Source organism: Marinobacter sp. SS8-8 (assembly GCF_030540945.1).
In the GTDB taxonomy this organism is placed as follows: domain Bacteria; phylum Pseudomonadota; class Gammaproteobacteria; order Pseudomonadales; family Oleiphilaceae; genus Marinobacter.
In genome coordinates this window covers 57,672-170,495 of the sequence record NZ_JASSVN010000007.1, presented here as the reverse complement: position 1 = coordinate 170,495, position 112,824 = coordinate 57,672, and the positions used below count along the sequence as shown (strand labels likewise).

Annotated in this window: 109 protein-coding genes and 3 pseudogenes (1 of these 112 cut by a window edge); 67 read left to right on the top strand and 45 right to left on the bottom strand. The window is 57.9% G+C overall.

Annotation, left to right across the window (positions count from 1 at the left end; translation table 11 throughout):
• The first annotated feature begins 16 nt into the window (after positions 1–16).
• From astA to astB, 3 genes are read left to right on the top strand one after another with little or no spacing between them, the layout of a single operon-like run.
• Entirely contained in the window at positions 17–1,117 is a 1,101-nt protein-coding gene (gene astA / locus QPL96_RS09755; RefSeq protein ID WP_303287196.1) for an arginine N-succinyltransferase, read from the top strand.
• Positions 1,105–2,580, top strand: coding sequence for a succinylglutamate-semialdehyde dehydrogenase (gene astD / locus QPL96_RS09750; protein WP_303287195.1), 1,476 nt, complete (start codon positions 1,105–1,107; stop codon positions 2,578–2,580). Before astA ends, astD begins: the two co-directional genes overlap by 13 nt.
• Before the next feature lie 14 nt (positions 2,581–2,594).
• Positions 2,595–3,935 (top strand): N-succinylarginine dihydrolase, encoded by a 1,341-nt coding sequence (astB, locus tag QPL96_RS09745; RefSeq protein WP_303287194.1) that lies wholly within the window; start codon positions 2,595–2,597, stop codon positions 3,933–3,935.
• Positions 3,936–3,957: 22 nt separating this feature from the next.
• Here astB and QPL96_RS09740 read toward each other — a convergent pair whose 3' ends face one another.
• Positions 3,958–4,593: a TetR/AcrR family transcriptional regulator gene (locus tag QPL96_RS09740; protein ID WP_303287193.1), complete on the bottom strand. Its 636-nt coding sequence runs from the start codon at positions 4,591–4,593 to the stop codon at positions 3,958–3,960.
• A gap of 165 nt (positions 4,594–4,758) precedes the next feature.
• Here QPL96_RS09740 and QPL96_RS09735 point away from each other — a divergent pair, with 165 nt between their 5' ends.
• Positions 4,759–5,838 carry an efflux RND transporter periplasmic adaptor subunit gene (locus tag QPL96_RS09735; protein ID WP_303287192.1) on the top strand — a complete coding sequence of 360 codons (1,080 nt, stop codon included), beginning with the start codon at positions 4,759–4,761 and terminating at the stop codon, positions 5,836–5,838.
• Positions 5,838–8,864, top strand: a complete 3,027-nt coding sequence (locus tag QPL96_RS09730; RefSeq protein ID WP_303287191.1) for an efflux RND transporter permease subunit — start codon at positions 5,838–5,840, stop codon at positions 8,862–8,864. Before QPL96_RS09735 ends, QPL96_RS09730 begins: the two co-directional genes overlap by 1 nt.
• Positions 8,865–8,909: 45 nt before the next feature.
• Here the strand turns inward: QPL96_RS09730 and astE are convergent, their stop codons facing one another.
• The 6 genes from astE to QPL96_RS09700 form a co-directional block, all read right to left on the bottom strand.
• Positions 8,910–9,965, bottom strand: coding sequence for a succinylglutamate desuccinylase (gene astE / locus QPL96_RS09725; protein WP_303287190.1), 1,056 nt, complete (start codon positions 9,963–9,965; stop codon positions 8,910–8,912).
• Between the two features lie 240 nt (positions 9,966–10,205).
• A complete protein-coding gene (locus tag QPL96_RS09720; RefSeq protein ID WP_303287189.1) occupies positions 10,206–10,928 on the bottom strand; it encodes an ABC transporter permease in 723 nt (240 codons plus the stop codon).
• Between the two features lie 3 nt (positions 10,929–10,931).
• Positions 10,932–11,636 (bottom strand): ABC transporter permease, encoded by a 705-nt coding sequence (locus tag QPL96_RS09715; protein WP_303287188.1) that lies wholly within the window; start codon positions 11,634–11,636, stop codon positions 10,932–10,934.
• Positions 11,637–11,684: 48 nt separating this feature from the next.
• A complete protein-coding gene (locus QPL96_RS09710) occupies positions 11,685–12,437 on the bottom strand; it encodes a transporter substrate-binding domain-containing protein (protein WP_303287187.1) in 753 nt (250 codons plus the stop codon).
• A gap of 98 nt (positions 12,438–12,535) precedes the next feature.
• Positions 12,536–13,306 carry an ABC transporter ATP-binding protein gene (locus QPL96_RS09705; protein WP_303287186.1) on the bottom strand — a complete coding sequence of 257 codons (771 nt, stop codon included), beginning with the start codon at positions 13,304–13,306 and terminating at the stop codon, positions 12,536–12,538.
• A 155-nt stretch (positions 13,307–13,461) separates the two neighbouring features.
• Positions 13,462–14,220, bottom strand: coding sequence for an FCD domain-containing protein (locus QPL96_RS09700; protein ID WP_303287185.1), 759 nt, complete (start codon positions 14,218–14,220; stop codon positions 13,462–13,464).
• A gap of 372 nt (positions 14,221–14,592) precedes the next feature.
• Here QPL96_RS09700 and dctP point away from each other — a divergent pair, with 372 nt between their 5' ends.
• From dctP to QPL96_RS09645, 11 genes are all read left to right on the top strand, one after another.
• Positions 14,593–15,618, top strand: a complete 1,026-nt coding sequence (gene dctP, locus QPL96_RS09695) for a TRAP transporter substrate-binding protein DctP (protein WP_303287203.1) — start codon at positions 14,593–14,595, stop codon at positions 15,616–15,618.
• A 101-nt stretch (positions 15,619–15,719) separates the two neighbouring features.
• Positions 15,720–16,424 (top strand): TRAP transporter small permease subunit, encoded by a 705-nt coding sequence (locus QPL96_RS09690; RefSeq protein WP_303287184.1) that lies wholly within the window; start codon positions 15,720–15,722, stop codon positions 16,422–16,424.
• Positions 16,421–17,956 (top strand): TRAP transporter large permease subunit, encoded by a 1,536-nt coding sequence (locus tag QPL96_RS09685; RefSeq protein ID WP_303287183.1) that lies wholly within the window; start codon positions 16,421–16,423, stop codon positions 17,954–17,956. The genes QPL96_RS09690 and QPL96_RS09685 overlap by 4 nt, the downstream gene beginning before the upstream one ends.
• Positions 17,957–17,978: 22 nt before the next feature.
• The gene (locus tag QPL96_RS09680; protein ID WP_303287182.1) at positions 17,979–18,404 is read left to right on the top strand and encodes a heme-binding protein; all 426 of its coding nucleotides are present in this window, start codon (positions 17,979–17,981) and stop codon (positions 18,402–18,404) included.
• 40 nt (positions 18,405–18,444) lie between these two features.
• Entirely contained in the window at positions 18,445–19,917 is a 1,473-nt protein-coding gene (locus tag QPL96_RS09675; protein WP_303287181.1) for an FAD-linked oxidase C-terminal domain-containing protein, read from the top strand.
• Positions 19,910–20,977: a glycolate oxidase subunit GlcE gene (gene glcE, locus QPL96_RS09670; RefSeq protein WP_303287180.1), complete on the top strand. Its 1,068-nt coding sequence runs from the start codon at positions 19,910–19,912 to the stop codon at positions 20,975–20,977. The genes QPL96_RS09675 and glcE overlap by 8 nt, the downstream gene beginning before the upstream one ends.
• 2 nt (positions 20,978–20,979) lie before the next feature.
• Positions 20,980–22,182, top strand: a complete 1,203-nt coding sequence (glcF, locus tag QPL96_RS09665) for a glycolate oxidase subunit GlcF (RefSeq protein WP_303287179.1) — start codon at positions 20,980–20,982, stop codon at positions 22,180–22,182.
• A gap of 129 nt (positions 22,183–22,311) precedes the next feature.
• Positions 22,312–22,755: a DUF4124 domain-containing protein gene (locus QPL96_RS09660; protein ID WP_303287178.1), complete on the top strand. Its 444-nt coding sequence runs from the start codon at positions 22,312–22,314 to the stop codon at positions 22,753–22,755.
• A 222-nt stretch (positions 22,756–22,977) separates the two neighbouring features.
• Positions 22,978–23,133, top strand: a complete 156-nt coding sequence (locus tag QPL96_RS09655) for a hypothetical protein (RefSeq protein WP_303287177.1) — start codon at positions 22,978–22,980, stop codon at positions 23,131–23,133.
• Positions 23,134–23,216: 83 nt separating this feature from the next.
• Entirely contained in the window at positions 23,217–23,969 is a 753-nt protein-coding gene (locus QPL96_RS09650) for an NYN domain-containing protein (protein ID WP_303287176.1), read from the top strand.
• Between the two features lie 216 nt (positions 23,970–24,185).
• A complete protein-coding gene (locus QPL96_RS09645) occupies positions 24,186–24,626 on the top strand; it encodes a universal stress protein (RefSeq protein WP_303287175.1) in 441 nt (146 codons plus the stop codon).
• A gap of 65 nt (positions 24,627–24,691) precedes the next feature.
• Here QPL96_RS09645 and QPL96_RS09640 read toward each other — a convergent pair whose 3' ends face one another.
• From QPL96_RS09640 to QPL96_RS09620, 5 genes are all read right to left on the bottom strand, one after another.
• Positions 24,692–25,120 (bottom strand): cytochrome c, encoded by a 429-nt coding sequence (locus QPL96_RS09640; protein ID WP_303287174.1) that lies wholly within the window; start codon positions 25,118–25,120, stop codon positions 24,692–24,694.
• On the bottom strand, positions 25,113–25,967 hold the full coding sequence (locus QPL96_RS09635; protein WP_303287173.1) for a hypothetical protein: 855 nt from the start codon (positions 25,965–25,967) through the stop codon (positions 25,113–25,115). Before QPL96_RS09635 ends, QPL96_RS09640 begins: the two co-directional genes overlap by 8 nt.
• Before the next feature lie 10 nt (positions 25,968–25,977).
• The gene (locus tag QPL96_RS09630; protein ID WP_303287172.1) at positions 25,978–26,490 is read right to left on the bottom strand and encodes a DUF411 domain-containing protein; all 513 of its coding nucleotides are present in this window, start codon (positions 26,488–26,490) and stop codon (positions 25,978–25,980) included.
• Positions 26,491–26,590: 100 nt separating this feature from the next.
• Positions 26,591–26,860 carry a hypothetical protein gene (locus tag QPL96_RS09625; protein ID WP_303287171.1) on the bottom strand — a complete coding sequence of 90 codons (270 nt, stop codon included), beginning with the start codon at positions 26,858–26,860 and terminating at the stop codon, positions 26,591–26,593.
• Between the two features lie 109 nt (positions 26,861–26,969).
• Positions 26,970–27,362: a hypothetical protein gene (locus tag QPL96_RS09620; RefSeq protein WP_303287170.1), complete on the bottom strand. Its 393-nt coding sequence runs from the start codon at positions 27,360–27,362 to the stop codon at positions 26,970–26,972.
• A 226-nt stretch (positions 27,363–27,588) separates the two neighbouring features.
• Between QPL96_RS09620 and QPL96_RS09615 the strand changes: the two genes are divergently transcribed.
• From QPL96_RS09615 to QPL96_RS09595, 5 genes are all read left to right on the top strand, one after another.
• A complete protein-coding gene (locus QPL96_RS09615; RefSeq protein WP_303287169.1) occupies positions 27,589–27,990 on the top strand; it encodes a MerR family transcriptional regulator in 402 nt (133 codons plus the stop codon).
• 76 nt (positions 27,991–28,066) lie between these two features.
• The gene (locus QPL96_RS09610) at positions 28,067–30,553 is read left to right on the top strand and encodes a heavy metal translocating P-type ATPase (RefSeq protein WP_303287168.1); all 2,487 of its coding nucleotides are present in this window, start codon (positions 28,067–28,069) and stop codon (positions 30,551–30,553) included.
• A gap of 62 nt (positions 30,554–30,615) precedes the next feature.
• Positions 30,616–30,858, top strand: a complete 243-nt coding sequence (locus QPL96_RS09605) for a hypothetical protein (protein ID WP_303287167.1) — start codon at positions 30,616–30,618, stop codon at positions 30,856–30,858.
• Entirely contained in the window at positions 30,858–32,048 is a 1,191-nt protein-coding gene (locus tag QPL96_RS09600) for a protein-disulfide reductase DsbD (protein WP_303287166.1), read from the top strand. The genes QPL96_RS09605 and QPL96_RS09600 overlap by 1 nt, the downstream gene beginning before the upstream one ends.
• Before the next feature lie 16 nt (positions 32,049–32,064).
• Complete coding sequence (locus QPL96_RS09595) at positions 32,065–32,658, top strand: protein-disulfide reductase DsbD domain-containing protein (protein ID WP_303287165.1); 594 nt, start codon at positions 32,065–32,067, stop codon at positions 32,656–32,658.
• 186 nt (positions 32,659–32,844) lie between these two features.
• On the opposite strand, the gene cadR is transcribed toward QPL96_RS09595, so the two are convergent.
• A complete protein-coding gene (gene cadR, locus QPL96_RS09590) occupies positions 32,845–33,270 on the bottom strand; it encodes a Cd(II)/Pb(II)-responsive transcriptional regulator (protein ID WP_303287164.1) in 426 nt (141 codons plus the stop codon).
• Between the two features lie 97 nt (positions 33,271–33,367).
• Between cadR and QPL96_RS09585 the strand changes: the two genes are divergently transcribed.
• From QPL96_RS09585 to QPL96_RS09575, 3 genes are all read left to right on the top strand, one after another.
• On the top strand, positions 33,368–34,264 hold the full coding sequence (locus tag QPL96_RS09585; RefSeq protein WP_303287163.1) for a cation transporter: 897 nt from the start codon (positions 33,368–33,370) through the stop codon (positions 34,262–34,264).
• 291 nt (positions 34,265–34,555) lie between these two features.
• Positions 34,556–34,876, top strand: coding sequence for a hypothetical protein (locus tag QPL96_RS09580; protein ID WP_303287202.1), 321 nt, complete (start codon positions 34,556–34,558; stop codon positions 34,874–34,876).
• 37 nt (positions 34,877–34,913) lie between these two features.
• The gene (locus QPL96_RS09575; protein WP_303287162.1) at positions 34,914–35,639 is read left to right on the top strand and encodes a bifunctional 2-polyprenyl-6-hydroxyphenol methylase/3-demethylubiquinol 3-O-methyltransferase UbiG; all 726 of its coding nucleotides are present in this window, start codon (positions 34,914–34,916) and stop codon (positions 35,637–35,639) included.
• A gap of 152 nt (positions 35,640–35,791) precedes the next feature.
• Here the strand turns inward: QPL96_RS09575 and QPL96_RS09570 are convergent, their stop codons facing one another.
• Positions 35,792–36,310 (bottom strand): DsrE family protein, encoded by a 519-nt coding sequence (locus QPL96_RS09570; RefSeq protein WP_303287161.1) that lies wholly within the window; start codon positions 36,308–36,310, stop codon positions 35,792–35,794.
• A gap of 147 nt (positions 36,311–36,457) precedes the next feature.
• Between QPL96_RS09570 and QPL96_RS19465 the strand changes: the two genes are divergently transcribed.
• Positions 36,458–36,934, top strand: a complete 477-nt coding sequence (locus QPL96_RS19465; RefSeq protein ID WP_368388912.1) for an RES family NAD+ phosphorylase — start codon at positions 36,458–36,460, stop codon at positions 36,932–36,934.
• Between the two features lie 82 nt (positions 36,935–37,016).
• Positions 37,017–37,472 carry a GatB/YqeY domain-containing protein gene (locus QPL96_RS09565; RefSeq protein WP_303287160.1) on the top strand — a complete coding sequence of 152 codons (456 nt, stop codon included), beginning with the start codon at positions 37,017–37,019 and terminating at the stop codon, positions 37,470–37,472.
• Between the two features lie 77 nt (positions 37,473–37,549).
• On the opposite strand, the gene QPL96_RS09560 is transcribed toward QPL96_RS09565, so the two are convergent.
• From QPL96_RS09560 to QPL96_RS09540, 5 genes are all read right to left on the bottom strand, one after another.
• On the bottom strand, positions 37,550–40,333 hold the full coding sequence (locus QPL96_RS09560; protein ID WP_303287159.1) for an aminotransferase class I/II-fold pyridoxal phosphate-dependent enzyme: 2,784 nt from the start codon (positions 40,331–40,333) through the stop codon (positions 37,550–37,552).
• Positions 40,334–40,339: 6 nt separating this feature from the next.
• Positions 40,340–41,350 (bottom strand): C45 family peptidase, encoded by a 1,011-nt coding sequence (locus tag QPL96_RS09555; protein WP_303287158.1) that lies wholly within the window; start codon positions 41,348–41,350, stop codon positions 40,340–40,342.
• 68 nt (positions 41,351–41,418) lie between these two features.
• Positions 41,419–42,885: a biotin carboxylase gene (locus QPL96_RS09550; protein WP_303287157.1), complete on the bottom strand. Its 1,467-nt coding sequence runs from the start codon at positions 42,883–42,885 to the stop codon at positions 41,419–41,421.
• A gap of 223 nt (positions 42,886–43,108) precedes the next feature.
• Positions 43,109–43,978: a carbon-nitrogen hydrolase family protein gene (locus QPL96_RS09545; RefSeq protein ID WP_303287156.1), complete on the bottom strand. Its 870-nt coding sequence runs from the start codon at positions 43,976–43,978 to the stop codon at positions 43,109–43,111.
• A gap of 155 nt (positions 43,979–44,133) precedes the next feature.
• Complete coding sequence (locus QPL96_RS09540; RefSeq protein ID WP_303287155.1) at positions 44,134–45,216, bottom strand: alpha/beta hydrolase; 1,083 nt, start codon at positions 45,214–45,216, stop codon at positions 44,134–44,136.
• Positions 45,217–45,427: 211 nt separating this feature from the next.
• Here QPL96_RS09540 and QPL96_RS09535 point away from each other — a divergent pair, with 211 nt between their 5' ends.
• Positions 45,428–45,670, top strand: a complete 243-nt coding sequence (locus QPL96_RS09535; protein ID WP_303287154.1) for a hypothetical protein — start codon at positions 45,428–45,430, stop codon at positions 45,668–45,670.
• Between the two features lie 152 nt (positions 45,671–45,822).
• Positions 45,823–46,461 (top strand): SDR family oxidoreductase, encoded by a 639-nt coding sequence (locus QPL96_RS09530; RefSeq protein WP_303287153.1) that lies wholly within the window; start codon positions 45,823–45,825, stop codon positions 46,459–46,461.
• 185 nt (positions 46,462–46,646) lie between these two features.
• Here QPL96_RS09530 and QPL96_RS09525 read toward each other — a convergent pair whose 3' ends face one another.
• Positions 46,647–47,456, bottom strand: a complete 810-nt coding sequence (locus tag QPL96_RS09525) for a hypothetical protein (protein ID WP_303287152.1) — start codon at positions 47,454–47,456, stop codon at positions 46,647–46,649.
• Positions 47,457–47,650: 194 nt separating this feature from the next.
• On the opposite strand from QPL96_RS09525, the gene QPL96_RS09520 reads away from it, so the two are divergent.
• From QPL96_RS09520 to QPL96_RS09510, 3 genes are all read left to right on the top strand, one after another.
• Positions 47,651–48,346 (top strand): VWA domain-containing protein, encoded by a 696-nt coding sequence (locus tag QPL96_RS09520; RefSeq protein ID WP_303287151.1) that lies wholly within the window; start codon positions 47,651–47,653, stop codon positions 48,344–48,346.
• A gap of 46 nt (positions 48,347–48,392) precedes the next feature.
• Positions 48,393–49,115: a molecular chaperone DnaJ gene (locus QPL96_RS09515; protein ID WP_303287150.1), complete on the top strand. Its 723-nt coding sequence runs from the start codon at positions 48,393–48,395 to the stop codon at positions 49,113–49,115.
• 243 nt (positions 49,116–49,358) lie between these two features.
• Positions 49,359–49,802 (top strand): hypothetical protein, encoded by a 444-nt coding sequence (locus tag QPL96_RS09510; RefSeq protein WP_303287149.1) that lies wholly within the window; start codon positions 49,359–49,361, stop codon positions 49,800–49,802.
• A 51-nt stretch (positions 49,803–49,853) separates the two neighbouring features.
• On the opposite strand, the gene QPL96_RS09505 is transcribed toward QPL96_RS09510, so the two are convergent.
• From QPL96_RS09505 to fabG, 5 genes are all read right to left on the bottom strand, one after another.
• Entirely contained in the window at positions 49,854–50,432 is a 579-nt protein-coding gene (locus QPL96_RS09505; RefSeq protein WP_303287148.1) for a c-type cytochrome, read from the bottom strand.
• Entirely contained in the window at positions 50,419–51,708 is a 1,290-nt protein-coding gene (gene soxC / locus QPL96_RS09500; RefSeq protein WP_303287147.1) for a sulfite dehydrogenase, read from the bottom strand. Before soxC ends, QPL96_RS09505 begins: the two co-directional genes overlap by 14 nt.
• Positions 51,709–52,121: 413 nt before the next feature.
• Positions 52,122–52,745 (bottom strand): PEP-CTERM sorting domain-containing protein, encoded by a 624-nt coding sequence (locus QPL96_RS09495; protein WP_303287146.1) that lies wholly within the window; start codon positions 52,743–52,745, stop codon positions 52,122–52,124.
• A 170-nt stretch (positions 52,746–52,915) separates the two neighbouring features.
• On the bottom strand, positions 52,916–54,811 hold the full coding sequence (gene phaC, locus QPL96_RS09490) for an alpha/beta hydrolase (RefSeq protein WP_303287145.1): 1,896 nt from the start codon (positions 54,809–54,811) through the stop codon (positions 52,916–52,918).
• Between the two features lie 24 nt (positions 54,812–54,835).
• On the bottom strand, positions 54,836–55,579 hold the full coding sequence (fabG, locus tag QPL96_RS09485; protein WP_303287144.1) for a 3-oxoacyl-[acyl-carrier-protein] reductase: 744 nt from the start codon (positions 55,577–55,579) through the stop codon (positions 54,836–54,838).
• 187 nt (positions 55,580–55,766) lie between these two features.
• Here fabG and QPL96_RS09480 point away from each other — a divergent pair, with 187 nt between their 5' ends.
• The 12 genes from QPL96_RS09480 to hypE all read left to right on the top strand — a co-directional run bounded on the left by QPL96_RS09480 (position 55,767) and on the right by hypE (position 66,942).
• A complete protein-coding gene (locus QPL96_RS09480; protein WP_303287143.1) occupies positions 55,767–56,735 on the top strand; it encodes a hypothetical protein in 969 nt (322 codons plus the stop codon).
• A 232-nt stretch (positions 56,736–56,967) separates the two neighbouring features.
• Positions 56,968–58,104 (top strand): 4Fe-4S dicluster domain-containing protein, encoded by a 1,137-nt coding sequence (locus QPL96_RS09475; RefSeq protein WP_303287142.1) that lies wholly within the window; start codon positions 56,968–56,970, stop codon positions 58,102–58,104.
• Entirely contained in the window at positions 58,101–58,571 is a 471-nt protein-coding gene (locus tag QPL96_RS09470; protein WP_303287141.1) for a cyclic nucleotide-binding domain-containing protein, read from the top strand. The genes QPL96_RS09475 and QPL96_RS09470 overlap by 4 nt, the downstream gene beginning before the upstream one ends.
• On the top strand, positions 58,568–59,398 hold the full coding sequence (locus QPL96_RS09465) for an FAD/NAD(P)-binding protein (RefSeq protein WP_303287140.1): 831 nt from the start codon (positions 58,568–58,570) through the stop codon (positions 59,396–59,398). The genes QPL96_RS09470 and QPL96_RS09465 overlap by 4 nt, the downstream gene beginning before the upstream one ends.
• 1 nt (position 59,399) lies before the next feature.
• The gene (locus tag QPL96_RS09460) at positions 59,400–60,182 is read left to right on the top strand and encodes an oxidoreductase (protein WP_303287139.1); all 783 of its coding nucleotides are present in this window, start codon (positions 59,400–59,402) and stop codon (positions 60,180–60,182) included.
• The gene (locus tag QPL96_RS09455; protein ID WP_303287138.1) at positions 60,172–61,461 is read left to right on the top strand and encodes a Ni/Fe hydrogenase subunit alpha; all 1,290 of its coding nucleotides are present in this window, start codon (positions 60,172–60,174) and stop codon (positions 61,459–61,461) included. The genes QPL96_RS09460 and QPL96_RS09455 overlap by 11 nt, the downstream gene beginning before the upstream one ends.
• Positions 61,454–61,954, top strand: coding sequence for a hydrogenase maturation protease (locus QPL96_RS09450; protein ID WP_303287137.1), 501 nt, complete (start codon positions 61,454–61,456; stop codon positions 61,952–61,954). The genes QPL96_RS09455 and QPL96_RS09450 overlap by 8 nt, the downstream gene beginning before the upstream one ends.
• Positions 61,944–62,228 (top strand): hydrogenase/urease maturation nickel metallochaperone HypA, encoded by a 285-nt coding sequence (locus QPL96_RS09445; protein ID WP_303287136.1) that lies wholly within the window; start codon positions 61,944–61,946, stop codon positions 62,226–62,228. Before QPL96_RS09450 ends, QPL96_RS09445 begins: the two co-directional genes overlap by 11 nt.
• Positions 62,225–64,561, top strand: a complete 2,337-nt coding sequence (gene hypF / locus QPL96_RS09440) for a carbamoyltransferase HypF (protein WP_303287135.1) — start codon at positions 62,225–62,227, stop codon at positions 64,559–64,561. Before QPL96_RS09445 ends, hypF begins: the two co-directional genes overlap by 4 nt.
• A complete protein-coding gene (locus tag QPL96_RS09435; protein ID WP_303287134.1) occupies positions 64,534–64,800 on the top strand; it encodes a HypC/HybG/HupF family hydrogenase formation chaperone in 267 nt (88 codons plus the stop codon). The genes hypF and QPL96_RS09435 overlap by 28 nt, the downstream gene beginning before the upstream one ends.
• Complete coding sequence (gene hypD, locus QPL96_RS09430; protein WP_303287133.1) at positions 64,797–65,903, top strand: hydrogenase formation protein HypD; 1,107 nt, start codon at positions 64,797–64,799, stop codon at positions 65,901–65,903. Before QPL96_RS09435 ends, hypD begins: the two co-directional genes overlap by 4 nt.
• Before the next feature lie 25 nt (positions 65,904–65,928).
• Positions 65,929–66,942, top strand: coding sequence for a hydrogenase expression/formation protein HypE (gene hypE, locus QPL96_RS09425; RefSeq protein WP_368388914.1), 1,014 nt, complete (start codon positions 65,929–65,931; stop codon positions 66,940–66,942).
• Positions 66,943–67,105: 163 nt separating this feature from the next.
• Here the strand turns inward: hypE and QPL96_RS09420 are convergent, their stop codons facing one another.
• Positions 67,106–67,867 (bottom strand): SDR family oxidoreductase, encoded by a 762-nt coding sequence (locus QPL96_RS09420; protein ID WP_303287131.1) that lies wholly within the window; start codon positions 67,865–67,867, stop codon positions 67,106–67,108.
• 226 nt (positions 67,868–68,093) lie between these two features.
• Here QPL96_RS09420 and QPL96_RS19460 point away from each other — a divergent pair, with 226 nt between their 5' ends.
• The 4 genes from QPL96_RS19460 (at position 68,094) to QPL96_RS09400 (ending at position 72,795) form a co-directional block, all read left to right on the top strand.
• The gene (locus QPL96_RS19460) at positions 68,094–68,405 is read left to right on the top strand and encodes a hypothetical protein (RefSeq protein ID WP_368388911.1); all 312 of its coding nucleotides are present in this window, start codon (positions 68,094–68,096) and stop codon (positions 68,403–68,405) included.
• Between the two features lie 315 nt (positions 68,406–68,720).
• Entirely contained in the window at positions 68,721–70,082 is a 1,362-nt protein-coding gene (locus QPL96_RS09410; RefSeq protein ID WP_303287129.1) for a glycine cleavage T C-terminal barrel domain-containing protein, read from the top strand.
• 66 nt (positions 70,083–70,148) lie between these two features.
• Positions 70,149–71,078 carry a methylenetetrahydrofolate reductase gene (locus QPL96_RS09405; protein ID WP_303287128.1) on the top strand — a complete coding sequence of 310 codons (930 nt, stop codon included), beginning with the start codon at positions 70,149–70,151 and terminating at the stop codon, positions 71,076–71,078.
• 13 nt (positions 71,079–71,091) lie between these two features.
• Entirely contained in the window at positions 71,092–72,795 is a 1,704-nt protein-coding gene (locus QPL96_RS09400) for a formate--tetrahydrofolate ligase (protein ID WP_368388913.1), read from the top strand.
• On the opposite strand, the gene QPL96_RS09395 is transcribed toward QPL96_RS09400, so the two are convergent.
• The 6 genes and pseudogenes from QPL96_RS09395 to QPL96_RS09370 form a co-directional block, all read right to left on the bottom strand.
• Positions 72,787–73,905: a GlxA family transcriptional regulator gene (locus QPL96_RS09395; RefSeq protein ID WP_303287126.1), complete on the bottom strand. Its 1,119-nt coding sequence runs from the start codon at positions 73,903–73,905 to the stop codon at positions 72,787–72,789. The genes QPL96_RS09400 and QPL96_RS09395 overlap by 9 nt on opposite strands.
• Positions 73,906–74,246: 341 nt before the next feature.
• On the bottom strand, positions 74,247–76,817 hold the full coding sequence (locus QPL96_RS09390) for an FAD-dependent oxidoreductase (RefSeq protein ID WP_303287125.1): 2,571 nt from the start codon (positions 76,815–76,817) through the stop codon (positions 74,247–74,249).
• A 235-nt stretch (positions 76,818–77,052) separates the two neighbouring features.
• Positions 77,053–77,817: a PepSY domain-containing protein gene (locus QPL96_RS09385; protein WP_303287124.1), complete on the bottom strand. Its 765-nt coding sequence runs from the start codon at positions 77,815–77,817 to the stop codon at positions 77,053–77,055.
• Positions 77,814–78,344 (bottom strand): FMN-binding protein, encoded by a 531-nt coding sequence (locus QPL96_RS09380; RefSeq protein WP_303287123.1) that lies wholly within the window; start codon positions 78,342–78,344, stop codon positions 77,814–77,816. The genes QPL96_RS09385 and QPL96_RS09380 overlap by 4 nt, the downstream gene beginning before the upstream one ends.
• A 69-nt stretch (positions 78,345–78,413) precedes the next feature.
• Complete coding sequence (locus QPL96_RS09375; RefSeq protein WP_303287122.1) at positions 78,414–79,805, bottom strand: porin; 1,392 nt, start codon at positions 79,803–79,805, stop codon at positions 78,414–78,416.
• 367 nt (positions 79,806–80,172) lie between these two features.
• Positions 80,173–80,401 (bottom strand): annotated as a pseudogene (locus QPL96_RS09370) (alcohol dehydrogenase catalytic domain-containing protein); the annotation flags it as partial.
• Between the two features lie 258 nt (positions 80,402–80,659).
• Between QPL96_RS09370 and QPL96_RS09365 the strand changes: the two are divergent.
• Positions 80,660–81,061, top strand: a complete 402-nt coding sequence (locus tag QPL96_RS09365; RefSeq protein ID WP_303287121.1) for a DUF2784 domain-containing protein — start codon at positions 80,660–80,662, stop codon at positions 81,059–81,061.
• Positions 81,062–81,355: 294 nt separating this feature from the next.
• Here the strand turns inward: QPL96_RS09365 and QPL96_RS09360 are convergent, their stop codons facing one another.
• Both QPL96_RS09360 and QPL96_RS09355 read right to left on the bottom strand, forming a co-directional pair.
• A complete protein-coding gene (locus tag QPL96_RS09360) occupies positions 81,356–81,559 on the bottom strand; it encodes a DUF3185 family protein (RefSeq protein ID WP_117618013.1) in 204 nt (67 codons plus the stop codon).
• A gap of 306 nt (positions 81,560–81,865) precedes the next feature.
• Positions 81,866–82,492 (bottom strand): bifunctional 2-polyprenyl-6-hydroxyphenol methylase/3-demethylubiquinol 3-O-methyltransferase UbiG, encoded by a 627-nt coding sequence (locus QPL96_RS09355; RefSeq protein WP_117618011.1) that lies wholly within the window; start codon positions 82,490–82,492, stop codon positions 81,866–81,868.
• A gap of 106 nt (positions 82,493–82,598) precedes the next feature.
• Here QPL96_RS09355 and QPL96_RS09350 point away from each other — a divergent pair, with 106 nt between their 5' ends.
• The 5 genes from QPL96_RS09350 (at position 82,599) to QPL96_RS09330 (ending at position 88,108) form a co-directional block, all read left to right on the top strand.
• Positions 82,599–83,504 (top strand): LysR family transcriptional regulator, encoded by a 906-nt coding sequence (locus tag QPL96_RS09350; protein WP_303287120.1) that lies wholly within the window; start codon positions 82,599–82,601, stop codon positions 83,502–83,504.
• A gap of 129 nt (positions 83,505–83,633) precedes the next feature.
• A complete protein-coding gene (locus QPL96_RS09345; protein ID WP_303287119.1) occupies positions 83,634–84,734 on the top strand; it encodes a mandelate racemase/muconate lactonizing enzyme family protein in 1,101 nt (366 codons plus the stop codon).
• Positions 84,735–84,752: 18 nt separating this feature from the next.
• Positions 84,753–85,076 (top strand): hypothetical protein, encoded by a 324-nt coding sequence (locus QPL96_RS09340; RefSeq protein WP_303287118.1) that lies wholly within the window; start codon positions 84,753–84,755, stop codon positions 85,074–85,076.
• 73 nt (positions 85,077–85,149) lie between these two features.
• On the top strand, positions 85,150–87,180 hold the full coding sequence (locus tag QPL96_RS09335; protein WP_303287117.1) for an alkyl/aryl-sulfatase: 2,031 nt from the start codon (positions 85,150–85,152) through the stop codon (positions 87,178–87,180).
• 10 nt (positions 87,181–87,190) lie between these two features.
• The gene (locus QPL96_RS09330; RefSeq protein ID WP_303287116.1) at positions 87,191–88,108 is read left to right on the top strand and encodes a homocysteine S-methyltransferase family protein; all 918 of its coding nucleotides are present in this window, start codon (positions 87,191–87,193) and stop codon (positions 88,106–88,108) included.
• A gap of 13 nt (positions 88,109–88,121) precedes the next feature.
• On the opposite strand, the gene QPL96_RS09325 is transcribed toward QPL96_RS09330, so the two are convergent.
• On the bottom strand, positions 88,122–88,397 hold the full coding sequence (locus QPL96_RS09325; RefSeq protein ID WP_303287115.1) for a hypothetical protein: 276 nt from the start codon (positions 88,395–88,397) through the stop codon (positions 88,122–88,124).
• Between the two features lie 191 nt (positions 88,398–88,588).
• On the opposite strand from QPL96_RS09325, the gene QPL96_RS09320 reads away from it, so the two are divergent.
• The 5 genes and pseudogenes from QPL96_RS09320 (at position 88,589) to QPL96_RS09300 (ending at position 94,561) form a co-directional block, all read left to right on the top strand.
• Positions 88,589–89,449, top strand: coding sequence for a LysR substrate-binding domain-containing protein (locus tag QPL96_RS09320; RefSeq protein ID WP_303287114.1), 861 nt, complete (start codon positions 88,589–88,591; stop codon positions 89,447–89,449).
• A gap of 101 nt (positions 89,450–89,550) precedes the next feature.
• Positions 89,551–91,403: pseudogene (locus QPL96_RS09315) on the top strand (monovalent cation:proton antiporter-2 (CPA2) family protein).
• Between the two features lie 91 nt (positions 91,404–91,494).
• Positions 91,495–91,644 (top strand): hypothetical protein, encoded by a 150-nt coding sequence (locus QPL96_RS09310; protein WP_303287113.1) that lies wholly within the window; start codon positions 91,495–91,497, stop codon positions 91,642–91,644.
• Positions 91,645–91,651: 7 nt separating this feature from the next.
• The gene (locus QPL96_RS09305; RefSeq protein WP_303287112.1) at positions 91,652–93,376 is read left to right on the top strand and encodes a BamA/TamA family outer membrane protein; all 1,725 of its coding nucleotides are present in this window, start codon (positions 91,652–91,654) and stop codon (positions 93,374–93,376) included.
• 219 nt (positions 93,377–93,595) lie between these two features.
• Entirely contained in the window at positions 93,596–94,561 is a 966-nt protein-coding gene (locus tag QPL96_RS09300; protein ID WP_303287111.1) for a putative zinc-binding metallopeptidase, read from the top strand.
• Between the two features lie 19 nt (positions 94,562–94,580).
• On the opposite strand, the gene QPL96_RS09295 is transcribed toward QPL96_RS09300, so the two are convergent.
• Positions 94,581–95,150: an NnrU family protein gene (locus QPL96_RS09295; protein ID WP_303287110.1), complete on the bottom strand. Its 570-nt coding sequence runs from the start codon at positions 95,148–95,150 to the stop codon at positions 94,581–94,583.
• Positions 95,151–95,299: 149 nt separating this feature from the next.
• Between QPL96_RS09295 and QPL96_RS09290 the strand changes: the two genes are divergently transcribed.
• Positions 95,300–95,674, top strand: a complete 375-nt coding sequence (locus QPL96_RS09290) for a hypothetical protein (protein WP_303287109.1) — start codon at positions 95,300–95,302, stop codon at positions 95,672–95,674.
• A gap of 39 nt (positions 95,675–95,713) precedes the next feature.
• Here the strand turns inward: QPL96_RS09290 and QPL96_RS09285 are convergent, their stop codons facing one another.
• Positions 95,714–96,244, bottom strand: a complete 531-nt coding sequence (locus QPL96_RS09285) for a type II secretion system protein (RefSeq protein WP_303287108.1) — start codon at positions 96,242–96,244, stop codon at positions 95,714–95,716.
• Between the two features lie 472 nt (positions 96,245–96,716).
• Between QPL96_RS09285 and QPL96_RS09280 the strand changes: the two genes are divergently transcribed.
• The 6 genes from QPL96_RS09280 (at position 96,717) to QPL96_RS09255 (ending at position 101,956) form a co-directional block, all read left to right on the top strand.
• Complete coding sequence (locus QPL96_RS09280; protein WP_303287107.1) at positions 96,717–97,766, top strand: mechanosensitive ion channel family protein; 1,050 nt, start codon at positions 96,717–96,719, stop codon at positions 97,764–97,766.
• A 69-nt stretch (positions 97,767–97,835) separates the two neighbouring features.
• Positions 97,836–98,771: an Rpn family recombination-promoting nuclease/putative transposase gene (locus tag QPL96_RS09275; RefSeq protein WP_303287106.1), complete on the top strand. Its 936-nt coding sequence runs from the start codon at positions 97,836–97,838 to the stop codon at positions 98,769–98,771.
• Between the two features lie 120 nt (positions 98,772–98,891).
• Complete coding sequence (locus QPL96_RS09270; RefSeq protein ID WP_339750929.1) at positions 98,892–99,125, top strand: DUF2750 domain-containing protein; 234 nt, start codon at positions 98,892–98,894, stop codon at positions 99,123–99,125.
• A 321-nt stretch (positions 99,126–99,446) separates the two neighbouring features.
• On the top strand, positions 99,447–100,145 hold the full coding sequence (locus tag QPL96_RS09265; RefSeq protein ID WP_303287105.1) for a crotonase/enoyl-CoA hydratase family protein: 699 nt from the start codon (positions 99,447–99,449) through the stop codon (positions 100,143–100,145).
• 29 nt (positions 100,146–100,174) lie between these two features.
• Positions 100,175–100,741, top strand: coding sequence for an elongation factor P-like protein YeiP (yeiP, locus tag QPL96_RS09260; RefSeq protein ID WP_303287104.1), 567 nt, complete (start codon positions 100,175–100,177; stop codon positions 100,739–100,741).
• Between the two features lie 30 nt (positions 100,742–100,771).
• Positions 100,772–101,956 carry a YbfB/YjiJ family MFS transporter gene (locus QPL96_RS09255; protein ID WP_303287103.1) on the top strand — a complete coding sequence of 395 codons (1,185 nt, stop codon included), beginning with the start codon at positions 100,772–100,774 and terminating at the stop codon, positions 101,954–101,956.
• On the opposite strand, the gene QPL96_RS09250 is transcribed toward QPL96_RS09255, so the two are convergent.
• The 8 genes and pseudogenes from QPL96_RS09250 to paaX all read right to left on the bottom strand — a co-directional run bounded on the left by QPL96_RS09250 (position 101,946) and on the right by paaX (position 111,069).
• Positions 101,946–102,968 (bottom strand): carbohydrate kinase, encoded by a 1,023-nt coding sequence (locus QPL96_RS09250; protein ID WP_303287102.1) that lies wholly within the window; start codon positions 102,966–102,968, stop codon positions 101,946–101,948. The genes QPL96_RS09255 and QPL96_RS09250 overlap by 11 nt on opposite strands.
• A 25-nt stretch (positions 102,969–102,993) precedes the next feature.
• Positions 102,994–104,469, bottom strand: a complete 1,476-nt coding sequence (locus QPL96_RS09245; RefSeq protein ID WP_303287101.1) for a mannitol dehydrogenase family protein — start codon at positions 104,467–104,469, stop codon at positions 102,994–102,996.
• Positions 104,470–104,513: 44 nt separating this feature from the next.
• Positions 104,514–105,617 carry an ABC transporter ATP-binding protein gene (locus tag QPL96_RS09240; RefSeq protein ID WP_303287100.1) on the bottom strand — a complete coding sequence of 368 codons (1,104 nt, stop codon included), beginning with the start codon at positions 105,615–105,617 and terminating at the stop codon, positions 104,514–104,516.
• A 12-nt stretch (positions 105,618–105,629) separates the two neighbouring features.
• Positions 105,630–106,463: a carbohydrate ABC transporter permease gene (locus QPL96_RS09235; protein WP_303287099.1), complete on the bottom strand. Its 834-nt coding sequence runs from the start codon at positions 106,461–106,463 to the stop codon at positions 105,630–105,632.
• A 16-nt stretch (positions 106,464–106,479) separates the two neighbouring features.
• Positions 106,480–107,384: pseudogene (locus QPL96_RS09230) on the bottom strand (carbohydrate ABC transporter permease).
• Between the two features lie 148 nt (positions 107,385–107,532).
• On the bottom strand, positions 107,533–108,855 hold the full coding sequence (locus QPL96_RS09225; protein ID WP_303287098.1) for a sugar ABC transporter substrate-binding protein: 1,323 nt from the start codon (positions 108,853–108,855) through the stop codon (positions 107,533–107,535).
• Between the two features lie 300 nt (positions 108,856–109,155).
• Complete coding sequence (locus QPL96_RS09220; RefSeq protein WP_303287097.1) at positions 109,156–110,052, bottom strand: AraC family transcriptional regulator; 897 nt, start codon at positions 110,050–110,052, stop codon at positions 109,156–109,158.
• A gap of 51 nt (positions 110,053–110,103) precedes the next feature.
• Positions 110,104–111,069 (bottom strand): phenylacetic acid degradation operon negative regulatory protein PaaX, encoded by a 966-nt coding sequence (gene paaX / locus QPL96_RS09215; RefSeq protein ID WP_303287096.1) that lies wholly within the window; start codon positions 111,067–111,069, stop codon positions 110,104–110,106.
• A gap of 306 nt (positions 111,070–111,375) precedes the next feature.
• On the opposite strand from paaX, the gene QPL96_RS09210 reads away from it, so the two are divergent.
• Positions 111,376–112,533: an ABC transporter substrate-binding protein gene (locus QPL96_RS09210; protein WP_303287095.1), complete on the top strand. Its 1,158-nt coding sequence runs from the start codon at positions 111,376–111,378 to the stop codon at positions 112,531–112,533.
• 79 nt (positions 112,534–112,612) lie between these two features.
• Positions 112,613–112,824, top strand: the beginning of a protein-coding gene (locus QPL96_RS09205) for a branched-chain amino acid ABC transporter permease (protein WP_303287094.1). It continues 664 nt past the right edge of the window; only the first 212 of its 876 coding nucleotides appear in the window; the start codon lies at positions 112,613–112,615; its stop codon lies beyond the right edge, outside the window.

Sequence of the window (112,824 nt, the reverse complement as noted above, 5' to 3'; positions counted from 1 at the left end):
ACAGGGAGGCGACACCATGCTGGTAATTCGCCCGCTTCAGGAAAGCGATCTGGACGACCTTTACACGATGGCGCAGAACGCTGGCAAGGGGCTAACAACACTGCCCGCGGACCGCGAGCTTTTGGCGAGAAAGATCAGCCACGCCCGGGAAACCTTCAACCAGCGCTGTGCGCCGGAGGCGGGGCTTTACCTGTTTGCGCTTGAGGATATCCAGCGCAAGAAGACTATCGGAATCAGTGGAATCCAGGCTCGGGTTGGTCTGGATGAGGTGTTTTACAACTACCGGCTGAGTGTTGCAGTGAACGCCTCGAAGGAGCTGGGAGTGCACGTGCGCACCCCGACGCTGCATCTGTCCAACGACATGACCGACACCAGCGAGATCTGCTCGCTGCTGCTTTCTGACGAGTACAAGGGCGGCGGCAATGGTCTGCTGCTCTCCCGTTGCAGGTTCATGTATCTGGACGAGTTCCGGAAGCATTTTTCGGACAAGGTTTTCGCGGAGATGCGGGGCGTTTCTGATGCACAGGGGCGCAGCCCGTTATGGGATGCCCTGGGCAGCAGGTTCTTTGACATGGAATTCAGTGAGGCGGACGTGCTTTCGGGGCTTGGCAACAAGTCGTTTATCGCCGAACTGATGCCGAAGTATCCGATTTATCTGCCCATGTTGCCGGATTCGGCCCGGGCAGTGATCAGCCGGGTGCATGGCAACACGGCTCCGGCGCTCCGGATGCTCCAGGCGGAGGGGTTCAATTTCAACGGACTGGTGGACATCTTTGATGGCGGTCCGGTGGTAGAGGCCTTTGTTCACAACATCCGCACCGTAAGAGAAAGCGTCAACCGGCATGCCATGGTCATCCGTAAACCGGTGAATCTGGATGTTCCGGCCGATGAGCGTGTCATGGTGTCGAACCGGTCCTTCCGGGATTTTCGGGTAACGACCCTGCCAATGGATTGCATCGGCCCGGATACGGTCAGTTTGCCACCGGAAGTTGCTGGCGCCTTGCAGGTTGAGTCCGGTGATCCGGTTCGCATGGCACCCTTGAAAGACTCGGGGATGTTGACCAAACATATATTTAGAAATGCAGTACCGGGAGGTGCATCGAAATGGCAAAGCTGACAGGCGAACTGTTTATCGACGGGCTATGGCTTCAGGGCCATGGTGTTCCCTTCGAATCTGTCCAGCCCGTGACCGGCGAGACAGTCTGGGATGGTGAGAGTGCCAACCTTGAAGACGTTGACGCGGCCGTGCGTGAGGCGCGCACCGCCTTTCTGAAGTGGCGGCGAAAAAGTTTTGCGGAGCGCCAGGCAGTGGTCGAAGGCTTTGGCGAATTGCTGGAAGTCCACAAGGAGGAGCTGGCCCATCAGATCGGACTGGAAACCGGTAAACCCCTGTGGGAGTCCCGGACCGAGGTGGCAGCGATGATTGGCAAGATCGGCATCTCCGTGAAAGCCTATAGCGAGCGTACCGGTCACTCCGAATCGGATGTTGCCGGCGGCCATGCGGTGCTCCGGCACCGACCCCATGGCGTGGTGGCCGTATTCGGCCCCTACAATTTCCCGGGGCATTTGCCCAACGGCCATATTGTGCCTGCACTGCTGGCGGGCAACACCGTAGTGTTCAAGCCCAGTGAGCTGACCCCCGGCGTTGCGGAGATGACTGTAAAACTCTGGGAGAAGGCAGGTATTCCGGATGGTGTAATCAACCTGGTGCAGGGCGCTTCGGCCACCGGCAAGTCCCTGGCCAGCCATCCGTTGATTGATGGCCTGTTCTTTACCGGCAGCTCAACCGTTGGCCACCTGCTGCACAAACAGTTCGGCGGCCAGCCGGAGAAAATCCTGGCGTTGGAAATGGGCGGCAACAACCCGCTCATCGTTCAAAACGTGGCGGACGTGGACGGAGCGGTGCACCATGCCTTGCAGTCTGCCTTTCTCTCAGCCGGTCAGCGCTGCACCTGTGCCCGTCGGCTGCTGGTTCCCAAGGGCAAAAAGGGTGATGCCTTCCTGAATCGGCTGGTGGAGGTCGCCTCCCGGATCCGGGTGGGTGAGTTCGATGCCGATCCCCAGCCGTTCATGGGGGCTGTAATTTCGGCCGAAGCGGCGGATAAGCTCCTGGCGGCCCAGGTCAGCCTGCTCGGTAAGGGCGGGAAATCCCTGCTGGAAATGAAATCCCTGAGGCCGGGTACCGGGCTGCTGTCACCGGGTATCATCGATGCTTCGGGTGTCGACGTGACTGACGAAGAGTTCTTCGGGCCGCTGCTTACGGTCTATCGTTACAAGAGCTTTGATGACGCCCTTGAACTGGCCAACGACACCCGTTACGGACTCTCCGCCGGTATCCTGACCGACGACCAGAAACTCTATGACCGGCTGGTAGAGGAAGTGCGGGCCGGCATCGTGAACTGGAACCGGCCATTGACCGGTGCCAGCAGCGCGGCACCCTTTGGTGGTGTCGGCGCCAGCGGCAACCACCGCCCCAGCGCCTACTACGCTGCCGATTACTGCGCCTGGCCCATGGCGTCACTGGAAGCCGGCAAGAGCGAGCTGCCCGACACGCTCGCCCCCGGCCTGAGCTTCGATTAATGGAATCGACGGCCATGGCTAAACACGCGGTAGAAGCAAACTTTGACGGCCTGGTGGGTCCCACCCACAATTACGCCGGGCTGTCCTGGGGCAACGTGGCGTCGAAATCCAGTGTGCGGTCAGTGTCCAGCCCGAAGGAGGCGGCGCTCCAGGGACTGGCCAAGATGAAACAGTTGGCGGACAGGGGCTATGTGCAGGGCGTTCTCCCGCCCCATGAGCGGCCACACATTCCGACGTTGCGGGCTCTGGGCTTTGAGGGAACGGATGCCAGGGTCCTGGAGCAGGCGGCGAAAGCCAGCCCGTCGATTCTTGCGGCGGTATCCTCAGCCTCGTCCATGTGGACAGCCAACGCCGCCACGGTTTCGCCCAGTGCCGATACCGCGGATCACCGGGTGCATTTTACCCCGGCCAACCTGAGCGCCAAGTTCCACCGCTCCATCGAACACAGGGTAACCGGGCGTTCCCTGAAAGCGGTCTTTGCCGATGAGAGCTATTTTGCACATCACCCGGCGCTGCCCTCGGTCAGTCATTTTGGTGACGAAGGCGCCGCCAACCACACCCGGTTGTGTGCCGGCTATGGGGAGCCCGGCGTAGAGTTGTTTGTTTACGGCCAGATCGCCTTTAACGAACAGGCGCCGGCGCCGGGAAAATATCCGGCCCGGCAGACCCTGGAGGCCTCCCAGGCGATTGCACGATTGCATGGCCTGAAGGGTCAGCATGTGGTGTTTGCCCAGCAAAACCCGGAAGCCATTGATGCCGGTGTTTTCCATAACGATGTTATCGCGGTGGGCAACGGCAACACCCTGTTCTATCACGAGACGGCGTTCCTGAAGGAAGACCAGGTGCTGGCGGATATCCGGGAACGTCTTACCGGTGCCGAGCTTGAAGCGATTCGGGTCAGCCGTGCCGAGGTGCCAATTGATGACGCGGTGGCCTCTTACCTGTTCAACAGCCAGTTACTGAACACGCCCGACGGCATGCTGCTGGCCGTGCCTGGCGAGTGCCGGGAAGTGGCTTCGGTTCGCCGGTATCTGGATGGTCTGGTGAAATCCGGTGGGCCGATCACGTCGGTGGAAGTGTTTGACGTCAAGCAGTCGATGCGCAATGGCGGCGGCCCGGCCTGTCTGCGGTTGCGTGTGGTTCTGGACGATGACGAGCTCAAGGCCATGCACCGGGGTGTTATCCTCACCGATGGCCTCTACGAGCGCCTGACCACCTGGGTGGAGGCCCACTACCGGGATGAGCTGGGCCAGGATGACCTGGCAGACCCCATGCTGCTGGAAGAGGTCCGGAAAGCCCTCGACGAACTCACCGGTATTCTCGGGCTCGGCTCAATCTACGATTTCCAGCGTTAGCGTGCTTGTCCCTCCGGGGACACTAGGCTGCAATCGACGAGGTCAGCATGTCCATGGTGTGCCGGATCAGCTGCTCGGCCGGGAATCCGTCGTTGCCCTCGCCCATCTCGGACTGGCACAGCAGGATCACACCATGCAGCGCGCCCCGCAGGTAGAGGGCGGTCTGTGCCGGATCGCTGATCCGCTCCCGATTCATGGTGCCGTCCTGAAGCCCCAGCTCAATGGCCCCCACCATCAGTTCCATCAGGTCTGATTTGGAGCACAGCATCTCTTCAGTCTGGCTTTCGTCGGCCTCCGCCATGGCGGTGGAGGCCTTGGTGAGTGCCGAGAAGTAGTCCGGTTCTTCCAGATAGAAACGGTAATAGGATTCGCCCATCGCCCGGATCTGGGACAGGCCGGTATCTGCCGTTTGGCGGGCCTCTTCAAAGCGCCGGAACAGGCTGTGCCCGGCCCTGAGCATGATGCCCCGCTGAATCGCCGCCTTATCCTTGAAATACACGTACAGCAGCGCCCGGCTGAGGCTGGCGGTGCGGGCAATGTCATCCATGGAGGATCGCTCGTAGCCCTTTTCTGAAAACACCAGCTCGGCGGCGTCCAGAATGGTGTCGTAACGGGCCTGTTTCTCACGTTCGCGGCGGGTTTTCAGCTTTTCGCTCATTCAGTCATCCGGTTTGGTGGCAGCGGCCAGCACATGATACCTGAAACTGAATCAGACCCGATTATTGACAAAATGTCAAAGAATGACATTATGTCTTAAACAATCATCGGGTCTGCCAGGGACCGGACCCCGCCAACAACATGAGCATGGATGAAAGGACGAATCATGACGCCACTTCGTATTCCCGTTGCCATAGCTTCCCTCGCGTTCTTTTCACTATTCCTTTCCGGCTGCAAAGCCAGCGACGTGTCACTGGAGCCAGGGCAGCAAAGGGTTTCGGTGCGCGTTTCAGCGGTGACCGGTGGTGAAAGCCGGGATATGCCCCTCAGGTTCTCCGGAATTGTGCGCGCCACCCAGCGGGCAACCCTGACCTTTCAGATCAGCGGCACCCTGAAGGAGAGGGCGGTTGAGTTGGGCCAGAAGGTGCAGGCCGGTGAGGTTCTGGCCCGGGTCTACAATCCTGCCCTGGAACCCGCACGGGATTCCGCCAGGGCCCGACTGGAGGAGCTGACAACCGGGTACGAACAGGCGAAGCGTGAGTGGGAACGTTCCAGCCAGCTGCATCAACGTGGTGTGGTTTCCGAACAGACCCTGGAACAGATTGCCGCCCGGCGCGATTCCCTGAACGCCAGTGTTGCCACGGCTCGCGCCGGGCTGACGGAGGCCTCGCAGATGCTGGAAGAAAGTACCCTGCGGGCGCCTTTCTCCGGGCGCGTGGAAGCCCTGCTGGTGGAGCAGGATGAATTCGTTGTCGCTGGCCAGCCGGTGATGCGCCTGTCTTCGCCGGAGGGCCGGGAAGTGGAAGTGCGAGTGCCTGCTCATCTGCTGAGCCATGTGCGACTGCAGCAGACCCTGCCGGTCTGGTCGGTACAGGACCGCCACCAGCCTCCGCAAACCGGTTCCGTAGTAGAGATTGCCCAGGCTGGCGGCATTCGTGGTGAATTGCACCCGGTGCTGGTGAGCCTGCCGGCCAATACCCTGGAACCCGGGGAGCCGGTAGAGGTAGGCATTACGCCGGAGCTCGAGGCGGCACTCACGGTTCCCTTACTGTCGGTGATCCGGAATGCCGAAGGCACAAGTGTGTTTCGGGTCCGTGACAATATCGCACGTCGGGTTTCGGTCAATGTGGACCGGGTCGTTGGTGAACGGGTTGTGATCAAATCCGGCGATTTGTCCCCCGGAGATCAGGTGGTGTACGCGGGCATGACCCGGCTGGCGGACGGTGATGCCGTGGAGGTGCGCTGATGACGCGCCGGCTCCTGAACTGCCAGCGACTTCTCGGAATGGTTGTTGCCATGCTCTGCCTTCTGGGAATCGCAGCCTACAGCACCATGCCACGTCAGGAAGATCCTTCGTTTCCCTACCGGGCGGGGCTGATCAGCATTAACTACCCGGGCGCCAGTGCAGATGCCGTGGAGCGGCTTGTGCTGCGGCCACTGGAGGATGAGCTGCGTCAGGTGGAGGAAGTGGACTTCTCACAGTCTACTGCCCGAACCGGGGTGGCCATTGTCCAACTGCGCCTTAACGACACCATCTACGACACCGACTCTGCCTGGGATCGGGTGCACCAGGCCATGGAGCGGGCAAAACAGGACTTCCCGGACGATGTGGGTCGGATGACGCTGGATGACCGTCTGATTGATAATCCTGCAATCGTCCTGGCCGTCGGTGGCTCGCCTTCGGTGACGGAATTATCGGAAGTCGCCGAAAGGCTGAAGCAGAATCTGTCGGATCTTCCGGGCGCTTCCCGGATCTCCCTGGAAGGGGATGCCGACGAACAGATTACCCTGGCCCTGGATGATGCGGCTCTCTACCGTCTGGGCATTTCCCCGGCGCGGGTGCTGGACACCCTGGCCCGGCGCAACCAGACTATTCCTGGCGGCTTTGTGGTGGTCAATGGCCGCCGCCTGTCGGTACTTCCCAACAGCGAATTTGCCGATATTGACGCCATTCGTGCCACCCCTATTGAACTGCCTGACGGCTCCCAGCTACCCCTCGCGGCAACTGCGGATGTCTGGCGCGGGCCGGCGGAACCCCGGCAGCCGGAAACCTGGTACGATGGCGAGCGAGTTGTGCTGGTTTCCATCATCATGGAAGAGGGTGCCACCGATGCGATCCGGTTTGGCGAGCGGGTGCGGGAGCGCGTGGACCGGATTCGCGGGGAGTTTGAGCCTTACGACATCCGGGAGATGTTCTTCCAGCCGGACAAGGTTAAAGAACGGCTGGATAGCCTGGCGTGGAGCCTGGTGCTCTCAGTGCTGATCATTGTTGCCGTAGTCTTTACCGGCATGGGCATTCGAATGGGCCTGCTGGTGGCTTCGATTCTGCCCATGGTGGCGTTGATCAGTATCGGGCTTTACGACCTGGGCGGCGGCGTTCTGCACCAGATTGCCGTGATTGGTATGGTAATTTCCCTCGGCATCCTGATTGATAACGCCATCGTGATTGTTGAGAGTATCCAGGGACACCTGGATGAGGGGATGCGGCGCCTCGATGCATTGCGTAAGGCGGTGACTGAGCTGGCCGGGCCTCTGGGTGCCTCAACCGGCACCACTCTGGCGGCATTTACGCCTTTGTTGCTGTCCAAGGGAGGCACCGCCGATTTCACCCGGGGAGTGCCGGTGATGATCATGCTGACCCTGTCGGTCAGCTATCTGCTGGCCATTTCCGCCGTGCCCCTGTTGGCTGCGAAGTTTCTGAAGCCAACGCGAAACAGCAGAGACGACCGGTTTACTGGTCTGGCCCGTTTACTGGGCAGCCTGGTTGCCCGGCACCCCAGACGCCTGATTGCCGCCGGCACCATTCTGGTCGCCATCAGTCTGGCCATGACGCCTTTTATGGCACGGCAGTTCTTTCCGAATGCTGATCGCCCCAGAGTTATAGCGGAAGTTCACATGCCCGAGGGTACTGACCAGTCCCGCACCGCAGAACTGACGGCAGTCCTTGAGAAGGCTATCCGGGCCCGGCCCGATGCCTTGGCGGTGCACCGGTTTGTGGGCTACACCGGGCCGTCATTCTACTACAATCTCCAGGAGGCACCTCAGGCTCCGAACCGTGCCAGACTCGTTGTCACCACACCAACTCTTGAAGACACCGCCGGTATGACCCGCTGGATACGCGCTCATGTCAACGAACAGATGCCGGAGCTGGACGTGACCGTGGGCGTGCTCGGGCAGGGGCCGCCAAGGGCCGCGCCGGTGGAAATACGGGTCTATCACGCCAACGACAACACCCGGGCCAGGGCAGTGGAACAGATCTTCGGTATTTTGCGGGGCGTTGAGGGCACAGTTGATGTGCGGCATGATCTGGATATCGGCGTGCCCAGCATCGCAATCAACGTTGACGATGCCACTGCGGCCCGGTACGGCCTGACCCGCGCCGATGTCGCCCAAAGCCTTTATGGCCAGAGTTTTGGTGTGGTGGCAGAGCGCTATCGCCAGGAAGAGGACCCCATTCCCCTGGTACTGAGGTCCCGGGAAGGCACTGCGCTGTCGCTCTCACGCCTGCTGTCCGTCAACATCTACAATGACCGCGGTGATGCCGTGCCCCTGTCGGCGTTAGCCAGCGTGGACACCACCTGGGAGCCGGCCGCCCGATACCTGCGTGATGGCGTCAGAATGAACACGGTAACGGCGAACCTGGAATCCGGTTACAGCTTCAGTCAGGCCCTGGAGGGCCTGTACGCGGCCCTTGACAAGGCGCCCCTGCCGCCGGGTACGCGCATGGAACTGGGCGGTGATGCCGAAGGTTCAGGTGAGGCCAATACCGCCTTGCTGACGGCGGCACCCATCGGAATACTGTTACTGCTGTTTTTCCTGCTGCTGCAGTTCAATTCCTTCCGCCGGGTTGGGATTATCCTGTTGACGGTGCCGCTGGCTGCCGTCGGCATCTTCCCGGGTTTGGTGCTTTCCGGTTCCCCCTTCGGTTTCCAGTCGCTTCTGGGGGTCATTGCCCTGGTGGGTATCGTAGTGAACAACGCCATTGTGCTGCTGGATGTCATGGACCGGGAACTGGAGAGAGGAAAGGATATATGGGGTGCCATGCGCAGCGCGGTGGAGCAACGGACTCGCCCGATTCTGCTGACCACCGCAACCACCGTGGCGGGCCTGCTGCCCCTGGCGTTTTCCAGCTCCACGCTCTGGCCCCCCATGGCCTGGGCGATTATTTCGGGTCTGCTGGCGTCAACGCTGCTGACCCTGCTGGTGATTCCGGCTGTTTGCACCCAGTTGATCAAAGTCAGTGTGCCAGAACCTGAAAACGCCCCGGCCTGACCCGCTGAAGCCGGGGTCAGATGAAATTTTCATCTGACCCCTTTTTCATCTGACCCCAATTTCAGGCGGTGGCGCGGGCCTGATCATCAAACCGACACGTTGGCCCACAGGAACCTCAGGGTTGGGAAATACAATGGCCTCCGGCGAGTGCCCGACCCGGTAACTGGTTTCATCGTCCTTCCAGATCATCGTGCCGGGCTGGTACTCGGTGAAGTTGGCAACATCATCCGGGATGTGAAACCGGAAATGCTTCCCGGTGTTCAGAATCTCATGCACCACCTCGAACACCGTCAGGTGCCCAAAAGGCGGCTTGCGTGGTGGTGCGGATTGCCCCCGGAACCGTCGCCGCAACGCGTCCCGGATGCCCGAGAAGCGCCCCAGATCATTCTGGCCAAACGGTCGCACCTTACCCAGCTCCACGGTAAAACTCTCAGCCTTCAACCGCGACGATGAAAATGACGAAAACGTTGTGCCCGCTTTGTGTTGCAGCAGCAACGTCTCCACTTCTGCCTCCAGCAGAAAATCGCACTGGCCCAGGGGAAACATTCGCCCCTCAACAAACGGATAGAGCGCAAACCGCTCCCGGTGGGAGGGGCGAATGGCGGTGTGCAGATCGTAGTGATAAAGCGCCTGGGGATTTGCCATGGCAAACTGCCGACAAGCCTCCTCAAGCAACTGCGCCCGCGCCGCCTCGACAAGGCCGTCGTATTCGCTCCGCCCGTGTGCGCCATTGAACAACCGGTTCAGGTTCACCTCCGTGAACCGCTCTCCGGCCACCATCGCCGGCGGATTGCCCAGAATCAACAAGACCGGACACGCCAGTTCCCACTCGCCATCGATCAGTTCAGAAACCAGTCTGTTAAGAACCTCAATGGGCGCTGTTTCGTTCCCGTGAACACCCGCTGAAACGATGATGGCCTCGGCATTCGGATTGCTGCGGCCGGCCGGGGGAACAATGTCCAGAACGCCCACGGCCTTGCGGCTGATTCGGGTGCCGTCGGGGAGGTGCGTTTGCACCTCCGGGAGGTCTGCGCCGGGGTTATCCAGGGTATGGGATAGCCAATCAGGTGAACTGCCAAATAAACCCGCACTGACGGTCATGGGGACTCCACGGAAAAGTCTGAGGGCGGTTGGCGGGTGTCTTCCCGGGAGTGTCTGAGGCCATGGATGGCCTCAGTCAAGCGCACATGGGTGAGGCCGAGCGCTTATGAAGCAAAGCTTCATGCGACAGCCGAACGGCAGCAATCTGTGATTGCTGACTGGACCCGCGTGCGGGTGCTCGTAGCGTCTCCCGGGAAGACACCCGCCAACCGACCCGGCACCAAATTGGAAGCCAAGGGGTCAGCCGCTTACCGGCCGCTGATGTCGAAGCAGATGATTCTCAAGCCTGCGGAACGCAAACACCAGAATAAAGGTCAGCATCATGTAGCAAAGCGCCACAAAAATAAACGCATCAAATGGCGCATAAAACCGCGAATAAATGTTACGCGCCGCCCCGGTAAGATCCACAATGGTCACCACACTGGCAATGGCACTGGCGTGCAGCATGAAAATCACCTCATTGGAATATGCCTGAACCGCTCGCCGCGCGGCACTCGGCAGCACGATACGCCGCATACGCATGAGCCAGTTCATGCCATAGGCCTTGGCCGCCTCGATTTCACCGTTGGGTGTCGAGACCATTGCACCCCGGATGATCTCCGTGGTGTAGGCTGCGGTGTTCAGTGTGAATGCCAGCAGGGCCGGGTAGAACGGCTCCCGGAAAATCTCCCACCAGAAAGTCTCCTGTATCCCCTCAATCTGGGCCAGGCCGTAATAGATAATGTACAACTGGATCAGCAGCGGTGTACCGCGGAACAGGTAGGTGTACAGCCACACCGGCCCGGACACGAAAGGGTTGCGTACCGTTCTCAGAATGGCCAGTGGCACCGCCACCAGTAAGCCGATCACCAATGACAGGAACACCAGGTGGACGGTGGTCACCAGACCATCCCAGTATTCCATGATGGTCATGGCGGTAAAGATCTCGTTCTGGTTCAGCCACTCGGCAATGAAATCAGGCATCCGTCAACTCCCCTGAACCACGCCGACATTGGCTCGCTTGTCCAGCCACTTGATAAACAGCTCAGACCCTGCCGTCAGGGCCAGATAGACGAACGCCACCGGAATGAAAAAATGAAACGGCATCCGCTCCGCCTTGGCGGCTTCCTCGGCAACGCGAACCATATCCGTAAGCCCGATGATTGAAACCAGCGCCGTGGTTTTCAGCAGAACCTGCCAGTTGTTGCCCAGGCCGGGCAGGGCATGTCGCAGCATCTGTGGCAGCATGATTCTGCGGAAGGTATGCAGGCGGGTAAAGCCGTAGGCGCGGGCAGCTTCAATCTGGCCGGTTTCGACCGCCAGGAAAGCGCCCCGGAAGGTTTCAGTCATGTAGGCGCCAAAGATCAGCCCGATCGTTACCACGCCGGAGATAAAAGGATCGAACTGAAAGAAGAAGTCGATTTGGTAAGCTTCCCAGATGTAGTCCGAGAGCATGTTCACTGCAACCTGGCCGCCGTAGTAGAACAGCAGCATCATGACCAGGTCTGGCACACCCCGTATCAACGTGGTGTAGGTGGTGGCGAAGCCCCTGGCAACCGGGCTTTGCGACAGTTTGGCCGAGGCGCCAATCAGTCCCAGGGCCAATGAGAGAGCAAGCGAGAGGAAGGCCAGTTCAATAGTGACTGCTGCCCCTTCCATCAGGGCCGGGCCATAGCCTTTCAGATCAATCATGGACGCGTCCGCTAAGCAGAGGCAGCCTTAACGGCTGCCCCGGTAAGATTACATCTTGATGTCGTAAGCGAAATACTTCTGCATGAGGGTGTCGTAGGTGCCATCTTCCTTCAGGGTGCGAAGGGCGGCATTGATTTCCCCTGCGAGGTCAGTATCACGCTTGCGCATGGCAACGCCCACGCCTTTGCCAAGCTTGACCGGCTCAGCAACTTCCTTGAAGCCTTCCTTGGGCAGTATAGTCTGTTCGCCGACCGGGTAATCGACGAAGACGACGTCCAGGCGCTGGCCTTCGAGATCCAGAACCATGTCATCGGCGGTGGTGTAACGCTTGATAGTGACAATGCCACCCATGTTTTCGGTTACGTAGGTGTCCATGGTGGTACCGCGCTGAACGCCTACGGTCTTGTCCTTCATGGCGCCCATGTCGGTGACGTCGGTGTTGAAGCTCTCGGGGCCGAACCAGCCACCCGGGGTGTTGTAGTACGGCTCGGAGAACAGAACCCGCTCGGCCCGCTCCGGGGTGATGGACATGGAAGACATGATCAGATCAAACTTGCGCGCCAGCAGCCCCGGGATCATGCCGTCCCACGCCTGGATCACGAATTCACAGTTGGCGTTTATTTCTTCACACATGGCTTCGGCCAGTTCAACTTCGAAACCGGTCAGCTCGCCGTTCTCGTCTTTGTACTCAAATGGCTCGTAAGGCACGTCGAATGCAATGCGGAGGCTAGGTTCCTGGGCCTGTGCACCGCCTGCAATCAGGGCGAGGGCGCAGCTTGCTGCTACAATCAGGTTTTTCATGCGTGACTTCTCCAGTGGTTTGCCTTTTGGGCTTTATTTTTAATGGAATTTTTGATTCCAGCTTCTATTTCTTCACCGGCTCAAGATGGCGCCGCGTGTCAGAACTTGGGTGCCAGGAACTGTTTCATGCGTTCCGAGTCCGGGTTATCAAACACTTTCTGCGGTGTACCTTGTTCCTCAATCACGCCCTGATGCAAGAACAGGACCTGACTCGACACATCCCTTGCAAACGCCATCTCGTGGGTGACTACGATCATGGTGCGGCCTTCCTCGGCGAGGCTTTGCATAACTTTGAGCACTTCACCCACCAGCTCGGGGTCGAGGGCCGATGTGGGCTCGTCAAACAGCATGACTTCCGGCTCCATGGCGAGGGCCCGGGCAATGGCGGCCCGCTGCTGCTGACCGCCTGACATCTGGGCTGGATAGTAATCTTTGCGCTCGTAGATACCCACCTTGTTCAGGTAGGTCTCGGCACGCTTAATCGCTTCCTTCTTGGGCACCTTGAGCACGTGGATGGGCGCTTCAATGATGTTTTCGAGCACGGTCATGTGGGACCAGAGGTTGAAGCTCTGGAACACCATGGAAAGTTTTGCCCGAACCAGTTCAACCTGCTTGTTATCCGCAGGAATGCGTTCGCCTTTCCGGTTGGTGGTGAACCGTATCGCGTCTCCGTGCATGATAATGTCGCCGGATGTGGGCGTTTCCAGCAGGTTAATGCAACGCAGGAAGGTACTCTTGCCGGAGCCGGAGCTGCCGATCAGGGAAACCACGTCGCCTTTGCGGGTCTCCAGTGAAATACCCTTGAGTACTTCAAGCTGATCAAAGGTCTTGTGAATGTCCCTGCAGATCAAAGGCGCTTGGTCCGCCATGGGTGACTCCCGGAGCTGAAATTCAAAGGCGCATGTTTTACGGGCTGTGGACGCGAAAATCAATACCTTCAACAGGGTGTTTTATCGCATTTCACCGCCGTTCGCTGCATTTCATTGTGGGCGAATGGGCGATCAGTGCAAGCTTTTTGCCATCCTCAGGTCGTGGCCTGTGAGTAATGCACCCTGGCCTCTGTGCCGACGGGCAGGCGGATCAGCGTACGGCCTTCCTTTTCCATCTCCCGCATGGCCTCGCTGACAAAACGCACATGGGCGGTGGCGGCTTTTTGCGCACTGGCGGCTTTGCCGGAAATCACCGCCTCATAAAGCTGCCGGTGCTGGCGGACAATCTTTTTACGCATCTCTTCCCTCGGGTTCAGGTTGGCAACGGATGCCTGAACGGTCAACAACATCATGTTTTTCAGGCTGTTGAGCACGTGCACCAGAACCGGATTATGGGAGGCCTCCACAATGGCCAGGTGAAAGCCGTGGTCGGGTCGGGCGTTGCTGAGCGGATCGGTGTCTTCCAGAGCACGGAATGCCGTGGTGATCCGGTGCCGGTCCAGCCGGGTCGCCCGTTGTGCCGCCAGGCAGGCCGCCTGACCCTCAAGTTGCTCCCGTACTTCCAGCAAATCATAGAGGGTTCGGGGGTGGCCTTCGAAAAGATGCATCAGCGGGCTCTGCTCACCCAGATCGTGGGAGCCGGGAACCATGCTGGCCACGAATGAGCCCTTGCCATGCCGGGTTTCGATAACCCCGCGACCCTGAAGCTCGTGCAGGGCTTCGCGAATGACGGCGCGGGAAACACCCAGCCGCGCCGCCAATTGCCGTTCGGAGGGTATTTTCTGCTCCGGGGCAAGCCCGCCATCAAGGATAAGGCGTTCCAGCCGGTAAGAAATTTCCTGGGAGATTGCCATTTGGATGCCTGTGAATGCTCGCTGGTCTGACCAGTGATTGCTTCTGATTAGCGTTGGTTCCGTTGCCAGCCTATATGCGTCCGAGCCCGTTAAATATGGCCGATTCAGAGTATTCCGTCCATTTTTAATGCTTGAAAACTGGTCGGACCAGTGCTCCCTGAACTGGACTTAAACCGGATTGGCTACGACTATCATCTTAATGTCGGCCTGTGCCGGCGTTGCTATGACGCTCATAACAACAAAGCCAACGGAGACGTTTCGATGAATTCGAAGAATAGCATCCGGAATAAATGTGATACGGGCGAGCCACCACCTCGCAGAAGTTTCCTTAAAACTGCCGCTGTAGGCGCCGCCTTCGCCGGCGCGATGCTGATGGGGGCAGGCCAGGCCCAGGCTGCAATCACCTGGAAGATTCAGTCCGTCTGGGATGCGGGCACTGTCGGCTACGACCTGTTCGAGGATTGGGCCAACAGCATGGAGGAGAAATCCGGTGGCGAGCTGATCATCAAGCCCTTCCCCGCCAAAGCTGTCGCTGCTGATAACAATGCACTTTTCGATGCGGTGCGTAACGGTGTATTACAGGGCATGAACCCGTTCACCCTTTACTGGTCCGGCAAGATCCCGGCCTCGGTATTTTTGTCTTCCTACCCCGCTGGCCCTGACCAGCCTCACCAGTGGGACACCATGTTCTACTCTTTGGGCATGCTGGAAAAGACCCGGGACATCTACAAAAAGTTCGGTCTGTTCTACGTTGGGCCGATCCAGCATGATGCCAACATCATTCACTCCAAGAAGCCGGTAAACAGCCTTGCTGACCTCAAGGGTATGAAAATTCGTGTACCAGGCGGCATGGTGGCTGAGGTGTTCCAGCAGTTCGGCGTTTCCACCGTGAGCCTGCCGGGCTCCGACATCTTTCCGGCCCTGGAAAAGGGCACCATCGACGCGGCTGACTATGTAGGACCGGCGGTGAACTGGGAGCTGGGCTTCTCCCAGGTGACCGACTACATCTTGTTCGGGCCTCCAGGGGTAATGTCCGTCTACCAGCCGGTGGACCTGATGGACCTGACTGTCAACCTGCGCGCCTGGAACGCCCTGTCTCCCAAGCTCCAGCAACTGGTTGAGGATGAGGTGCGCATCTATTCCCAGAAGCACTACCTGACGATCCAGAAGCGCAACATCGAGGCGATGAAAAAGTTCAAGGAAGCCGGTGATACCGTGACTCGTCTGAGCCAGGACGATCTGAAGGAATTCCGTCGTGCAGCGATCCCGATCTGGTTCAAGTGGGCCAACAAGGATGAAGACGCCCGTGCCATCTTCGACCTGCAGCTCGAGTACATGATGAACGAGACGGTAGGTTACATTGATGAGTCTGATCTTGAAGGTGTGCCAGGCCGGTAACACCTTGTCAAATCAATAAAAAAGAAACATGGGGAAGGGCAGGGACGGCTCCGGAAGGGGGAGTCCCACCTTCCCCGTTTTGTGGCTGAGGAAGCAACAACATGTCTGATCTTGAAGGTTTCGGATTCGTAATGCCGCACTGGTTCTACTGGGGCTGGCTTGCGGTCATGCCGCTGATCATGATGGCCTGGGACAAGTGGAGCAGTGGTCACGGAAGCGAGACTGCCGAGCCGGATCTGACACCGGGCGAACTGCAGGCAGAGGAGGACGACCCTCTGATCTATCTCCGGTTCGAGGGCAACTGGGTTACCAGGGCGGTTGACTGGATCTGCGACAAATCGGGCCTCTTTGTGTCGTTCTGGACGGTGAACGCCGTTGTCTTCTATTTCTTTGAAGTGGTCATGCGCTACCTCTTCAATATGCCGACCATCTGGGTGCATGAAGCCAGCTTCCTGCTTCTGGGTATGCAGTATCTGCTGGCCGGTGCGTTCGCGATGCTTCACGGCGCTCATGTGCGCGTCGACGTGATGTACAACTTGCTGCCGGTGCGCGGACGGGTTGGCATGGACATCTTTACGTCCATGTTCTTCTTCATGTTCGCCCTGGTTCTGCTGATTACCTCATGGACCTTCTTCCAGAATTCCTATTCCATGAATGAAACCACGGTTGAGACCTGGGGCATTCAGTACTGGCCGGTGAAAGGCATGATGGTACTGGGTTCCGTCCTTCTCTTGCTCGCAGGCATATCCAAGCTGATCAAGGATATTGTCCTGTTTGTCCGTCTTGGCCGGGGGTGCACCGCATGAGCACAAACACAACAACCGCGCCGGGCAGCAACCTTGTCGGGACGCTGAGTACCTGGCTGATGATCATTGCCACCGTGGGGCTGGCATTCGTCATCTGTGTCGAAATGATCAACATTCTATTCTACGACCCCTGGAGCGACGAGAGATTCCTGTTCAAGCTCTCGGGCAGTCTCTCGAGCGTTGAAATAGGTCCCCTGACCTACCTGATGTTCGGTTCCCTGGCTGTGGCCCTGATGATGGGGTTGCCGCTTGCCTTCGTGACCGGCGGTCTCGGGGTCATGTTCGTCTATCTGGTGGGCGACTCGCTGATGCTGAACATCGTGCCCAGCCGCATCTTCCCGATGATGACCAACTCGGACCTGGCCGCGATACCGCTGTTTATCTTCATGGCCTCGATGCTCGAACGGGCGGGTCTGATCGAGGAAATGTTCAGCGTGGTCTACAAGTGGATGGGCGGCCTGAGCGGTGGTCTGGCGACGGCAACCATCCTGGCTTCTACCATTCTTGCTGCCATGGTGGGTGTTATCGGGGCTGCGGTTGTCACCATGGGCATCATTGCCCTGCCGGCGATGCTCAAACGCGGGTACGACCACAAGATTGCGCTGGGCTCGATCATGGCCGGTGGTACCCTGGGTATTCTGATCCCGCCCTCGATCCTGGCCATCCTCTACGCCGTTGTGGCACAGCAGTCAGTGGGTGAACTGTACCTGGGTTCCGTGGTTCCGGGTTTGCTCCTGTCTGGCCTGTACATCGCCTATGTACTGATCCGCAGCTGGATCAACCCCAAGCTGGGTCCGCCCGTGCCGGTCGATGAGCGGATCTCGCTGAAAGAAAAGCTGCTGCTGCTGAAAAACCTGATTGCCCCCCTGATTCTGGTGTTCCTGGTACTTGGCCTGCTGTTCGGTGGTATTGCCACGCCCGTTGAGGCGGCCGGCATCGGCTCGTTTGGCGCCATCATCGTGGCCATGATGCACGGCAGGTTCTCCATTGGCGGCCTGCGCGAGGCGTCCGTGACCACGGCCAAGGCCTCCGCCATGGTCCTCTGGATCATGTTTGGTGCGTCTGTGTTCGTGGGCTTCTACATTCTTCAGGGTGGCCAGCAGTTTGTCACCGACGCCATCCTGGGTACCGGGCTCTCTGCCTACGGCATCCTGTTCCTGCTGATGGTGCTGCTGGTGATCCTGGGCATGTTCCTGGACTGGGTGGGTATCCTGCTGCTCGCGGTGCCGATCTTCATCCCGATTGTGGAAGCGCTGGAGTTCCCGGGCCTGCTGGGCTTCCCGCCGGTGGCTGGCGAGGATGTGGTGCTCTGGTTCGGGGTGCTCTATCTGGTGAACATGCAGATGTCGTTCCTCAGTCCACCGTTTGGCTACGCACTGTTCTACATCCGCGGCGTTTGTCCGCCGGAAATTTCAATGGGTACCATCTTCAAGTCCTCCCTGGTGTTCCTGGCCATTCAGGCATTCGGGCTGTTCATGTGTATCCTGATCCCTGGCATCGTAACCTGGCTGCCAAATCTGGTTTACGGTTAATAAATTCAAGGAGTAAAGCGATATGTTGACGATTAAACGACTGGATCTGGCTGAAGCGCGGATTCTCATCGAAGGGGCTGCGAACAAGGCCCGGGAAATCGGCGTGCCCATGTGCATCGCCGTGGTGGACGAATCCGGCAACCTGGTGGCTTTCGAACGCATGGACGGCGGCAAGATCACCAGCGTGACCATCGCCCAGGACAAAGCCTTCACGGCGGCGGCGGCCAAGAAAGCCACCCATGACTACAACAAGGTGAACGTGCCCGGCAGCCTCGCCTTCGGTATCCACACCGAAGTGGGCGGGCGCATCAGTTCGGTCGGCGGCGGCCTGCCGGTGATCGTTGACGGCGACGTGGTGGGCGGTATCGGAATCAGTTCCGGCACCCCCCAGCAGGACATGGACTGTGCCCAGGCCGGTCTTGATCACTTTGCAACAAAACGCGGTTGATGACTGTCACACTTGATGTAATCCAAACCCAGAGAGTGTCATGACTACCAAGCCGAAAGTCAGCAAAGCCGAGCTGGCGGAACAGTTCCGGGCGTTTATCGACCCGGACTACGTCATCACCGATGACGAAACCATGAAGCCCTACGAATGCGACGGCATGTCCATGTACTGTGAGATGCCCTTGCTGGTGGTGCTGCCGGAGACCGTTGAACAGGTGCAGCGGGTGATGCGCATCTGCAACGAGAACGCGGTACCGGTGGTGGCCCGTGGTGCCGGAACCGGGCTCAGTGCCGGTGCCATGCCCAATAAAGAGGGCGTGGTGCTGTCGCTGGCCAAGTTCAACCGCATCGTCGACATTGACCCGCTGGCACGAACGGCACGGCTCCAGCCGGGAGTTCGCAACCTCGCCATCAGCGAGGAAGCGGCCCAGTATGGTCTGTATTACGGCCCGGACCCATCGTCCCAGATCGCCTGTACCATCGGCGGCAATGTGGCGGAGAATTCCGGCGGCGTGCACTGCCTCAAGTATGGGCTGACGGTTCACAACATTCTCAGCGTTGAAATGGTGACCGCCGAGGGTGATGTGGCCACAGTGGGCAGCGACGGCCTGGACAGCTGCGGGATGGATCTGCTGGCGCTGATGACCGGTTCTGAAGGTCTGCTCGGTGTAGTGACGGAAGTAAAAGTAAAGCTGTTGCCGGAGCCGGAAGTGGCCCAGGTGGTGATGGCTGGTTTTGATGATGTGCAGAAGGGCGGCGATGCCGTGGGCGGCATTATTTCCCACGGGATCATTCCCGGCGGCCTGGAAATGATGGATAGCCACGCGATCATCGCGGCCGACGACTTCGCCCAGGCGGGTTATCCTAGGGATGCCAAAGCCTTGCTGCTGTGCGAAGTGGACGGTACCGAAGAAGAAGTGCATGAGCACATCGCACAGGCCGAGGACGTGTTCCGCAAGCTGGGGGCTACCTCTGTCCGTACTTCCCGGAGCGAGGAAGAGCGTGCGCTGTTGTGGAAAGGCCGCAAATCCGCGTTCCCGGCAGTCGGCCGTATATCCCCGGACTACTACTGCATGGACGGCACCATTCCCCGCCGCGAGATCGCCTACGTTCTGACGGAAATGGAAAAGATGTCCGAGGAGTTCGGTCTGCGCGTGGCCAACGTGTTCCACGCTGGGGACGGCAACCTGCACCCGCTGATCCTGTTTGACGCCAACGTGCCCGGCGAGTTTGAGCGTACCGAGGCGCTCGGCTCCCGCATCCTGGAAATGTGTGTGGAAGTGGGCGGCTGCATCACCGGTGAGCATGGCGTTGGCGTAGAGAAAATCCGCCAGATGGCGGTGCAGTTCAATGACGAGGAGCTGCAGCAGTTCCATGATGTGAAAGCGGCCTTCGACCCCGCCGGTATTCTGAACCCGGGTAAAGGCGTGCCGGCACTGCGATTCTGCCAGGAATACCGCTCCCTTGAGCACAAACAACACACGCACGATCATACGGAAGTCACCCATGGCTGATACTTCCCAACAACTGAAGGAGCAGGTGCTCCAGGCCCGGGACAGCGGGCACAAACTCAATATTGTCGGCGGTGGCACCAAGGCCTTCATGGGCCGTAAAGCCGACCCGGATGCCGGAACTCTTAATGTGGGCGAGCATTCCGGCATCGTGGATTACCATCCGGTGGAACTGGTATTGACCGTTCGTGCCGGTACGCGTTTGAGCGAGATTGAGGCCACCCTGGCCGAACAGGGCCAGTGCCTGCATTTCGAGCCGCCCAGATTCGGTGCTGCCTCCAGCATCGGCGGCACCCTGGCCTGCAATCTTTCAGGCCCGGGCCGTCCGTGGACGGGCTCGGTCCGGGATCAGGTGCTGGGCATCCGACTGCTGAACGGTAAGGGCGAACATCTGCGCTTTGGTGGTCAGGTTATGAAGAACGTGGCCGGCTATGACGTATCGCGGCTCCAGGCCGGCGCCCTCGGCACGCTCGGCGTGATGACCGAAATCAGCATGAAAGTGATGCCAAAACCGGCGGCCTCCCTGACCCTGGTTCAGGAAATGGGTATGGACGAGGTAATTCACTACATGAACAGTCGCGCCGCCGAGCCCAAGCCGATCACGGCTGCCTGCTGGGTGGATGGCAAGGTCTACCTGCGCCTGTCCGGTGCAAAATCCGGGGTCGAAGCCACGGCTGAAAAATGGTCCGGTGAAGTGATGGAGCAGGGCGACCGGTTCTGGCAGCAGGTGCAGGACATGCAGCACGAGTTCTTCACCGGTAATGACGTGCCGCTGTGGCGCTTCTCGGTAGGCTCAACCGCTGCCACACCAAAACTGGAAGGCAACTGGTTCATCGACTGGGCCGGTTCCCAACGCTGGTTCCGGGGTGCCGGTGAACTGAAAGAGCTGGAACCGTCGGCGCGCGCTGCGGGCGGCCAGGTCAGCCTGTTCCGGGGTGGTGATCGCACGGGGGAGGTAATGCACCATCAGCCGGAGGCCCTGAAAGGCATTCAGCGCCGAATCAAGAATGCGTTTGATCCGGATAACATCTTCAATCCCGGACGCTTATACAGCTGGTTGTAACTATGCAAACAAATCTGGTTCAACAATTTGCCAACACCGCGGAAGGCCAGGAAGCCGAGTCGATACTGCGGGCCTGTGTGCATTGTGGCTTCTGTACCGCAACCTGCCCGACCTACCAGGAACTGAACGACGAACGTGATGGTCCCCGGGGCCGGATCTACCTGATGAAAATGTTCCTGGAAGGGGCGGAAATTACGGAAAAAACCCGGGAACACCTGGACCGCTGCCTGACCTGCCGCAGTTGCGAGACCACCTGCCCCTCTGGTGTAAAGTATGGCCGCCTGGTGGACATCAGCCGTGGCCTTATGGAGAAGGAACTGCCTCGCGGTCCGAAAGACAAATGGCTGCGCTGGGCCCTGGCCCGGGTGCTTCCGAACCGTCAGTTGTTCGGCGTACTGCTGCGTCTCGGGCAGGTCTTCCGCCCGGTGCTGCCTGAGAAGCTGCGCGCCAAAGTGCCCCCCAGAAAACAGGCGAATCCATGGCCTGCGGCCAGCCACAGCCGGATCGTGCTGGCACTGGCCGGCTGCGTGCAGCCCTCCGCTACGCCCAACACCAACGCCGCTGCCGCGCGAGTGCTGGATCGGCTTGGCATTACCATGGTGGAGGCACCGGAAGCCGGCTGCTGTGGCGCCGTGAACTACCACCTTTCCGAGCATGAGAAGGGCCTGGAGAGAATGCGCCAGAACATTGATGCCTGGTGGCCCGCCATCGAGGCGGGCGCAGAAGCGATCATCATGACCGCTTCCGGCTGTGGCGCCATGGTTCAGGATTACGGCCATCTTCTGAAAGACGACCCGGTGTATGCTACCAAAGCTCAAAAGGTGAGTGAGCTGTGTATCGACCTTGGGGCTTTCCTGCTGAAACAGGACCTGGAGAAGCTCAAGGTACGCCAGGATCCGGGCAAGGTGGCGTTCCACTGCCCCTGCACCCTGCAGCACGCCATGAAACAGAGTGGAGTGGTCGAACAGGTGCTGACCCGGGCCGGTGTCAATCTCGCTGCCACCAAGGACAAACACCTTTGTTGTGGCTCTGCCGGAACCTACTCGGTTACGCAACCGGAAATGAGCCAGAAGCTGCTGGACAACAAGCTCAAGGCACTGACCATTGATAACCCAGACCGCATCGTTACCGCCAACATCGGTTGCCAGATGCACCTGGAAACCAGGTCGCCGGTGCCTGTGCAGCACTGGATTGAGCTTTTGTAAAATCGGGGTCAGATGAAAAAGGGGTCAGATGAAATTTTCATCTGACCCCTTTTTCATCTGACCCCATGTTCACGGCTTTTTTCGCTATACTGCCGCGGCAATTTACCAAACCACAGGGAGTGGAGCTGTATGCCAGGGAAAATGGCGAGTCTTGTTGTGTCTGTTGTATTCACCGCTGTTGCCCACGCCGAAGTCTATACCTGGATAGACAGCCGGGGCGTGGCGCATTTCTCGGATTACCCACCAGGGGAAATGCCCCACAAGCGGATTCGGGTGCGGGCGCCTGTCACTGTGCCGATGTCTGAAAATCTAAGGCAAGAGGAGCGTATATCCGGGATTCGAGAGGAGGTGAGCGGTCTGCTGTCCTCCTCCCGTCGCCCCGGTAAACCCGATACCAGTGCCCGGGAAAGAGCCGGTGCCAGGCTGGAGAAAACCTGTGGCAAATACCGGCGTAAGCTGGAGCAGATCCAGTCCAAGTTGCGTGCAGGCTACAGCAACGACAGGGGAAATACCCTCCGGCGCCAGCGCCGGACATTAAGCCAGAAGTTGAGCAGGGAGTGCATCCTGCGTTGACGAAGCCAACTGATATGCGTGTTTGAAGTTGGCCAGCAGTGCATAGCCAAGCATTACCAGGCAATCCACCAGAATGTGAGTGTGGTTCCCATGGTGATCAGCCGCGGAGTGGGACGCCCTGACAGCGTACGCGACATTTCGTATGCTACCCGCGCCGAAGTATTAACGGAACCTGCTAAACTTGCACGAGAAACCCATGAAAACGCCAAAGGAGGCATTACCATGGCCAGAAAGCGGGCAAAGCCCATACAGGAAAGCGCCATCAAGCGCGACCTGAAAACCCCGAAATACCAGATGCGAGTGGTTGAAGACAAAACGAAATACAAGCGCCAGCGGGGCAAGGCTGTTCGAGCCGAGGATTTCCGCAAGGCCGCCTGATGGGTGGTTTTACGAAAATCCTTGGTGAGAGCCTCTAGGGAGGTGTTACTTCGGAGTGAGCCAACAAGCATGGAAGAAGTACATTGAAGGATCTTGAACAGCACAAGAAAATCGCCGTTTTAATTGACGCCGACAACGCCCAGTTGTCGAAGCTGCCCCTGATCATCGAAGAGCTGTCCTCCCATGGGCATGTGGTTGTTAAGCGCGCCTACGGTGACTGGTCTGTGGACAGTCTCAAAAACTGGAAGACTGTTCTCAATGAACTGGCTATCCAGCCGATCCAGCAGTTCGCCTACACCAAGGGCAAGAACGCGACCGATGCATCCATGATTATCGACGCCATGGACCTGCTTTATTCCTCCAAGTTCGATGCCTTCGCCCTTGTCTCCAGTGACAGTGATTTCACCAAGCTGGCCTCCCGTCTGAGGGAGTCTGAGATTTACGTATTTGGATTCGGCGAGAAAAAGACTCCGGTTTCATTCCGCAGCGCCTGCGACGATTTCCTGTTCACGGAAAACCTCGAGTACCCCGAGGAGGCGGCGCCGGACGAACCGGCAAAAACCGAAACCGAACCCCGGAAAAAGAAACACGAAAAGCTCCCAGAGGAAGTTTCACTGCTCAAGCGCGCGTGGGAACAGACCCAGGACGACCAGGGGTGGGCGACTTTCTCTGCGGCCGGCTCCTTTCTCAAGCGCACCCGCCCGGACTTCGACCCAAGGACCTACGGCGCGAAGAAGTTCTCTGATTTGCTGGTGGCCAGGTCGGAATACTTCACGGTCAAGAAGGGCACCAATGGGCAGGGATATCGGGCGTATAAGCCGATAGAGCAGAAGTAAGCAGATGTCAGAAGCACCAGAGCCTGTGCCCGGCGGCTATGCGCATGGACTTTCGGGCATAGTAATCTACACTCATACTGGGTATTCAAAGGAGTGAATGGTGTCCTCAGGGCCTGCGGCTCTTAAGGGTTCATCCGGGGGTATGACCTGAGTCAACCATCCGGCTTTCGCATCAATGTTATGTTGATTGCACATCCAGCATAAGAGGAGGGGGTCATGGCCAAGGGGACTCCGAGCATTGTGGTTGCTTGTGACGGCTCGGATCATTCGTTGCACGCAGCAAAAATGGCAGCCGAACTGGCTAAATCTGCCGGCCAACCGCTCAAATTGTTAGCTGTGTTTCCGGGCACAAAATTGGAGAGACTGGTTGTCAGCGGCGTATGGCCGAGTGATATTGAGGAAGAGGCAAAAAGTTACGGGCGCAAAATATTTGATGCCGCGAGACAGGCCGTGAGTGGGGCGGCCGATCCCGTCGAAGAGGTCCTTCTCAAAGGTGATCCTGCCAAGGAAATTATTGAATATCTGGAAAATAATCCGGGCACTCACCTGTTTTTAGGAAGGCGTGGCCATTCACTGGTGCGCAGTCTTACCCTGGGTAGTATCAGCGAAAAGGTCGTCCGGCACGCCACCGGGCCGGTGACGGTTGTCAGTGAATAGCGTCGGCGACCCATGCCCGGCGTTGCATTCGGTGGGTGGTGGTTTTCCCGGCAAGCCGGGTAGGGCTACTGACTTTCTGTCTTTTGGTACTCCCGCTGTTCATCCGTCCAGAGCGTTTTCAGGTAGTCAATGACCGACTGGATCTCCTGAGCGGTCATCCGCTTCTCGAAGGCCGGCATCGTCAACCGATCAGATTTATTGAAGGGGTGTCGCCACCCCTCGGCAATCATCCTGTACAGCATGGCATCGCTGTGGCGCCAGGTGTGGCCGGTTTCATCATGAGGTGGCGGGGGCATTTCTCCCTTATCATCCGGTTTTTTCCAGTTGGCAGCGCCTTCACCCTGCCGTCCATGGCAAGCAGCGCAGTATTGCTCATAAATCTGTCTGCCCTGGATGACTTCCGTCGGTGCACTGTCCGCATCCTCAGGCCTGCCTGAGGCGCTGGCAAGGACCGGCACGGCGAGCAGGACTAGCGGGTAGAACCACCTATTCATGGACAGGCGTCCACTTGTCAGCGGCGCCACCGGCAAGCAGGTTCCCGTTTGCCGTGCCCACCACAAGTCCTTGTGACGGCGAGAAGGCAAGGGCTGTTACGGGTTGGGGAGTCTTCAGGCTTGTCCAGGTTTCGCCGCCATCCGCGCTGTGATGAAGCTGGCCCTCAATCACCGCGTAAACATTTTCCGGCGCAGTCGGGTCATAGCCGATAGCGGAAACAGTGCCACGCAGGTCCCCCGCATCGCCCCAGAAGCAAAAACAGTCCATGGATCGTGAAACACCGCGGATTGTACCGGCAAACAGCCAGCCACTTTCCATGCTGCCCGGCATGACCGAGTGCAGGAATGCCTGCACCGGTTCCCGGGGACCACTGTCCACTTTCACCCACTCGGCGCCACTGTCCCTGGACCGGAACATGCCATCCTTCCCAAGGTATGCGTAGAGCGTTTCGGGCTGTGTGGCGTGAGCGGCCATGGCAGTGACACCGAGGCCAGGCAAGGTATCGTTGAGGGACTGCCAGCTATCACCGGCACTGTCGTAACGCCACACGCCCAGGCCCGGACCGGCCAGGTAGACGCTTCCGTCCGCTCCTCTGGCCAGGGAGCTCGGTTGAGCCTCCTGGTCGGTTGCCGGTAACCCGACCTTGGTTGTAGTTCCGCCTTCAATGACAAACAGGCCACTGTTGCGCAGCACCAGGAGGGCGCCTGACGAGTTGGTTGTCAGAGCCTTCACTGGTTGGGCGTCGTCTGCGGATTGGGCCTGAACCAGCGCTGGCATAAGTATTGCCGCCGTGAGCACGCAAAACCCCCAGGCCGCCCTGGTCGTAGAATGGACAATTGATCTCATGGGACCAGCCTCAATAATCTTTGTGTTCTCGGAACACACTTTGCTGGCCGTTGGCACTGAAGGCGATGACCTGGTAATCCTCCTTCTTGCCGGTTTCCATACCGGGGCTGCCCTGGACCATGCCGGGCACTGAAAGCCCTGCTGTATTGAACTGGGGATTTTCCAGGTAAGCGACTATGTCATCTGCCGGCACATGCCCCTCAATCACCAGGTCACCAATCAACGCGGTGTGGCAGGAGGCCATTTCACGCTGCACGCCATATTGCTGTTTGATTTCGTTAATGTTGTTGGTTTCTACAATGGTGGTTTCAAAGCCGTTGGCGTCCAGGTGTTCAACCCAGGACTGGCAGCAACTGCAACTGGGGCTCTTATAGACTGTGATGGCCGGACCAGATGTGCCAGCGGCGGCCATAGAGGTCGATGACTCGGTGGGTTCATTGACTTGCATCGTCAGCGTGGCGGCACCGGCGGCGAGAACGATGGCGGCCACACCTGTATACAGAGCAAGTTTTTTGGTCTTCATGGTAAATCCTCGATTTGATTGGGTCATGGGCAGCGCGTTGCCCGGGGTCGCCTTGGCTTCCCCGGGCAACGACTGTCGGTTCGGGCAACGCCCCGAACCCTTAGCTGGCTTCGGCGTCTTTACCCTTCTTGCCGCCGTCCATGTGGCTACTGTCGTGGCTCTGCATCATTTTCATGCAGGCATCGGTCATGGCTTTACGATCTTCCGGAGACATGTCAGACATCATCTCCATCATGCCGCCCATTCCCTGCATGCCTTGCGAGGACATCATGCCTTTGCCTTCACCCTCATGGGCAAATACAGAGAAGGTGCCAATGGTGCCGGCCAGAAAAATCGTTGTGATAGCGAGCTTGATTTTTGAATTGCGCATTTGATTCACTCCAGTTAAAGATCCGTGATGAATGAAAGCACGGAGCTTTTTGCAAGATCGTTGTAAGAAATAACGTCAATGACTTTGCCGCAATGGGCAAAAATCCGGGTTACAACTCAGGAGCAATGTTCTGTGGAGGGGGCGTAATAGACGCCAGGAACGGGTCCTGGTAGAGGGCCGCGCGGGCGGTCAATACCGGCTGGGAGCCAATATCGGTTAAATCCAGGGAGTTTCCCGGTAAGAGAACGAAGCTGACCCCGCATTTGCTCAGCCCACTGGCGCTCAGGCAGACCTTATCAGAGGCCGAGACACAACTAGTTTCAGTTTCCCCGTCTGATGAGGAACTGGCGCTTTCCGCCTGGGCCATCATCGTGGAACCACAATCTGCCATCCCAATACCCGCCTTGCTGTCCGTTATTTTGGACATGGCCAACGCCGGCCCGCTTATCACCAGAAGCAGCGATAGCAGCGCGGAAATGAATTGGCGGGTCGTTGCGGTCATCCTGATTCCAGGCACCAAGTTGTGAAGGCTTGAGGCTGTGACACACAGCCCATCTTTGAGTTCACCAAATCCTAGCAGTTTTTTATTTCAATGACACTACGATCACAGTATCCGAAGTGGCGAGGGAAATTAATTCCGGCGTTCCTGATAAAACGCTTGACCTTAAAGTTCACTTCAAGGTTATAGTTGCGAACCAATTATTGGTGATTCAGTCTGAGGTGAGTGAATGCAAACGTTCAATATCGGCGAACTCTCTGCCCAAAGCGGTGTGGCCAGTCATGCGATTCGCTTTTACGAGCGGGAAAATCTCATGCCCGAGCCTGCGCGAACTCAATCCAATTATCGCCGTTACCCCGAGGATGCGATTGCCAGACTGCAATTTATTGTTAACGCCAAGCAATGGGGCTTCACTCTTGACGAGATTCGTGAACTCCTGATGCTTCAGGATGCCAATGGTGACCGTGCAGAGGCCAAACGCATCGCGAGAGAGCAACTGGAAAAGATCCGGCACCAGATCCAGAGCCTTTCCCGTATCGAGGCGGTTCTGGCGAAAACCCTGGAAGAATGCTCGGGGGAAGGCACGATGGAGGGTTGCCCGATTGTTGAAGCCATCGCCGGAAAGGGATGACGTGGCTGTTTGTTGGCGGGAAAAATTGTTTAATTTGAAAGGCGCTGCATCGGCAGCGTGGAGGAGCAGGATCGGGATGCAAAAAATAGAAATTGGTGTTGAAGGAATGTCCTGCGCGTCGTGCGTCGGGCGGATTGAAAAGGCTCTGGTGGATGAGAGTGGTGTTTCGGCAGCCCAGGTGAACCTGGCGACCGGTAGGGCCACCGTGGAGTTCGATCAGCCCGCCACTCCGGCTGCCCTGGTCAACTCAATTAAGAATGCGGGTTATCAGCCACGGGTGCAGTCCGTGGAAATTCCCGTTACCGGCATGACCTGCGGCTCCTGCGTGTCGCGAGTAGAGCGGGCATTGAACAAGCAGCCCAGTATGATCAAGGCCAGTGTCAACCTGACCACCCAGAAAGCTTTTGTGGAGTTCCTGTCCGACGCCCTGTCGCTGCCGCGAATCCATCAGGCCATCCGGGACGCCGGTTATGAACCCCAGGAGCCGGATACCAGCACTCACGCCGAAGAGCAGGACAAGGAGGGCATTGACCTTCGCCGGAAAGTGATCTTTGCTGCAGCATTGACCATCCCGGTGGTTTTGATTGCCATGGGCAAAATGATTCCTGCTCTTGAGGCGCTATACGCCAGCGTCTTGTCCCATCGTGGCTGGATGGCTATTGAATGGCTCCTGACCACGCCGGTTCTGTTCTATGCCGGGTCGCGGTTCTTCCGGTCCGGCTACGCTGAGCTGCGCCATGCCAACCCCGGCATGAACAGCCTGGTCATGATCGGCTCCAGTGCCGCCTATTTCTATTCCGTTGCAGCATTACTGGTGCCCGGATTTTTCCCCGCCGGCACCGCCGAGAGTTATTTCGAGGCGGCGGCGGTGATCGTGACGCTCATTTTGCTGGGGCGCTACTTCGAGCACATCGCCAAAGGGCGGACATCAGAGGCCATCAAAAAGCTGCTGCAGCTGCAGGCCAAGACCGCCCGGGTCATTCGGGACGGGGAAGTCGTCGAGGTTCCGATTGAAGCGGTAGTGCCTGGTGACCGTATCCAGGTCCGCCCGGGCGAACGCGTTCCTGTTGATGGCGTGGTGGAAGAGGGCCAGTCCTACGTGGACGAGTCCATGATCAGCGGCGAGCCGGTGCCGGTCGCCAAGCAGAAAGACGCCGAACTGGTGGGTGGAACCATCAACAAGAATGGTTCACTGACGTTCCGGGCTACCCGGGTGGGTGCGGACACCGTTCTTGCGCAGATCATCAGTATGGTGGAATCGGCGCAAGCCGATAAACCTCCAATTCAGGAGCTGGCTGACAGGATCGCCGGGGTTTTCGTACCTGTTGTGATCGTGCTTGCAATCCTGACGTTTATCACCTGGTTCAGCTTCGGGCCCGCCCCGGCACTGTCCTTTGCCTTCGTGACAACGGTCAGCGTGCTGCTGATCGCCTGCCCCTGCGCGATGGGGCTGGCCACGCCGACGGCCATTATGGTCGGAACCGGCAAGGGCGCCGAAATGGGCGTGCTGTTCCGCAAAGGGGCGGCCCTGGAGACGCTGGCTCGGATGGACACCATCGTCCTCGACAAGACCGGTACCCTGACCCGGGGCCGGCCCGAGCTGACGGATTTCATTCTGGTGGAAGGTCGCGAGGATGAGGTGTTGGCCTGGGTCGCGGCTGTGGAAACCGAGAGCGAACATCCCATTGGGGAAGCCATTGTCAAGGACGCCAGGGATCGGGGGCTCAGGTTGCCAGCGGTCAGTGATTTCCAGGCAGAGCCGGGCTATGGGGTCCAGGCACAGGTCGCCGGGCACCGGATAAACGTCGGCGCGGACCGTTATATGCGCCGCCTCGGTATCGATTTGGCCAGCGTGGCCGACAGCGCGGTGTCACTGGCTGAAAAAGCAAAATCCCCGCTGTATGTTGCCGTCGACGGCCGTCTCGCCGCGCTGATTGCAGTGGCCGACCCGCTCAAGGACGGCTCGGTGGAAGCGGTTGCTGCGCTTAAGGCCACAGGGCTGAGTGTGGCCATGCTCACCGGTGATAATCGCGCCACCGCCGAGGCCATTGCCCGGCAGGCGGGTATTGAACGGGTGCTTGCGGAGGTATTGCCGGACCAGAAAGCGGCAGAGGTAAAGCGTCTGCAGGAAGACGGTGCGCGGGTCGCTTTCGTGGGTGACGGCATCAATGACGCACCGGCATTGGCCCAGGCCGATGTGGGTATTGCCATTGGCACGGGTACTGACATTGCCATCGAGGCAGGCGACGTGGTTCTGATGCGCGGCGACCTTCGGGGAATCGTCGATGCCGCGGCGCTTTCCCGGCGCACCCGCAAAACGATCCTCGGCAATTTTGTCTGGGCCTACGGGTATAACCTGGCGCTTATTCCGGTGGCGGCGGGCGTTCTTTTCCCGTTTACCGGCTACCTGCTTAATCCCATGCTGGCCGCTGGAGCAATGAGCCTTTCCAGCGTATTCGTGGTAACGAACTCCCTCCGGCTTGGTCGGTTCAAATCCGATAGCAGAGACTTTGCGGCAAGCAACGTAAGCGAAAGCGGAGCAGCACTAGCCAGCGTCTCATAATTGCATGACGAATAGCTAAAAATGGGAACCTACTTGTGATGTCATTCTCTCTGGAATACCCCGTGCGGCGCATGACCATGCTCTGCCGTAGGCTTTCGATGACACTCTTTTTGAGTTTGATTGCAACCCTGGTAACTGCGGCACCGACGATGGATCCGGAAACCGAGGCGCTCGAACGACACAGCCAGTGGATGGTCGAATTGGGTTTCAGTGGAACACCAGGGCTACTGTTCAAGAACACGAGCGGCCAATGGCGAGGCCAGACTGGTGTGCCGACCCAAGAAGCGCTGGGGATCGTTGACTGATGGATCAGCTTCCTTATTTACTCATCGCCGGCCAGATCCTGATGGCGGTTGTGGCAGGTTTGCTGCTCAACCTGACGCCCTGTGTTCTGCCCGCGATTCCCATCAAGGTCCGGACCATCCTGCGCGAGGCGGGCAGCCAGCGTTCACACCGTGTGCTGGCTGCACTGGCGTTCACGGTCGGAACACTGACCTTTTTCCTGACGCTGGGCGGCCTGACCGCGCTGCTGCAGTGGAATTGGGGCACCTTGTTCCAGTCAACGGTGTTCGTGGCTGTCCTGGTTGCGTTGATGGTCGGGTTTGCGGTGGTCACCTGGCTGGACCTGCCCATTCCGGTTCCGGCGTTTGCCGCCTCGGCCCATGGTCGGCGTTACGTTGAAGCATTCGTCTCAGGGCTGATGAGCGCCATTTTGGCCGCACCCTGTGCCGGGCCTTTCCTGGGCGGAGTTCTGGCTTTTGCCGTTACCCAGCCCGCGCCGGTGATCATGGGGATATTCGGTAGTATCGGGCTGGGGCTGTCCCTGCCCTACGCTGTGTTGATGCTCAAGCCCGAGTGGCTGCGGCGATTGCCCAAGGCGGGCCCCTGGACGGTGGCCATTCGTGAAGTGCTCGCACTGGTGTTGCTGGCCGCAGCCGTCTTTTTCAGCGCGAGCCTGGTCCCTAAAGCGGTTTACCCGTGGCTGTGGTGGGCCTGGCTGGCACTGGTCCTGTTCTGGGGTATCCGGCGATTCATTCAGGGGAACAGTGCGGTGCGTGTCATTGCTGCAACGACGGCAGGCCTTGCGCTTACAGCGGTGCTGGCATTCGCATCTCCCGCGGAGAACGGTGAGGGAGGGCTTGTCTGGCAACACTATTCACCGGAGCTTCTGACGGAAACAAGAGCCCGTGGCGCCCCCTATTTGCTGGAGTTCACCGCAGACTGGTGCATTAACTGCAAAGTACTGGAGCGCACCGTGTATGAGGAGCCCGCTGTGGCCGAAGCCGTGCGGCGCGCCAACATGGTGCCGATTCAGGTCGATGTGACAGCAAGTGACCCTGAAAAGGACGCATTGTTAACCGCGACGGGTGGGCAGGCCTTACCGTTCGCAGCGGTTATTGACGGTGACGGCACCGTTATCGCCCGTTTCACGGGGCTCTTTGACACCGATAGCCTGGTCGAGGCGATCAACCGCACCGAAAACTCACAACCTTAGACACTGGAGATGAAGCATGGTGACCCGACCCAAAGCATGGCTGGCTGGCGTAGCGGTTTTACTGATCGTGATCGCAGCCGTATTCATGTTGATCGATACCAACCCCGGAAGTACCATCAGCACTACCCCGACGGCACCAGCCAGCTCTGAAGGCCTGGCACCGGCTGCCCGGACGGGGCTGGCGGATTCTTCCGACAAGGTGCGCCTGAAAGTTGTTGGAGAGAATAAAGCACTGACTGGTGATACCGGGGAAATTGTTGTGTCGCTGGACATTGAGCCGGGCTGGCACGTGAACGCCAATCCGGCATCGATGGAGTTCCTGATTCCCACCGTCGCCAGTTCGTCAGTTAACGGCCAGTCGCTTGAAATTCCGACCCAGTATCCCCGTGGCCGGGTCAGTGACATTACCCTTGGGGATACTGCCCTTGAGGTTTACGATGACGACGCGAGCATTCGGCTGCTGCCCGACGAAAAACAGACAGCCATGTTGAAAGAAGCAGGCAAGCTCGACATGACAGTGCGGGTACAGGCCTGCAGTGACGAAGGCATCTGCCTGGCACCGGCTGACCTGCCCCTTACCCTGGATCTGGACGATACCAACACACAATGACCCTATGAGTTCCTTGCAAAAAGGAATCAAACGGAGAGCCACCGCAATAAATAGAGGCAACTGTAAATAGAGACAACCCTTGTTGTGGCAGCAACCCACACCCGTAGCCCGGGTGCCGGCGGCAACGCTCTATTTCATTCGCCCCCGCCGTTTCGACGGCGGGGGCGGTCCAGAGTCGGTCGGCCCTCAGGGATTTCTGACCTGGGAAGCACCCCGGAATCTGCCCGAGCTGATTCCTGCAAGAACCCCACAAGCCTCAACTTGCCGGTCATCGTTGCAACTTGCTCTCAGTGAAACGAGTTGTTTCTCAAGCGCCTGCAAAGCTGTTATCTGCGAGCGGACATGAGAAATACGCTCATCAAGCAAGGCGTTGACGGCCGTGCAGGGCTGATGAGGGTTGTCCTGATAGCTCTGTAGTTCGTGAATTTCAGCCAGTGACAAGTCCAGGATCCTGCAGCGACGGATGAAAGCCAGCCGCTCACCATGCTTCTCGGTATAGACACGGTAACCGTTCTCCTGCCGATCTGGCGGCGGCAACAAGCCCTGCTGTTCATAGAAGCGGATCGTCTGGGTATCGACCCCTACTGACCGTGCCAACTGTCCAATGCGCATCAGGTTCCTCCTCAACGGGTTCTTTCCGCTTTATTGACCTTATAGTGACTATATGGTTTTAAATCATCACTGAATAGTACTCAAGTGGAGCCGTGTCATGAGCAATACCTGTAAAGACGCCTGCGGCTGCGATGCAACGCCCCCAGCGGACACCGATAGGCGGGACTCCTCCGAAGCATCGGGGAAATGGGTCAGCGTTTATGCCGTGCCGAAGATGGACTGCCCCTCAGAAGAGCGAATGATTCGCCTGGCCCTGAATGGCTTTGATGAGATTCGGGCGCTGTCCTTCGACCTGCCGAACCGCCGGTTGCAGGTCGTGCATGATGAGGGGGCTGATCCTATCACGGCGAAACTGACGACCCTGGGGCTGGGAGCCTCGCTTCAGGAAACCGCCGCTGCTGATCCCGAGGCCATCAAGGCCGCCGAATCCTCCACAGCCTCTGCTGCGAAAGAGTCCGCCACCCTGCGCTGGTTGCTCGGCATCAATGCCGTCCTGTTCGTGGTGGAAATGACTGCCGGCCTGATTGCCCAGTCCACCGGGCTGATTGGTGAGTCCCTCGATAATTTTGCCGATGCGGCAGTCTACGGGCTCGCCCTTTATGCCGTCGGGCATAGCGTGAGAATGCAGGTGCGTGCCGCGCATCTTGCGGGGGTACTCCAGATGATTCTGGCTGTTGGCGTACTCGCGGAGGTGGTGAGACGCTTCGTCTTCGGCAGTGAGCCTGAATCGATGGTGATGATGGTTATTGCATTCGTCGCATTGATTGCCAATACCACTTGTCTGCTGCTGATATACAGGCATCGAGAGGGTGGGGCGCACATGAAGGCAAGCTGGATATTCTCGGCCAATGACGTGGTAATCAACGTGGGCGTCATCACCGCCGGCCTCCTGGTCGCGTGGACCGGATCCAATTATCCGGATCTGATTATCGGCACCATTGCGGGGGTTGTCGTGCTTAACGGTGCCAGGCGCATTCTGGCGCTCAAGGGTTAGGCAACGCCCATGATTGGCAAAAATCTCTCGCCGTATGCCCTGTTGTCCATTTCCGGCCTGCTGGCCGCGTTTGACCAGGGTGGTTTGATGAATGTCTGACAGCCAATGCCGCCGGAGCTATATCGGAAGATGAATGCCGCAGTGAGTTGTCGCAGATCATGGAAGGCAGTTACCTCAACGCCGAAACCAGCGTTTCGAAGCTGGAAACGCTTTACTTCAAGGACACCATAGAGCAAGACGGTTACCATTCGATTTCTGGGTTTGTTTGACACCGTTGCCGGCATTGCCGAAGTGGGCAATCGGGATTTTTTCGCCCACGATGCTGAAACCGGACGCATCAACGTCAACGTGAAACCGGAGCATGTCCAGCGGGCTGTCCAGTTTGTTGCCCGGGATGAGCGCCAACACAACTTTTCGTTAAACAGCCTGCGAAGAGTGGTTGTCGGGCAGTTTATCCCAACAAGAGCCACTGAATGGATGAAATGCATGTGGGATTTATCGCCTCTCACTGGGTATTTGCTTGTCTGGTTCTTTGACTTGGACGATAGTGAGCTCAGCGCGAATGTCTGGTCCTTGCCGCCCGGTATCAACCGAGCCTGGGCGCAGGGGTAAATCGGGGCGTTGAGAGTAGCTTCATTGGAGAGAGATATTGACGACGGCTTTTTCCGGAATCTCCCGGGAATATGATGACCTTTGGCTTTTAACTGATGGCTACCGGGACTGGATGCTGAAGAAGACTCTTGGGCATTTGAAAATGCACACGAATTGCAAGTTCGCGGACCTGGGGGCAGGGACCGGTATGTTTGCGCATCTTCTGAAGCAGGGCGCCCCGCTTGAATCTGATGCCATCTGCGTGGACCCCTCCGAAGCCATGCTCATGAACGCAGTACAATACGGAGGCCTCCAGACATACTGTGAGTCCGCTGAAGCGTTTGTCAAAAGACGGGTACAACTGGACCGGATCCTTATCAAGGAATCGATCCATCACATACGGAATCGTCGGAGTTTCTGGAGGAAAATACGCTCAAGTTTGATGCCCAACGGTCGTGTTTTAATGGTGACCCGGCCCAGTTTGCCCGAGTTCCCCCTTTTTAAGCGGGGGATGGCAGCCTTTTCAGAGAGTCAGCCAGAACTTGACATTCTTCTCGAAGAAATCTCCGCCTCCGGTCTTAACGCTGTGACAAACACAGAAGCATATTACGTCGAAATGCCGAAGGAGCGCTGGTACGCACTGCTTCGGGCCCGGTTTATGTCAAGTCTGGCGGGTTTTACTCCTGGTGAAATTGAACAGGGTATTCTGGAAGTCGATGGCCAGCTTGGCGGAGATCAGATTCGATTCACTGATCGTTTGTTCTTTGTGGTGGTTGAACAGTAAAACCGAAATTGGCCAGGGATGAATTCTCTCCCGACTCCCTCCGAGGTCACAGGATACCGGCACTTTACCGGCCTGGCGCAATGTCTGCGCGCAGACTCCTGGCGGACCTCAATGTGACCTTCATCCTGCAGGGCAACAACCCATTTTTTTGTTTAGGGGATTCGGACAACCGCGTACCCCTGCATCTGATAGCCGATGACCGAGACGAAACCATTATCTACCGGGTCGATCTCCGGAATAATCGTCGCTTCATCTACACCCATCCCTTTCAGAGCATAACGGCAAACTTCCAGTGTCACCCCGTCTTTTTTCATTTGTTTAAGCGTTGCCTGGAATTTCTGTACCTCGACCCGTTCTGCCTCATTAAACGATGCGGTGTCAGTCGAGAGCAGTTTCACCACCGGCCCGTGAAAAACAATGGCAATGTTGGGGTCTTTCGCAAGTGCCTTCACTTCAGGTGCTTCGTAGGAGTTCTTTATTACCAGGAAAACGGGGTTAACGACCTTGGGATCACCTTGGCTTACCTCGTAGACAGCGTCATAGTTTTTAACACCCTTCAGAGCATTGTCGTACCCGGCTGCTCCTGCAGGTGCAGACATCAGGACCATATAAGCGGCCGCAAAGAAGATGCGGGGAATTTGGCGAAATATGCTTCTATAATTGACGATCATGATAAATCTCCGTGAGGGGTAGGAACGTGTTTTTGTTAGCCAACCCATAAAAAGGCTCAAAAATTTGAAATACCTGCTCCAAACTAATACAGGTGCGACATATCATCAATGTATCAGTTTGGAGCAAGATGATTTTGGTTCGTCAAAATGCCGCTTTTCCGAATCGCGCCGGAAAAATTTCTTGAAAACTACACGGGGCTCGGTGGATCTTTTGAAGACGGTGCGAGATGGAACCTTCCTCAGACACCCGTGATGTACTTTGGGCTGACGGCTTCGGTTGCCATGCTTGAGATGGCCAATTACACCGCCAGCCCGAGAAAGGTTCCACCATTCTGCAGACTTGGCCTGCAGGATTTGGATGACGATGCCGCAATCAGCGAGCTGATTGAGAGCGATCTCCCTGAGGACTGGTCTGTATTTCCTTGTCCAGAATCAACCCAGGAAACAGGCAATCAGTGGCTTCAGCCAGATAGTCCTCCAGCAGGTGGCCGGCCTGGCCATTGTTCAGCAGCTCCACCTGCCGGAGCCAGGCCGATACGGGCGTTAAAGGGACTGATTCCAACAGAGTTAACAGGGCGCCGAACCGGAGGAAACCTATGGGTCTCCCTCATTGTCCACGATTGAACCTGCTCCGATTTTCCGTTAAATCTACTCTTTCGCTTCATGCGAAGTCCGTCCCCCTAACCCATAGAACAGGAGCTTGCCAATGTCGGCACCAACACTCAAGGAACAACTGAACAGCGCGGTAAAAGACGCGATGCGGAACAAGGATAAAACCCGGCTTGTCACCCTGCGTATGGCTCAGGCCGCGGTTAAGCAGATCGAGATTGATGAACGCCGTGACCTGGATGACGAGGACGTTCTGAAGGTGCTGGACAAGATGCTCAAGCAGCGCCGCGATGCTGCCAGTCAATACGATGACGCCGGTCGCCAGGAGCTGGGCGACAAGGAACGGGCGGAAATGGTGATTATCGAGGAGTTCATGCCCGCCGCCCTTACCGAGGATGACCTGGATGGCCTGATCCGGCAGGCCATCAGTTCAACCGACGCCCAGGGTATGCAGGACATGGGTCGTGTGATGAGCGAGCTGCGTCCCCAGGTACTTGGGCGGGTTGACATGGGGCATCTGAGCAAGAAGGTGCGGGCCGCGCTGGCGGGTTGATCCTCGTAAATCATCTGGCGGGGCATGCCGCCGTCGATCCATGGATTGCTTTACCTATAGCACGTACATGTGCGGGCCTACCCCCGTGCCTGGTCCGTCGCCTCAAGGGCCGTTTCCGTAAACACTGACAGGCCAAGCTCGGGGCGATAGCCGTGAATCTCGGTGACATCCAGTGCTAACAGGAACTCGAGTATCTCCTCACTGATCACTTGCCCCGGTACCAGCACCGGGAAGCCCGGAGGATAGGGGATTACGAAACTTGAGGATACGACGTCGCGGCCCTGTTCCATGACTTTCTGAAGGTCGTCGTTGTCAAACCTCAGGTATTCGGTGTTCTCCTCAGTGTAGCTCAGGAAGAAGGCCCGCCGGATATCCCCCTCCCGGGAATCCTTTCGGGGTCTGAACGCGTCATGAAAACGGCTGAAATCCGGAAGCGGCGGCAGCTCTTTGGTCAGGGAATGGACATTGCGCTCAATAATCTTGCGCTCAGGGCGGCTGCTGTCGTCCCAGCGCCGATTGAAGCCCTTGGCCAGTTTGACCAGCACATCGAGCAGGTAGGCAATCGAGCCCCGACTGGTTCCGATGTTGGTCATGAACAGCACCGTGTTACGGGAGGTCTTGTTGATCTGGATGCCGTACTGGTTCATCAGGTATTCATTCTTGAAGGTATCCCCGTCAATCCCGGTCTCGCCAATCGCCATGGTGATCCGGCTTGGGTCAACCACGAATTCGTCATGAGCCCAGGCCTCCTCCATTTTATTCCAGCCGGTGACTGGATCGTAGAAGGTTTCTATGCCGGACTGGCGATATTCTGCGGGGATCATGTCCTTGTTAGTCAGGACCCGGAAATATTTCAGCAGAAGTGGATTGGTGTACAGGTGCTCGCGGAGTGATAGTGCTGCCTCCACCTGAGCATGGACCAGCTCAAACCCTTCCATCTCGGCCTGCATCCGCCCGACGTCCATCGATGCCAGAATCTGGTAATTGGGCGATGTCGAGGTGTGGGTCATGTAGGCTTCGTGAAACGCGGCTTCATTTTTCTGCCGGAATTCCTGATCGTAAACATGGATCATGGACCCCTGGCGCAAGGAGGTCAGGGTCTTATGAGTGGAATGGGTGGCGTAGGTCCGCACCCGAACCAGATCGGGGTCTGGCAGCAGAGGATTATCAAGCCAAGTGGCGTCGTCGTCCGGATCAAGCTGGTCGAAGTTCTCTTTCCACCGTGCATATTCCTCACGGTAGGCATCGCTGTAATAGCGATTCCGCAGAGTTTTGGCCGCGTGCATTGCCGTACGCGGACGGTAGGTCGGGTTGAAGGTGGCAAAGGCAAACCAGGCCTCATCCCACAGGAATACCAGGTCCGGTTTTATGGCAAGGCACTCTTCCATAACCCGGCGGACGTTGTAAACGACGCCGTCGAACGTGCAGTTGGTGAGCAGCAGCATCTTGACCTTGTGCAACTGACCATTGCGCTTGAGTTCAATCAGCGCCTTTTTCATTTCTTTCAGTGGGACCGCCCCATACATGGAATAGTCATTCAGGGGATAGGAGTCAAGATAGACCACGTGGGCGCCAGACATGACCATGCCATAGTGATGGGACTTGTGGCAGTCCCGGTCAACCAGCACGATATCACCGGGTTTGATCATCGACTGCACCACAATCTTGTTGGCGGTCGAGGTGCCGTTTGTCACGAAGAAGCTCTGGCGTGAATTAAAAGCCCGCGCGGCATACTCCTGGGCCTTCTTTATCGGGCCGTAGGGCTGTAGAAGGGAGTCCAGGCCCCCGCATGTGGCGGATGTTTCCGCCAGAAAGATGTTGATGCCGTAAAAATCGATCATCTGACCCGCCCAGTGGGAGCGGGTCACCGACTTGCCCCTGGAAATAGGCATGGCATGAAAGACGCCGGTGGGCTTTCGGCTGTACTCTCTCAGCGCATCGAAGAATGGGGTCCGGTAACGGTTATCGACAGCCCTCAGTATGGTGTGATGCTGCTCGATGTAATCCGTCTCCCGGTAAAAGATCCGGTTGAAGTGCCGGATGTCACTGCTGGCGGTCAGCTCTACGTCGCCGCTGGTCACCAGGAACTGATCGATTTCCGGGCGAATCTCACTGATCATCGAACCCAGAAGAAGGCTTCGTTCGGCCTCGGTCCGGGAGTCCAGCTCTACCTCTGACAGCCCCTCCAGATAGTTTCTCAGCACACTCAGGTTGTATTTCGATTTGTGCGGAAATTCATACCGGATCAGGCAGGCCTGAATGTTGGGGTTCACCAGAATGGCAATAAGGGCGTCTTCAAAACTTCTGACGGTAACCACGTCGTAAATGAACTTGTCTTCAGGTCGGCGCAGCCTGTGGAAGGCCTCACGCACCACTCCTTCTTCCTGGCGCGACATGGCGTCAACAATCAGAAGTTCGAAATACGGCTTTGCCGCGCTGTTTGAGGCGGGGTGCCCCCTTCGCAGCTGGTCCAGGGCATCAAGGGCTTCGAGATCTTCAGACTCGGCATCACTGCCACTAAGATCCACGTGACGGCGACGGTAGGATTCGCTGATCAGGGTTCGCACAAGCCGACGCACGACTTTCTCAAGGGAAGCATATTCCCCCGAGCGGAACAGGGACCAGATATACTGGAAATCCTCTCTTGAGGGGAAAGCATGATAATCCTCGATGATTTCCAGCCGGGTCAGTTTAATATCAATCGCTTTGATCAGGTTCCGGACGTCTGCCTGGCCACCGGCTTTCACCAGGATTCCCATATCCCGCTTCAGAGAGTTCCAGGTGTCTGATCTCAGTTGGGAAATCTTGTGATAAAAACCCAGAGCGCTGTAGGATGCGTCGGTTTCGCTTATATCACCCATAATTATTTACCCCTGTTCCATGACATCAGGACGACTGGTGTAAAGGATGTTCACGCTGCCTTCTTCAAAGTGATCAAACGAGAGTTCCATCGAATGGCCGGGCCAGCAGTAGTGCACGCGGCCCTCCAGCGGGTGGTAGACAGCCGTGTAGATTGTGCCCAGGCCACGCCGATAGTCGCTGCGGAACAACGGCGGCGAAAAAAAGGACGAGATCAGGCGCTCCTCTGTGGTTTCCTCATCCTCCAGAAGAATGGCCAACTGGCGCTCTCTGATCAGGGTTTCTGAGGCCAGTGCATGAGCGTACCATTCGATTTTTTTCTGATGATTGGTCGCCATCGGGATACGTTTGATGGACGCTTCCCGGTCAGGGCCGATCATCGCGGTGACATAGTGCCCCCGGGCATCGCTCACGGTTATATTATAAGCCATATGCGTCGGGACCCTGGCCAGAACCCGGGCGGCTTCCTCAGTAGTGCCGCAGAATTCGAGTATGTAGCGCAGAATGATCGGCGCTCCGAACCCATCTCCGACGGTCTTGCGACCCCCAAACGCCAGTGAAATGGCAAGCCCGCCCTCATTCATGCCATCCAGGACTCCCCAGAGACAGTCTGACATGGCAATGACTCGCCGGCCGTTCCAGCAGGTTGAGAGAATGGTGCCCTCGCAGAGTTCCGGCGGATAATCGTAGTTTCTTACCAGAACATTGGTCTGGCCAGTGGCCATAACGGCCTGGGAGCAGCCGGTGATATACGGAGGAGGTCGATACAGGCTAAGCATACGCGATGGCAGGTCCCTGCCTCCGGACAGTTCGCAAAGCCATCGGTAGGTTGGCACAAGTTCTGGCATGTGCTTACTGAGAGCATTGAGGCAGGCCAGATAACTGGGGCGTTCGCGCTCGGTTTCGGACAGATACCATCGTTCAAACGCGGGCCAGTGAAGCTCAAATAGGCTCCGCCATTTTTCGCCGGGAGCCGCCTCATCGACTGCTCTGAAGGTCAGTTGCTTCTGGTGTGTCACAGCAGCCCCCACCTCACTCCGGGAACGAGGGGCGATAACGGCATCAACCGCCCTACCGCTCTCATTGCTCACAGAATCTTGAAATTGCCACCGCCAATGGCGTGATTGACGGCGACGGACTCAACTGTCGGATCCTGCAGGGACTGGCCTTTGAATTGCCCCCGGATACCATCGATCCATGCCTGAGCCCTGGACGTCAGTTGGAAGTCATCATTCATCAGGCGCCCCCTGGTAATCAGAATGCCCAGATCTGCGCCCTCATACCTGAAATCTCCCTTTCCGCTGATTCGCATGAAAAAGGCTTCCTGCTCGCTCTCTGCAGCGTGGGGATGGTAGCTGTAATGGTCGAACTTGATACTGCCGTCGTCAGCCATTCGCCAGACGCCTGACTGGGGGGCTTCGGTTAGCAGGTCGACAGACTCATCCGTGTGCTTGATGACAAGTTGGCTCCAGCTGTCAATACTTTCAGGGTGGGCCCAGCGTTCGTTGAGTTCCTCGATGTTAAGATCGAAATCTTCACCCGAAAACTCCAGCAGATGGAAAAGAAACAGGGGAATGTCGGAATGGGCGAATGCCGCGACGTTGGTAAGGGAGCTGGCACCGGTAACCCGCGGATTGAGTTCACCCAGATAAACTTCGTTCGAATCTGTATCGATCAGGAAGTCCAGTTCAAAATAACCGCGATATCCCTCTTCCCGCAGGGCTTCCCCGTACTTGAAGGTATACTCGCGGGCCTTATCACGTACGTCCTGCGTGAAGGCGCCAGCAAACATTTCATTGCCACACCATCCACCCTTGTACGGTGTTAGCGCCTTGAATCCCACCAGTTCGGTCATCAGCGGCCCCACCACGGTTCCGCAACGCGTCGTGCAGGCCTCGATGGCGGAACCACGGCAGTTGATACGCTTCATGATTTTGACTTCGGGCTCTGCCTCGATTTCTTCGGCGTACTTGTAATATTCGTCCTCGTTGGAGACGAAGTAAGTGGTGTGGCCGGAGTCGCCGAAAGCAGTCTGTATGACCAGGTCGGTGGTACTCAGTGGGGCGCACACCTCCATCAGATCGTCGTAGCTGCCCACTTTGGCCAGCACATTGGGCACACTGGGCACGCCAACCTTGTTGCCAATACGTACGGTCTCGATCTTGTTGTCCATCCGTGAGCGCAGCTTTGCCGGCGGGAAAGCGACCTTCAGCCCGAGCTGTTCGCAGATTTCTTCCGTGCGCTCATCGAACATGAGAAACGCGACGGTGCCCTTGCCACCCCGGGACTGCAGGTAATCAATGACTTCCTTGTGCTCAAGAAGGTAGTTATTGATATCCTCGATGCTTTCAAAGTCGCGAGGGAATTTTTCCTTCGGTACGAAAACGTTCTTCTGTTTGTCGTCGAAGCAGTTGATGTAATTGATGTGACGGAAATTGCCCACCCAGTCCCCGATGCCCAAAAGGTTGAAGTTGGTCGCGGAGATAAAATAAACCGGCTCCTTGTTGTTGTGGAAATAACGACGAATATCGGAAATGCTTTTTAGTGTGCTCATTTCTTTCACCCCTCTTGTGGACCTGTCCTGCCGAGCTTGCGAAGAATTTTTGTGTTCGGCATTGATTGTTGTTTTTGCGGGCACCAGATCCTCTTCTGTTTCCGGTGAAAGCCAGTCGGCGACGCGCTGACGGAACCTATTGATCAGTCCCCGGATCATGTTTTTATTATCCACTGTGCCTCCGTCAGAGCGCCTGCTGCGTTATCAAGAGCCTGCGGCGGCATCAAGATTTGAGCAGATCATCTCTTGTTGGTTTTTCCAGCAACCCAAGGCTGTCAAGAAACGGGGTCGAGCTGTCCGGATGCCGGTATAGACTGAAGTCTACCTCCCGGTCCCGGAAGCTTTTCAGGGGTTGACCGAGGCCCCGAAGACCTCTTTCCCTCTCACGACGAACCCGCTGCATGTCAATCTCGATCGGCACCACTTCATCACCGATACCGGACTGGTGAATAACGTCACCCGAAGGTCCCGCCACAATGGAGCGACCGTTCCCCATGGCTCCGGCCCCGTTGAAATCGAAGAAATAGCACTGGTTGATTGCCGCATTGGTGCGCGCAATTGAGAGCTCGATGTCCCGGTCGATCGTGTCCGTCATGGTGGGGTGCAGGATAACCTCTGCGCCCATGGCAGCCAGCGTACGGGTGGTCTCGGGGAACCACATGTCATAGCAGATGGACACCCCGAACCGGCCTATGCCCGGGACATCAAAAACAACAAACTCGGTGCCGGCTTCCACACCTTTTTCGTAGGGGCGGAACGGAAACATCTTGCGATAGCGGCAGACCACGTGCCCCTGAGGATTTATTACGCTCAGGGTGTTGTAGATCTTATCGTCCAGGCGCTCAAACATGGAACCAGGGATCAACCAGATCCCATGCTGCTCGGCCATTTCGCAGAATCTGTTTTCCTTTTCGCTCGGCAGAGGTTCAGCGTGATGGGTGGAAGAGCCGGTGACTATGAGCTCACTGAACATCACCATTTGCACTTGCGGGAAACGGGCCATCAGCAGATCAATCCGGTGGCGCATGGTTTCGGTATTGTCGCCGTGATGCAGGGCATGCATCTGGACCCCTGCAATCGTGAAATAGGACATTTCATTCCTCTGTAAAACAGTAAATCAGTTGTAGGAGCCTTTTGGGGACTAAAAATAGAAAGGCAGCTAAAATACAAGTTGGATCGATTGACTTCTGCAACCCAGTTAATGCTAGGACAAATGCCGGGGCCTGTCGAAGTCCTTACGGCAAATACTCACCGGCAGGAACTCGCTTCCACCCGCGCCAGAAACTCCCCGATATGCTCGAACGCTTCTTCCGCCTCCGGTAACAGCGGCGTAAACAGATGCCACACATGAACCATGTCAGGCCAGGTTTTCATTTCCACCGGTGAACCGGCAGCCCGCGCTTTCTCAACGTACCGCTGGGCGTTTTCCAGTAATAGTTCCGATTCGCTGGCGTGAATCAGTGTTGGCGGGAGACCGTGTAACGTTCCGCGCAGGGGCGATGCCATCGGACTGGTGGGCAATACCCGCATGCCCAGAAAGGTTCCCCACCACAGCAACGGCAGAGGTACCCGGGACAGCTTTTTAACGGTTGGTCCCAGCATGACATCGGTTTTCAGGTTGGCACGGCTGCCCAGTGAGGTCAGCATCAGTTCGGTGGAGGGTGACAATGCAATAGCGGCGTTCGGTGGTGGCAGGCCCTGATCTCGTATCCAGGCGATGAGTCCCAAGGCATGGCTGCCGCCAGCGGAGTCCCCCGCAACCACCACGAAATTGGCCGGAGCCTTTTGGCCCGGGCCATTGTCCAGCATCCAGCGATAAGCCCTCTGGCAGTCGATAATGCCGTCCAGGTAGCGGTTTTCCGGCATCAGCCGGTAATCGACAGCGAATACGCAGGCGTGGGCCAGCCGCGACAACCGGTCAGTAATGGCACGATGGCTTTTGGGGCTGCCAGCGATCCAGGAGCCCCCGTGAATGTAGAGAATACGACGCTCGGGTTTTGCTCCGGGCGCAATGACCCATTCCCCCTTGGGGGAGCCGCTGGCAGGGGAGCGGATTTCCGAGGCCAGTTCCAGGCCATCGCTCATGCTATCCATATAGTTCCGCAACGCCCTTACACGAGCGCGGCCATGGAGACCGTCAGCAGCGGCATGCATACCCTTGACCATGTCAAGCACCTGTTGGCGAGCCTCATCTTGTTGCTCGCCGGTGGGCGCTTCGATGTCATCCCCGGCATCGTGACGCCGGCGCAGGACGAACACCAGGGCAGCAATCAGCGCCACCATGATCAGTCCAAACCACATCATGGCGAACCAGGCCATTCCGAATATCATATACAGCCCTTAAGTGGTTTCATTGGCTTCTTCTACCATCCTGAAAAGTGGGACAGATTTATTAGCTGAGTGTCTTCCCCGCTGCGCCTGGCTGAAACCGGTGTTGCTGGTGGGAAGTCTGCCCCGGGTTTCGGAACTAAATCCCCCAAAATAGGTCAAACGGCGACCAGGTTAGCGATGCTATCTGGGATGCGCCAAAGGAGGAAATATTATGCGCTATCTCGCTGCACTATTAATCACTGTATTCCTAGCTGGCACTGCGCTGGCTGGTCAGTGCCCGTCTCTGGTTAGTCAGATCGACCAACAACTGCAGTCAGCCCAACTCGATAGTAAGACTGAAGCCAGTATCAAAGCGCTCCGTGATCAGGGCGAATCACTGCATAGCCAGGGCAAACATGCCGAATCGGTTAAGGTACTTAAAAAAGCGATAAAGAAACTTGACGCTATGTCGTAGCCATCGAGCGCCTGGTAGTGGCAAATCCTGGCTCTACCAGGTCCCTGATCATGAGTGGCTGGCTAATGGATGTCCCGGTGCCTTGAATGGTAAGTGCTGCGCACAAAGCTATGAGAGTTAGTTACGCCAATCAGCAAACCAGGAGATCCATCATGCATGTTTTCATTGCAGGAGCCAACGGGCAAATTGGCCAGCATCTGTTGCGGGAAATGGCAGATAGCAACCATGAGGTGCGGGCTCTGATCCGGCACCCGGATCAGGGCCCGGAATTGCAGCAGTTGGGCGCTACGGAAACCGTGCTGGGCGATCTGGAGCAAGACTGTAGCGAAGCCATGAGAGGCTGCGATGCGGTCATTTTTACCGCTGGCTCAGGTCCGCATACGGGGCCGGATAAAACCATCGATGTGGATCAGGAAGGTGCTATCCGGCTGGTGGATACAGCCAGGGTCATGGGTATAAAACGCTTTATTATGGTCAGCAGTATGCGGGCTGAAGAGCCGGAAAAGGGGCCGGAAAAACTCCGTCATTACCTTTGGGCCAAACACAACGCCGATGAGCATCTGAAAAACAGCGGCCTGAATTACACCATTGTTCGTCCGGGCCGGCTGACGGATGATGACGGTACGGGCAAGGTTGCGGTGAGTGCGAGGCTGGAGGGTTTCGGTAAGATTCCACGGCAGGATGTTGCCCGTGTCCTGCTCGCGGTGCTGGATTCGGACACTGCCACCAATCGCGTCTTTGACGTGGTGTCCGGCGACACGCCGGTGCCTGAGGCACTGGCAAAACTGTAACCGCTAGCTGGCTCTGTTATTAAGGCTGAAAAAGTGCGGGCCTGGCTTGCAGCCAGGCCCCGGTATCACGTTCATTTCACAGCGATGGATCAAGCGCAACTCCCGCCGCATTGAGTCAATCGTGCGTCTGTCTGACATGCTCAATAATAAGACGAACGTTTGTTAAGGCACACTAGATAACCGATCTACCAGTCGAGCCTGATACTCCCCAGAAGGGCATCGCCCAAGCGTTGATCCAGGGGGCCGGCCTCCAGGTCCCGATACCGGACACGGGTATCCACACTCGCGCCAAGTCCGAGAACCACCGCTGGCCACGATCCACCACCGGAGTTGATCCGGTAGGTCAACTCCGTTTTCCACCCACGCAGATAGAGCGCGCTCTCGACATCCCGGGCTGGGTCAAGGGTGGCCCAGCGATCACCCTTGCGTTCCAGTCGAAGCTCCCAGCGTGCAGCGGGGCTTTGCCACCGCAGCATAACCGGCAGATCCATCAGCCAGTGGCCGTTATCCCCGGCGTGTTCCCAGCGCACCCTGGGAAGCCAGCGGAAGGAGCCGAAGCGATGATCGCCGCCAATTCCGAGACTCAGGGGCGAGCTCTCACTTAATGCCCGGAACATCGCCGCGCGGCCATTCACCACATCACTATGAAAGATTTGATACTTGAACATATTTGATGTTCCGGAAAAACCGGCCCGCGCTTCCACCCGGTAAAGCAAATTGTGCCACTGGCCCCCGAAGGTTAGCCGGTGCAAGTGGCCGTTGTGCGCCGGTTCACCAGTGCGTATGCGCAGGGGTTGGTAATCGTAATCAAAGCCGAAGTCGCCCTCTGCACCCTGGCGACGCCAGCCCAGTCCACGCTGGGAACGGGTCACCTCGGTGGCCGAGGGCGAATCTTTCGGCCAGTCGTAGGGCTGCCACTGGCGGTACAGCAGGTAGAAGCCACCGGAGGCCTGAACGGCGCGCGGCAGGGCCAGGGCAACTATCAGAAGAACCACCAGAGGGGAAAACCATGAGGTTGAATGAACTATGGTTTGAAAACATCGGCCCTTGAACACAGTGCTGCCCCCAGTCATCAGAGGTATTCAGGCTTGTTGACCAATAATACCGTTTCGCCGGACCTGTGAATTGCCTGGTCTTTGCCCTACGCTTATAGCCATAGTTTAACCAGCCTAGGCGGTTTCAGACGCTTATGTCCGACAAAGAGCTGCGCACCAAATCCGATAAACAGTCTATCGACCAGTTTATCCACCAGGTCCGGAAACTGCCAAAGCAGGGCAGGGGGCAGGGCCGGCTGATTTTCGCCCTGGATGCCACCGCCAGCCGGGAGGCGACCTGGGATGAGGCTTGCCACCTGCAGAGTGAGCTGTTCATGGCGGCCAGGGATCTGGGCGGCCTGGCCATTCAGCTTTGTTACTATCGTGGCTTTGGCGAATTCAAGGCCACGGGGTTTGTCACCGAGACCGGTCAGTTGCTGAGCCTGATGAACGGCGTTTCCTGCCTGGGTGGCCGTACCCAGGTCAGCCGGGTGTTGGCCCACGCCGTGAAAGAAACCCGCGCAAAGGCCGTCAAGGCCGTGGTGTTTATCGGGGACTGTTGCGAGGAGCCGGTGGACGAGCTCTGCCATACCGCCGGGGAGCTGGGCATGCTCCGAACCCCGGTGTTCATGTTCCATGAGGGCGACGATGCCCATGCCCGGGCGGTGTTTCAGCAGGTGAGCAAGCTGTCTGGCGGCGCCTACGCACCCTTTGACCGCAACAGCCCGCAGGTGCTCAAGGATCTTATGGCCGCTGTGGCGGTCTATGCCTCCGGGGGAACCAGGGCCTTGCAGGACTTTTCCAGTCGAAGTTCCCTGGAAGTCAGGCGCCTGACCCGGCAGATCAGGTAGTGCCTGTAACCATCCATCAATGGGCTGATGAGCCCGGAGTTTCTGAGTGCAGTTAACGCTCCTGGTTATCGTGTTGTCGGTTTTTGCGTGGGTCTGGCTACGCAAACAGCCACCCGGCCAGCGCAAGCCGGCCCTTATCAGACTGTTGTTGTTTGCCGGTATCGCGATGGTGGTTCTGCTGGCCGTCACCGGCCGGTTGCATTTCATTTTTGCGTTGTTGGCGTTTCTTTATCCACTGTTGCGCCGGGTACTGCCACCCTTATTGATGGGGCGCGTGGCAGGTGGAGGAAGAAGGGACTCAAAGGCCGAGCCGGGCAACCAATCCCATGTGTCCAGCGACATTCTCGAAATGAGCCTGGACCACGACTCCGGAACCATGAATGGCAAAATCCTGAAAGGCCCCATGGCCGGTCGGGCGCTGGCGGATCTGGGCGAGAGCGAATTTATTGAGCTGCTACGATACTGTCGGGAGCATGACGAGGACTCAGCCCGGCTGCTGGAATCCTACCTTGATCGCCGGTTCGGAGACTCCTGGCGTGCGGATGACGAGGCCCGCGATGACAGCGGGGCACCCGGTGATCGTACCAATTCCGACGGTCCTTTAACCGAGAGCGAAGCCCTGGACATCCTCGGGCTGGAGCCCGGTGCCAGCCGGGAGGAGATCATCCAGGCCCACCGCCGGATGATGCAGAAACTGCACCCGGACCATGGCGGAAGTAACTATCTGGCGGCCCGTATCAATGAAGCCAAAGAGCGCCTGCTGGGCTGATGTCCTTAGGGTGAACCCGCTTCCACCCGCGACAGAAACGCCCCGTATGTTCGAACGCCGCTTCCGGCAACAGCGGCGTTCGCAGGTTGCATGCCCTGATCTCGTACCGGCAACGGATTAAACCACGAAGCGTGCGGACATGTCCTTGAGCTCTCCGGAGAGCCGGGCCAGCTTCATCGCAGCTGAACTTGTACCTCAGGGCCCCAGTGGGCAAAGATAGGATTAAAGGACAGGAGCACCGCAATGACATCGCCTGCTGACAATCTTCGGAGCCGCTGGATCACGTTTCTCGCGCACCTGTTCCTGATTCTCGTGGCCTGGACTGTCTTTATCAAATATCTGTTTCCGGTTGGCTTTGCGCTGGTCAGCGATGAGGCGTGGACAACCTATATATACTGGGATCTTTGGCCGGCGGCTCATCTCTGGCTGGCCTGGGCGTTGTTGGTGCGACCACGATATACCCTGTTGCTGGCCATTGGCATGTCGGTGGTTGAGATTCTCATTATCACGACGCTGTTCATCTGGTTTCTGGCGGATCCGGAGTGGTCCATCTGGCGCACGAACTGGTTTGTGAACAAAGTGTTTGTGCTGGCCGCGTTTGTTCTGGTTCTGGGTACGGCTCTGTATCGGCCGGAAGCTCTGAAGGGCCACTCGGAGCAGCGAATTGATGGGGTGGATTCGAACTGATGGCCAAGATGTCTGGTGCCCGAAAATTTCTGCGTCTGCTCGCCTGGTCCGTCACTCACCACTTCTGCAATCACTCATACACGCCCTGGCATCAACATCCGGGCGTGGGTCTGGGTGGGCGAAGCCATCCCGGTTGGGCATTTTGACCTCCGGGAGTGAGTCGGAGTCGAGGGTTGCGTCTTCCTCCACAATGCCGTTCAGATGAAGAACATAGGCGGTGACTGCATAGGTTTCATCTGGCGAAAGGGATTGTGGAGAGTTGAACGGCATGGCACGGTAGACGTAGTCGTAGAGTGTGGTGGCATAAGGCCAGTAGCTTCCCACGGTCTTGACTGGAGAGTCGCTCGCCAGTGTGCCGTTGCCGCCTGCCAACCGGTCCATCGGGCCACTTTTGCCGTCGGCGCCATGGCAACTCTGGCATTGGGCCTGGTAAACCTCCTTGCCGTCGGCCACGCTACCGGAGCCATCGGGCAGACCTTCACCGCTGGGCGGTACATCGATGTCCCAACCCGCGATTTCCTGATCGGTGGCTTCCCGGCCCAGCCCGTAATCTTCATCCTGAGCCATAACCGTGCCTGTCCCTGCCAGGGATACAAGTACAATGGGTGCGATGGTTTTATACGTGAACATTGCTGACCCCTCCATCAGAGCTGACTTCCCATGTCTGTATGGCATTCAGGTGATAAACGGATTTCAGCCCTCGCACGTCAATTAACGCCTGGCGGGTGGGCTGCACGTATCCGGTTTCATCAATGGCACGGCTCTGCAGAAGCGCGCTGCCACCCTTCCACCGCCATGGGAGCCGGAATGCAGTCAGTGCCTTGGTCTCCACCGGGCCTTGAAGCTCCGCCTGAGTCCAGTTGCGGCCCCCGTCGGTGGAGACATCCACCCGGGTAATCCTGCCCCGGCCAGACCATGCGAGCCCCCGGATTTCGTAAAAGCCTTTTTCCGGAAGGGTGTGCCCCCCTGACGGAAAGGTGATTACCGACTTGGCTTCCATCACAAAGGTGAACTGACGAGCACTCCCGTCCGGCATCAGGTCGGTGTATTTGGACGTTTCTTCCCGGGTCATATAGGGCGCGTCACCGACTTCAAGCCGGCGCAGCCACTTGACCTGGGTGTTGCCCTCAAAGCCTGGCAGGATCAGCCGCAAAGGGTAGCCCTGCTCGGGCCGCAAGGCCTCTCCGTTCTGGGCATAGACCACCAGTGCATCGTCCATGGCCTTTTCCATGGGAATGCTGCGGGTCATCGCGGCGGCATCGGCGCTCTCTGCCAGAATCCACTTGGCCTTATCCCGGACACCCGCGGCCCGCAGGAGCGTAGACAGGCGTACGCCTGTCCATTCACAGCAACTGAGCAGACCATGGGTTTCCTGAACGGTCTTGCCGCTGGGCTTTTTCCATTCAGTCAAAGTGTTGCCCGAACATTCCAGGAAACGCTTCATCGAGACCTGGGGGAAGCGTTTGATCTCTGCCATGTCGAAGATCATCGGCTTCTCGACCATGCCGTGCAGCATCAGCTGGTGCTGTTCAGGATCGATATCCGGAACCCCGCCGTGATGGCGTTCAAAGACCAGGCCATTGGGGGTAATGGTGCCATTCAGATCCTGTAACGGGGTAAAACTCCAGGAAGAGGTTTTGGTGGGTGTTAAGTCCGTCGGTGTGCGAACTACGCCATCCTCAAACCTAGAGGGCTGGCCATAGGCGGGTGAAAGAATGGGCTTCCCCTGGGACAGGGACCATTCCGGCACATCCGGTGCCAGGTTTCCGCCGCCATTACTGGCTGCCAGTGCCTGGCTGATTGGTAAGGGCAAACTGGCTACCCCGACCGCTCCCAGAGTGCGTTTGAGAAATTGCCGCCGTTCTATCGGCCCGTCCTGCCCATCAGCGCGGTTGTTGTTAGCCATAGTCCAACCCCTCGTTTGTGTCACCGCAGCCCTGCCACTGCAGTAACTACCCGGAATCCCTCATCAATTGCCAAGACGGCGCTGGTCGGCATGAGCTGAGTATGTTTTGATCAATCATTAATGGAATAGCAGTGGCCCTGACACCTGTCAAACTGGATAGAAAAATGGTGCAGGATTGCCAGATGGAAAGGTGAAAGACACATTATTAACTCCTTGCATTCCGCCCGTTACAAATTTGAAACAGCTATGTCGATACATTTTACATCTATGCGGCTTCTATCCCTGGTTCATCAGGAGGGCAATGTCGTCATGGTGACGAGCGATAGAGGGCATGTCTAAGCTCCATCACTATTGCGGAAGACAAAACAAAAAAGGCCGCAAAATGCGGCCTTTTAAAACGCAAGGTTTGGATGTTAGCCGCGGCGGCGCGCCATTCCCAGCCCCAGAAGCCCCAAACTAAACAGAGCAAGAGTTCCTGGCTCGGGTACTGCTACGGTTACTTTTACATCATCCAGAAAGTTACCAACGGTGCCAGTCTCGGGAACCACCGAGGTAAACATGATGCGAGTGTTGATTGCAGTGGCTACGAAGGAGTCGGAGAAGACGCTCCAGCCATTGGTCGTGTGGTCGGAGAGCAGCCAGGACATGGCCACACCTCCGTCCGGAGTGACGGAGAACTCGAACTCTTCGTTGTCGCTACGCCGGGCCTGATAAGCAAAGCTCATATCGTAGGTCTGGCCGATATCAGTGGCAATGTCCTGGAAAATGCTAAACGCAGTGCCGGTGCCAGGATCGGAATTCAGTTCGGCAAACTGATCGCCTTCGTAGGCTGTTTCGCTGTTGAAGTTGTCCCAGATTTCGATACGACTGCCATCCCAGCCTGCTACTGCACTGGCATCAAAGGCTTTCCAAGCACCAGAAGCCACATCCGGATCTTCAAAACTGCCATTCACAATAAGATTGGCACTGGCAGGTGCTGCGATGAAAAGAGAAACGCTGAGAGAACTGAGAAGGGCGATACGGCTGAACAATGGCATGGAGTACTTCCTCAACTGCGTAATTTTGATCGTTGAGTAGTGCTAGGCAATGGAGATGCCAGTTCAATATTTTAAGTTTTATTTCAATGTGTTTGCACCTTTCAGTCCTTGCTTACAGAAGGACATGTGTAAATTTATCTGACATGTCCTGTTCATATTTGTAACAGGTCTCACTGGGTGACTTTCGTACGTGCCGGTGCCCGTTTGCGTGGCGCTGTTTTTTGACGCGAAGGTTGTCGGCGCTTTTTCACAACCGGAGTCGGTGGCGCCGGCTGGTTTCGTACATAGGCGCCGGGCGCCGGCTCGATCACCGGCAGTTGCCCTTCCCCGGCAGCACGGGCCTTCACTTTGCCACCACCAAACTGTTCCGCCCAGGCGACCCAGTCGGGCCACCAGGAACCTTCGAACTGCCTGGCACCCTGAAGCCAGGCATCCGGATCCAGGTCGCTGTCCTCGTTGACGCGATAACCGTACTTTTTCCGGTCCGGCGGATTGATGATCCCGGCGATGTGCCCCGAGCCGCCGAGTACAAAACGCACCGGGCCGCCCAGATAGCGTGAGCCGCGATAAGAGGAGATCCAGGGGGCGATGTGATCCTCAATGGCCGATGCAAAGTATCCCGGCACCTTGATCTTCCCAAGATCAATCGGAGTGCCCGCCAGTTCAATACCACCGGGCTCACGCAGCCGGTTGTGCAGGTACATATTGCGCAGGTAAAAACTGTGCATGGCCGCCGGCATGCGGGTGGCATCCGCGTTCCAGTACAACAGGTCGAAGGGGGCGGTATCGCGCCCCAGCAGGTAGTTGTTGACGAAGAAGGACCATATCAGGCTGTTGGCCCTCAGCATGTTGAAGGCGGTCGCCATGGAGGCGCCCTCGAGATAGCCCTGCTTGTTCATGGCTTTTTCGAGCTTGCCAATGGCGTCCTCGTCAATGAACACCTCCAGGTCACCGACCTCCGAGAAGTCCAGCAGGCTGTTGAGGAAGGTGGCGCTCTTGACCCGGTCGTCGCCCCGGGCGGCCAGCCAGGCGAGGGTGCAGCCGAGCAGGGTGCCGCCAATGCAGTAACCGACGGTATTCAGCTCACGCTCGCCGGTGGCCTGCTCAATGGCGTCCATGGCGGCGATGGGGCCTTCGAGCATGTAGTCTTCAAAACCCTTGTGCGCCAGTTCCGCCCCGGGATTCACCCAGGACACCACGAACACGGTGTGGCCCTGCGCGACCCAATATCGGATGAACGACTTTTTCTCACCCAGATCGAGAATGTAGTACTTGTTGATCCACGGCGGAATCACCAGCAGCGGCCGGCGGTGCACGGTGTCGGTGGTTGGCCGGTACTGGATGAGCTGCATCAGTTCGTTCTGGAAAATAACGTCGCCCGGCGTGTTGGCGAGATTGTCTCCAACCGCAAAGGCGTCCGGGTCGGACATGCGAAAGGGCATTGGGCCGGCGCCCTCATCCAGATCACGCAGCAGGTTGGCCAGACCCCGCAGCAGGTTCCGGCCCCGGGTACGGATCGTGGTGCGCAGCACCTCCGGGTTGCTCAGGATGAAGTTACTCGGGGCCAGGGCGTCGGTCATCTGGCCGGTGAAAAACCGTAGTTTTCGCCGGGTGTGGTCGTCCAGGCCGCGCACATCGTCGAGGGTGTCCATGATCCACCGGTTCGACAGCAGGTACGCCTGCTTGATGGCATTGAACGCCATCACCTCATTCCAGGCCTGGTCGCGAAAACGCCCGTCGCCCGGCTCCGGCTCCGCCACGGCCAATGGCTTGTTGTTTAAGCGGCTGGTCAGCAGGCCCGACAAGAACCGGGTGCTGTCCTTGAGAAGGCGCATCTGGGCCAAAATCACGGTGTCCGGCTGGGTTGCGAGCCTGCCGGTCAGGGAAACAAAGGGTTTGGCCATGCTTTTGACACTGACCGGGCTGGGGCTGCCCCGGCGCACCCGGCGCAGGATAGAGCGCTTCAGTAGGTGGCCGCCATGCACACCCGCCCGCACCAGCGACTGGCGCACGACATTGGGCTCGAATTCCGGCGAGGCGGTGGTCTTAATCGGTTTGTCAGCCATGGTCACACTCTCCACCTGGCGGAGCTACATGTACACGCCGCCATTTACATTGATCTGCTGGCCGGTGATGTAGTCCCCTTCCGCTGCCAGGAACACCACCGCGCGGGCGATTTCCTCGGGTTGACCAAAGCGGCCCATCGGCACTCGGGCAATGATCTGTTGGCGGATGTTCTCGGGCACCTGGGCAAGCATTTCGGTCTCGGTAAAGCCCGGGGCAATGGCATTGACCGTAATGTTGTACTTGGCCATTTCCAGTGCCAGGGTCTTGGTGAACGCGATGATGCCGCCCTTGCTGGCCGCGTAGTTGGCCTGCCCGAAGTTGCCGGCCTGGCCGACGAACGAGGTGATATTGATGATGCGACCGTACTTCTGATCCATCATGATCTTCAGCACTTCGGAGCAGGTTGCGTAGACGCTTCCCAGATTGGTGTCGAGGACATCGTTCCAGTCATCGTCGGTGAGCTTCTTCATGGACTTGTCTTTGGTGATGCCGGCGTTGTTCACCAGGATGTCGATGCGTCCCCACTGATCATGGACCTGACGTATCAGGCTCCGGGCGGCAGGCATCTGGGAAAGATCAGCCTGGATGGCCAGTGACCGCACGCCGTTCGCCTCAATTTCCTTGACGACTTCGTCCGCCTCCGATTGGCGCGAGCGGTAGTTGATGGCGACGTCGGCGCCGCGTTGGGCGAGCTGAAGGGCTATGTGGCGGCCAATGCCGCGAGAGGCACCAGTGACGATGGCAACCTTGCCTTTGAGGTCTTGCATAACACTCTCCTTGAATGGCCTTGCGCTGAGATTTGAGTAATTGTTGTTGTGCAACAAACTCTAGTTTCAAGCTAGCAGAGTCCCCACGAGGCCACAAGAAATTAACCCAAAGCAACCGGTCAGGCGGTGTTTCCTATCGACTCTCCTCGACAGTCATTGGTCCGGGGATCTGCGGGTGGGCGCCAATATGGATCTGACCGCCGAAACCCGGGATTTCGGTGCTGATATGAACCGCCAGGTGCTTGACCTGCGTGAGGTGGAGGTTTCTCTGGAGTCGCAGATCAAGCCTTGGCTCTATGGGATGATATTCCTGACCCAGCCGTCCGATGAGGACATGAGCATCGAAGAGGCTGCGGTGATCGCCGACCTGCCAAATGGCTTCAGGCTGAAAGCAGGAAAGTACCGCAACGAGTTCGGATTGATCAACACCGTTCATGAACCGGAACGGCCACAAGTCTCACTTCCCTTGCCGGTGGAGGAGCTTCTCGGCGAAGAACAGCTTCGGGAGACGGCGGTCACTCTGGGTCGTCTCACCGACCTGGGCAACGGCTACCGTGCCGGTATCAGCGGCGCCGTGTTCAATTCCGACAACGATGCGGCGTTAGATGCTGGCCAGTCTGGCGACAAGGCCTTTGGCGGCAAACTCTATTTTGGCCGCCAGGCAGGTGACGCCGCCTACCAGTTAGGTCTCAGCGCCCTGACCGGCAAGAACGATACGGGCGGCACAACCGATATACAGGCGCTGGATTTCCGCGTCCTGCTCGAACCGGAATTTGCCCGGGGCTACGACTACTCGGCACGTTTTTCCTGGATGGGCGAGATCCTGTTCAACCAGCGGGAAATCGCCCCTGGCGTCAGCAACAACGCCAACGGCGCCTGGACACTCGTAGATTATCAATTCAAACCAGCGCATCATCTCGGCGCGGGTGCCGAATACACCCAGGGGCGGCTGGACAAGTCGCTAACGTCGAGGGCTTATTCGGCGCATTACAGCTGGTATTACTCGCCCCATGCACGATTGCAGTTACAGGCGCGTCGTCTTGATGTTGATGGCGGCGACAGCGGCCTGGAAGTCCTGCTGCAGTGGAATATCGTTCTGGGTGCCCATAGTGAACGGCCATTCCTTGCCATTCTTCCGGTGGATGAAAAAATGTAACGGACAAAAAAACAGGAAAACCCGCCTGGGTCCGAAAGGCGCCGGGCGGGTTGGTATTATCGGCCCTGGCATCATGGGCAGCCGCACGGCCAACAATCCGCTCAGGCACAACGCAATCACGGCGAAATAGCCGCTTCTCCATTTTTGACAAAATCCCTGGCCTTGCTAAAGCTTGTAGTGAGCAATCAGTTGATTCCTTGTTTTCTGATTGCCAATCACCGAAGGTCTCCTCATGGACAACTTTGACGATGCCTCTGTCATCACGCGGGAAGGCTTGCAATGTTTGCTGGATGCATTGGCTGAGCGCGGGTACACGGTCGTTGGACCGACCGTTCGGGACCAGGCCATTGTGTACGATGAGCTCGCCCGTATAGAGGAGCTTCCCGCAGGCTGGACGGATGAGCAGAATGGTGGCCACTATCGGTTGAAACGGCGTTTGGATGAGGCGTTGTTCGGCTATGTCGTGGGTCCCCATAGCTGGAAACGTTTTCTTCACCCACCGAAGGTTTCCTTGTGGCAGGCGGCTCGTAACGGCGACGAACTGCGCTTTACTCCTGCCCGGGATGATCCGCCTCGATACGCGTTCTTCGGGGTGCGCGCCTGTGAGTTGGCGGCGATCTGCATCCAGGATCGTGTGTTGCTGAGGGACGACTATGTTGACCCTCATTACCGGTCACGTCGGGAGCAGGCTTTTATGGTGGCGATCAACTGCTCAGAGGCTGGAGGTACCTGTTTCTGTGACTCCATGGATACCGGGCCCGACGTCAGAGACGGGTACGATCTCGTCCTCTCCGAGCTTCTGGACGACGACAGCCACCTTTTCCTTATTCGATCGGGCTCAGAACAGGGGGCGGCGATTCTCGCCGAATTGCCCCGCAAGCCCGCGACAGATGCCCACCGGGCAGCCGCCACCGCTGTGGTGGAGAAAACCCGCAGTCAGATGGGCCGGAGTATGCCGCAAACCGCCATTCCTGCCTTACTGATGGATAATCTGGAGCATCCGCGCTGGGCCGACGTTGCCGACCGGTGTTTGAGCTGTGCCAACTGCACCATGGTTTGCCCGACGTGCTTCTGCACCACGGTTGAGGACACCTCGGACCTGGAAGGCGTCACCGCGGAGCGCAGCCGGCGCTGGGACTCGTGTTTTACGTCGGATTTTTCCTATATTCATGGCGGCAGTGTTCGCAACTCGACCCGGTCCCGCTACCGTCAGTGGATGACCCACAAACTCGCTACCTGGGTGGATCAGTTCGACACCTCAGGTTGTGTGGGTTGCGGTCGCTGCATTACCTGGTGCCCGGTGGGCATCGATATCACGGAGGAAGTTCGCGCCATTCACGATGATGTTTCACCGGGAGAGAGGGAATGAAAAACATTGCCCGGATCGTGTGCGAGCATCCGTTCTTCCAAGGTCTGGATAGCGATTTCTGCGATCTGGTGTGCGGGTGTGCCCGCAATGTTCGGTTCAATCCGGGGGAATACCTGTTTCGCGAAGGCGGAGACGCCGATCACCTGTATCTCATCCGCTATGGTCAGGTGGCTCTGGAAATCGCTGTGCCGGGAAAACCGTCGGTCTGTTTTCAGACCCTTCATGACGGCGACCTGGCGGGGGTGTCCTGGGTTCTGCCCCCCTATCACTGGGCCTACGATGCGCGCGCCATCACGCTGACCCGTGCCATCGCAATGGACGCCCACTGCCTGAGGAAGAAGTGCGATGATGATCCGGCTCTGGGCTACGAAGTCCTGAAACGATTGCTGCCGATCCTGACCAGTCGGCTTCACGCGACACAAATGCAGATTCTGGATGTTTATGGTACTCCGGAGCAGCCCGAGTGATTTCAGACGACCTGATGGTACCTGAACCGGTTCGGGTTCTGCGCCGACAGCAGGAACTGGAAACCACCTGGACACTGGAACTGGAGCCGGGACCGGCCGGCAACCGGCCTGGTTTGCCGGGCCAGTTCAATATGCTCTATGTGTTCGGTGTGGGAGAGGTGCCCATCAGTCTGAGTGGCGACACTGAAGAGACAGGGACCCTGGTTCACACCGTGCGGGCGGTGGGCCCGGTCTCCAGGAAACTGGCGGCCCTGAAACCGATGGATACCGTTGGCCTGCGTGGCCCGTTCGGTGCCGGTTGGCCGATGGCGGAAGGCGAGGGCGCGGATTTGCTGATCGTGGCCGGCGGGCTGGGATTGGCACCCTTGCGACCGGCCATTTATCACGTGTTGCGTCATCGGGAGAGGTTCGGTCGGGTTATCTTGCTATACGGCACACGCAGCCCCGACGATATCCTCTATTCCGCTCAACTGGCGGAATGGAGCAAGCGTCCGGATATTGAAGTCCACATTACCGTGGACCACGCTGACAATGACTGGCCGGGCATGGTCGGTGTGGTTCCGGCTCTGGTACCGACGCTGGGTTTCGACCCTGAAAACACCCTGGCGATGGTGTGTGGCCCGGAAATCATGATGCGCTTCACGGTCAATGCGCTGCGGGGCGCCGGTGTTGGGGATGGGGCGATTTATCTTTCCATGGAGCGAAACATGAAATGCGCGCTCGGACATTGTGGCCATTGCCAGTTCGGAGCGACGTTTGTCTGTAAGGACGGTCCGGTGCTGTCGTTTGATCGGGTCCGCGGCTTACTGAACCTCAAGGAGTTTTGACATGGCGCGCCCGGATCACAGGCCACGCCTTGGCGTCTGGAAGTTTGCGTCGTGCGATGGCTGCCAGCTGAGTTTGCTGGATTGCGAGGATGAATTGTTGCAGGTCGCCGGAGCAGTCGATATTGCCTATTTCCCGGAGGCCACCCGCGGCAGTATCCGCGGTCGTTACGATCTGTCCCTGGTGGAGGGGTCCATCACCACCGCCCACGATGCCGGGCGTATCCAGGACGTGCGCCGGCGCTCGCGAACGCTGGTGACCATCGGGGCCTGTGCCACGGCTGGCGGCATTCAGGCGTTGCGTAATTTCGCCGATATTGATGATTTCATGGCAGCTGTCTACGCACACCCTGAGTACATTGAAACCCTGTCCACCTCCACACCGATTTCCGACCATGTGGCCGTGGATTTTGAACTGCGTGGCTGCCCCATCAGCAAGCGTCAGTTGCTTGAGGTGGTGTCGGCGTTTCTTTGTGGGCGGCGACCGGTCACGCCGGCCCACAGCGTGTGTCTGGATTGCAAGCTCAGGGGCAATGTCTGTGTGATGGTGGCCCACGGAACGCCCTGCCTGGGGCCGGTGACCCACAGCGGCTGCAATGCCTTGTGTCCGTCCTATAATCGGGGTTGTTACGGTTGTTATGGGCCCAACGAAAATCCCAACGCGCCTGCGCTGAGTGAGCGACTGGATCAACTGGGCATGGGCCGGGCCGAGCGGTTGCGCTTTTACCGGACCTTCAACGCCTGGGCCGGCCCGTTCCGTGAGGAGAGCGAACGTCATGAGCCGTAAGACCATCAAGGTGGATTACCTGGCACGGGTCGAGGGCGAAGGTGCCCTGGAGGTGACGGTCCGGGACGGCCAGGTGAGCGATGCGGAACTGCGTATTTTCGAGCCCCCGCGTTTTTTCGAGGCATTCCTGCGTGGGCGCGACTTTTCAGAGGCGCCCGATGTGACCGCCCGCATCTGCGGTATCTGCCCGGTGGCCTATCAGATGAGCGCTGTCCATGCGATGGAGAACGCGCTCGGTATCGAGGTGGAGGGGCCGCTGCGGGCATTGCGCCGGTTGTTGTACTGCGGGGAGTGGATCGAAAGCCACGCCCTCCACATATACATGCTGCACGCCCCGGATTTCCTGGGGTACGCCGGGGCGGTGGACATGGCCCGGGATTATCCCGATATCGTCAAACGGGGCCTGTCCCTGAAGAAAGCGGGCAATGCCATCATGACACTGTTGGGCGGTCGGGAAATCCATCCCATTAATGTGCGGGTGGGCGGATTCTATCGAACGCCGGCCCGCAAGGAGCTGGAGCCGCTGGCCGAAACGCTGAAACAGGCCCGGGAGGACGCTCTGGCAACCGTGCGCTGGACGGCGGGGCTGGACATGCCGGAGGCCGGGCGGGACTACCATCTGGTCGCACTCCACCATCCGGACGAATACGCCATGAACGCCGGGCGTATTATTTCCAATCGTGGGCTGGATATCGCCGTGGCGGACTACAATCGCCACTTTGTGGAGTCCCACGTGCAGCGCTCCACGGCGCTGCACTCGCACTTGCGCGAGCATGACGGTTATCTGGTCGGCCCCCTGGCGCGTTACAGCCTCAATTATGGCCAGCTCTCACCGCTGGCCCGGGAGGTGGCCAAAGAAGCCGGTTTGGGTGTTACTTGCAACAACCCGTTTCAGAGCATTGTGGTGCGCAGCGTCGAGGTTGTGTATGCCTGTGATGAGGCTCTGCATGTGATTGCCGGATACCAGGAACCTGAGCGACCGTTCGAACCGGCCGAGCCGAAGCTCTCGGAAGGCTTCGGCTGCACCGAGGCCCCACGCGGTCTGCTGTTTCACCGTTACCGGCTTGATGAAAACGGTGGCATCCTCGAGGCGCAGATTGTGCCGCCCACGGCGCAGAACCAGCCCAGCATCGAGGCCGACCTGAAGGAACTGGTTGGCGGCTGGCTCGATTTGCCGGCCGATACTCTGCGCGAACGCTGTGAGCAGACCATCCGCAACTACGACCCCTGCATCTCCTGCGCAACGCACTTCCTCAAACTGGATGTCCGCCATGAGTGATGTTTCCCGGCCCATCAGGGTTGTTGGTATCGGCAACCGGGATCGGGGGGACGATGCCCTCGGACCGCTGGTTATGGATGCCCTTGATGACCGCTTGCCGGTACCCGTCGACGTGGTAGAGCACAGCGGCGAAGTGGCCGGGCTCGTGGACCTGATGACTGGCGCCGAAGCGGTGTATCTGGTTGATGCCGCTGTCATGGGGCTGGAGCCGGGGCATCTCCGGGTGTTCGATGCCAGCGCCGCGCCGCTGCCAGCCCTGGGAGGCGCGTTTTCGTCCCATGCGCTGGGGTTGTCTGAAGCGATTGAACTGTCGCGTGCGCTCAATGTGCTGCCTCCGGTATGCCGGGTGTTTGCGGTGGAGGCGGCCAGCTTCGAAGTGGGCGACGGGCTGTCAAAACCGGTTGCGGACACCATTCCCGGGGTGACTCAAGCGGTGATGGATGCCATCGAAAAGGACACAGGATGCAGGATTCAGGAGAGTGATGATGCATGAAACGGCGCTGGTCAGGAACCTGGTTCACCGGGTGGAGAAGCTTTGCGCGGACGAAGAGGCCGAACGGGTGGTGGAGGTTTCGGTATGGCTGGGCGCGCTGTGCCATATGTCGCCGGAACATTTCACCGATCACTTCCGCCAGGAGGCAGCCGGTACCTGCGCTGACCAGGCCCACCTCTGGATTGAAACGTCTGATGACATCAATCACCCCCATGCCCAGGATGTGCTGTTGCAGAGCCTGGAGCTGGAAGCGGAGGATGGGTCCGGCCCATGAATGACAGATGCCGGGCGGAGCCCTCGCCAGTTCGTTGGCGTGTTCGTGTTTATGGCGTGGTTCAGGGCGTGGGGTTTCGGCCTTTTGTCTATCGCCTGGCGACAGGGTTGGGGCTGACGGGCTGGGTTGGCAATACCCCGGAGGGCGTGATCATTGAGGCTGAGGGTCGCCCCGAGGCATTGCAGAACCTGGTAGATGCGCTCAGGCAACAGGCTCCGGCGCATGCGTGCGTGGAGGCCGTGCGCTCGGAACCGCTGGCCAGGCCTGCGGCGTTTCAGGCGTTCCGCGTACGCGAGAGTGAGGAGCGGGGCGCTGCGACAACACGTTTACCTGCGGATTTGGCGCCCTGCCGTCAGTGCACCGGGGAGCTGCACGATCCCGATAATCGGCGTTACCGGTATCCCTTCATCAACTGCACAGACTGCGGTCCCCGCTACAGTCTGATTGAGGATTTGCCTTATGATCGCGAACGTACGGCGATGAGGCACTTTCAAATGTGCCCGCGCTGTCTGGCGGAATACCGTAATCCGCAAAGCCGGCGCTTTCATGCCGAGCCCAATACCTGCCCGGACTGCGGCCCGCGTGTCGAATTTTGCCGGAGTGATGGTCGCGTGCTGGCGGAAGGTGAGGCCGCCTTGTCCGAGGCCCTCAGGCGCCTGAGGGCAGGTGACATCATCGCGCTTAAAGGGCTGGGCGGGTTTCAGCTGCTTTCAGATGCCCGCAATAGTCACTCGGTGCAAACGTTACGCGCACGAAAAGGGCGGCCCCGAAAGCCGCTGGCAGTCATGTTTGGCTCACTGGCGTCTTTGCGGCAGAGGTGCCCGGTTTCCGCACCGGAAAGCCTGTTGCTCACAGGGGGGGAGCGGCCCATTGTCCTGCTCCATGCGCGTAACCATGATCTGGCGGAGAATATCGCGCCGGGCAGGGCGGATCTGGGTGTAATGCTGCCTTGCACCCCGTTACACGATTTGCTGCTCCGTGATCTGGGGTTTCCCGTTGTTGCCACCAGCGGTAACCGCAGTGGCGAACCGATTGCCATCGACAACGAGGAAGCCCTGGTGCGCCTGGGTGACCTGGCGGACGGATTTCTGATTCATGATCGCCCCATTTTACGACCACTGGATGATTCCGTGGCCCGGGTGGTGGCGGGGCGTCCGCAGTTGCTTCGCCGTGCACGTGGTTACTCCCCAAACCTGGCCCTGCCCATCCAGGTGCCTCCCGGCTGGGGCGCCACCGGAGGCCACCTAAAAACCACCGTGGCCCTGAGCACCCGCGCCGGGGTGGTGTTGAGTCAGCATCTGGGCGATATGGACAGCATCCTGAGCCGGAAAGAGCTCGATCATACCATGGATAATCTGCAGCAACTGTTTGCCACCCTTCCCCGGCAGTGGGCGCACGATGGCCACCCGGACTATTACACAACGCGTTACGCCCAGGCCCGTGGTGGGGAACAATTCGCTGTCCAGCATCATGTGGCCCATATAGCGGCCGTGATGGCTGAACACGGGGTCAATGAGCCGGTGCTCGGGGTGGCGTGGGATGGCAGTGGTCTTGGCGACGATCACACCCTGTGGGGTGGAGAATTCCTGCGCCTGGACTCACAGGGTTACGAGCGCGTGGCGCATCTGCGGCGATTCCGGTTGCCAGGTGGCGAAGCGGCCATGAGAGAACCCCGCCGTTCCGCCTTCGGGCTGCTGTATGCGTTGATGGGGGAGCAGGTCACGGAGTGCGAGGCACTGGCCCCGGTGAACAGCTTTTCCAAAGCGGAAAGAAGGCTGTTGATTCAATCGCTCAAGGCCGGCCTGAACGCGCCGGAAACCTCAAGTATGGGCCGGCTTTTTGACTCCGTGGCCGCGCTGGCCGGGATCTGCCTGCAGGCCAGTTACGAGGGGCAGGCAGCGGGAGAGTTGGAGGCAGCCCTGGATCGCACTGACACCGCACCTCCCTACCGGTTCGAGGTGTCGGTGCCGGAAGCCGGCCGCCCCTGGCAGGTTGATTGGGCGCCGGCGGTTTCCGCATTGTTGGACGACATTCAGAGGGGGAAGCCGGTATCCGGGATTGCGACGGGCTTCCATCGGGGGCTGGTCAACGCCATTGTGGCGGTGGCGAAACAGGCTAAACTGTCGAGAGTTGTGTTGGCTGGCGGCTGTTTCCAGAACGCCTGCCTGCTGGAATTGACCATAACAGCCCTTAAGGGGGCCGGATTCCAGGTGTTCTGGCCGTGCCGGCTGCCGCCCAATGATGGCGGTCTGTCGGTGGGTCAGCTGGCCTGGGCGACCGGCGCTCTTTGGGGCAGGGAGGGGCCATGTGCCTGGCCGTGCCGGGACGCGTGATCAGCATTGAGGGTGACGATCCACTCACCCGCCAGGGGCGCGTCGATTTCGGTGGTATTGTCAAGTCGGTCAATCTGGCCTATGTGCCGGATGTACGAGAGCAGGACTATGTGCTGGTGCATGTGGGGTTCGCCATTACCGTTGTGGACCCGCATGAAGCGGAGCGTGTTTTCAGGTATCTCGAAATCCTTGAGCAGGAGGCGGACGAGCCGGAGCCAGGGAGGGCAGTGCCGCGATGAAGTATCGTGACGAATATCGCACGCCCGATGCTGCCCGGGGGTATGCCGATGCCATTGCTCGTATCACCACTCGTCCCTGGACGCTCATGGAGGTGTGCGGGGGGCAGACCCACGCCATCGTGCGCTTCGGGATCGATCAACTGTTGCCGGAAGCGATCTCCCTGATCCATGGCCCGGGGTGCCCGGTGTGTGTGACCCCCATCGCCTACATTGACAAGGCCCTCGAAATCGCCGCGCTTCCACGCGTCATCCTATGCACTTTCGGCGATATGCTGCGCGTGCCCGGGACGCAATCGGACCTGTCCGCTGCCAAGGCGCGGGGGGCGGATGTCCGGGTGGTGTATTCGCCGCTCGATGCGCTGATGGTGTCCCGACAGAATCCGAAGCATGAAGTGGTTTTTTTTGCCGTCGGATTTGAAACCACAGCCCCGGCCAATGCCATGGCGGTCTACCAGGCCCAGCGCGAGGGGCTCGGGAATTTCTCAGTACTGGTCTCGCAAGTGCTGGTGCCACCAGCGATTCGCGCCTTGCTGGAGCGCCCGGGCAACCGGGTTCAGGGCTTCCTGGCGGCCGGCCATGTCTGCACGATCACCGGGTATGAAGAGTATGAACCCATTACCCGTGAGCACGGCGTTCCGATTGTGGTGACCGGCTTTGAACCGCTGGATATCCTGGAGGGAGTCTATCGCTGCGTGCGTCAGCTGGAGCAGGGTGAGAGCTGTGTTGAAAACCAGTACAGCCGGGCTGTCCGCCGCCCGGGGAACGCCATGGCCCGGCAGGTGATGCAGGCGGTCTTCCAGGTGGTGCCCAGGCAATGGCGGGGTATGGGAGACATCCCTGACAGTGGTCTTGGGTTGTCACCCGCCTACAGATCCTACGACGCAGAAACCCGTTTCGGCGCAGTGAACGGCGAGGCCGAGATGCAGGGTGAATGCCTCAGTGGGGCAGTGCTGCGGGGCGAAATCCGCCCGGACCAATGCCCCGCCTTCGGTTCCCGCTGCACTCCGGAACGCCCCCTCGGCGTGACGATGGTGTCCGAGGAAGGCGCCTGCGCCGCCTATTACCGTTACCGACGACCAGCCGGAGATTCAGCGCGTGAGTGACAGCCGCGACAATCATTGCCTGCCGATGAACGATGACCATGATGTGGTAAAAATAGCCCACGGTGGTGGCGGTCGGGCGATGGCTCAGTTGCTTGATCGTATTTTTCGTCCGGCGTTTGATAATCCCTGGCTGGCACGGCAACACGACGGTGCCGTGGTGGATATGGCCGGTGCCATGGCGTTCACGACGGACTCCTACGTGGTGCGGCCGCTGTTCTTTCCCGGCTCTGATATCGGAACCCTGGCGGTGCATGGCACGGTTAACGACCTCGCCATGTGCGGGGCGAGGCCGCAATACCTGAGTGCCGGTTTTATTCTCGAAGAGGGTTTGCCACTGGCTACGTTGCGCCGGGTTGTCGATTCCATGGCCGCCGCAGCCCTCGAAGCTGACGTGCAAATCGTGACCGGTGACCTCAAGGTGGTGGAACGCGGCAAGGCGGATGGTTTGTACATCAACACCGCCGGAGTGGGGCAGGTTGTGGCACCTCAGCCGGTGGGGCCTGGCCAGGTTCGGTCCGGCGACCGGATTCTGCTTAGTGGCGATCTTGGTCGCCACGGCGTCGCGGTGATGACTGCGCGCGAGAAACTTGACCTGGAATCGGCGATTGAGAGCGACTGCGCTTCGGTCGCGCAGCCGGTCCTGGCATTGCTGGAAGAGGGGATAGATGTGCGCTGCCTTCGCGACCTTACCCGCGGAGGCCTGGCCAGTGCGTTGGTGGAAGTCTCGGAAAGTGCCGGGTTGGCAGCGGAGATCCGTGAGGCCGATATCCCGGTTCGCGAAGATGTGTCCGCCTTTTGTGAGCTGCTGGGGCTGGACCCGCTGCATGTGGCCAATGAAGGCCGCTTTATCGTCGTCGTGGCTGAACCGGATGTTGCCCGGGCAATGGATGTGCTCCGGAGGTACCCGGTGAGCAAGGCATCCGTTGAAATCGGCCATTTTGTGCAAGGGGCCGCCGGCTTGGTTATGGCTTCCAGTATGATTGGCGCCAGCCGGGTCGTTGACAGACTCTCCGGCGAACAGTTACCCCGTATTTGCTGAAGCAAAGGGCCCGGAAGCATTGCTGATCTCGCTGGCTTGTGCTCGAAAACCTGGACTCAGGTCATGGCTCTGCCGCCGCATCGAGAATCTGCTGTTTCCGTGTGATTTTTCCGCTTCCGTGCTCGTGCTGCTTGCCACCACAAAGCCTGGTTCTCATCGTTCCTTACGCCTGTAACCAGCCTGCGAGGCGCCTGTTAATGAGCCGGGGGGAGAATTTGCCCAGCCCTATCATCAACCGGTTACGCAGTCCCGGGATGACGATGGCATTGCGGCGTCTGGCCAGTGCTGTGGTTGCCACCGCTTCGGCTGACATGGTGCCGGCTTTGAAGAGCCTGGTGTCCGCCATATTGGCTTCAGCCGCGAACTCTGACGCTGTTGCTCCCGGGCAGAGTGCGCTTACGGCAACGCCTGAGCCTCGTAATTCTTCGTGCAGTGCTTCGGAAAAGGACAATACAAAGGCCTTCGTGGCGTAGTAAATGGCCATGCCGGGCCCCGCCTGGAACGCTGCGGCTGAGGCGACGTTAATGATGAAGCTGTTCGGGCTCTCTTTCAGATTGGGTATAAGCTTCCAGGTCAGCGCAACCAGCGATGTCACGTTCACCTGAATCATGTTGAGCTGGCGTTCCAGGGAGAGGTCGCTGAAGCGCCCGCGGTCGCCAAAACCGGCATTGTTGATCAGGCCAGCAAGCTTCCATCCGGCTGAAGTAACGGCTGAGACAACTTTTTCGGCGCCCTCGGCTGTGGCCAGGTCCGCAGCCAGAACCTCAACGGATACACCAAACCTTTCTGAAAGCTTGGTAGCCAGGGAGGCCAGGCGGTCTTCACGGCGGGCCACAAGAATCAGGTTCTGCTTTTCCGCAGCCAGAGCATGGGCGAACGCTTCGCCTATGCCGGCACTGGCGCCGGTGATGAGCACATAGTTCATGGTGTTTTCCTTATTAAGTGAACGATGGTTGCCTAATATACGTTGCCTTCCTGTTGTGTAAATAACCTTTGGTTACTTATTTCTGGTGCTCCGGATTAGCCTTTGGACGTCTTTGAGAAACCCGGTGTGGGCAAGGAATACGGTCGTGGCCTTTTAAGGACGGCCTCCTGTCTCCATACCAGTGACTACCAGGGGGGCTTTCAAGCACTTCAGGAGATAGTCATCCGTGAGTACCTATAAAGCGATTAACCTTGTGAAGCTGCCTGTGGGGACTATCGGCCCGGAGCTGTTCGAGGTGGTGGAAAACACCGTTCCTGAACCCGCCGAGGGTGAGTTTCTGGTCTCGCAGGCCTATATGTCTCTCGATCCGGCCCCAACTGGATGCGTATCATCAAGAAACGCCTGTCGATCCAGGGCTACACTATGCCTGATCACTGGGACGAGACGAAGGAGCTGCACGCCAAGCTCACACCCTACGTTCAGAAGGGGCAGATCAAATACCGGACACGCGTGCTGGAAGGACTGGAATCGGCCATGAACGGTCTGAACCTGTTCCTGACCGGTGAGAACAAGGGTAAGTTGATGGTGAAGCTTTAATCTGATGCGGCTGGTGTTATCCGGCTGCGTGCTTGATCGGGGCGCAGCCGGCCGGTGCCAGTGGGGCTGCGCATGCTGCGCAATATGGGGATTAATTTTTCCGGTGGCCTGACACTGGTTTTCTAGACGTGCTTTTCTGGAGCTGCGGCCATTGCTCTGACGCTTTCAGTCGAATCCGTGTCGTATTGGTTCCTCCCGGAAAACCCAAAGACGGTCACATTAGGGCTATTGACAACCCGATAAGGGGGAGATAGCAATGGCCGTTAAATTCGAACAAGCACTTCAGGATTATCCGCAACAACGGGCCGGTGCCGCGCGCCAGCCCGACAGCGTCGACCAGTCTGATCGCCGCGTACCCATCAACCTGCGCCAGTCCGGTCCCACGCCGGTGGAGATGCTGATTTCCACACGGGTCCGCAAGTCGCCATATTGGCACCTGGCCTATGAGGCGGGCTGCTGGCGGGCGACCGTTTACAACCGCATGTATCATCCCCGGGGCTATGTCCGCCCGGAAGACGGTGGTGCCATGCTGGAATACGAGTCGCTGATACACGACGTTACCATGTGGAACGTGGCGGTGGAGCGCCAGATCCAGGTCAAGGGCCCGGATGCGGAGCGCTTCGTGAACTATGTGATCACCCGGGACGCTACCAAAATCAAACCCATGCGTGGCAAGTACGTCATCCTGTGCAACGAGGACGGCGGTATTCTCAATGACCCGGTATTGCTTCGGGTGGCCGAGGACGAATTCTGGTTCTCCCTTTCCGACAGTGATCTGGAATTCTGGCTGCGGGGCGTAAACGTCGGTATGGGCTTCAACGTCAGCATTGCGGAAATCGACGTTGCTCCGGTCCAGATCCAGGGTCCTAAGTCTGAGGCGCTTATGACGGATCTGTTTGGCGAGGGTGTGAAAGACATTCCCTACTACGGGCTGATGGGAGGCCAGGTGGCGGGCCATGATGTCATCGTTTCCCAGACCGGTTTCACCGGAGAGAAGGGCTACGAGATTTACCTCAAGGAAGCGACTAAGTACGCCGAGGACCTCTGGTACACAGTGCTTGCGGCAGGCGAACCGCACAACCTGAGGGTGATAGCGCCGGCACACCATCGCCGGATCGCCGCGGGCATTCTTTCCTGGGGCCAGGATGTGGATCAGGAAACCCTGCCGTTCCAGTGCAACCTGGCTTACCAGGTGCCGCGCAACAAGGATGCGGACTATATCGGCAAGCAAAGGCTTGAGAAGGTTCGTGAGCAACTGGATGCTGGTCGTCCGCCTTTTAGCCACATTATGGTTGGCATCCGCTTTGGCGGCGGCAAGGTGACTGACTACGCCAATGATTTCTGGCTGATCAGCAGGCCTGATGGTGGTGAGCCGGAGGGCTATGTCACGTCACCCTGGTACTCGCCGGAACTGGAGACGAACATCGCGCTGGCCTATGTGCCGTTTGATCTGCGCAGTATCGGTAGCAGGTTGACTGTGCACCTTCCAGTGGAATATGCCGCGGCGGATGGCTCAACCGCTGTGGAGGCGGAAGTGGTGGAAGTGCCCTTCCGGCCATCGGTGAACCCCAACGCCCGCGAACGGGCCCGGGCGAAGGGTATTGACTTCGCCGACTAGCCTAACGGGAAGGGCAGGCGGTGGCAGCCGCCTGGTATACACCGGCAGCAATGGGGTGCGCGGCTTATGAAACTGGCGAGCGAAAAACAGGCGTTCAATCCGCGCGATGAGGCGGCGGCGGAAAGGCTTCGTGCCCTGGTGCGCTCGGCTTCGATCGAGGCGACACCCCGCCAGATACTGACAGCGGAAGACCTGTCAGACCTGCTGCCGGAGGGCACCTGTGTCTATGTGCCATTCCTGCCAAAAGGGCATTTCAGCGACACTCTGGAAGCCTGCCGGCACCTCCTCAATATGGGCCTGCAGCCGATCCCCCATGTACCCGCCCGTATGGCCGAGAGCCGCGGGCAACTGCGGGACTGGTTGGCACAGCTCGATGAGAGCAGGGTTGACCGGTTGCTGCTGATTGCCGGCGACAGCGATGCGGTGGTTGGCCCCTTTCCGGACACTCTGGCGGTGCTTGAATCCGGCTTGTTGGCGCAATTCCGGTTTCATGGTATTGGCGTGGCTGCCCATCCGGAGGGGCATCCCATGGCGGACCGGGCCACGTTGACCCAGGCCCTGAGCGTCAAGCGTGAATACGCCCGCACCACAGCCACGAGGCTGTGGGTGGTGACCCAGTTCACTTTCGACGCCGAGGTGGTCATCGACTGGCTGCAGAGCCTGGGCAATATCCTGGAAGAGGTGCCTGTCTACATCGGAATGGCCGGGCCGACGCGGGTAAAAACCCTTATTGCCTATGCCGCGCAATGCGGGGTAGGGGTGTCCGCCCGCATGATGCTGCGTCGCCCGGGCAGCGCCAGACTGCTGAGCGCCTGGACGCCGGACGGCATGGTGCGCCCGTTGGTCCAGTACTGCCTGGACAACCCGGATACCCTGCTCCGGGGTATTCACCTCTTCCCATTCGGCGGTCTGCGCCAGTCGGCGCAATGGATTCAACAGCACAGCGGGTCCGTTGAGGGCCAGAGAGGGCGGCGCCATGAGTCTTCAGTACAATAAACTGACATCCGTCATGCCGGCGATTGCGGAGTTTCCGCCGCCGGGCACCCCGGACATTGAGATCGCCCGCTCGGTCCAGCCCCAGTCCATTCTGCTGTTGGCCCAACAGCGTTTTGGACTGCCGGGGGAAAGCCTTGTGCCTTTCGGTCACTACAAGGCCAAGCTGGATATGGCCTATGTGGATACCTCCGCTACCGCGCCCCGGGGTAAATTGGTGCTGGTAACCGCCATTACCCCAACCCCGGCCGGCGAGGGTAAGACCACCACCAGCGTGGGGCTGAATGACGGCTTCAACCGCCTGGGCGTGCGTTCTTCCGTGTGCCTGCGGGAACCGTCCCTTGGCCCCTGTTTTGGCATGAAAGGCGGTGCTGCTGGCGGAGGTCGGGCGCAGGTGATTCCGATGGAAGACATCAACCTGCATTTCAACGGCGACTTCCACGCCATTACCACCGCCCACAACCTGCTGGCGTCGCTGATCGACAACCACATTCACTGGGGCAATGAAGCCGGGCTTGACCCGCGTTACGTGAGCTGGCGCAGAGTCATGGATCTGACGGATCGCTCCCTGCGCAACATGGTGTGTGGCCTGGGTGGCGCAGCCCATGGTGTGCCCCGGGAAACCGGTTTCGATATCACGGTGTCGTCAGAGATTATGGCTATCCTGTGCCTGGCGGACGGGCGTGCGGACCTGAAGCAGCGATTGGGCAATATCATTGTTGGCCGGCGTTCCGATATGACACCGGTCACCGTTCGTGATCTGGGTGTTGAAGGCTCGCTAACCGTGCTGTTGAAGGACGCGCTGCAGCCGAATCTGGTGCAGAGTCTGGAGCATAATCCGGTGTTCATTCATGGTGGCCCCTTTGCCAATATTGCTCACGGATGCAACTCGGTGACTGCCACTCGTGCGGCCCTGGCCCTGAACGACGTTGTGGTGACCGAGGCCGGCTTTGGTGCTGATCTTGGTGCGGAAAAGTTCATTGATATCAAATGCCGGCACACGGGCTTGCGGCCAGATGCCGCCGTGGTGGTTTGCACCATTCGGGCCCTCAAGATGCAGGGCGGCGTTTCCCGGAGCCAGTTGGGCACACCCGACCTGGCCGCGGTGCGGGACGGTGCCGCCAACCTGGAGCGACACATCCGCAACCTGCAGCAGTTCGGCCTGACCCCAGTAGTGTGCATCAACCGCTTTCCCGACGACACTGAGGACGAGATGGCGCTGGTGCAGTCCATCAGTGAAGAGCTGGGTGTGAGGGCAGTGCCCGCCGACCACTGGGCAACCGGCGGCGAGGGCGCAACGGAGCTGGCCCAGGCTGTGCTCGACCAGATGGACGAGGGCATACCGGAGGTGAACTTTCTCTACGAGGACAGCCTGCCGTTGGCGGACAAGATCCGCACCATAGCCACCCGTATCTATCACGCGGGAAGCGTGGAATTTACAACACTGGCCAAACGGCAACTGGAGGAATACCAAAGCCTTGGCTTCGGCCACCTGCCGGTGTGTATCGCCAAGACCCAGTACAGCTTCTCGGCGGACTCGTCGGTGAAGGGTGCGCCGTCCGGTCATATGCTGCCGGTGAGGGAAGTGCGCCTCGCCGCCGGCGCCGGGTTTGTGGTGGCGGTTTGCGGGGACATCATGACCATGCCGGGCCTGCCCCGCCATCCCGCGGCACTGGATATCGCCCTTGATGAGAACGGCCTGGTTGTGGGGTTAACCTGAACCGGTGTCCTCGAAAGTACCGTAGGTGGGCTCGGTGCGCGCACGTCTCAGTGCCTGCAGGGAAGAGGAAGGCAGGCTGGCCATGGTATCGGTCAGGACATTGCCGGCGGGACCCAGGCCCTGGGAGTAAACTTCCATTCGCTCGTATTTGGGAGCGTGCCCCAAGGTTTTACGGTAACAGCGGCTGAAGTGGGTAGCAGAGACAAATCCGCACATGGAGGCAATTTCCACAATGGAGCAGGATGTCTGCTTCAGCAGCCGGCGTGCGCGGTTGAGGCGTACCCTCAGGTAATAGCGTGAGGGTGTGCAGCCCATGTGCTTGAGGAACAGCCTTTCCAGTTGCCGGCGTGATATCCCGGCCAGTGTCGCCAGTTCCTGAAGTTCGATGGGCTCTTCAATATTGGCTTCCATCAACTGGGCGGCTTCCGCAAGCTTGGGCTGCGCGCAGGCCAGTCGCGGATGCATGGGCACGGGCTGCTGCTCGCTTTCCTCACGCACCCGGTCGCACACAAACATGTGGGAAACCGCATTGCTGAGCTCCTGGCCATGACGCCGTGCGAGGAAGCTGAGCATCATGTGCATGGGCACCGTGCCACCGGTGCAGGTCATGCGCTCCCTCTCTACGGTAAACAGGTGGTTGTTGGTCTGGACCCGTGGAAAACCCTCCTGCATGGCTTCCAGGCATTCCCAGTGGGCGCTGCAGGCGTGGCCGTCCAGCAAGCCGGCACTGGCCAGGACGTAGGGGCCGGTACAGACGGCCCCGAGGATGACATGGCGCCGTGCCATCTGTTTCAGCCAGTTGACTTCCTTGCGGGAGAAGCTCCGCGTGACATCAATTCCCGCAACGACGATCACCAGGTCAAAGCAGTGCTCTTGCTGAATGGACGCATCCGGGAGCATGGTGATGCCGTCGCTGGCGCGAGCTGCTTCCCCTTCGGCGGTAAGCAGCTTCCAGGAATAAAGCTCGGCACCGGCCAGTTGATTGGCCATGCGCAGGGGCTCAACGGCAGTAGCCAGGGCGATCAGGGTGAAGTTGTCAATCAGCAGGAAGCCGACCCGATAGGGCTTATGGGCATTCCTGTCTGTGTGCGAGCCGGTATCAGTGGTCATGAGTAACCCCCTTGCCCTGCCTGGGCCAGCTGCGGCAGCCAGTACCCGGAATGTCCGTGTCGACCACCACAACCTGAACACTAGCTGTTGCCCTCGGGTTGTGCAATAAGTGATCAGCCCCACTTTGGTTTCATTCCAAGCCGGTGGTCAGAACACCAATGGTCCACATGCGACACAGTGGGTGCCGGGATAGCCTCAACGCGACTCACCCTGCTGTCGTAAATGATCTTTTCAGTGTCGCAGTGCCAGGGCGAGGTGGGTTCGGCCTGTGCGATGGCCGCTGCCGGCCTGGCGGTCAACATCATCGAGTGCTGACCGCCGTGCCTCTTGTCTGAAACCGGTCAGGATTTGATCCGTTCGTTGTCCGGATCAAACAGCGCCCGGTAACCCACTGCCTCAATGCGGATAGGGTAGTGTTCCTGGAAGTATTCCAGGGTCAGTTCACGGCCTTCCTGGGCGTACTCTGTGGGGATATAACCTAACAGGATGATTTTGCCCACCGAAGGCCCCCAGGCCACGCTGGTGTTGTAGGAGCGGCGGCCGTGGCTGTCCACCAGCACTTCGCCGGTTTGCGGGTCCAGAATCGGCCATTGGCCCACCGGATAGCGCAGCACGCCGTTAGCATCCTGGTGCCCGGTCATGGTCATGGTGCACAGGTAGGCCGGTTGCCGGGGCCACTCCCGTTGTTCCAGGTAAGCGGCTTTGCCGTGGAAATCGGCTTCCTTGACCTTGGGCCGTTGCAGCCCGGCTTCGTAAAGGTTGTATTCCGTTTCCAGGTCCACATTCTGCAGCCGCAGGCTTTTCTCCAGGCGCCGCGTGTTGGCGTAGGTTTCGATGCCTACCGGGGTAACGCCGGCGTCGTACAACAGGTCCCAGATTCGCAGGCCGTAACTGAACGGGAAGTAAAGCTCCCAGCCCTGTTCGCCCACATAGGATATGCGGAAAGCCCAGACCGGAACGCCCCGAATGTTCAGTTCCTGTGCGGTGGCAAACGGGAAATTTTCCGGCGACAGCTGGTCCGGGTCGGTGACGAACTGCGCCAGGGTGTCCCGGGCCTTGGGACCCCAGAGCCCAAGCGTCGCCAGTTCGTCCGTGCAGTCATGCAACCGGATGTTGTCCAGACCCTTCTCCCGGGCCATGCGGGTGATCCAGCAATAGTCCCGGTGGCCGGTGTCGCCGCCGCAGACTACCCGATAGTCGTTCTCGTCCCGCCGGATGATGGTCAGGTCGGAGCGCACGCCCCCGCGGCCGTCGAGGAAGTGGGTGTAGACACCTTTGCCGTGGGGCGTGGTGCCGCCGACTTTGGCAACCGACAGGTATTCCAATAGCGCTTCTGCGTCATCGCCGGAAATATCGAAGATGGCAAAATGGGAGAGGTTTATCATGCCCACGGATTCGCTCATCTCTAATTGCTCGGCGTTGGAGACCTCCCAGAAATGCCGGGCGTCCCATTCGTGCTCCCGCACCGGGATACGGTCGCGGTATTTCGCCAGCAGGGTGGACTCATTGGCGGCGTAGCCGTGGGCGCGCTCCCAGCCGGCGGCCTCCATAAAGTAAGCGCCCAGTCCAACTTCTCGCAGGTAGAACGGGCTGGTTCGCATCTTGCGGCCGGTGAGGTAGGGCTCACGCGGATGAACCGCCGGAGTGTAGATTTTTTTGGCAGTCTCGTAGCAGCGGTTGTACACGAAGTCCGGTGTTTTCTGAAGCGGGTAGTGGCGGGCAATATCGATGCTGTGAGGGTCCATCTCCGGAGATCCACGAGTCATCCAGTCCGCCAGTAACTTGCCCGCACCCGGACCGTCCTTGACCCAGATTGCTTCACAGAACCACAGGTTGCGGACTTCCGGGGATTCGCCCATCAGTGAGCCGCCATCCGGCGTCACTGACAGCAAACCATTGAAGGAGTGTTTTTCCTCCCACCCCAGCTCACCCAGGATCGGAGTTATTTCGATGGCTTTTTCGTAGGCGTCCATGACCTGATCCAGTGAAAGATCCCGCATCGAGGGTGACATCCGCGCATCACCGGGCTCGGCAATGGCGCCAGGGTAGACCAGCCGAGGGTTTTCCGCCTCGTAATAACCCCACTCGATACGGCCGCCTTCGGTGGTGGTGGGGTCGCCGGTGTCCCGGACATAGGCTGAGTTGCCCTGGTCGCGGAACAGCGGATAGACGATCTGTTTGCCGGTTCCGGCCAGCTCTTCGCAGGGGCCGAAAAACAGCAGGGGGTGTTCCAGCGGCATCAATGGCAGGGGCGCATTGGCGGTATTGGCCATCAACGGCCCCCAGATACCCATGGAGAGCACCACGTATTCGGTTTCGATGTAACCCTTGTGGGTTTCAACACCACGCACCTGGCCGTCCTGGACATCAATGCGGATGGCCGGTGTGTAGGCAAAAGCCCGGAGTTTGCCGGTGGCCACGGCTTCTTCCACCAGATCGCCGGCTACGCTCTGGGAGCGGGGTACCACCAGCCCGGCATCCGGGTCCCACATGGCGCCCTGGATCCGGCTTTCCTCCAGCAATGGAAACAGCTCCTTTGCCCGCTTGGGCGAAATCATACTGACATTTGTGCCGAAGGCTTTCCCGGAACCCACCTTGCGGCGGAGTTCGTCCATGCGCTCGTCGTCATCAATACGGGCCACTTCCATGCCGCCGCATTTCACGTAATTGCCACGCTTTTCATAAAAGGCCTGGCTGTACTTGGTGGTGTAAATGTTCAGCTTGTCGTGGGAAGTGGTGAAGCAGAAGTCCGAGGCGTGGGAGGTGGAGCCGATGTCTGAGGGAATGGCGGATTTTTCCAGCCCTACGATGTCATCCCAACCCTGCTCGATCAGGTGATGTGCTACCGAGGAGCCAACGATACCACCCTGGCCAATGATTACGACTCTTGCACGTTTCGGTAGTTGTGCCATTTTGGTTCCCCTTTGCCTGCAATGAACGCCCTCTCGCACTGCCGCATACCGGGCAGGACCCTCATTCAATGTGGCTCTAATTGCTCAGTGCAGGTGAATCCAATACGACACCGAGTCGTCCAGAAACGGCAGAGGCAGTCCCGAAGAATCCGGGCCACCGGCTGGCCCAATGTGTCAGTTTTTGTCGGAACGACCGGTATTGTGGAGAGATTCTTCGTGGCAATGCAGGGCTGCTTCAGCGCGGGCGACGGCACCAGTTAATCAACCCGGAGATGGCTAACAGTAAAATAGCAAGTGCTGATAAGTCAGATATCCAAGGCACAATGCCCATAATGCGTCCTGAATGAAGATCGAGTAACAACTGCTGCAAAGAGATGCCTTCGCCATGATAAATATCGAGAAGTTGCTTCCTGACTGCCGCAGGTGTGGCGCGTGGACTTGACCACGCCACCTGCTTACTTGTGGATGGGACCGGAGTCCAGCTCAGAAACGATGCGGTCGTCTTGAATTGGCCGTTTGGCGTGTCAATAAAAAAGGCGTCGTCTTTCGAGCCGAACCTTCTGATAGGTTCGGGCAAATTTTCTTGCCCAAGGCGATCAATTAGTACGCCAGCCCGAGTCAACAATATGATTGAGCGTGACGTCGCTGCGGCTAAAAAATCGGGGCCTTCCGCAATACCCAAGAGAGGACTGTCAATGGTTTGTCCGAGCTTTAATGGTTCCTTGCCGAGATATAGCTGATTGTTCATCCAGCTCACGATTGCACCACTGTCGGTGCTGAAGGTGATGATGTCCTGAGGTCCCTTGCTCAGCCCATACCATCTCAGAAGCGGAGGCCAGTTCAGAACATAGTCATTCATACCGACATCTTTCAAGTGATTGATTGCAGTGCCGGTCGTTGCAATCAATATCAGGAAAAAAGCCGAAACTATACCGATGTAGCGATGCGATAGGAGTAAAAACTTGCGCCGGGTTTGCCGGGAGCGTTTGAAGGAAATCACGGGCCATCTACCAACTGACTGAAATAAAGCGCCAAACGTGCCAACTTCGTGAGCGCGTGGACTGACAAGGTGGCACCAGTAATTCCGTCTATCGGTTGATTGAGCGTTTTGCCGCCCTCAAGTTCAGCGCCTTTGAACTGGTTCGTGAAAACGGGGTATCGAACCTCCCACCCTCGCGTCTCCCGGTACACGAGTACGTCCAGTTTAAGAATGGTATTTTCCTCCACCAATATACCGACGGTAATCGGGCGAGCTTTACCGACTTCCTCCAGTATCCAGGCAATCCGTGACCCTTGCTTCCAGTATCGTTCACGCAACGCGGCAGGTGGGTGTCCCAATATGTCTCCGGCCACCTCTTTTTTTTCGCCTACAACCCAGAGCGCGGCTGGTTCTGGTATATCGCCGACAAACGACTCTCTCAAAAATGCTTGAGGCTCTTTATAAACCTCACCAGCCAAGGCGTGTATTGGAACCGGCAGAAAAGTGACTAAAAGCAGAAGGTGCACGAGCCTGAGTGGGTAACTCATGAGGATAACCTTATCAATAAATTCTGAGCCAGGCGCGATACACACGCCTGGCCCCGGCAACAAGGCATTCTAGAAGGTGTAGGCTACGCCCGTCGAGAACGCTAAAACGCTGTTTTCATTTTCACCGGCAGGAATAAAGTTGGTTAAACCGGCCAGTGTTTGTTCGTCAGTCCAGGTATATTCTGTGGCAAATGAAATCACCCAGTCTGGGACCGGACGATAGGCCAGACCAACGGTAGCGCGATTAACAATAGAACTTTCCTCTTTGTCGAGCTCGGTGACCTGACGATTGGAGAACTCAATACCGGTTACCCGGTTGCGAATAACAACCTGCTCCATCCGAACGGTCGGTTCGAGAGAGGGATTACTGAAACCACGCCCTAAAAAGGTATTATCGAGCGCTTCCGGCCAGAACGGGTAACGAGCTTCTATCCAATAACCCGTGCGGCTTTCAGCGAGTCCACCGAGTGTGATCTCGCTGACGATTTCTGTGGTCTCACCGCCTTCTGCACCTACTTTTGCTTCCACTTCCTTGTCTATAGCGGCACTGGCGAAGCTAGCAGCAACATCATCAATGTTGCCCCAGTCGGTGTGGACTACCTCGTATTCGATTTCAAATCCGCCGAGGCTGTGAAGCCCATCAAGGGCAACGGACCACACTGATTCAGAATCCATAAAATCCGGCGTATAGCGACCGTAATATCCAGAAATCGCTAATTCCTGACCAGATTGAGGCAACAGGGCCAGCCGGCCGGTAATGGCCTTATTGCCGTTTAGATCGTTGGAGAATCCCCCACGGGAAGGGGCAAACTCAGCTTCAAATTTACTGACACCCACCGTTGAACTGCCGTTAGGCTCCGCCGCCACTTCGCCCTCAAATGCGAAGTCGAGATTGACGCCGTTTACTGCGTAAAGTCTATAGTCAACGAGGCCAGCCTGAGTTTCCACAAGTCCCGAAAAACCAAGCCCCAGTTCCGGCCATGCCGCCTTGGTTGGCAGGACGGGTGCCCCCCTGTCTACCAGCGTGCGGCGGGTCAAATTCCACTGGTTATCGTCATGATTGATATTAAAGCGGCCCAAGGGAACCAGCAGCGCTCCCATATCCAGATTGACGCTGTCATTGACGCGGTATCTTGCCCAGGCCTGTTCCATCGATATTTCTGAGCCATTTGTTCCTTCAATTGCCTGGCCTGCGGAGAAGCCATCAGCTCCTGCCGAAGCACTTTTTTCCAGTTCAATTTCGCCAAACCGCTCAAATTCCAGCTCAAAGTAAGCCTCAAGGCGGTCGTTTATCTTCCCGTCGCCAGTCAGCACAATGCGACGAAAAGTAAAGGTGTCTTGATCGGCGTCCAGGTTGTTGGTCTCTGCACGAATGGAGCCATAACCACCGATATGGAAGTCCCTGGCGCCGGACCGCACGGAGGCATTGTCATCAGCCTGGCTTGAGTCAGATGCCTTCATTGACTCTTCCAGGCTCTCGATTCGCGCCTGTTGCTCTTCGATTACCTGCCATAGCTGCTCATCGTTATTACGAGTCTCGTCGGCAATAACGATGGGTGTCGTCAGACTACCCGCAAGCCCAAAAACAAAAGCCGTTTTTTTTTCACGATGATATCTCCGCCATCTATCTAAATGGATGCCTACAACGAGGCTTTGGATTAGCGGCGACAGTATACCTACCCGTTTAGTTAATGTAAATGATAACAATTAATATTAAAAATCACGTGGTGTGGTCTGACCAAAAGTTCTGAAGAAACTGGCTCAGCTTCTTTGGCCCCGAGAAAAGTGGCGCAAATCATTTCAGGCTAGTGTGCCCGGCTGCCACTTCAATTACATGGTCTCCAGCCTTAAATTCGCTCACGTTGGCGTTGACCGCTTCAACCACACCTGCGCCGTCGACCATGGGGATGCGGCCATCCTCGGTAGGTGTGGCGCCAACGACTACGGCGTAATCGTGAAAGTTGAGGGAGCTGGCGTGAATTCGAACCCGCACTTCCCAGGGCCCAAGGCCCCGGTTCTCCAGGATCTGGGCCGTTGATGATCTGTAGTTGTTCCAGTCCGCCTGGTTGGGAAAGCGTCGCGAGTTTCTTGGTTGAACTTCCTTTATTTTATCAACTGTGAGGATTAAGGGTGACCTGGGCCGGAGGCTCTACCATCGACCCCATCAGGGGTCGTCATCTTCGGCTGCATGGCCTGGGTAGAAGAATCCGAGCCTGGCTGGGGGTGGCGCATAGCTCATTGATCACTCTCTGGTAGATTGACGTGCCCCTGGAATAGGCGAAAACTGGGAGTACGGCAGTTTTTGGAGATTGACTATGGGCACCCAATGGCTTCTGGTACTGGCAGACCTGCTCCTGATCCTGCATACCCTGCTGGTTGCCTTCGTCATTCTGGGCTTGGTGGCGACGTTCGTTGGTCATTTCCTTGGATGGCGGTGGGTGCGCAATTTCTGGTTCCGGCTGAGCCACCTGATTGTCATAGGTATCGTCGTTCTGCAATCCTGGCTGGGCGTGCTTTGCCCACTCACAGCGTGGGAAATGGCACTTCGGGAGAAGGCGGGGCAAGCGGGCTATGAGGGATCATTCATTCAGCACTGGCTGCAATCCATCCTGTATTACAGCGCACCGGACTGGGTTTTCACCCTGGGCTATACGGTTTTCGGGGCGCTGGTCCTGGCCAGTTGGTTTCTGGTCAGGACCAGGCGACGCCGAGACTAGTGTCCCGTCTGGCTAATTCGCTAATCTACTGCGTAGCGCTGAGGCCTCTGGCCAAGGCGCCTGTCTGCAGGTGTGGTGGTTCCTCATCAAGGGCTGGCAACACCGGCCAGAGGCCTCAGCGCTACGCCCTTCGGGAGCCACTGAGGGCCTTGATAGCCGCGTTGCGCCGCCTCGATTTGGAACCACCAAACCTTCACCACCGCGCCTTGCTCTCAAGGCCCTCAGTGGCTCAGTAGGTTCGCGAATTAGCCGGACGGGACACTAGTGGATTTCTGACGGAACAGCCGAGTGGATTTATTTCCTGACGAATGCCAGAAAAGCGCCTGCCGCAGTTGCGGCGGCGCCGCCGATCAGATACCACATGGTGTCGTCAGTAAAGCGGCCTGTGACGGTTTCAGTCAGTTGATTACCGAGAGACTGTGTCGATTGGTATCCAAAGTAGAGCAGGGCAATGCCCACTACGAGTAGAACGATACCGACCAGTTTTGAGCTTCCCATTGGATTATTCCCTGTAATGCGCAGATGTGCGCGGTATTCCGATAGTCTATGGAAGCTTGGCATCAGATTCCGGCTTTTCCAACACTTCTTTTCTCTCCCGCTCGTATTCCTCATAGGACTTGTTCGCGCGTTCAATACATTCAAAGTAGGTCGACGGCGGTTTATTTGCGCACTCGTTTCGCTGGTGTATGCGCACGTTGTCATAGACTGCCCTGTGGCTGCATCCGGCCGCAATGGTGACTAATACAACTATGAGCAGGGATCTTTTCATTGGTTGCAACTACGCTTTTTCTGAGGGTTCCGATTTTACTTCGGCTTAGTGGCGATCAGGAAATATACATCTTTTGACTTCTCGGGGACCCAGCGGTACTGAATCTGGAACCCGGCACGCTCAAGATCAGATTCCAGTTCCTCGCGGGACAGGAAATTCACAAAGGGGGCGACGCGCAGCAGTCTGGCCAACAGGGCGACGGGTTTGAGGTAGGGGCAGGTGTCCTGAAGGCATGCGGTGTTGCTGATAAAGACACCGCCGGGTTTTAGCATGCCGAAGACCTGCTCGATTGCCGACTTTGGATATTCGAGGAGGTGCAGTATGTTTAAGCCCAATACGGCGTCGAATGTCTGTTGCCGCTGTTGCAGGTCGTCAAGGGTGGCAACCTGGAAATTGAGATTGCCGGTCGGTTGTTCTGCCAAGCTTTCCCGGGCAATCTCAATCATCCGGGCAGACGCGTCTGTCGCAAGATAGCTGCGGACTTTGGGAGCGTGGATCAGCGCTGTCGATCCCGTGCCGCAACCAAATTCCAGGGCATCCATTTCTGAATGGAGGTATTTCTGTGTTAGGGCGATCTTTCTCAGATAGGCGTTCTGGTCCGCGATGGGGCGTCGGGCGTAGCGCGCGGCGCTGCGGTTCCAGAAATTGACATACGAATTCATGGGGTTTCCTCTGTGGACTGGCTGCTTTAAGTCACTGGGGCCCATTCTATCTCTGCAATTCTGTTGGTAGTATCGTCATATTCGTATTCCTGATATGCATAAGTGAATGAATTGGCGATCTGTTAACTTCGACTGGAACCGGGCTCGGGCCTTTCTTGTGACTGCCGAGGAAGGCTCTTTATCCGCTGCTGCAAAGGCTCTGGGGATTTCGCAGCCGACCCTTGGCAGGCAGGTCTCGGCGCTGGAAGAGGAGCTGTCCACAGTCCTTTTCGAGCGTGGAGGTCGGGGGTTGGAGTTAACGCAGAACGGTTTGGAATTGCTTGCCTACGTTCGGGCGATGGGCGAGGCTGCTAGCGGTCTGTCGCTGGCGGCAACGGGGCGAGCAACTTCCATTGAGGGCGAGATTGCGATTTCGGCATCGGAAATCACGGCCGCCTACATTTTGCCTCCCATCCTTCACAAGCTTCGCAATGAGTACCCGGGAATTCGCATCGATCTGGTTGCCTCCAACGAAGCCAGTGATCTTCGGCGCCGGGCGGCAGACATCGCCATCCGCAACTTTCGGCCGACAGAACCCGATCTTATTGCTCGTAAGGTGGGGCAGTTCTCAGCCACTCTTTACGCCACACCGGAAATACTGACGACTTTGCCATCCCCTTTTCCTGAGGAGCTCCGGGAAGGCCGGTTCATCGGCTTCGTGTCGAATAACGGGGCGTACATGAGTGCGCTGGCGGAGCGCGGTATCAAGCTGGGAGAGGAGCACTTTGTTGCCCGTACAGACAGTCATCTGGTGCATTGGCAGATGACCCGGGCCGGTATCGGCATTGGAGTGATGCCGCTTGAGCTGGGCGATGCCGAGCCCCGAGTTGAGAAAGTCTTTGAGGATATACTGTTCGGTGGCGATGTCTGGTTGGTCTCGCACCGGGAACTCAGGATGAACCTCCGGGTTCGGACGGTGTTCGATTTTCTCGCTGCTGAACTTGCTGAGTGCTTCAGGAAAGCTGAGAACTGACTCAACAGAATGGGGGCTTAGTGTTTGCTCCAGAGGGCTGAACCTGCAAAAGGCGTTATACCCGGATTAGGGGACTACACTTCAATTGGATGTACCATCGATCAGTTGGGTCAGAACTCGGGGACAGTCATGCGCATCGCCGGTATTGCAGCTTACACTGCAGATCTTGAATACACCGGCAAGGCCTACGCCTTTGCCGGTGGCCGTTCCCATCAGGTATTCACCAGCACAGTTGTGGTTTTAACGGCGGACACGGGCCTGGAAGGCTACGGAGAGGTTTGTCCCTGCGGCCCCAACTATATGCCAGCGTTTGCCGAGGGAATTCCGGCCTGCCTGTCCTTGCTGGCGCCCGCGGTGATCGGAGAGGATCCGAGGCAAATCTCAGCGATTCATGAGCGGATGAATCAGGCTCTTACCGGCCAGGCTGTTGCCAAGGCAGCCATTGATATCGCCTGCTGGGACCTTCTCGGCAAGGCGACCGGCCTTCCGGTCTATACTCTGCTTGGTGGCCTGCAGACGCCCTCCATGCCTTTGCACAGGATAGTTCCCCTGGCAGAACCGGCTGAGATGCAGGCGTCGCTGCGCCAATTCCGCTCAGAGGGTATTCGCCATATTCAGATCAAGCTCGGGCACGACGTTGATGAAGATATTGAGCTGGTTCGAACCCTGAGCAAGCTGAAGCAACCCGATGAGCTCTGGATTGGCGACATTAATGCAGCATGGCGCCGGGACCAGGCGCTGCGCTTTTCCCGCGCGGTTGAGGGCGTAGATCTGTATCTGGAGCAGCCCTGCCGCCAGTACGAGGAGTGTCTGTCAGTGAGGCAGCGAGTGCGGCACCCTGTCAAGCTGGATGAGAGCCTGAACTCTCTTGGCGATTTACAGCGGGCCCTGCGGGATGACGCCATAGACGCCATTGCGCTGAAAGTCAGCAAATTTGGCGGCCTGACACCTTCCCGCGTTATCCGGGATGTGTGCGTGGATGCTGGAATACCCATGACGATTGAAGATGCCTGGGGCAGTGGTATCGCAACAGCTGCTTACGCGCATCTGGCGGCAAGCACCCCGGCAAGGGCGTTGCTCAATACGACCGATCTCCATAATTACAACACCACTCAGCTTGCGACCGGCGCTCCGGAGGTATCCGGGGGGCGTATGACGCTCAGCGACCGCCCTGGACTGGGTGTGGTCCCGGACTTCAAAATGCTGGCTTTGCATGATGTCTATGAATAACCGGAGTGAATCTGCCCAATGTCTGAAGATGCCCTCAAAACCTTGTCCGACCTTGCCAGCGATGCCCATGCCCGCATTCAGGCAACCCACCAGCACATCAACCCGGTTGTGGAGGTTCGCCGGGGTATGCGTGATGCGGGTATACCGGCAGATGTGATGACCATTGACTGTCTGCGCACTCGCCGAAGGATCACGCTGATACTGCACGATGAGCAGCCGGGAGCGGTTCTTTTTCAGTTCGTCACCATAGAGGATGAAGTGGGCAATGATTTCAAACAGATGGCTGTTGCCGACATGACTGCCAGCATGCTGTTTGACTGGATGCAGGAGTATTTTGGCTGACTGATACGGGACTCGGGCTGATACCGGAGTAAACTTTGGGGTAATCAATAAACACAGATCAATAGGTTTCTCCATGTCTATACCTGGAAAGCTTCTCCTGGTTCCGCTGTTCGGTATTGCGCTGGCCATCGCCGGGTGTGATACCGGTCCGAATTTCCCTCAAGCCAACAGTGCCGGGCACAGCGCGCCAACGGCCAGCACCGGCCAGGCCAATCAGCAGGTGCTTGACCAACGGCCCTTCGACAACCGTGGCGATTTTGAGAACGCACGGCGAGGGCTGATTGCCCAGGATCCGGACCTGGTGATTGATCATCTTGAGGGCGGTGAGGTCTGGAATATGCCGGACTATGGCTTTATCGACCGTGAGGGTGAAAATGCGCCTGCCTCGGTGAACCCCAGCCTATGGCGCCAGGCGGCCCTGAACAACATTCATGGTTTGTTCGAGGTCACCGATGGGCTTTACCAGATCCGGGGTTACGATCTGGCCAATATGTCGATTATCGAGGGTGATACCGGGTGGATTCTGGTGGACCCACTGACTGCCCGGGAAACTGCCAGCAAGGCCTTCCTGTTTGCCCGGGAACACCTGGGTGAAAAACCGGTGCGGGCGATCCTGTTTACCCATAGCCATATCGACCACTTTGGTGGCGTGCAGGGCATTCTCCAGCACCTCTCCGATGAAGAGAGGGCTAACCTGCGCGTCATCGCGCCAGCGGGCTTCGAGGAAGAGGCCACGAGCGAGAACATCATCGCTGGCCCTGCCATGACCCGCCGCGCCATGTTCATGTATGGCAAGCGTCTGGAGAGAAATGTGCGAGGCCATGTTGGTACCGGCCTGGGTAAAGGACCTGCCTTCGGTACCTTTGGCTTTGCCCCACCTACCGACCTGGTCAGTGAGACGGGGACTGAGCTTACGGTGGACGGCGTTCCGATGGTTTTCCAGGTGGTGTCCGGTTCCGAAGCGCCTGCCGAGTTCACGTTCTACCTGCCAGAGCAGAAAGCGTTCTGTGGTGCCGAGCTGGTCAGCCGCAACATGCACAATCTCTATACCCTCCGGGGCGCGAAGGTTCGCGATGCCAGGCTCTGGAGTAGCTTTATTGATGAAGCGAAGAACCGATTCACGGAAGCGGAAGTATACTTTGGCAGCCACCACTGGCCGCTCTGGGGGCAGGAGAATATCCAGGATTTCCTGGCGGTGCAGCGGGATACCTACAAATTCATCCATGACCAAACGGTGCGTCTGATGAACCGTGGCGCCACGCCAAGGGAGATTGCCGAGCAACTGCAATTGCCGCCTGCGCTGAACGAGGATTTTCATAACCAGGGCTACTACGGCACCGTGTCCCACAATGCCAAGGCGGTATATCAGCATTACCTGGGCTGGTTTACCGCCAACCCGGCACAGCTCAACCCGCTGCCCGAAAGTGACTCGGCAAAACGGTATGTCGAGATGATGGGCGGTGCCCAAAAGGTTCTGGAAAAAGCCCTGCAGGATTTTGAGGCGGCTTCCGATATGGACGCGGCCGAGGGCCGGGATACCTACCGCTGGCTTGCGGAATTGCTCAACCACGTTGTCTTCGCCGAGCCGGATAACGACGACGCGAAACGGCTGTTGGCCAGTGTCTACGACCAGCTCGGTTACCAGGCGGAGTCGGCGCCGTGGCGGGACTTCTACCTGACCGGCGCCTATGAATTGCGTCACGGCTCGCCGGACGAAGGCCTCAGGCCAGCCATGATGAGAGAGGTGCTGCTCAACACGCCGGTGGCGTTGTTCTTCGATAGTATGGCCGTTCGGCTCAAAGCCGAGGACGCGGAAGGCGAAAGCGCTACTATCAAGATCACCTTCACGGACCTTGAGGAAAGCTACCTGCTGACCTTGCGAAATTCGGTGTTGCACAACCGCCTGACCAGCGAGGACACGCCGGCTGATGCCACCCTGCGATTGACCCGGCCGCTGTTCGTGGATTTGTTGATCGGCAAGGCAGGGCTGAAGGAACTTCTGTTCAGTGACGAGATCAGCTTTGAGGGAAGTAAGCTCGACCTGATAGGCTTCTTCAGCATGCTGGATCAGCCTCAGGGCCGATTTAATATTGTTATACCCTGATGAGTACCCTATGAAATCTGTTGCACTTCTTGATGGCGGCCTGGGCCAGGAAATCTATCGCAGGGCCACGACTGTCACCTCGCTGCTCTGGTCAGTGGCGGTGATGCGGGAGCAGCCGGAGCTTGTTACCGATGTTCATGTTGATTTTATTCGGGCGGGGGCTCGGACCTTGACACTGAATACCTACGCCGCAACCCCGACCCGTCTGGCCAGGGAGGGCATCGGTGATGAGATAGAAGCGATTCACCGAAAGGCATTTGAGGTTTTGCAACGCGCCATCGAGATAACTGGTGCAAACGTTGATATCGCCGGTTGCCTGCCGCCTCTGGTTGGTAGCTATAGGGGCCAGCCAGCCCGATCATTCGATGATTTGAAGGCAGAGTACGACACACTCGTGAAACTGCAGCCCGGTGCGGATGTCTTTCTCATCGAAACCATGACCAACATCCTCGAGGCGAAAGCCGCCTGTGCGGCCGCCAGTGAGTCAGGCAAGCCCTTTGGTGTGGCATTCCGGCTGGAAACTGATGGCAACCTCCGGTCCGGGGAAACGCTTGCGCAGGCTGTCGAAGCGGCCAAGGCGTTCGCACCAACGGCCATCATGCTGAACTGCTGTGATCCAGAAGTGCTTTCGAAGGCAATGCCCGAGCTGGCCGTGCTGTATCCCTGTACTGGCGGTTACGCCAACACCTTCAAAACGGTTGAGCCTATGGCTGGCGGGGCGCTGGTAGACGCACTCGAAGCCCGGCCAGATATTTCGCCAGAGGCCTACGCAGTGCAAGTGAGGCAGTGGTTGGACGATGGTGCCCGCGTGGTTGGTGGCTGCTGTGAAATCACGCCTGAGCACATCCGCCATCTGGCCGATGCGCTGTCAGGCGACTTCGAACTGGTTCGTTTCTCTCAATTGGCCGGCGCAGTAGATCAGCCTTAAGTCCGACAGGTTGCTAGCCCACGAGCCGGTGGCTTTTTGCCCGCCGGGCTTCCAGGGCGCGCTTGGAGCGACGCGCCTCAATGTATTGCACCGCGTCACTCCTGATGGGAAGGTGCAGGGCGCCTTCCAGATCGTGGCGGTCGTAGCCGAGATCTGAGAGGGTGTCATCCTTTTCCTTCAGCAATGACTGCGCGATCCGGCGGAATTGCTGGCGTTTTGAGTACCCCTGAATCCATGAGGTGATCGGCTGCATTGCGGCGGTTGCCTGTTGCTCTGTTCTGTTCAACATATCGACGGCCCCGACTGTGGGTGAATGGCTTGCAGCAGCTCGCCTGGAGATTTCGTTTTACTCGCACGCGGGTGCCAACAGCCGTTATTCTGGAACTCTTTATGCCTTCAATCAAACGAAAAGAATTTAATATCTCGTTCAGTTATGCTTAAGTCAGTTTCACGCCAGAAACCGACACAAGAGGTCCTTCCGTGAAGATTCCGCTACTCGATAACGATGTACTCAGGAGCTTCGTTGCCATTGCTGAGTGCGGCACTTTTACCAGTGCGGCGAGATTGGTGCACCGGACGCCCTCGGCCCTTAGCATGCAAATCAAGCAGCTCGAACAGAATCTGGGCAGAACGCTGTTCATTCGTGAACCACGGCGCGTCACTTTGACGGCTGAGGGTGAGACTCTACTCGATTACAGCCGCCGGTTGTTGCGGTTAAATGAGGAGGCAGTGCGGCACTTCATCTCACCGGCGCTTGAGGGGAAAGTGGGTATCGGCACCTCCGACGACGTAGGTACCCGGATTCTGCCAGAGGTACTTGCGGAATTCGCGAGATCTTACCCGGCGGTTCTGGTCGATGTGGTTGTCGGCTCCAGCAAGCAAAACCTGGCTCTTCTGGACGCTGGTGAGCTGGATATGACTCTGGTGACAGTGGCGGACGAGGGCGGTATTACCCGCGGTGAGGTGGTTCATGAAGAGCCACTGGTCTGGGCCGCTCGGGAAGGGTCGTCAGCCTTCCAGCGTTCGCCACTGCCAATTGCCATGGCTCATGAAGGGTGTGCCTGGCGCCGGATGACTCTTCGGGCGCTCGACAGAGCCGGTGTGCCATACAGAATTGCCTACACCTGCGAGCATTGCTCCGGGCAGGAAGCCGCCATGCTGGCTGATCTCGCCGTAGCGCCGTTTCCGAAAAGCCTGATACATCCACCGCTGAAAGAGATTGCCGGGGATAGCCTGCCGGCAATTGGCTTTTATCAACTGGCGCTGGTACGTCGGGGTTCCAACCCTCTGAATGATGCCCTTGCATCGCATGTGAAAGATGCATTCCAGGGTCTACGCTAAACAGATCTGCCAGGGACGGTCGCCTGCGAAATCCGCAGCCTGACTGAATCCAAATCAAGGAAAAACCCATGACTGTCTACTTCATTCAGGCCTTTATCTAACTGGTTGCCGCGGTGATCGCCGTGCCCCTGGCAAAACGTTTTGGCCTGGGCTCCGTGCTCGGCTATCTGGTTGCGGGTGTGGTGATCGGCCCGGTGACAGGGCTGGTCGGTCAGGAAGCGGACACCATTCAGCATTTCGCCGAGTTTGGTGTGGTCATGATGCTGTTCCTGGTCGGCATGGAGCTTGATCCCAAGGCGCTCTGGGCCATGAGGGTTCGTCTCGTCGGCCTTGGCGGACTTCAGGTGGTGTTGACGGCAGTAGCCGGTATGGCGGTGGCCGCATGGCTTGGGCTCCGGTGGCAGACGGCGCTTGCAGTGGGGTTGATCTTTGCACTCTCATCCACCGCGATTGTATTGCAGACCCTAAACGAGAAGGGACTGGTCAGAACCGAAGGGGGGCGCAGTGCCTTCTCAGTCTTGCTGTTTCAGGACATCGCGGTTATTCCCATACTTGCGCTTATCCCTTTGCTGGCTCTGCCGGAACTGAAAGACGCTGCGGGCCCCTCTGATGATCCTGGCAGTAGCCTGAGCCTGGTGGCCAGTCTTCCGGGCTGGGCTAACGGGCTAGTCGTGGTGGCTGCCATCGGAGCGGTAATCGTTGGTGGTCACTATTTGAGCCGGCCTTTGTTCCGCTATGTGGTGCAGTCAGGATTGCGAGAGGTTTTCATCGCGACGGCATTGATGCTGATCATCGGAATTGCTGCCCTCATGAGCCTGGTCAACCTGTCTCCCGCATTGGGTGCATTTCTGGCAGGCGTGGTATTGGCCAACAGCGAATTCCGGCATGAGCTGGAGGCGAATATCGAGCCGTTCAAGGGCCTGCTGCTGGGTCTGTTTTTTATCACCGTTGGCGCCGGAATCAATTTTGACGTGTTGTTTGCGCAATGGGGCACGGTGGTTTCCCTTGCGGTTGCGGTCATTGCTGTCAAGGCGGTGATTCTGCTTGGCCTGGCGCTGCTTTTTGGGGTCCATGGCAGCAATGGCTGGTTGTTCACACTGGGTCTGGCTCAGGCGGGTGAATTTGGTTTTGTTCTGCTGACTTACAGCGTCCAGAACCACGTGATTCCTGTGGAGACGTCCCAGGGTCTTTCGCTGGTAGTTGCGCTCTCCATGTTTCTTACGCCGTTGCTGTTCATTGTCTACGACCGGATAGTGCTGCCGCGTTATCGGCGTTCAAAGAACGATGATCGGGAGGCTGATGCGATTGATGAGCAGGCGCCGGTGATTGTGGCCGGTGTTGGTCGTTTCGGGCAGATCGTCTGCCGTTTGTTGCGTGCCAACAATGTTCCAATTGTGGCGCTGGACCATGAGAGAGAGCAGATCGAGAACCTCAGGCAGATCAATATCAAGAGTTTCTTCGGGGATGCCAGCCGACCGGATTTGCTGGAGACAGCCGGTATAGAGCAGGCCCGCCTGCTGGTGGTGGTGGCCATTGACGACCGTGATCGGGCGGTGTGGATGGTGGAGCACGTGAAGCAGTTTTTTCCCGGTGTCTGGGTGCTTGCCCGTGCCTTTGACCGTGGTCACGGATACCAGTTGAGGGAAGCGGGCGCGGATGGTGTGGTGAGTGAAACCTACCACTCAGCTCTTGAACTTGGCGGCCACGCACTGACGGCTATGGGTGTGCATCCGATGCGTGCCCGGCAGGTGACCTGGGCTTTTTGGATAATGAGAAAGCCCACGAGGATGAGTTGTTCGAGGCATGGAAAGAAATTGAGGAAGGTATCCGGTTCAGCCCCCGTTACAGCGAGTTGTTTATGACGCTGGAGGAGGCGTTAAGCAGCGCCATGCAGCGGGATTGGGAAGAACCGAAACAGGAGGATGTTCCGGCCTGGAGGCCGCCCGACCGCTGACAGCAGGGTGACGCTGGTCTATGCTGATTGGAGATCGTGCCGACTGCACAAGGGCTGTGGCGCACTTCCATGGGTAATCGTGGAGATTCACGTGTCAGCAAAAAGAGATGTCACTCTGGTTTATGATGAGCGCATTCTGGATCACGCGCCCGATGTGAACGCCGGTACCGAATTTGCTGCGGTGGAGGAAGCTATCGCGTTTCATCTGAGCGCGCTCACCGGGGAGTCCTCCGGAGAATGACCCGGCCATGCCCAACGTTGTAGAGGGCGGTGTGGCTTTCCGGCGGGCGCTCATTATTTCTGGACTCGTACTTCTGGGACCCTGCGCCGAGGCAGAGCTGACCCGTGAGGACTGCGTCGTCAGCGATGTCCAGCCAGAGGCCATCGACCTCGATAAACCCCGTGACCAGTTGGCTCGCCAAAGCGATCTGGTGATCCCGGAGGGTGCGCGGGTTGCAAGTATCCGTATCATTCGCCGGCCCATCTTTGATACCAGCGACCCCGAGCAGGACAATGCTCTTTATCGAACCCTGAACACGCTCAATACACCGACCTGGAAGTCGGCCCTGCGTTCACAACTGATGTTTGCAGAGGGCGATATTTACGAGCCAGGACTTATTTCAGAATCCGAACGGGTGCTGCGCCAGCGGGACTATCTGACTGCGGCATGGGTGGGTGTAACCCGTGTTTGCGGTAACGAGGTTGAAGTGGGTGTGCTCACGCGGGATACCTGGACACTTTTCCCGAGCGCCGGGGTGTCCCGGTCCGGCGGTGAGAACACCACCAACCTCGGGCTCTCTGATCCTAACTTTATCGGGTCTGGCAAAAGCCTGGGGATCTCCTACGCCAAGGATCCCGACCGCTCCGGGACCAGCCTGTTTTTCGACGATCCGAACGTGCTGGGCTCGCACTGGCAGGCAGGGTTTTCGTTCGATGAACGCAGCGATGGCCGGGGCCGAAGTGCCTATCTGGAGCGACCGTTCTTCAGTGAGGTTTCGAACTGGCGCTTTGGCCTGAGTGGTATCGACGATGTTCGGGAGGAATCCCGTTACGTTGCTGCAGAGGCTATTGCAGATTACCGGCGGAGCCAGGAATTTTTCAGCATTGATGGTGGGTGGCGGCTGGGGGAGCGGGACGACCGGCAGTTCCGTCTATTGGCGGGCTATCGATACGATGCTCTGGATTTCCAGCGGCTGCCCAGCGAACCGGATCTGGACATTCTTCCCGAAAACCGAACTCTCAGTTACCCCTGGATTGGTTTTGATTACCGCCAGAACCGTTTCAGGGAAATGACCAACCTGACCCGACTGCAACGGGTGGAGGATGTGCGGGACGGATTCGTGTGGCGAACGGAGCTGGGTTACTCCGGCTCAGGGCTTGGCGCCACCGAGGACAGGGTGGTGCTGAACATGGGCTTTGAGGATGCGCTTTTTGCTACGGATGCCAATTACGCCAGTTATGGCCTGAGCCAGAGCGGCACTTACCGGCTTGATGAAGACCGTGTGGAAAACCTGGTGGGAACGGTGAGCGTTCAGTACTTTCACGGTGGCGCGGTACGCTGGAACAGCTGGTACACCAGCCTTGCTTTCACGGCTGCCCACAACCTGACGGCGGACCAACAGCTGCTTATTGGTGGTGAAAACGGCCTGCGCGGTTATCCCAGCGAGTATCAGCAGGGCAATCGCCGGGTGCTCTGGACTCTGGAGCGCCGCTATTTTCCGGATTGGCATCCCTTCAAGCTGTTTCGAGTGGGTGGGGTTCTGTTCACGGATGTGGGTCGGGCCTGGTTCACCGAAGGCCGGAATAATGGCCCTGATGAGGGCATACTGAAAGACGTGGGCTTCGGTCTGCGGCTGGCATCCAGCCGGATTGAAGTGCAGCGGATGCTGCACCTGGATTTTGCGTTCCCGCTGGACGGAGACGATAGTATTGATGACATTCAAATTTTGCTGCGCGGGAGTCGTCAGTTTTAGGGGGCGCGATGAAGCGGTTTTGCCCCGTGATACCCGGTTACTTATCTTCAGTCTGTTATCTGTCAGGAGGAGCGGGAATGGGTCTGTTGCCGCGCTTTCCGGTGCAGCGGGGCCTGGATAACGAATTCCTGGCTGGTGTTTCTTTGCTTTAGGGTATAGGTTCGGCAAAGCGGCGGTCCGTTTTTTTGCACACTGCCGTTCAAAAGGAGCTCCAGCTCAATGAAGGTTTATTCCAACCCGGTTGGTTCCGGTAATCTGTGGTTTGACAACCTGACCACCGCAGAGGGCGTCCCTGTAGCTTATGACCCCCAGGCAAGGGCGTTCCTCCCCATGCCGCCCTTTTGTGTGAATCGGGAGATCATCGGTTGCAACTGGATCGCGCCAGAGCAGGGGGCGTTTTGTCGTTCCTGCGCGATGACGGCTCTGGCTCCGGATCCGAATATTCCGGATGCTATATCGAACTGGGCCGAAACCGAGGCGGCCAAGCGCTGGGTGCTGGACAATCTCGGCCGCTGGCACTGGTTCCGGCCGGAAGATCCGGGGACGCGCCCGGTTTTCCATATGCTTGCGGAGGGGCTGACCCCTGTTGCCATGGGGCACGCAAACGGTGTGGTGACAATCAGTGTTGCCGAGGCTGACCCCGTGGTTCGAGCCACCAGAAGGCAGGCCCTGCAAGAGCCATACCGAACCATGGTGGGCCACATGCGCCATGAAATATCGCATATGCTCTGGTGGCGCCTGAGTCTTCGGGAGGATTTTCTGGATGCGTTCCGGGAGATGTTTGGTGATGAGCGCGCTGACTACCCCGCAGCACTTCAGAGGCACTATCATCAAGGCCCGCCGGATGACTGGAGGCTGTTTTACCTGACCAGCTATGCGTCGGCCCATCCGCACGAGGACTGGGCTGAAACCGCAGCCCACCTGTTGCACCTGAGCGACATCACCGACAGTTTTGTGGCATCCGGTCTGACGTCGCCCGAATGGCCACAGCCCGGCTGGGACCCATACTCAGAGCCCGATACTGCGTTGCTGATTCATGTCGCAGCGTCGTTGGCCATTCGGGTCAATCACGTGAACCGTTCCATGGGCCTGCCGGACCTTTACCCCTTCGTGCTCTCGGAAATGGCGCAACGCAAGCTTGCCTTCGTCCATGACTGGTTGCGCCGGGGCGCCCAGGGGCGCTGATCCACGGGTCAGCGCCCGATCACACCGGCGCCACGCCAAACAGCCACTGGTGCGCCCAGAATACCGTCACCACATACACCGCAAGGCCGCCGACAATTGCAATAAGGTCATTCGCCTTGCTGGCCGGTAATGTGGGAATCGGTCGCTGGGTTCTGTGCTTCATGGAAATCCTGTCGGCCACGGCCCACGCGAGGAAGGAGCCGAACAGAAGCAGGTCCTGCAGCATGCCGTTGGCCAGCAGGTGAGCCAGCGCCCAGAGTTTAACCGCAGCCAGCATCGGGTGTTTGAGCCTTGCCTTGATTTTGCCCGGGAAGTAGGTGGCAAACAGGAGCGGAAACACCGGAATCAACAGCAGCATGGCCAGGTGCCTAAGCCAGCCCGGCGGCGTATAGATCACGGTTGGGTCCATGCGGGCGGCTGCGTAGCCCCAGATGATCAGCAGCAGGCCAATCAGGGAGGCGAGCGAGTAGAGGCCTTTAAACGCAGCTTCATCGAGGGACGCATGCAGTCGATTACGCAGCGGTTCGTTGACGATGGACAGCGAATGCACGCCGAGAAACAGAACCAGACCAACGATCAGTGTGGTCATTTGCCAAAACTCCCGGTTAGTTTGTTGATGGAATCGTTTTCCGCGGACGGACCATGGGTGTGAATTCAAAGACAGTATAGGAAACCGGGACAGAACATGCCTGAGCGTTTATCATCGGCGGCCTGGTTCACCGGATTGAAAAGGCGCCCATGAAGTTTCCCACGGTCACTGTTGTATTGGTATCCGCTGCCCTGCTGTTTGTTCTCTGGGAGCAGACCCGCGAACCGCCAGAGCCAATCGATGCCAGCCGCTTTATCAACCTGGCGGCCAATCCGGTGGAGCGCAGTGCGGCCGTCGATTGGGTTGTTTCGCAGATTCCCGAGCTATGCGCCGATGCGACCGGCCAGGGTGGAGGGTCAGAGCTTCACTCCCGCTGCGCCAGCGAGAGTGAAGCCCGCACATCAGGCTGTCGGCGAATGATCTATGACAGGTTTCCCGGTGTGATTGCCTCGCAGGCCGTGTTTCGGGACTTGTCCATAACGATGATGAACTGCCTGGTTCCCCGGTCAGGGTTGATTGAATAGCCAGTGCTGGTAGCGCCGTGGCGGTTCCCTGAGGGTGTTTCAGCATTCCGATATGACCTGGGTAACCGTGCACTCCGGGTGGCCGAAGGAATCGTACTCCACGTAGCAGCCCTGGCCCGGGTTGGACGCTGAAGGCAGGGAGAACCCCACACGGGTGTACCGGTTGTCGACAGAGGTTTGCAGGGAGGAATCGCTGGCGTGGACCGAGATGTAGTCCAGCATCGTGAGCGAATCCTCGGCTTCAGCCTGGCTTTCCGGGCACAGGTTGCGCCAGTCAACTTCCGAGCGGCCTGCCTCGGTCTCGATGACATAGCCGGTCTGCCGGGTTCCTCCTGGGTTGCTCGCAGCGGGGGAGAGCCCCTGAGCATAGGCTTTGCTTCTCACAATGCCGATAGTGCTTTTCATGGTTCCAGCCAGTGAGTCGAGGGCGGCTAACCTGGCATCGGAGGAGAGCGAGGCGAAACGAGGCAGCGCAAATGCCGCAAGAACACCCAGGATCACAATAACGAGGGCCAGCTCAATCAGGGTAAAACCGTTTGAACGGTCGGTATGCTCTTGCTTTGAAGCCATCAATACAACTCGTCTGAATATTTTGATAAACCGGGCATTGTTTCATCAAGGCGGCGATGAGGGCATTTTTCCCGGCCTTCCGCAAGGATAAGTCGCCAATTATTTCTCCGCCCCTCAGTGCCTGAAAAGCCTTGGGTTTCTTTCAATGAGCGCATCTATCCAGCGTTCCAGGAATGGTCGTCCACCAGGGAACTTAAGATAACGCCAGCCCAGGAAGGATATAACCAGCGCACCCAGCGCATCAACAGCCAGATCCCACATCGTATCTGTCAGCCCCGACGGATCGCCCAGCATCCCCGGATTCACTGCCTACAAGCCGCTGCTTCCTGGATGCGCCTGGCTGGACCGGGCCGAAAGCGGCCATGGCGATGGCACGGGAGCAGGGGCTGGTCTAGTCTTGCATAAGCCGGGCGCCCGGGCGGCCCCGGTTCTTTCTGTGCAACCCAGATGAACAAGGACTCGCGGGGGACTGATGCTGGAAGCGTTTGAGGCTGGTTTCAAGGCGTGGATGTGGCCCGGATTCTCGGCGATCCTCGCGGTTGCCGCCACCTATGTCGTTTACCGGCTGGCGCTGGCGGTCTTTCGCCATTTCTCCGAGCCGGGAACGGTGCTGCGATTGTTTCTCGACGCCGCAGCCCGGGCGCTCGGCGTGGTCTTCTGTCTGCTGGTGCTGGCCGGGGCGCTGGAGGCGGCGCCAGCGGATTTGCCGTTGATGGCAGCCATGCAGCAAGTCACCACTTTATTGCTTGTTCTGGCGATTACCTGGGCGGCGGTTCGGCTGACTTCCGCGATTGGTGAGGTTATCGTGGCGCTGAACCCGGTGCTCGAGGGGCAGTGGAAGCGCGCCCGCAAGGTCGAAACCCAGACCCGGTTTCTGGTTCGCGCCCTGAATATCCTCATTGTCATTATCGGCTTGGGTGCGGCCCTGATGACCTTTGAGTCCGTCCAGCACATGGGTGCCAGCCTGCTCGCATCGGCGGGGGTCGGCGGCCTGATTCTGGGTTTCGCCGCCCGCCCCGTGCTGAGCAATTTGCTGGCGGGGATGCAGATTGCGCTCACCCAGCCCTTCCGGATAGATGATGTACTGAACGTTCAGGGGGAGTGGTGCTGGGTGGAAGAGGTGACGTCCACCTATGTGGTTTTGAGGGTCTGGGACCTTCGCCGACTGGTTATTCCACTGCAGTGGTTTATCGAGAATCCGTTCCAGAACTGGTCCAGAAATACCGCGGATCTGCTGGGAACCGTATTTATCTGGGTGGACTACACCATGCCGGTGAAGGCGCTTCGGCAGGAGTTCAACCGGTTGCTGGCTCAGTCGGGACTCTGGGATGGTAAGGTGGCTACAGTGCAGGTGACCGATGCCAGCGACCAGGCCATGCAGGTGCGGTTCCTGATGAGCGCTTCGGATTCAAGCCGGAACTGGGACCTCAGATGTGCGGTTCGTGAGGGGCTGGTAACCTTCATCCAGGAAAACTACCCGGCCCAGTTACCGCGCCTGAGGGCCCGGATGGTTGAAAGCTGACGGTTCCTGCCGATACGCCAACTCGTTCAGCAATCACTGAACTTTTGTTAAAGGATACTGGGTCTGGCTGTGGGTGCCGGTCTGGGACTGGCCTGTTTTTTTGAGTTTTTGGTGTTATCCGATGAGGTGAGGGGGTGTGGTAGAATAACCGTCATTCATTCAGGTGGCCTCATGAGCGACTTACTCGATCCGACCAACGATTACGTTTTCAAGCGTTTGTTTGCAGAAGCCCCGGATCTGTTGGTGAACCTGATTAATGATCTGCGCCCTGATCTTCCGGATATTATGTCGGTTGATATTCTGAACCCGAATATCGAAGCCAGTGAACTGACTGGCAAATACATTATCCTGGATGTCCTGGCTCGGGATGGGGAAGGCCACTGCTATAATGTCGAGATACAGGTTCGCAGGTACGGTGCTTGGCATAAGCGCGGTTTGTTTTACCTTGCGCGTACTATGGGCACGCAACTGGATGCTGGGGAGGACTACCAGCACCTGAGAGCCTCGGTCGGGCTGCACCTGCTGGATTTTGATTTGTTCACTGCAACTGAGAACGAACGTCGGCAAGCGGTGTGGCGGTTCGAGATGCGTGACGAAACCCAGCCGGACATATCGCTGGGGAACATTTTGCAGATGAACCTGATCGAACTGAACAAGGCAGACCGAATCGGTCTGGAGCCGGGACCGTTATCGGCCTGGATCACTTTCTTTAAGCACTGGCAAGAGGAGCTCACCATGGCTAATGTGGCACATGAACCGGTTAAAAAGGCAATGAGCCGCATCCGTGAGCTCAGTGCCGACGAAGAAGCCCGTCGTCTGGCGTTCGTCCGCGAGCGGGCATTAAGAGACGAGGTGTCGTTTTTAAATGATGCCAGGCGCGAAGGTCGTGAAGACGTTGCTCGCGGCATGATCCTCAAAACGAATCTGGATGATCCAGAGATTGCCGATATCGCTGAGCTATCTGTTGCCGAAGTGGCCCATCTGCGGGCTGAATTAAAGCATTGAGATTCATGGTTGTGCACGACCGGTTAAGAAGGCAATGAGCCGCATCCGTGAACGTACTACAGTCAGTCTTCCCGGATTCCGTGTTAGGCTCCGAAACCTACCCGAAAGCAACTTGTTGGAGTGGCGTGCCTGCCCGTTTGGCCTGCCCCGGCGTTTGCCGCCGACTACGCCCAGGGTGCCGATGACCTGTCTCCCCGAAGTATTTCATTGCCAGACTTTTTCAGGAAATGGGTGCCCGGGCTGACCAGGGATGGCCTGGATGTCGGCGTCTTTCCCGGCCTTGATAAAACCGTTTGGATCACCGAGCCCGAGGAGCTCAAGCGGGATCTGCAGGATGTGATGTCGGATTTCTAGGTAATCCTTTTACCTTCTGGCCGACGCAGATCAGCCGGTGGCTGCGAGCGAAAGGTGTCCGGTAGCCTTGGCGCACGGTTTATCGTTTAGCCGGTCATTAAAACACCATAAACCCTGAAGCCCTGTGGTTGCAGGTCTGAAGGCATCTATCCGAGCGGTTCCCACAAAGTTATCCACAGTTTTTGTGGGTAAGATTATTGATAGCGCCATGCCCTTCGAGTTCTCGCAAAGATTGTTGAAACTCGGGCGCAGCTGACCCACAATCAGGTTCGACTAAGTAAACAAACGCTCACTTTAATTTTTGGTAGAGAGGTAAGGCAGGTGACTGAGCTGGCAGGTTACGAGTTGAAAGACGGTGTTGCAACGATCACCATCAGCAATGGCAAGGCGAATGCCCTGAGCCATGAGGTTATTGAGGGCCTGAATCAGGCGCTGGATCGTGCGGAGCAGGACAAGGCCGTTGTTATCCTCACCGGCCAGCCGGGCATTTTCTCCGCCGGATACGATCTGAAGGAAATGCAGAAAGGTCCGAAGGAAGCTGCGGCGCTGGTAACTACCGGCTCCAAACTGACCCGTCGCCTCGCGGCGTTTCCGTTGCCGGTGATCGGCGCGTGCAGTGGCCATGCCATTGCCAAGGGGGCGTTTATCCTGCTGTCCGTAGATCATCGCATTGGTATCGAAGGACCCTTCAAGCTGGGCCTGAATGAGGTTGCGATTGGCATGACCATGCACCATGCCGGTATCGAAATTGCCCGCCATCGTCTGGCGCCGGCTCATTTCTACCGCTCGGTTGTGAACGCTGAAATCTACAACCCGGAAGGCGCGGTCGAGGCGGGGTTCCTGGATGAGGTGGTTGCCCAGGACAAACTGACCGAGCGGGCCACCGGGCTTGCGCTTCACTTCAAGACTCTGAACATGCGTGCGCACCGGGAAACCAAGGTTAAAGCCAAGGCGGATTACCTGGCGCTTCTGGATCGTTGCATTGAGCAGGATTCAGAGCATTTGGGGCTGAACGGTTAAGCGAAACTCCCTTTACGGAAACAGAAGACATGCCCAGAGCCAGTGAGATCAAAAAGAATTCCGCTGTTGAATACGACGGACGGGTGTATTTCGTGAAAGACATTGAGCGCTCGGTCCCCCAGGGCCGTGCCGGTGGCAGCCTGTACCGGATGCGAATGTACGATGTGGTGACCAATCAAAAGCTTGACGAGACCTTCAAGGACTCGGACATGCTTAACCTGGCTGACCTGACGCGCCGGGAAGCCACCTTTTCCTACGCGGATGGCGATGAGTACGTGTTCATGGATACCGAGGACTTCACCCAGTACAGCCTGAACCGGGACGCCATTGCCGAAGAGCTGCTGTTCATCTCCGAAGACACGCAGGGCGTTATGGTTATCTTGTTGAAGGACTCGCCGGTTGCACTCGCACTTCCGCCCACCGTTGAACTGGTGATTGAAGAGACGGATCCGTCTGTCAAAGGCGGCTCCGCAACGGCCAGGACCAAGCCGGCCAGGCTGACCACCGATCTGGTGGTGCAGGTGCCTGAACATATCTCCACCGGAGATCGCATTCGCATTAACGTGGAGGAGCGCAAGTTCCTGGGCCGCGCCTGATCTGAAGTCGTTCCGAAGCAAGGACACCCCGTGAAGCCGATAGAAACCATTAAAGTGCTGGCGGCCAGCGTGATCTCGGTTGTGGTCATGGTGGGGATTGCCCGGTTCTCTTACACGCCGATGATCCCGGAGATGGTTGCTGCGCTGGGGCTGAGCAAATCCGTTGTCGGCATGCTGGCTACCGTGAACTACGCCGGCTACCTGACCGGGGCGGTGCTCATTACCCGGATCAGCGATCTCGGTCTCAAGGTCAGGCTGTACCAGCTCGGACTGGTGGTCGCCGTGGTTTCGACGGTGCTCATGGGGTACACCACCAACGTGTGGTTGTGGTTCATTCTGCGCTTTATCTCAGGGCTGAGCACCTCAGCGGGTATGTTGCTGGGTGCCGGTCTGCTGATGAGCTGGCTGATCAAAAACAACCAGAAATCCGAGCTTGGTGTGTTTTTCTCCGGCATCGGGCTTGGGATTGTCCTGACGGCCGTGGTGGCCGAGCTGATCAAGGACCCGTTCACCTGGGATCAGCAATGGGTGATCTACGGGTTGGTGGCGCTGGCACTTCTGGTTCCTGCCTGGCGCTGGATGCCGGACTACCGGGCCTGCGCTTTGCCCCGCACAGGGGGTGAAGGTGCCGGGGATGAGCGCAGCCGATTCATCCGTATACTGCAACTGGCGTATTTCTGTGCTGGCGTCGGGTACGTGGTGACGGCTACCTTTCTGGTGGCTATTGCTGAATCCATGCCTGAGCTTCAGGGGCAGGGCTGGCTGGTCTGGCTAATTGCGGGGCTCGCGGCCACTCCGGCCTGCTGGCTCTGGGATGTTTTCTCACGCCGTTGGGGGCAGTGGCTGGCACTGTACCTGGCCTATGCGCTGAACTCGGTGAGTATCCTGATGCTGATCGTCAATACCAGCCTGACCAGTGTGATGCTCAGTTCTGTGATTTATGGCGCCAGCTTTATTGGTATTGTCAGCATGATGCTGGCGATGGTGGGGCGCGAGTTTCCCGAAAATCCCTCCCGGCCCATGAGCCGGCTGACCTTCAGTTATGGCATAGCGCAGATGGTGGCACCGGCAGTCGTCGGCTATCTGGCCGATGTGGAGGGTAATTACACCAACGGTCTTTGGCTGACTCTGGGTGTTATGGCGCTGGGTGTGCTCATGCTTCATCTGGCAAGGCGGGCACAGCAGCGTCAAGACGAAACTGCGATCATCGGTTGAGCCGCCGGAGGCGCCGGGAAATTTTGAGCAAGACTTCAAGGTCAGTCTGATTCGGTAGTGAGGTAAATGCACCGGCTCGCGTTACCGCATGCGCACCACAGGCGCTGGCGAAAAAAAGGATATCCTCCAGAGCGTCGGGGTTTTCGCTCAAACCTGCCAACAGCGTTGGTGATACATCACTTTCTGCGAGTCGGTACAACAAGCCGCCGACAAAAGCGTCACCTGCCGCTGTACTGTCCACCATGTCTACCCTAACGGGTTGAATGAAGCCGGTCTGCTTGCCTGCGTAATAGCGCATGGGCGCGCCACCATCGGTAATGACAATCAGTTCAGCGCCAGCGTTCTGAAGTTTCTTCAGGATGGCGCTTTCATCCTGATCGCCGCAGAGAAACACGAGTTCTTCTGTGCTGAGCTTTATGACATGTGCCCGCTCAATGCAGGACCAAACAGCGCCGAATGGGTCGCTGTTCTCTGGCCAGAGATTTTCACGCAGATTCAGGTCAAAGCTGATGACAAACCCGGCACTCCTGGCTTTTTCCAGGCCCGCCAGGGTTGTTTCCCGTATGCCGGGCTCGGTTAGGGTATTGGAACAGAAATGGAAAATTCCCGGCTCCTGGAACCATTCATCCTGAAAATCCTCCGGGCGAAACAGCATATCCGCGGAAGGGTTGCGATAGAACTCGAAACTTCGCTCACCCTGAGAGTCCAGCAACACAAAGGCCAGTGCCGTTTTGGCTTCGCTGGTTTGTAACAGGTAGTCGGTATTTACGCCGTTGTCTTCCAGTGATGCCCTGAGGAAGTCACCGAACATATCCGCTCCGACCTTGCCCGCAAAATAGCTGCGCCCGCCCAGCTTACCGACCGTGGCTGCGACGTTCGCGGGGGCGCCACCGGGGAACTTGGTAAAGGTTTCCTGCCCGGACGTCTTTGTCTTCCCGGGTCCGTTGGTGTTGCTGACGTTGCTGGAGAGCATATCAATCAGGGCCTCTCCAAATGCGATGACCTTTTGCATTGTCTGTGTCCTGCCTGGGGCGGCTTTAGGCAACTGGCAACGTTTGCAGCGTTGCCAGAGTGCCCTTGGATTCAAGTTTATTCACGGCGGATTCGAAGGCCTCGCAAAAGGCCCGGGAATTAATCAGATCTCCGCTGAACAGATCTTCCATGCCCAGAAACTTCTGTTTCAGGCTATCCCGGTTCTGCACTGCGGTTTGCAGGCGTTCCGCAAGAGGGTCCTGAATCTCATGGTGCTGGCCGGTTTCGTCGCGGCCTTTGAGGTATACCGCCCAGCTTGCGACGACCAGGGCCACACGATCCAGGGAGCGGGATTCCTGAATAAGCGCTCGAATGGTTGGCACCACGAACTTCGGGATCTTGCTGGATCCGTCAAGGCACAGCCTGGCCAGTTGGTCGCCGACCTGAGGGTTGGAAAAGCGGTCGATCAGTGTTGCTTTATAGGCAACAAGATCGACGCCCGGGATATCACCCAGAATCGGGGTGACATCCTCATCCATGAAGGCCCGGATAAAATCGGTGAAACGGCTGTCTTCCATGACTTCATGGGTGTAGCGATAGCCGGCCAGGAAACCCAGGTACGCCATGGCTGAATGGCTGGCATTCAGCAGCCGGATTTTCATGAGCTCGTAGGGCGTTACATTGTCTGTGAACTGGGCACCCACGGAAGCCCAATCCGGTCTGCCGTTGCAGAAATTGTCTTCCAGAACCCACTGGGTGAAGGGTTCGCAGATGACTGGCCAGCGATCCTCGATACCATGGGAGAGTTTCAGCCACTCGGTATGGGCAGGCGTGGTTCCCGGGGTAATTCGATCCACCATACTGCAGGGAAAAGTGACCTGTTGATCAATCCACTCTGCCAGCCCGGCATCACGCATGTAGGCGAATGCCAGTAAGGCGCTCCGCGCTGCATGGCCGTTGTGGGGCAGGTTGTCGCAGGACATGATGGTAAATGGTGCCAGTCCCCGGCTTCTGCGGCGGGCAAGGGCTTCGGTCAGAAAACCAAACACGGTGCGCGGCTGCCGGGGATGCTGCAGGTCATGAACCACATCCGGATGCTCATGATTGAAAAGCCCGGTATTGTCGTCAACGTTGTAGCCTCCCTCGGTAATGGTGAGGGAAACGATTCGGACGTCAGAACTGGCAAGCTTTTCGATCACCCGGTCGGGGTCGTCCGGAGCAAACAGAAAATCGGTGATCGCACCGATGACACTTAACGTATTGGTACCATCGGAGCCCAGCTCGATAAGGGTATAGAGGCAATCCTGTTCAGCCAGGACGGACTGCATGGTTCGGTCTGCCTCACGCAGCCCGACTCCGCAGATGGCCCAGTCGTCGTTGCCGCCTTGCTGCAATAGCCTGTCTGTGTACATGGCCTGATGGGCACGGTGAAAGCCACCAACCCCAATGTGGACAATGCCATGCTTCAGATTTGCCCGGTTGTACTGCGGGCGTGAAACGCCGCTTGGCAGATCGGACAGTGTGGTCTTGTTCAGCTTCATAGCTTCATCCTTTTCCCCGCCCGCTCGGGCAGACACTTGGCATGTCATGCGGCGATCCGCTCCAGTCTGGGCAGAGCCTGTTCCTGGTCATCGAACAGGTGGCACTGGTCAAGTTCGAGGCTCAGGCCGATCTGCTGGCCAAAGTTGCACGTGAAATTGCCCGGTGTCCGGACCGTAAGCGTTTCGCCGGTGCTGGTTTTGACGTAACAGTAGGTGTCACTGCCAAGGTTTTCTGCTATGTCAAGGCGGCCGGTGAAGTGGCTTTCTGCCGGGTCAGCGACGTGGATGTTTTCAGGGCGCACGCCCAGGGTTACGGGGCTGTACTTGCGCAAAGATGTCCCGTCGACTGGTAGGGTGAGCGTGGCGCCATCGTCGAGCTGGATTCGGGTTCCCTGGTGATCGCATACAAGCACGGTAGCCGGCAGGAAACTCATTTTCGGCATGCCGAGAAAGCCCGCGACAAACCGGTTTGCCGGGCTGTGATAGAGCTCCATGGGCGAGCCAACCTGCTCGATCTGCCCCTGGTTGAGTACCACAACCTTATTGGCGAGGGTCATGGCCTCGACCTGATCGTGAGTCACATAGATCATAGTGGCTTTCAGGTCATGGTGAAGCCGCGCAAGTTCAAGCCGCATCTGCACGCGAAGTGCGGCATCGAGGTTCGACAGTGGTTCGTCAAACAGGAACACCTTGGGCTGGCGCACGATGGAGCGGCCAATAGCAACGCGTTGCCGTTGGCCACCGGACAGTTCCTTGGGTTTACGCTCAAGCAACGGCTCCAGCTCCAGAATTCGAGCTGCTTCAGCCACCTTGGCGTTGATCGTTTCCTTGCTTTCTTTGGCCAGTTCCAGGGCGAACGACATGTTCTTGCGCACAGACATGTGGGGGTAAAGCGCGTAGCTCTGGAAGACCATCGCCAGATCCCGCTTGGCGGGCGCCAGCTCGGTAATTTCCCGGTCGTCCAGATAAATGTGACCACTGGTGACTTCTTCAAGGCCAGCGATCGAGCGCAGGAGCGTCGATTTTCCGCAGCCTGAGGGCCCAACGAAAACGACGAACTCGTGATCCTTGATGGTCAGGTTGATGCCTTTGAGGATTTCCACGTCTCCAAAGGATTTTTTCAGGTTTTTTATTGTTAAGTCAGCCATGGGAATTCTCCGTTATTTAACCGCGCCAAAGGACAAACCGCGAACCAACTGTTTCTGACTGATCCAGCCAAAGATCAGTATGGGAGCGCTGGCCAGGGTGGAGACTGCGGACAACTTGGCCCAGAACAGTCCCTCGGGACTTGAGTAGGAGGCGATCAGGGCCGTCAGGGGCGCGGCCTGCGATGCGGTGAGGTTCAGCGACCAGAATGCCTCGTTCCAGCTCAGAATCAGTGCCAGCAGAACGGTGGACGCCAGCCCGCCTTTGCTCATGGGAAGCAGAACCCGCCAGATCTCCTGGAACAGCGTTGAGCCATCCATTCGCGCGGCTTCCAGTACCTCTTTAGGGATTTCCTTGAAGTAGGTGTAAGCCATCCAGATCATGATGGGCAGGTTGATCAGGGTGAAAATAATGGTCAGCCCAATGCGGGTATCCAGCATCTGCATGTCTTTGAACAGCAGGTAGATGGGGACCAGCACGCCGACAGGTGGCAGCATCTTGGTAGACAACATCCAGAGCAGGGTGGCCTTGGTGCGCTTGGTCTCGAAAAAGGCCATGGAATAGGCGGCAGGCACCGCCAGCAGCATCCCGATGATGGTTGAGCCAAAAGACACGACGACCGAGTTCCAGGCAAAGTGCAGGTAGTCGCTGCGCTCATTGACCAGCGTGTAGTTCTCCAGCGTGGGCGTGAAGAACAGTTGGGGCGGCGTCGCGAACGCGTCGATTTCGGTTTTGAAGCTGGTCAGCATCATCCAGAAAATCGGAAAGAAGATGGCAAGGGCTACACCCCAGGCCAGGATGCCCATCAGGGCCGTTGTCAGGCTTCGACGTTGTTTCAGGCTAAGCATGGTGTCACCTCCGGCGTTATTGTTTATCGGTCAGACTCTTGCCGACGACGCGAACCAGGAAAAACGCGGCGATATTGGCAAGAATGACGGCAATCAGTCCGCCCGCTGACGCAAGGCCAACATCGAACTGGAGTAACGCCTGGCTGTATATCAGGTAGGCGAGGTTGGTGGTTTCGTAGCCGGGGCCACCCCCGGTTGTTGTGAAGATTTCCGCAAACAGTGAGAGCAGGAAAATGGTTTCGATCATCACCACCACGGCAATCGGGCGGGCCAGGTGGGGGCGAGTCAGGTGCCAGAACAGGGCCCAGGGGCCCGCGCCGTCGAGTCGCGCGGCTTCCTGCTGCTCCTGGTCAAGCGACTGCAGTGCGGTCATCAGCAGAAGGATCGCGAAAGGCAGCCATTGCCACGACACGATCATGATGATGGAGAAAAGCGGAAGCTCGGAGAACCAGTCAATGGGTTGCGCGCCGAAAAACTGCCAGATGGCGGCAAAGACTCCCGATACCGGGTGAAGCAGCAGGTTTTTCCAGACCAGTGCATTGACGGTAGGCATGATGAAAAACGGCGAAATCAACAGGATTCTGACAATCCCCTGACCCCAGAACGCCAGATTGATGAGCAGTGAAATCAGGACACCGAACACTACTGTGATCAAGAGCACCGAGCCGACCAGCAGCAGTGTGTTGGTCATGCCGGCCATGAACCCCAGGTCAGTCACGAAAAACCGGAAGTTCTCCAGGCCGACATACTCGTTTCGCCCGGATAAAGCAGGTTATACCGGATCAACGAGAAGTAAATCGTCATGGACAGAGGAACAGCCATCCAGAGCAGAAGCAACAGGACCGATGGCGATACCATGAGCCGGCTGATTCTGGCTTTCTGTTTGCTGACACCTCCTGTAGTCGGAGCCGTGTCTTGCATTGTGCGGATTGCGTCCGCATCCAAAATTTTTGTTTCCATAACAATGCCTCCGGAAAGGAGCCCTGACGATATGGGCTGCCCGTATAAGCCGATGGAGCGGCATGACGGGACCCACAGGTGCCAGTTGTGTTAGTTCATAGCGACGTGATTACTTTGAGTAATAGCGCGCTCGGGTCATTTCGCGGGTCGTAATCGACTGGGCGCCCATCAGGGCCTGTTCGGTCGACATGGAGCCGGCGAGTGCCCCGGAGAACAGTTTGCCAACCTGAGTTGCAATGGCCTGAAACTCCGGGATGGCAGCAAACTGGACGCCAACGTAGGGGGCCGGCTTCAGCGTGGCGCTGTTGGGGTCGGCCCTATCCATCGATTCGAGGGTTTTGGCCGCGAAAGGTGCGGCGGCAAGGTACTCGGCGTTGTCGTAAGTTGATGCCCGCGTGCCCGGAGGCGTGTTTGCGATGCCGGTGGCCTCTGCCACCAGTGCGCTGTATTTCTTGGATGTCGCCCAGGTGATAAAGGTGTTGGCGGCTTCTTTTGCATCCGAGCTGACCGGAATGGCCAGTGCCCAGGACCATAGCCAGCCCGCGCCCTTATCGGTTTTCTGGCTTGGTGCCAGCGCAAAATCGACCTTATCAGCAACCTTGCTCTGGGATTCGTCAGTCACAAAAGCACCAGCTACTGTGGCGTCTACCCATAGGCCACATTTGCCAGAGTTGAACAGTGCAAGGTTTTCATTGAAGCCATTGGAGGATGCCCCCGGGGGGCCGTAGTTACCCAGCAGGTCGACGTAGAATGTGAGTGCGTTTTTCCACTCCGGGCCATTGAATTCAGGCTTCCACTCTTCATCAAACCAGCGGGCACCGAAAGCGTTGGCGATGGTGGTGATCAGCGCCATATTTTCGCCCCAGCCGGCTTTACCTCGCAGGCAAATCCCGTATTGCCCCTCGTCCGGTTTGTGGAGGGTTTTGGCGAACGATTTCATCTGTTCCCAAGTGGGTTGATCGGGCATGGTCAGCCCGTTTGCCTCGAACAGGTCCTTGCGGTAGTACGTCATGGAGCTTTCGGCATAGAAGGGCAGCGCGTAGAGCTTTCCGTTCTTCGAAAGGCCGCCAAGGACCGACGGGAAAATATCTTCCTTGTCATAGTCTTCCGGCAGGTCATCCATAGGCGTCAACCAGCCTTTTTCACCCCAGATCGGGGCCTCGTACATACCAATGGTCATCACGTCGAACTGGCCACCGCCGGTGGCAATATCTGTGGTCAGGCGCTGGCGGAGGACGTTTTCCTCAAGGACGACCCAGTCGAGGTCTATATGCGGGTATTCTGCTTCGAAGGCGTCAGACAAACCTTGCATGCGAATCATGTCGCCGTTGTTGACTGTGCCGATCGTGACCTTCGTGGCTGCGATGGCTGAGAAGGGTGCGGTCAGGATTCCGGCTGCGACCAGCGCAGGGAAAAGAGTGTTGGTGCTCATGTTCGAACCTCTGTTTATTTTTGGAGTAGGTCGATCCGGGCTAAATCTGGAAACCCGTCAACATTGTTGTCGTCGGTACACCCCATCGGGTGCCGGGGCCTATTACACGCTGAGCGTGAAAAGCGGACAAATACATAATTCGCCAGATTTATGTACTTTTTTTCCATCAGGTGAGCTGGTATCGGTTATGCGAGTCGATGTGACTTTTTCCTGGAATGCCGGCTAATACGTCACCTTTCTGATTCGAAAGGAGAATGATCTGCGGCGATAAGATGTTGATCAGAATCAGTAAAAAGCGGGTCAGCCCCGGTAAAGAACATCCATTGATGCCTTTCGATAGTCGGAAGGTGTCATTTTCTTGAGGTGGAAAAAGCGGCGGTTGAAGTTTGCGATGTTGTTGAATCCGACCGAGAAGCAGATTTCAGTAATGGGCTCGTCGGTGTGGGCGAGATGTTCGCAGGCCTTGTTGATGCGGAGGGTATTGACGAATTCGGTAAAGCGTTGGCCAGTCGCTTTCCTGAAGAACTTGGAGAAATAGGTCGGCCCCATATTCACATGGTCTGCGACTTCCTCTAGGGAGATGCCTGTGTCATAGGACTCGAAGATGTAATTGACGGCCTGATTGAGGCGATGGAGAATCTTTTCGTCGGTAATCGGGATATAGGTGGATGAGGAGAGCACCCGGTAATCATCAATGCCCGCAAGGAGTTCAATCAGTGTCCAGAATCGGGTCAGGCGCCTGAAGCCACTAGACGTCGCAATGTTTTCGAAAAGCTCCACGGCCCTGGTAATGCTGTCGGGGTTCAGAAACTCGATGCCATACTGCGCACGCTCCCAGAACGGAGCCAGCAGCCTTGCTTCCGGGAAGAAGGATTCGCACCCTTTCACAAACTCGTGCGAGAAGTTGATGACGCGGTCGCGTAACTCGACGCGCTCCCCTTTATCCAGTTGGCTTATCCAGTTATGGGGCAGGTTGGGCCCGACCAGTATCAGGCTGTTAGGTGAGAAATTGCCAATGTAGTCGCCAACGAACACCTTGCCTGAAGTTGCTGTGATCAGGTGTAGCTCATATTCTTCATGGTAGTGCCAGCGCACAAGGGGGCTGGGGTATCCATGATCAAGGTAGCGAATCGATTCATCACCTTGCTGGTCGACCCACTCAAATTCGGGCTGTAGGCGCTGTTTGTTGGAGCTCATGAAACACCGTTATTCCGGCCTTTCAATTCAGAGTACAACAGTTCGCAGTGTTCAGACAGCGGATTCTGGCGTTTCTTCCTGAGTTGTGGTCATGTCTCTTAGCCCTCCAAAGCGCTTGAAGAATTTCTCGCCGGGGCCGGGGAGAGGGCCGGAGGCATTCTCCAGGGTTTCATCCAGCCATTGTTCCGCCCGCACATAAATCTTCCGGTACAGGTTCCGGCAGAGTTGCTTGGCGCTGCGGCCTTCCCAGTCGCCAGGTAGCAACTCGTCCGGCAGTAGTGGGTCTCGAAGCAGAATTTTTCTGTACTCGTGGATGAGCAGGACCCTGAGAAGCAGGCATTCCTCGGGATTGAGCGTGTCTTCCGATTGCAGCTCCCGCCAAAGGGGACGGAACTGTTTCAGGAAGCGCCGGTAACGGCCTCCAAGCTCATCCAGGTTCCAGCTTTCTCGAACCTGAAGACGAAGCGCCCTGGGGCTTTTCTGCTCCATGGGCATGGTCTGCATCACGATGGTGTCTTCCAGGGCGCCCCACTCCTGCAGCATGGGAATCAGTTTGCTGCGGGTAAACCGGGGGTGCTCCATCAAGCCTGGCGCCATACTGCCAAAGCTGAGCCACTTCAGCTCTTCGCGGACTTTCTGGCGAAGTTCCGGAGCCAGCTGATTCAGGTACACAAGGCACCAGCTGCCGCTCCATTCCTCGGTATCGAGATTGTAAACGTGCTGGAAGGCCTGCTCGAAACGGCGCAGCCCGGGGCCGGTGAGGCTGTAATAACTGCAGCGGCCGACCTTTTCGGTTTGCAGCCAGGATTCCTGGACCAGGCGATACACGGAGGTGCGAACCAGCCGCTGGCTGATGCCCATGGGTTCGACCAGCTTCATCAGGCTGCCAAGCCAGACATTGCCGCCTCGGGGAACTATGGCGTCGCCATAGATGGTAATGATGAGGGAACCGGCACGGAGTGGCCGCTTCTTTTGAAAATTCTTGACGAGCAGTTCGAGCTGGCTTTTCGCAGTCATGGCCTGGGTTCGCAAATAAGAATCAATGAAACACGTTGCACGTATTATGCGGGTCCTGCGTGTCAGGTAAAGATTTGTCTCCCTGATCGCCGTGCTGGCGTGGTGTGCCACCGTCGGCTTTACTTAAGGAGCGTCAACCGATCTCCCTGAAATCGGTTGACATGGAAGTTATGATACAATAACTTGATTTGACATTCGTCAATGGTATCGAATTTACCGGAGGCGAAGAAACAGGAGTGCATCTGATCAAGGATGAGGGAATAACAATATACTCAAGCCCCTGCACAATCCGGGAGAATAAAAACAATGCTTAGAACAATGATCCGTCGCGTCGGAAAATGCGCAGTAGTCGCTGCTGCCGGCCTCATGATGATGAGCGCCCAGGCTGCTGACCCCATCAAGATTGGTTCGTTCCTGTCTGTGACAGGTCCGGCATCCTTCCTTGGCGACCCCGAGCTGAAAACGCTCGAGATGTACGTTGAAAAAATCAATGAAGACGGCGGTGTCCTTGGTCGTCAGTTGGAGCTGATCCATTATGACGACGTTGGCAATGCCTCGTCTGCCCGTAACTTCGCCAGCCGCCTGATCCGTTCAGACCGGGTGGATATCATCGTCGGCGGCAGCACCACCGGTGCCACCATGGCAGCGGTACCGCTGATCGAGCAGGCACAGGTTCCGTTCATATCCCTGGCGGGCGCCGTGGTTATTACCACACCGGTCAAGAAGTGGGTGTTCAAGACTCCGCAAACTGATCGCATGGCGGCAGAGCGAATTCTCGCCGACATGAAAGACCGTGGCATTACCCGATTTGGCCTGATTTCCGGCACCGGTGGTTTCGGCAGTTCCGGTCGCACCCAGACTCTGGAAGTGGCCGAAGAAATGGGTATGGAAGTGGTGGCCGATGTCACCTACAGCGGATCTGATACAGATATGACTGCCCAACTGACCAATATCCGTAACACAAAAGGTGTTGAAGCGGTTCTCAACTTCGGTTTCGGCCAGGGCCCGGCCATTGTGACCCGTAACTATGCCCAGTTGGGCATGGAGCTTCCGTTCTACCAGTCCCACGGCGTAGCTTCTGACAGTTTCCTCGAGCTGGCCGGCTCTTCTGCCGAGGGTCTCCGCCTGCCCGCATCTCCGCTGCTGGTTCCGGATTCACTGCCGGAAGACGATCCCCAGAAAGAAGTGGTTCAGAACTACAAGGCCGAGTACGAGGCCCGCTGGGATTCCAAGGTGTCCACCTTCGGTGCCTACGCTTATGACGGGCTAATGCTCGCCGTTCGTGCCATTGAGGAAGCCGGCTCTACCGACCCCGAAGCCGTGCGTAACGCACTGGAAAACATCAAGGGTTACGTTGGGGTAACCGGTGAGTTCAACATGTCGCCGGACGATCACAATGGCCTTGACCCGGATTCCTTCCGCATTCTGGAAGTCCGGAACGGCGAATGGAAACTGATTAACTGATATCCCTTTCACCTGTCTCGCGGCTGGCGGCAATCCTTTCGGATAAGTCGCCAGTCGATGTTCGACCGGAACCACGGCTATGTTCGCAGAATTCTTACAGTACCTGTTTACCGGGATTACTATCGGTGCAACCTACGCCCTGATAGCCCTCGGTTTTACCCTGATATACAACGCCAGCCACGTCATTAACTTTGCCCAGGGTGAATTCCTGATGATTGGAGGCATGGCAACGGTTTCCCTGACCGCCATGGGAGTGCCCATGATCCTGGCGGCCGTCTTGGCCGTGATTCT

Bases quoted from the DNA above. Each gene is read 5' to 3' on its own strand.
- QPL96_RS09565 (WP_303287160.1), top strand. From the start codon at position 37,017: ATGTCGGCACCAACACTCAAGGAACAACTGAACAGCGCGGTAAAAGAC.
- astE (WP_303287190.1), bottom strand. From the start codon at position 9,965: ATGACCGTCAGTGCGGGTTTATTTGGCAGTTCACCTGATTGGCTATCC.
- QPL96_RS09435 (WP_303287134.1), top strand. From the start codon at position 64,534: ATGTGCCTGGCCGTGCCGGGACGCGTGATCAGCATTGAGGGTGACGAT.
- QPL96_RS09540 (WP_303287155.1), bottom strand. From the start codon at position 45,216: ATGATATTCGGAATGGCCTGGTTCGCCATGATGTGGTTTGGACTGATC.
- QPL96_RS09610 (WP_303287168.1), top strand. From the start codon at position 28,067: ATGCAAAAAATAGAAATTGGTGTTGAAGGAATGTCCTGCGCGTCGTGC.
- QPL96_RS09225 (WP_303287098.1), bottom strand. From the start codon at position 108,855: ATGAGCACCAACACTCTTTTCCCTGCGCTGGTCGCAGCCGGAATCCTG.
- QPL96_RS09400 (WP_368388913.1), top strand. From the start codon at position 71,092: ATGCCGGCGATTGCGGAGTTTCCGCCGCCGGGCACCCCGGACATTGAG.
- QPL96_RS09395 (WP_303287126.1), bottom strand. From the start codon at position 73,905: ATGACCACTGATACCGGCTCGCACACAGACAGGAATGCCCATAAGCCC.
- QPL96_RS09345 (WP_303287119.1), top strand. From the start codon at position 83,634: ATGCGCATCGCCGGTATTGCAGCTTACACTGCAGATCTTGAATACACC.
- QPL96_RS09510 (WP_303287149.1), top strand. From the start codon at position 49,359: ATGACATCGCCTGCTGACAATCTTCGGAGCCGCTGGATCACGTTTCTC.
- QPL96_RS09535 (WP_303287154.1), top strand. From the start codon at position 45,428: ATGCGCTATCTCGCTGCACTATTAATCACTGTATTCCTAGCTGGCACT.
- QPL96_RS09740 (WP_303287193.1), bottom strand. From the start codon at position 4,593: ATGAGCGAAAAGCTGAAAACCCGCCGCGAACGTGAGAAACAGGCCCGT.
- QPL96_RS09630 (WP_303287172.1), bottom strand. From the start codon at position 26,490: ATGAAGACCAAAAAACTTGCTCTGTATACAGGTGTGGCCGCCATCGTT.
- QPL96_RS09290 (WP_303287109.1), top strand. From the start codon at position 95,300: ATGAAGTTTCCCACGGTCACTGTTGTATTGGTATCCGCTGCCCTGCTG.
- QPL96_RS09570 (WP_303287161.1), bottom strand. From the start codon at position 36,310: ATGATCGTCAATTATAGAAGCATATTTCGCCAAATTCCCCGCATCTTC.
- QPL96_RS09350 (WP_303287120.1), top strand. From the start codon at position 82,599: ATGAATTGGCGATCTGTTAACTTCGACTGGAACCGGGCTCGGGCCTTT.
- QPL96_RS09700 (WP_303287185.1), bottom strand. From the start codon at position 14,220: ATGGCAATCTCCCAGGAAATTTCTTACCGGCTGGAACGCCTTATCCTT.
- glcF (WP_303287179.1), top strand. From the start codon at position 20,980: ATGCAAACAAATCTGGTTCAACAATTTGCCAACACCGCGGAAGGCCAG.
- QPL96_RS09735 (WP_303287192.1), top strand. From the start codon at position 4,759: ATGACGCCACTTCGTATTCCCGTTGCCATAGCTTCCCTCGCGTTCTTT.
- astB (WP_303287194.1), top strand. From the start codon at position 2,595: ATGGCTAAACACGCGGTAGAAGCAAACTTTGACGGCCTGGTGGGTCCC.
- QPL96_RS09335 (WP_303287117.1), top strand. From the start codon at position 85,150: ATGTCTATACCTGGAAAGCTTCTCCTGGTTCCGCTGTTCGGTATTGCG.
- QPL96_RS09305 (WP_303287112.1), top strand. From the start codon at position 91,652: ATGCCCAACGTTGTAGAGGGCGGTGTGGCTTTCCGGCGGGCGCTCATT.
- QPL96_RS09285 (WP_303287108.1), bottom strand. From the start codon at position 96,244: ATGGCTTCAAAGCAAGAGCATACCGACCGTTCAAACGGTTTTACCCTG.
- QPL96_RS09220 (WP_303287097.1), bottom strand. From the start codon at position 110,052: ATGAGCTCCAACAAACAGCGCCTACAGCCCGAATTTGAGTGGGTCGAC.
- yeiP (WP_303287104.1), top strand. From the start codon at position 100,175: ATGCCCAGAGCCAGTGAGATCAAAAAGAATTCCGCTGTTGAATACGAC.
- QPL96_RS09600 (WP_303287166.1), top strand. From the start codon at position 30,858: ATGGATCAGCTTCCTTATTTACTCATCGCCGGCCAGATCCTGATGGCG.
- QPL96_RS09625 (WP_303287171.1), bottom strand. From the start codon at position 26,860: ATGCGCAATTCAAAAATCAAGCTCGCTATCACAACGATTTTTCTGGCC.
- QPL96_RS09550 (WP_303287157.1), bottom strand. From the start codon at position 42,885: ATGAGCACACTAAAAAGCATTTCCGATATTCGTCGTTATTTCCACAAC.
- QPL96_RS09390 (WP_303287125.1), bottom strand. From the start codon at position 76,817: ATGGCACAACTACCGAAACGTGCAAGAGTCGTAATCATTGGCCAGGGT.
- QPL96_RS09325 (WP_303287115.1), bottom strand. From the start codon at position 88,397: ATGTTGAACAGAACAGAGCAACAGGCAACCGCCGCAATGCAGCCGATC.
- QPL96_RS09420 (WP_303287131.1), bottom strand. From the start codon at position 67,867: ATGAACTATGTGCTCATCACCGGCGCCAGTGCCGGCATAGGCGAAGCG.
- QPL96_RS09615 (WP_303287169.1), top strand. From the start codon at position 27,589: ATGCAAACGTTCAATATCGGCGAACTCTCTGCCCAAAGCGGTGTGGCC.
- QPL96_RS09690 (WP_303287184.1), top strand. From the start codon at position 15,720: ATGTCTGATCTTGAAGGTTTCGGATTCGTAATGCCGCACTGGTTCTAC.
- QPL96_RS09405 (WP_303287128.1), top strand. From the start codon at position 70,149: ATGAAACTGGCGAGCGAAAAACAGGCGTTCAATCCGCGCGATGAGGCG.
- QPL96_RS09210 (WP_303287095.1), top strand. From the start codon at position 111,376: ATGCTTAGAACAATGATCCGTCGCGTCGGAAAATGCGCAGTAGTCGCT.
- QPL96_RS09375 (WP_303287122.1), bottom strand. From the start codon at position 79,805: ATGAAGGCATCTGACTCAAGCCAGGCTGATGACAATGCCTCCGTGCGG.
- QPL96_RS09560 (WP_303287159.1), bottom strand. From the start codon at position 40,333: ATGGGTGATATAAGCGAAACCGACGCATCCTACAGCGCTCTGGGTTTT.
- QPL96_RS09730 (WP_303287191.1), top strand. From the start codon at position 5,838: ATGACGCGCCGGCTCCTGAACTGCCAGCGACTTCTCGGAATGGTTGTT.
- QPL96_RS09410 (WP_303287129.1), top strand. From the start codon at position 68,721: ATGGCCGTTAAATTCGAACAAGCACTTCAGGATTATCCGCAACAACGG.
- QPL96_RS09620 (WP_303287170.1), bottom strand. From the start codon at position 27,362: ATGACCGCAACGACCCGCCAATTCATTTCCGCGCTGCTATCGCTGCTT.
- QPL96_RS09355 (WP_117618011.1), bottom strand. From the start codon at position 82,492: ATGAATTCGTATGTCAATTTCTGGAACCGCAGCGCCGCGCGCTACGCC.
- QPL96_RS09495 (WP_303287146.1), bottom strand. From the start codon at position 52,745: ATGCCATTGTTCAGCCGTATCGCCCTTCTCAGTTCTCTCAGCGTTTCT.
- QPL96_RS09300 (WP_303287111.1), top strand. From the start codon at position 93,596: ATGAAGGTTTATTCCAACCCGGTTGGTTCCGGTAATCTGTGGTTTGAC.
- QPL96_RS09545 (WP_303287156.1), bottom strand. From the start codon at position 43,978: ATGTCCTATTTCACGATTGCAGGGGTCCAGATGCATGCCCTGCATCAC.
- astA (WP_303287196.1), top strand. From the start codon at position 17: ATGCTGGTAATTCGCCCGCTTCAGGAAAGCGATCTGGACGACCTTTAC.
- QPL96_RS09240 (WP_303287100.1), bottom strand. From the start codon at position 105,617: ATGGCTGACTTAACAATAAAAAACCTGAAAAAATCCTTTGGAGACGTG.
- QPL96_RS19465 (WP_368388912.1), top strand. From the start codon at position 36,458: ATGCCGCTTTTCCGAATCGCGCCGGAAAAATTTCTTGAAAACTACACG.
- QPL96_RS09250 (WP_303287102.1), bottom strand. From the start codon at position 102,968: ATGCAAAAGGTCATCGCATTTGGAGAGGCCCTGATTGATATGCTCTCC.
- QPL96_RS09380 (WP_303287123.1), bottom strand. From the start codon at position 78,344: ATGAGTTACCCACTCAGGCTCGTGCACCTTCTGCTTTTAGTCACTTTT.
- QPL96_RS09660 (WP_303287178.1), top strand. From the start codon at position 22,312: ATGCCAGGGAAAATGGCGAGTCTTGTTGTGTCTGTTGTATTCACCGCT.
- QPL96_RS09360 (WP_117618013.1), bottom strand. From the start codon at position 81,559: ATGGGAAGCTCAAAACTGGTCGGTATCGTTCTACTCGTAGTGGGCATT.
- QPL96_RS09235 (WP_303287099.1), bottom strand. From the start codon at position 106,463: ATGCTTAGCCTGAAACAACGTCGAAGCCTGACAACGGCCCTGATGGGC.
- QPL96_RS09450 (WP_303287137.1), top strand. From the start codon at position 61,454: ATGAGTGATGTTTCCCGGCCCATCAGGGTTGTTGGTATCGGCAACCGG.
- QPL96_RS09295 (WP_303287110.1), bottom strand. From the start codon at position 95,150: ATGACCACACTGATCGTTGGTCTGGTTCTGTTTCTCGGCGTGCATTCG.
- QPL96_RS09685 (WP_303287183.1), top strand. From the start codon at position 16,421: ATGAGCACAAACACAACAACCGCGCCGGGCAGCAACCTTGTCGGGACG.
- QPL96_RS09480 (WP_303287143.1), top strand. From the start codon at position 55,767: ATGGATCTGACCGCCGAAACCCGGGATTTCGGTGCTGATATGAACCGC.
- QPL96_RS09330 (WP_303287116.1), top strand. From the start codon at position 87,191: ATGAAATCTGTTGCACTTCTTGATGGCGGCCTGGGCCAGGAAATCTAT.
- glcE (WP_303287180.1), top strand. From the start codon at position 19,910: ATGGCTGATACTTCCCAACAACTGAAGGAGCAGGTGCTCCAGGCCCGG.
- QPL96_RS09530 (WP_303287153.1), top strand. From the start codon at position 45,823: ATGCATGTTTTCATTGCAGGAGCCAACGGGCAAATTGGCCAGCATCTG.
- QPL96_RS09585 (WP_303287163.1), top strand. From the start codon at position 33,368: ATGAGCAATACCTGTAAAGACGCCTGCGGCTGCGATGCAACGCCCCCA.
- QPL96_RS09645 (WP_303287175.1), top strand. From the start codon at position 24,186: ATGGCCAAGGGGACTCCGAGCATTGTGGTTGCTTGTGACGGCTCGGAT.
- soxC (WP_303287147.1), bottom strand. From the start codon at position 51,708: ATGGCTAACAACAACCGCGCTGATGGGCAGGACGGGCCGATAGAACGG.
- QPL96_RS09365 (WP_303287121.1), top strand. From the start codon at position 80,660: ATGGGCACCCAATGGCTTCTGGTACTGGCAGACCTGCTCCTGATCCTG.
- QPL96_RS09520 (WP_303287151.1), top strand. From the start codon at position 47,651: ATGTCCGACAAAGAGCTGCGCACCAAATCCGATAAACAGTCTATCGAC.
- QPL96_RS09245 (WP_303287101.1), bottom strand. From the start codon at position 104,469: ATGAAGCTGAACAAGACCACACTGTCCGATCTGCCAAGCGGCGTTTCA.
- QPL96_RS09505 (WP_303287148.1), bottom strand. From the start codon at position 50,432: ATGTTCACGTATAAAACCATCGCACCCATTGTACTTGTATCCCTGGCA.
- hypD (WP_303287133.1), top strand. From the start codon at position 64,797: ATGAAGTATCGTGACGAATATCGCACGCCCGATGCTGCCCGGGGGTAT.
- QPL96_RS09675 (WP_303287181.1), top strand. From the start codon at position 18,445: ATGACTACCAAGCCGAAAGTCAGCAAAGCCGAGCTGGCGGAACAGTTC.
- QPL96_RS09460 (WP_303287139.1), top strand. From the start codon at position 59,400: ATGGCGCGCCCGGATCACAGGCCACGCCTTGGCGTCTGGAAGTTTGCG.
- QPL96_RS09475 (WP_303287142.1), top strand. From the start codon at position 56,968: ATGGACAACTTTGACGATGCCTCTGTCATCACGCGGGAAGGCTTGCAA.
- QPL96_RS09445 (WP_303287136.1), top strand. From the start codon at position 61,944: ATGATGCATGAAACGGCGCTGGTCAGGAACCTGGTTCACCGGGTGGAG.
- fabG (WP_303287144.1), bottom strand. From the start codon at position 55,579: ATGCAAGACCTCAAAGGCAAGGTTGCCATCGTCACTGGTGCCTCTCGC.
- QPL96_RS09655 (WP_303287177.1), top strand. From the start codon at position 22,978: ATGGCCAGAAAGCGGGCAAAGCCCATACAGGAAAGCGCCATCAAGCGC.
- hypE (WP_368388914.1), top strand. From the start codon at position 65,929: ATGAACGATGACCATGATGTGGTAAAAATAGCCCACGGTGGTGGCGGT.
- QPL96_RS09710 (WP_303287187.1), bottom strand. From the start codon at position 12,437: ATGAAAAACCTGATTGTAGCAGCAAGCTGCGCCCTCGCCCTGATTGCA.
- paaX (WP_303287096.1), bottom strand. From the start codon at position 111,069: ATGACTGCGAAAAGCCAGCTCGAACTGCTCGTCAAGAATTTTCAAAAG.
- QPL96_RS09455 (WP_303287138.1), top strand. From the start codon at position 60,172: ATGAGCCGTAAGACCATCAAGGTGGATTACCTGGCACGGGTCGAGGGC.
- QPL96_RS09640 (WP_303287174.1), bottom strand. From the start codon at position 25,120: ATGAATAGGTGGTTCTACCCGCTAGTCCTGCTCGCCGTGCCGGTCCTT.
- dctP (WP_303287203.1), top strand. From the start codon at position 14,593: ATGGGGGCAGGCCAGGCCCAGGCTGCAATCACCTGGAAGATTCAGTCC.
- QPL96_RS09595 (WP_303287165.1), top strand. From the start codon at position 32,065: ATGGTGACCCGACCCAAAGCATGGCTGGCTGGCGTAGCGGTTTTACTG.
- astD (WP_303287195.1), top strand. From the start codon at position 1,105: ATGGCAAAGCTGACAGGCGAACTGTTTATCGACGGGCTATGGCTTCAG.
- hypF (WP_303287135.1), top strand. From the start codon at position 62,225: ATGAATGACAGATGCCGGGCGGAGCCCTCGCCAGTTCGTTGGCGTGTT.
- QPL96_RS09720 (WP_303287189.1), bottom strand. From the start codon at position 10,928: ATGCCTGATTTCATTGCCGAGTGGCTGAACCAGAACGAGATCTTTACC.
- QPL96_RS09715 (WP_303287188.1), bottom strand. From the start codon at position 11,636: ATGATTGATCTGAAAGGCTATGGCCCGGCCCTGATGGAAGGGGCAGCA.
- QPL96_RS09470 (WP_303287141.1), top strand. From the start codon at position 58,101: ATGAAAAACATTGCCCGGATCGTGTGCGAGCATCCGTTCTTCCAAGGT.
- QPL96_RS09705 (WP_303287186.1), bottom strand. From the start codon at position 13,306: ATGGCGGACCAAGCGCCTTTGATCTGCAGGGACATTCACAAGACCTTT.
- QPL96_RS09680 (WP_303287182.1), top strand. From the start codon at position 17,979: ATGTTGACGATTAAACGACTGGATCTGGCTGAAGCGCGGATTCTCATC.
- phaC (WP_303287145.1), bottom strand. From the start codon at position 54,811: ATGGCTGACAAACCGATTAAGACCACCGCCTCGCCGGAATTCGAGCCC.
- QPL96_RS09635 (WP_303287173.1), bottom strand. From the start codon at position 25,967: ATGAGATCAATTGTCCATTCTACGACCAGGGCGGCCTGGGGGTTTTGC.
- QPL96_RS09340 (WP_303287118.1), top strand. From the start codon at position 84,753: ATGTCTGAAGATGCCCTCAAAACCTTGTCCGACCTTGCCAGCGATGCC.
- QPL96_RS09280 (WP_303287107.1), top strand. From the start codon at position 96,717: ATGCTGGAAGCGTTTGAGGCTGGTTTCAAGGCGTGGATGTGGCCCGGA.
- cadR (WP_303287164.1), bottom strand. From the start codon at position 33,270: ATGCGCATTGGACAGTTGGCACGGTCAGTAGGGGTCGATACCCAGACG.